Below are 114,796 nucleotides of genomic sequence, written 5' to 3'. Positions count from 1 at the left end.
CGCTCTCCAACAAAGACTTCATCGGGGAGACTCTCGGTGTGGGTCTGACCGAACGACTGGAGGGAACGCTGGCGGCCACCGCCTTAGCGGCGGCCGCCGGAGCCCGGATGTTTCGGGTACACGAGGTCGGGCCGACCCGGCGCGTGCTGGAGATGGTGGCATCGATCCAGGGCGTGCGGGCCCCGACCCGCACAGTAAGGGGACTGGCATGACAGACCTGGCTGACCAGGGTCTGGACTCCCTGCTGGGCGGCACCCGGCTGGCCGCCCGCACCTGGAGCCGTCCGGATTGGACGGTGGCCGAACTGATCGCCGCCAAGGCCGGCCGCACCGTCTCGGTGGTGCTGCCGGCGTTGAACGAGCAGGCGACCATCGAGTCGGTCATCGACAGCATCACCCCGCTGGTCGGCAACCTGGTCGACGAACTGATCGTGCTGGACTCCGGCTCCACCGATGACACCGAGATCCGCTCCATCGCCGCCGGTGCCCGCGTCGTCAGCCGTGAGCAGGCCGTCCCCGAAGTCCCCCCGCAGCCCGGCAAGGGGGAAGCGCTGTGGCGGTCGCTGGCCGCCACCAGCGGCGACATCGTGGTGTTCGTGGATTCCGACCTCATCGACCCCGATCCGATGTTCGTCCCCAACCTGCTCGGGCCGCTGCTCACCGGAGACGGCATCCACCTGGTCAAGGGTTTCTACCGCCGGCCGCTGAAGGTCAACGGCACCGAGGACGCCACCGGCGGTGGCCGGGTCACCGAGCTGGTCGCCCGGCCGCTGCTGACCGCGCTGCGACCCGACCTGGGCGCGGTGCTGCAGCCGCTGGGCGGGGAGTATGCGGGCAGCCGCGAGCTGCTGGCGTCGGTACCGTTCGCGCCCGGCTACGGCGTGGAGATCGGGCTGCTGATCGACACCTACGACCGGCTGGGGCTGGAGGCGATCGCTCAGGTCAATCTGGGGGTGCGGGCACACCGCAACCGTCCGTTGGCGGAGTTGGCCGTGATGAGCCGGCAGGTCGTCGCCACCCTGCTGTCGCGGTGCGGCGTCCCGGACTCCGGCGTCGGGCTCACCCAGTTCTTCGCCGACGGCCCAGAGGGGTTGGACTACCTGCCGCGCACCACGCCGCTGTCGCTGGTCGACCGGCCGCCGATGAACACCCTGCGCCACTGAATGAGGCACTATCGATGCCGTGACACTGGTGTTGCTGTATCTCGTCGTGCTCGTCCTGACCGCGCTGCTGCTGTTCGGAGTGGCCAGCGTGCTGTTCGGCCGGGGTGAGCAGCTGCCGCCGCTGCCCCGGGCGACGACGGCGACCATGCTGCCGGCCTCCGGGGTCACCGGCGCCGACGTCGAGGCGGTCAAGTTCTCCCAGGTGCTGCGCGGTTACAACACCAGCGAGGTCGATTGGGTGCTGGAGCGGCTCGGCGCAGAGCTCGACCAACTGCGCGGGCAGCTTGCCGCGGCACAGGCCCTCGTCGAGAACTCCTCGGGGCCGAGTTGAGCACCCCGGCCGAGGACGGCCTGGTCCGGTGTGGCTGGTCTGACGGGTCGGCGCTGTACCGCGACTACCACGACCAGGAGTGGGGACGCCCGGTGCGTGACGCGACCGCCCTGTTCGAGCGGATCAGCTTGGAGGCCTTCCAGAGCGGCCTGTCGTGGCTGGTGATTCTGCGGAAACGGGAGAATTTCCGGCGCGCGTTCGCCGATTTCGACGTCGAGACCGTCGCGCGCTTCACCGACGCCGACGTGGCACGGCTGATGGACGATGCCGGCATCGTGCGCAACCGGGCCAAGATCGAGGCGACGATCGCCAACGCCCGGGCAACCATCGCCTTGGGAGCCACCGATTTGGCGGAGCTGTTGTGGTCATTCGCGCCGCCGCCGCGTCCCCGCCCGGTGAACCTGTCGGCAATTCCGGCCGTCACGCCGGAATCGACGGCGATGGCGCGCGAATTGAAGCGGCGCGGGTTCCGATTCGTCGGACCCACCACCGCGTACGCGTTGATGCAGGCCACGGGCATGGTTGACGACCATCTCCAGGCGTGTTGGGTGCCGCCGGTAAGCGCAAAGATCCACTAAAATGCAACTCCGGAATCGGGTCTTGTGCACGCGGCGTCCCCGATAGGGGAGAATGGCGGAGTGAATTTGCAGTTCGATGCCGGACGCTGCGACCGCGGTGCACAGCCGGCGCAGATCAAGGGCACGGCCGATGGGCTGGTACCTGGAGGGAGCACTCGATGGCGGCGATGAAGCCCCGGACCGGTGACGGTCCACTGGAAGCGACCAAAGAGGGGCGCGGCATCGTGATGCGGGTACCACTCGAAGGTGGCGGACGGCTGGTCGTCGAGTTGACTCCGGACGAGGCCGCTGCACTCGGCGACGAACTCAAGGCCGTCACCAGCTGACCCCGGTTGGGCTGGCTAGCCGCAGCTGTCGATAGATCGTCGGGGTCCGCTCCGTCGCGCCGGTCCTGGGTCGCCGGGCCCGATGGCGCATAGCCGGACGGACGGGCGAACACTATTGCTGCCGAGAGTAATTCGCGGACCTGCCGCGCAGGCAGGGTCCGCTGGATCGTGCTGGATCCCGCTGGGCGTCCACCTGGTTCGTGACGGGGACGCCCGCATCGCCGTCGATCTCCGGAGCTTATCCCCGGCCGGTACCACGGCCCCGCGGGTGTCCGATGATCCGGCAATCTGCGCAGAACCCGCCCAATCGTGCGGTCCGGCTGGCAGGGTACCGAACCGGCCGATAGGTTTGGGGCTATGAGGGAATCGCCGCACGTGCTGGGCATCGTGCTGGCCGGTGGGGAGGGCAAGCGGCTGCACCCGCTGACCGCGGACCGGGCCAAGCCGGCGGTCCCCTTCGGGGGCGCCTACCGGTTGATCGATTTCGTGTTGTCGAATCTGGTCAACGCGCGCTACCTGCGGATCTGTGTTCTGACGCAGTACAAGTCGCATTCGCTGGACCGGCACATCTCGCAGAACTGGCGACTGAGCGGACTGGCCGAGGAGTACATCACCCCGGTGCCGGCGCAGCAGCGGCTCGGGCCGCGGTGGTACACCGGGTCGGCCGACGCCATCTATCAGTCGCTGAACCTGATCTTCGACGAAGACCCGGACTACATCGTGGTTTTCGGGGCGGACCATGTCTACCGGATGGACCCCGAACAGATGGTGCGCTTCCATATCGACAGCGGAGCCGGCGCGACGGTCGCCGGGGTTCGGGTGCCGCGCGCCGAGGCGTCGTCGTTCGGCTGCATCGACGCCGACGACTCCGGGCGGATCCGCCGCTTCCTGGAGAAGCCGGCGAATCCGCCCGGCACGCCCGATGATCCCGACAGTGCGTATGTGTCGATGGGCAACTACGTCTTCACCACCAAAGTGCTGATCGACGCGATCCGCGCCGACGCCGACGACGACCATTCCGACCACGACATGGGCGGCGACATCATTCCCCGCCTGGTCACCGACGGGATGGCCGCCGTCTACGACTTCACCGACAACGAGGTGCCCGGCGCCACCGAGCGCGACCGGGGCTACTGGCGCGACGTCGGAACCCTCGACGCGTTCTACGACGCCCACATGGATCTGGTCTCGGCGCACCCGATCTTCAATCTGTACAACAAACGCTGGCCGATCCACGGCGCGACGGAGAACCTGGCGCCGGCGAAGTTCGTCAACGGGGGGACGGCGCAGGAGTCGGTGGTGGGCGCGGGCAGTGTCATCTCGGCTGGCTCGGTACGCAATTCGGTGTTGTCGTCGAACGTCGTGATCGACGACGGCGCGATCGTGGAGGACAGCGTCATCATGCCCGGGACGCGGGTCGGCCGCGGCGCGGTGGTGCGGCACGCGATCCTGGACAAGAACGTGGTGGTCGGCCCCGGGGAGATGATCGGTGTCGACCTGGAGAAGGACCGCGAGCGGTTCTCGATCAGCGCCGGCGGCGTGGTCGCGGTCGGCAAGGGCGTCTGGATTTAGCGCCGGGCGCCGCAAGTCGCCGCCCCAGGTCTAGAACGGTTCTTCGGCGCCGCCGGGATTGCAGCCGTTGGCCAACAGGGTCAAGGTGCTGACGACCGGTCGCCACGGCTCCAGATTCCAACTGGTCTTGCCGGGCTGGATGAATTCGGCAAACTGCCAGTGGCACAGGAACTGTTCGCGCATGCCGGGTGTGTCGGCGTCCGGGTGGCGGTTCACCACCTCCGACCAGGCGTGCTCGCCCTGGCGCAGGGTGCCGGGCTCGCCGGCCTCGGTTCGGCCGGTGTCGGTCGGGTAGACCCGAAGGCTGGTCCCGTCTTCGTAGGTCACCCACTGGGTGTGATCGACGTAGGGCGCTGCGCTGATGCCCGCGGCGCCCAGCCAGCCGCCCGCGCCGCCGAATCCGCCGGCGCCGCCCTCGCCGCCGGCGCCGCCGTCGCCGCCACGGCCGAACAACAGCCCGCCCGCACCGCCGTCGCCCCCGGCGCCGCCCACGCCGCCGGCCCCGCCGGTTCCCCCGATGCCCATGAACCAGCCGCCGGCACCACCATCGCCGCCGGCGGCGCCGATAGCACCGAGACCGCCGGCCCCGCCGTGGCCGAAGAGTCCCGCGTCGCCGCCGGCACCACCGTCGGCACCGGCTCCGCCGTTGCCGAACAGGAACCCGCCGTCACCGGCGTCGCCGAACCAGCCCCACTGGCCGAACAGGCTGGAGTTGACGCCGTCGAAGCCGTCAATCCCGTCGCCGATCAGATCGCGGCCGAAGAGGGCGACAAACGGTGCGTTGACCAAGCCCATGCTGAGCTCGCCCAACGGGTCGGCAATCCACTCGTTCAGCCCGTTGTGCAGCGGCGTGTAGAGGAGTTGGTTCACCCAGTCGGTGGCGTCGAGGGACTGGCCCGGTCCCGGCCAGGCCAGCACTGCGTCGATGACGTCGGAGAACAGCTTGTTCGTCGACGGGGGAAGTTGATCGGTGAAGGACTGAGCCAGCGCCATCAGACTGCCCAGGTCGAGACCGCCCGCCGCGCTTCCGGCGACCGCCACCGGTTCCGCGGCCGCGAACATCCAATCCCAATCCGCCTGCGCGGGCCCGGCGGCCGGCAGCGGGGCGGCGCCGACCATCAGGGCGCCCGCGGCGGCAGCGGCTGCCCGGACCGGCGAGATCGTCCAGCCACCGCCGCGCTCGAGTGTGCGCATGGCCACCAACCTCTCTGAGTCGCCGCGCTAACAGCTAGCGCTCAGGGAACTATAAGGCAATGGCGCGCCGGGTCCGGCCGATTAAAGCCCGCCGGCTTACCAGAGATAGGGCAGCAGACGGTAGCGGACGCGTTCGGTGTATTCGCGGTAACCAGTGAGCTCTTGGGTCAGCAACTGTTCCTCGTCGAGGATGCGCAGCATCAGCAGGGCCATACCCGGCAACAGCAGAACCAGGCCCCAATAGGAGCCGAGCGCCAGCGGCACGCCGGCCATCAGGAGGACATTGCCGGTGTACATCGGGTGGCGCACCAGCCCGTACAGGCCCGTGGAGACCAGCGTCTGCCCCGCCTCGACGGTGACGTTGGCTGCCGCATAACCGTTTTGGACGATAACGGCCATGGCCAGAACAAGTCCGGCCGCCACCAGGACGTCGCCGAGCAGGCACACCGCCGTCGGCACGGTCGTCCATCCGAAGCGGTGATCTAACGCGCTGATGACGAACAGCGCCGGAAAGCAGATGAAGATGGCGGTGATGACGATCCGCTGCAGTGGCCGGGTCTCGGCCAGCGGGCCGACCCGCATCCGCCGATCCAGCGCGGCCGGATTGGTGCGCATCAGATAGACACTGGGAATCCAGGTGGACAGCGCGAACACCGCGAGGAACACCCAGGCCTGCCAGTAGTGCAGTGTCCCGGCGGGCGCGAACAGCAGCACTCCGAATGCGATCAGGCCCAAAAGGGCTGAAACGAATCCTTTGCCAACAGCGTTCATCTGTGCCTCCTCAGATCTGCAGATCCCTGCGGCGGAATGCCCGGGCGCCCGCGGCGATCAGGGCGGCATCGAGAGTCAACAGCACCGCGAGCGGCACGATGCTGAAGCTCTCGCCACCGACCAGCGGGATATGGGCGAACGGCTCGAGGTCGAGGACCCACTGCGGCAGACCAGAAATCGTGCCGAGCAGATACAGCGCGACGAACCCGATCAACACCGCCCATGCCGCGGGAGCAAAGCGGGGGATGGACCCGAAAAGTGCCACCGCAACGGCGGCGGGCAGCCAGACCGCCGGCAGCTGCACGGCGGCGCTGCCGATCACGGTGGCCAACTGTGCGCCGACATCGCCGGCCGCCACCCCGTAGACGGTCCCGGCCACCACGCCGGCGGCCAGGATCGCCGTTGCCGATCCGGCCAGCGCGATCACCAGATGGCTTGCCAGCCACCGGGTTCGACTTAAGGACCCGGCGAGCAGCGTCTCGGCGCGGGCTGCGGCCTCCTCCTGGTGCAGCCGCAGCACCAGCGACACCGCGAACGCGGCTGCCACCATGCCCAGCATGGTGAACGCCACCGCGACGAAGGCCTGCTCCAGCGCCGCGGTCCCGCCCAGCCGGACGACGATGTCGCGGGCGCTGTCGCTGCCGACCTCGTCGGCGATTCCATGCACCACGCTGCCGACCAGCAGCCCGTAGAGCACCAGGGCAGTCGTCCACAGCAGCAACGCACCGCGATCGAGTCGCCACGCCAGGCCGAACGCCCCGGCCAGCGTCGGCGCCGCCCGGCGCGGCCCCGGACGGTCGGGCAGCAGCCCGGCGCCGACATCCCGGCGGGCGGCGAGCCGGTAGGCCAGCCAGGTGAGCGCGGCCGTGGCCGTCAGGTGCAGCAGCAACACCCCCCAGCGGTCACCCGCGTAGGGCCGGACCTGCAGCGACCAGCCGAGCGGTGAGAGCCACGACAATCCGCCGGAGCCGGCGTCGCCGACCGCTCGCAGCGTGAAGGCGGCGGCAAGCACGCTGAACGCGGCGCCGCGGGCGAACCGGGCGCCGGGAGACAACTGCGCGGCCACGGCGGCCACGGCGGTGAACACCAGCCCGGAGCAGGCCAGTGCGGCCCCGAACGCCCACGACCCGGCCGCCGGAACATCGGTGGTCAGCAGGCCTGCCGCACCGATCACACCGGTGGTCAGCGACGCGCCCGCCGCCAGCAGTAGCGCGCCGGTCAACCCGGCATAGCGGCCCACCGCGGTCGAGTCGATCAGCTCGCTGCGGCCGGTCTCCTCGTCGGCACGGGTGTGCCGGATGACGGTCAGGATCACCGCCACCGCGATGAGCAGATGAAATATCCCCGCCTTCCAGATGCCCACCGCGCCGAGACTGTCGTTGTAGACCTGGCCGTACATCGCGCGCTGCGCCGGGCTGGCCATGATGGTCGCGGCCAGTCCGGCCCGGTCGGCGGCGGTGGGGTAGATGGCCTCGATGCTGGCGAGGTAAACGCTGGCCAACGGCAGCGACAGCAGCAGCACCCACAGCGGCAGCACGACGCGGTCGCGGCGCAGATAGAGCCGAAGCATGCCTAGGGTGCCGGAGAACTCCGACCCGCGCCTGGATGGCCGCGATCCCGGGTGCGCTTGGGGGACAACGGCGGTGCTCATGCCCGAACCGTGTCGTAGTGCCGCAAGAACAGCTCTTCCAGGGTCGGCGGCCGGCTGGTGAGGCTGCGCACGCCGGCCGCGCCCAGAACGGCGATGAGCTCACCCAGGCTGGCGCCGTCGACCTGCGCGTGCAAGACGGTGCCGTGGTAGCGCACGTCCACCACCCCGGGAATACGGGTGAGATCGCCGGGGTCACTGAGCAGGTCGGCTTGGATCGAGGTGCGGTGCAGGTGACGCAGCGAATCCAGTGAGCCGCTTTCGATGACGCGCCCGGCCCGGATGATCGTCACCCGCTGGCACAGTGCTTCGGTCTCGGCCAGGATATGGCTGGACAGCAGGACGGTGGCCCCGCGCTGGCTCGCCTCGGCGACGCACTGCTGGAAGACGTTCTCCATCAACGGGTCCAGGCCGCTGCTGGGCTCGTCGAGCAGCAGGAGCCGGGCCTGTGAGGAGAACGCCGAGATCAGGGATACCTTCTGGCGGTTGCCCTTCGAGTAGGTGCGGGCCTTCTTGGTCGGGTCCAGGTCGAAGCGCTCGATCAACTCGTCGCGCCGGCGCTCGTCGATGCCGCCGCGCATCCGGGCCAACAGGTCGATGATCTCGCCGCCGGTCAGCGACGGCCACAATGTGACATCGCCGGGCACGTAAGCGATCTCACGATGCAAGTCGACCGCGTCGGTCCAGGGGTCGCCGCCGAGCAGCCGCACTGTTCCGCTGTCGGCCTTGACCAGGCCGAGCAGGATCCGCAGGGTGGTGGACTTGCCGGCGCCGTTCGGGCCGAGGAAACCGTGGACCTCACCGGCGTAGACGGTGAGATCCAGTCCGTTGAGCGCCTTGACTGCACCGAAATTCTTCTCCAGTCCGCGGATTTCGATCGCCGGCCAGGGGTGCTCAGCTCGCATCGGTTGCTCCTTGTTGGGATGCCAGGAAGGCGTCGTACATGGTGCGGTCGGTCATCAGGCCCTCGGTGTAGATCTCCAACGCGGGCAGGAGCATGTCTTCGGCGTAGTCGCGCAGCACCGAGCGCAGGTCGGTCGGGTTCTGGTGCATCTGCAAATACAGCAGGAATCCACCTCCGCTGGTGATGGCCAGGTAGCGGGCTCTGGCCTTGGGATCGCGGCTGGGCTTGAGGGTGCCGGCACGCACGCCCTCGTCGAGGTAGCCCTCGGCGTTGTCGATCATCCGGCGCCACAACGTGTCTGCCAGCTGGCCGCCGGACTGCATGCTGCGCACCAGGTAGGCCATCAGCGACGCATAGGACTCGATCTCCGCCATCGCGGCGAACCAGGTCGCCGGGTCGGCCGAGCGCAGGGCCTCGGATTTTCCCGAGCGGATCTCTTCGGCGACGTACTCGTCGCAGGCAGCGCGCAGCCCGTCTTTGGAGCCGAAGTGGTGGATGACGAGGGCGGCGCTGACCCCGGCGGCCTCGGCGATCGCCCGGATGCTCACGCCGAACCCGTGTCGCCCGAACTGGTCGATGGCCGCATCACGGATTTTGGCGGTGGCCGTCAGATCCGCTGAACGCATGTTCAATACACTAAACGCGCGTTCAGGCGGGCGTCAAGAGTTTGCCCCATCCCGCGAGGGTGCGTGTTTGCCCGTCACCACGCGGCGAGTCGGGTACGACTGCGCACGTTCGCGTGCGACCGAGCGGAGAGCTGAGGCGTCTAGTCGCGGACGGCGGCCAGCAGCCCGTCGCCCAGCGGGATCAGAGCCGGGGTCAGCCGCTCGTCCTCGGCGATCAAGCGGGCCGCCTCACGCACCGCGATCACCTCGGCGTCGTTGGCCGCCGGGTCTCCGGCGCGACCGCCCAAGGCCGCCCGGTGCAGCACGACCACCCCGCCGGGCCGCAGCAGGCGCACCGCCTCCAGCACGTATCCCGGCAGGTCGATCGGGTCGGCGTCGACGAAAACCAGGTCGTAGGACTCGTCGGCGAGACGGGTCAGGACCTCCTGGGCGCGGCCACTGATGAACCGGGTCCGGCCGGGCCCGATCCCGGCATCGCCGAAGGCCTGCTTGGCGGTGCGCTGGTGTTCGGGCTCGATGTCGATGGTGGTCAACACGCCGTCTTCGCCCATGCCCGACAGCAGCCACAGTCCGCTGACGCCGGCCCCGGTGCCCACCTCGACCACTGCCTTGCCGCCGCTGAGTTTGGTCAACAGGCTCAACAACGCGCCCACCGCCGCACTGATCGAGGCGACGCCGATCTCACCAGCCCGGTCGCGGGCGGCGGCCAGAACCGCGTCTTCAGACATCGAGCCCTCGGCGTGTGCCAGGAGGGCGTCAGCCCGGCTGTGCGGCGGCTGCGGCCCGGAAGTGTCGTCGGTGCTGGCCATGTGCGCAGCGTAGGACACGGCCACCGGCGGGGGTGTACAGGCTCGCCCGCGCGACACGCCCGAGATGCAGCCCGTGTCCGAACCGTTATCCAGAGCCATCGGCGCACCGTACGGCGCATTCGAACACAAGTTCACAGTCGGCGTTCAGGGGCGGCACAGAGCCGACACACCGCGATGGGTAACCGTAGCGGCATGGAACGAGGTAGTAACCCTCGAAACGCTCGGAATACGAGGGCCCCGTCGCACGTTGACCGCGATACCACGCTGTCGTCGCCTGACGGCTGCCCGGATACGGAGGACGTCGCCATAACCACACTGCTGCCCCCGGTCGCCATGTCGCATCCGACCACCCACTCGGACCGCTACGCCGACACCGACTGGGTCGAGCCTTCCGACGAGCCGCAGGGGACCGCGGTTTTCGACGCCACCGGGGATGTGGCCGCGATGCCGTCCTGGGACGAGCTGGTGCGGCAGCACGCCGACCGGGTATACCGGCTGGCCTACCGCCTCTCCGGCAACCAGCAGGACGCCGAGGATCTCACCCAGGAGACCTTCATCCGGGTGTTCCGCTCACTGCACAACTACCAGCCCGGGACATTCGAGGGCTGGCTGCACCGGATCACCACCAACCTGTTCCTGGACATGGTGCGCCGGCGGGGCCGGGTTCGGATGGAGGCACTGCCCGAGGATTACGACCGGGTGCCGGCCGATGAGCCCGATCCCGAGCAGATCTACCACGACGCACGGCTGGACCCCGATCTGCAGGCGGCGCTGGATTCCTTGGCGCCGGAGTTCCGGGCGGCCGTCGTGCTGTGTGACATCGAGGGTCTCTCATACGAGGAGGTCGGGGCCACCCTCGGGGTGAAGCTGGGTACCGTGCGTAGCCGCATCCACCGGGGTCGGCAGGCGCTGCGCGACTACCTCGCCGACCGTCCCGGCCAGCGTGACGGTGCCGTCGCCGGCGGAGTCGCGGCCGGCTGAGTCCGCACCCCGGGACCGGGTTGCCGCATAAGGGCGCCTTCTCGCGCTACATTCTTATAAGGACATTTCTTATTGGGGCCTGTCTTCGGTGTAGACGCCGGGCATATGGGGCCGTGCGACGGAGGGAGTCCGTGGTGACGGAGCGGGGCGGTGTCTTCCGTCGCGCGTTCTCCTGGCTTCCCTCGCAGTTCGCCTCGCAGAGCGACGCGCCGGTCGGCGCCCCGCGCCAGTTCGGCTCCACCGAGCACCTGTGCAGCGAAGCGATCGCCGCCTACGTCGACGGCGAATTGCGGATGAACGCCCACCTGCGCGCCGCCCACCACCTGTCGTTGTGCCCGGACTGCGCCGCCGAAGTGGAGTATCAGAGCCGGGCCCGCTCGGCGCTACGCGATTCGCATCCGATCCGGATCCCCTCGGCCCTGCTCGGCTTGCTGGCCCAGATCCCCGACTGTCCCGCCGACTGTCCACCCGATGAGGCCACGACGCCGATGCCCGCCCGGTTCGCCGACGGCAAGCCGCAGGATCGCCGCAAACGTCGGTAAGGTGGATGCGATGCGGCGCCAGCGCGCCAGTAGCGCTTCGGTTGCGGCGCCTGGAAGCCGACGCGGGACCGGAAGAGGAATAGGTGAGCTCCAACAACGAGAACGCCGGCGGTAACCGCCTGGCGCCGCGGCCTGTCTACCGGCCCCCCGTGGACAACGCGTCCCAAAAGGCCTTCGGCCGGCCCGACGGGGTGCCCGGATCGTTCATCCCGGCCGAGGTGCGGCCCAAGAAGTACCGCGACCAGGGCGAGTACACCCCCCGCGACCTACCGCCGGACCCGGTGCTCAAGGAGGCGTTCGGGCGTCCCTTCGGTGCCGGCTCCTCCTTGCAGCGCCATCCCGCTGATGCCGGCGCATTGGAGCGCAACGGCAAGCCGGATGAGTTCACCGAGACCGACGACCCGTGGCGGGACCCCGCCGCCGGCGCTGCGCTCGGTGCGCCCGCGATCGTCCCGGCGCCGCCGCGGGCACCCGGTGAAGTGGGCGGTCGGCTCGGCGTGCGCGACGTGCTGTTCGGCGACCGGGTCTCCTACCGCGCGCTGGGCGTGCTGGCGGCGATCGCGCTGGCCATCGGCATGGTCGGGGGCTGGGTCGGGCGAACCACCGCACAGGTCGTCGAGGCGTTCACCACGTCGAAGGTGACCCTGTCCACCAAGGGCAACGCCGAAGAGCCGGCCGGGCGGTTCGCCAAGGTCGCCGAAGCGGTCGCCAATTCGGTGGTGACCGTCGAGTCCGTCAGCGACGACCAGGGGATGCAGGGTTCCGGGGTGGTCATCGACGGCAAGGGCTACATCGTCACCAACAACCACGTCATCTCCGAAGCGGCTAACAATCCCAGCAAGTTCAAGACCACGGTGGTGTTCAACGACGGCAAAGAGGTGCTGGCCAACCTGGTGGGGCGTGACCCGAAGACCGACTTGGCTGTGCTCAAGGTCGACAACGTCGACAACCTGAGCGTGGCGCGGCTCGGTGACTCGGACAAGGTCCGGGTCGGCGACGAGGTGATCGCGGCGGGGGCGCCGCTGGGGCTGCGCAGCACCGTGACCCACGGCATCATCAGCGCCCTGCACCGGCCGGTGCCGCTGTCCGGCGAGGACTCCGACACCGACACCGTCATCGACGCGGTGCAGACCGACGCTTCGATCAACCACGGCAACTCCGGGGGTCCGCTGATCGACATGGATTCGCAGGTCGTCGGCATCAACACCGCTGGAAAGTCGTTGTCCGACAGCGCCAGTGGTCTGGGTTTCGCGATCCCGGTCAACGAGATGAAGACGGTGGCCGAAGCGCTGATCAGAGACGGCAAGATCGTGCACCCCACGCTGGGGGTGAGCGCGCGGTCGGTCAGCAACGCCATCGCCTCGGGCGCGCAGATCGCCAACGTCAAGGTCGGCAGCTCTGCGGAGAAGGGCGGCATCCTGGAGAACGACGTGGTGGTCAAGATCGGTGACCGCACGGTCGCCAACGCCGACGAGTTCGTCGTGGCGGTGCGCCAATTGACCATCGGCAAGGAAGCGCCCGTCGAGGTGGTCCGCGACGGGCGGCACGTCACGCTGAACGTGACCCCCACCGGCGACGGCTAGATGTTCGGCTGATGTTCGCCAATGTCGGCTGGGGGGAGATGCTGGTCCTCGTGGTGGTCGGGTTGGTGATCCTGGGCCCGGAGCGGCTGCCGGGGGCGATCCGATGGACCGCCAACGCGCTGCGTCAGGCCCGCGAGTACGTCACCAGCGCCACCGATCAACTGCGCGCCGAGATGGGCCCGGAGTTCGATGACCTGCGCGTCCCGCTGAGCGAACTGCAGAAGCTTCGCGGGATGACTCCGCGGGCGGCGCTGACCAAGCATCTCCTCGACGGAGACGACTCGCTGTTCACCGCGGTCAGTTCCTTGGCCGAAGATCCGCGCGCCGCGGTACCGGCGCCGATCGCGGCTCCCAAACTCGCCGGGCCCGCCCCGTTCGACGCCGACGCGACCTGAGCCGCTGGCGACGCCGCGAGATTGAACTCACGCAGGTGCGCACTCGCACTTTTGCTGCAGGGTTTCACTCTCGCGAAGACCGCGATGCGGCGCAAGAGGTTCAGCGCCGGGTGCTGCCGGTGTTCAGCCCCAGCGACATCCCGACCAGCCCCCGTCCGCGGGTGGCCAGCTGATCGGCGATTCGACGCAGTTCCTTGCCGGCCGCCGAGTCCGGGGTGAGCACCACCGGGGACCCGGAGTCGCCGCCGGTCACCATCTCACTGTCGATCGGCACCTGACCCAGCAGCGGCACGTCGCGGCCCATCGCCCGGGTCAGCCGCTCGGCGACCCGCTCGCCACCGCCCTCGCCGAACAGGTGCATGGTGGACCCGTCGGGCATCGCCAGCCCGGCCATGTTCTCCACCACACCGACCACCTGCTGGCGGGTCTGCAGGGCGATCGCCCCGGCCCGCTCGGCCACCTCCGCGGCGGCCTGCTGCGGGGTCGTCACCACCAGGATCTCGGCCGGGGGAACCAGCTGGGCCACCGAGATGGCGATGTCCCCGGTGCCCGGCGGTAGGTCGAGCAGCAGCACATCCAGGTCGCCCCAGTAGACATCGGCGAGGAATTGCTGCAACGCCCGGTGCAGCATCGGGCCGCGCCAGACCACCGGAGTGTTGCCCTTGGTGAACATCGCGATCGAGATCACCTTCACGCCGTATCCGATCGGCGGCATGATCATCGAGTCCACCTGGGTCGGCAGTGCGGTGACGCCCATCATCCGCGGCACCGAGTGGCCGTAGATGTCGGCATCGAGCACCCCGACCGACAGGCCGCGCTCGGCCAGCGCGACAGCCAGATTGACTGTGACACTGGACTTTCCGACCCCGCCCTTGCCCGAGGCGATCGCGTACACCTTGGTCAGTGAACCCGGCTGCGCGAACGGGATCACCGGCTCCTTGGCGTCGCCGCGCAGCTGTTTGCGCAGCTCGGCGCGCTGCTCGTCGCTGAACACGTCCAGGCTCACCTTGACCGGGCCGGTGCCGGGCACGTCGTTGATCGCGCGGGTCACCATGTTGGTGATCTCGGTCTTCATCGGACAGCCGGCGATCGTCAGGTAGATCGTGACGTGCACGCTGTGGTCCTCAGCGATCTCGATGCTTTTGACCATGCCCAGCTCGGTGATCGGACGCTGAATGTCGGGGTCCAACACGGTGCCCAGCGCGGCGTAGATCGCGTCGTGCAGGGCGGCGGTGTCGTCGTCTTGTGTCTTGGACATCGAAGACGAGTCTAGTGGGCGCCAGCCCCCGCCTGCGATCTCGGTCAGGCCGGCGGGCCTGCTTGCGGCGCCTCCGGCGGCGCGGCTGCTGGGGCCGCAGGCGGCAGCTCCGGTGACGCGTCCGCGGGTGCTGGCGGCGCGGGCGCGACGGCGTACGGCGGCATCGGCGCCGGCGGCGCCTCCGGCGGAGCGATCGGGGCCTGCGCGTACGGGGCCGGTGGGACGGCGCCGGGCGGTGCCGCCGGGGTCGTCCCGGCCTGCGGCTCGAGGCAGATCATCCGGCAGGCGGCCGAGGGACGCGGCAGCTGCGGCTCGTTGGAGCTCATCCACGGCGGGAGCCAGGGCAGGTTGGCCAGCTGGGTGTCCATGCTCGACTGGCCCAGGTCGATCAGGGCGGATCCCGCGGTCTCATGGACCGGAGACAAGCCGTGCAAACTGATCGACTCCGGCCCGAGGCCCTCGGGGTGCTCCAGGTGTTCGAGGTGCAGGTCCGCGATCGGCGGTGCCGGACCGACGATCGGAGGCAGATCCACCGGAGCCACCCCGGTGGCGTAGGCCGCAGCCCAGCCCATCACGTTCTCCGCATAGGCCATCGAGTTGTTGTAGCGCAGGATCGCGGTCAAGACCTGCGACTGCTCCCGCAGGTTGAGGCCGCCGCTGCACAGATAGCGCGCTGCTGCCAGCGTTGCGTCGAAGACGTTCTGCGGGTCCGCCTTGCCGTCGCCGTCACCGTCGGCGGCGTAGCGCGACCAGGTTCCGGGCAGGAACTGCATCGGCCCCATGGCGCGGGCGTAGACGACCCGCCCGGGGGCACTACTGGCCACGACGACTTCGTTTCCCGGCAGCGAACCGTCCAGCGTCGGCCCGTAGATCGGCTGCAGCACGGTGCCGCGGGCGTCGGTGGCGCCGCCGTTGGCGTGCCCCGACTCGATGCGCCCGATGCCGGCCAGCAGATTCCAGCTGATGCCGCAGTCGGGGGCGGCGACGGCCATCTGGTGTTCGGCATTGCGGTAGGCCGCCAGCGCGGTCTTGGGGATGCCCAGCGTGCCCGGCGCGTAGACCACGGCCGCCGGTGGCGCCGACGGGGCGCCCGCCGCCACCCGCAGGTTCGGCTGGGGACGCTGCACCGCGACGACGGCCGGGCCCGAGGAATGGCCGGAGGGGCCGGTGTTCACGGCGGCCGCCAGCGGGGTCACCGCGGCGTTGCGCAGGGGGAGCGAGGTGGACGGGGAGCGCGGTGTGGCGCCCACGGCGCCGGCGAACACGAGCGGGGTGATGAACGTCAGGCCGAACGCGGGGCGCAGCGCAGCGCGGACCGCCCGCCGGCATCTGGCCGCGCGGGACCGGTGCTCGGCTGCGCCGCCCCCTGAAGGCACTCGACCGTCCCTTGTCCGTCTCGCTAAAGCAGTGGCTAAAGCCTCGGTGAAGCCGCGTCGGCTTCGTGAACTAGGTCACCATACCCAACACTGGTCTCGCTGGTGCCGGTTATGCCCGTCCGTCACGGGGTAAAGCCGGCCGGCCGGGTGCGGACTCGGAAGTGGCGCGGTCAGGCTGGGGTCGCATCTCCTCGAGCAGTTCCCGGACCCGCTCGAGCTCATGGTGCAGGTAATCGCGGGTGGCGACCTCACCGACCGCCAACCGCAACGACGCCAGTTCCCGGGCCAGGTACTCGGTGTCGGCCTTGGTCTGCGCGGCCCGGCGGCGGTCTTCGTCCAGGCTGACCCGGTCGCGGTTCTCCTGCCGGTTCTGGGCCAGCAGGATCAGCGGGGCGGCGTAGGCGGCCTGGGTGGAAAACGCCAGGTTGAGCAGGATGAACGGGTACGGGTCCCAGCGGAAGCTGACCGCGTAGACGTTCAGCAGAATCCATCCCACCACCAGCACGGTCTGGATGGCCAAGTAGCGGCCGGTGCCGAAGAACCGCGCCACCGACTCGGTGAACCGGCCCAGCGCGTCGGGATCCAGCCGCAGGCTGGGCAGCCGCGACGTTCGCGGCGTGGAGAGCCGCTGCGATGACGAGCGGTCGGTCACGACGGCCTCCCGGCGAGTTTCGGCCCCAGGTTCGGCTCGGGGGTTTCACGCCAATCGCGCGGCAGCAGGTGATCCAGCACGTCGTCGACCGTCACCGCGCCCAGCAGGTGATTCTGTTCGTCGAGCACCGGCCCGCAGACCAGATTGTAGGCGGCGAAGTAGCGGGTCAGCTCGGCCAACGACACCTCCGGGTTCAGCGCCGGCAGGTCCGAATCGACGAACCCGCCGATGAGTTCGGCCGGGGGCACCCGCAGCAGCCGCTGCAGTGGAACGCAGCCCAGGTAGTGGCCGGTCGGGGTGGCGGTGGGGGCTCGGGTCACGAACACCAGCGACGACAGCGCCGGGGTGAGGTCCGGGTCGCGCACCCGGGCCAGTGCCTCAGCGACCGAGGTGTCGGCGGTCAGCACCACCGGGTTGGAGGTCATCAACCCGCCCGCGGTATCGGGGGAGTGCTCCAGCAGGCGGCGGACCGGGTCGGAGTCGTCGGGGTCCATCCGCGCCAACAGCGCCTCGGCCTCGGTGGGGTTCATCGCACCCAGCAGGTCCGCGGCGTCGTCGGGATCCATCTCCTCCAGCACGTCGGCGGCGCGTTCGGTGCCCAGCTGACCCAGCACGGCGGCCTGGCGCTCCTCCGGCAGCTCCTGCAGGATGTCGGCCAGCCGCGCGTTGTCCAGCGCGTTGATCACCTCGTAGCGGCGCTTGGGCGGCAGCTCGCGGATGGCGTCGGCGACCTCGATCGGACGCCAGCCCTCGAACTGCTGCAGCAATTGGGCCACGTCCTGGCCGGGCATGGCCAACGCGGACGGGGTCAGGCCTTGTACGTTGTGCCAGTCCACGATGTGCACGGCAGCGCGCCGGCCCAGCCGCCGCGAGTGCCGCACCGCGATGCGGGTCACCAGCCAGTCACGGGTGCGGCTCTGCTCGATGGCCAGATCGGTGATGGTCACGTCGACGCCGGCCAGCTCCGGCAGCTCGGGATCGGTGACCCGGACCTTGGTGTCGAGAACCTGCCCCAGTGCCAGCACCTCACCGGGCCGCTGGTTGAACTTGCGCAGCGACACTGTTCCGGTGTTGAGGGTGACCCCGTTGGGCTCGATCGCCGCAACCCGCAGAATCGGCACGAAAATTCTTCTGCGCGTGGGTAATTCGACGACCAGCCCCAGGACACGCGGCTGCTGGCGCACGATGCTGAGACTGAGCACGACGTCGCGGACCCGCCCAACGGATTCACCGAACGGGCCTAGCACCAGCATCCGCGCGAGCCGCGCTGCGTAAACCCTGTTGCTCGACGCCATGGTTGAAAGGGTAGGAGTGTTTAGGTGACCAACGCATATCGCCCCCGCCGTACCTGCCTGTCGGTACCCGGCAGCAGCCAGAAGATGATCGACAAGGCCAAGGATCTGCCCGCCGACGAGGTCTTCCTCGATTTGGAGGACGCCGTCGCCCCGGCCGCCAAGGAGCAGGCCCGCGCGCAGGTGGCCGACGCACTCACCGCGGGCGACTGGACGGCGCCGCTACTGGGGGTGCGGGTCAATGACTGGACCACGCCGTGGACCCACGCCGACCTGATCCAGGTGGTCTCGGCTGTCGGCGCCGCCGGCGCGCGCCTTGACGTCGTGGTGTTGCCCAAGGTGTCCGACGCCTCCCACGTGCAGGCCCTCGATCTGCTGTTGACCCAGTTGGAGACGGTGCATGGCCTGCCGGTCGGGCAGATCGGCATCGACGCCCAGATCGAGGACGCCCGCGGGCTGACCAACATCAACGCCATCGCCGCCGCACCGCGGGTGCAGGCGCTGGTGCTGGGCCCGGCCGACCTGATGGCCAGCCTCAACACCCGTACCCTGGAGGTCGGCGAGCAGCCCGAGGGATACACCGAGGGCGACGCCTACCACCACGTGCTGATGACGATCCTGGTCGCCGCCCGCGCCCATGGGATCGCCGCCGTCGACGGGCCCTATCTGAAGGTCCGCGACGTCGAGGCGTTCCGGCGGGTGGCGGGGCGTTCGGCCGCTCTTGGTTTTGACGGCAAATGGGTGCTGCATCCCGACCAGATCGCGGCCGGCAACGAGATCTTCAGCCCGCGGCAGGCCGAGTACGACCATGCCGAGCTGATCTTGGAGGCCTATGCCTGGCACACCTCGCAGGCCGGCGGGGCTCGCGGCGCGGTGATGCTCGGCGACGAGATGCTCGACGAGGCCAGCCGCAAGATGGCGTTGGTGGTGGCCGGCAAGGGGCGGGCGGCCGGGATGCGCCGTGCGGCACCGCCGTTCGAGCCGCCGAGCGCCTAAGCCCTGGGCCGGATCAGTTCAGGGCGATCATCGCCAGGATGAACGAGAGCACCACCGCAGCGGAGCCGACGGCGGTACCGGCCACCGCGATGCCATGACCGGCCTCACCGGTCCGCTTGATCTGGCTCAGCGCGACGACACCCAGCACGGCGCCGGCGAGCCCCAGCGGCCAGAACAACAGGCCGAGCAGTGCGACCACCAGGGAGCTGACCGCCAACACGTTCGTCTTCTGCGGCTGGCCCGGATTGAAGTAGCCGCCCGGATAGGGCGTGCCGTAGCCCCCCGGCGGGTAGCCGGGTGGTGAGCCGTAGCCGGGCGGGTAACCGGGCGCAGTGCCAAAGCCGGGATAGTCGCCCGGTGCGCCGTAGCCCGGCGGCGGATAACCGCCTGCCGGTGGGGGTGGCGGAAATCCGCCGGGCGGTGGGGGCGGGGGAAATCCGCCCGGCGGGTAACCCGGCGTCGAGGGAGGATAGGCATCGAAACCCGACGGATAGGGCCAACCGCCCTGGTCAGGCCCGGATGCACCGGCGTCGGTCCAGGGTTGGTCGGTATTGGCTCGGGGATTCTCGCCAGAATCGTCGCCGGGAGCTGTCATGCTGTTCAACCTAGCGGATGCGCCGGGCCCGGCTTGTTGTCCGACAGCCCCCTAGCGTGCCGGAGCGAGGAGAGAGAAATCCCATGACCAGCCCTTTTCAGTCCGGACAGACCCCCGATCCGCTTGGCGCGGCGGCGGCAGCCCCGGGTCGGCGTGACGTGGCGCGGCTGCCCACGCCGCCCAAGGGTTGGCCGATCGGGTCCTACCCCACCTATGCCGAGGCGCAGCGCGCCGTGGACTACCTGTCCGATCAACAGTTCCCGGTGCACCAGGTCACGATCGTCGGTGTCGACCTGATGCAGGTCGAACGCGTCACCGGTCGGCTCACCTGGCCCAAGGTGCTCGGCGGCGGCGTGCTGACCGGGGCCTGGCTGGGTCTGTTCATCGGCCTGGTGCTGGGCATCTTCAGCGCCAACCCGGCCCAGGCACTGGTGACCGGCCTGGTCGCCGGGGTGTTCTTCGGCTTGATCACGTCGTCGGTTCCGTACGCGATGGCGCGCGGCACAAGGGATTTCAGCTCGACCATGCAATTGGTCGCGGGCCGCTACGACGTGCTGTGTGATCCGCAGAGCGCCGAGCAGGGCCGGGATCTGCTGGCGAAGCTGACGCTCTGACTTCGCGTTGTTGCACAGCGCGGTCGGGCGGCCTTACCGTCGTGGCACGAAGCGGCAACGGGAGGCGGGTGGCGTGGCGAGTCGGCGCGGTCGCGTACGGCGGCTGGGCGCGGCCGCGCTGGCGGCGCTGAGCGTCGCCTCGGCGGGAGCGGCCTGCGGTTCGGCCGGGCAAGCCGGTGACGGTCTGGTGATCAGCGTGTACACCCCGGCCAACGACACCGCCACGTTCCGCGCCATCGCCCGGCGCTGCACCGAGCAGGCCGGTGGCCGCTACCGGATTCAGCAGTTCAGCCTGCCGCGCGCCGCCGACGACCAGCGCCTGCAGCTGGCCCGGCGCCTCACCGGCAATGACCGCACGCTCGACGTGATGGGCCTAGACGTGGTGTGGACCGCCGAGTTCGCCGAGGCCGGCTGGGCGCTGCCGCTGTCGGCCGATCCGGCCGGCAAAGCCGAGGCCGATGCTCAAGACGACACCCTGCCGGGCCCGCTGGCCACCGCCCGCTGGCGACAGCGCCTGTATGCCGCCCCCCTCATCACCAACACCCAATTGCTTTGGTACCGGCCGGATCTGATGGCCACGGCGCCGTCGACTTGGGATGGGATGGTCGCCGAGGCGGCCCGCTTGCAGGCCGCCGGCAAACCGAGCTGGATCGCGGTGCAGGCCAAGCAATACGAAGGCCTGGTGGTGTGGTTCAACACGCTGCTGGCCAGCGCCGGAGGGCGGGTGCTCGACGACGACGGCAAGACGGTCACCCTGACCGACACCGCCGAACATCGGGCTGCCACCGTCGCCGCCCTGCGGATCATGCAGCAGGTGGCCTCGGCCCCGGGTGCTGATCCGTCGATCACCCAAAGCGATGAGGGCACCGCCCGGCTGGCCTTCGAGCAGGGTAAGGCGGCACTGGAGGTCAACTGGCCGTTCGTGCTGCCGTCCATGCTGGAGAACGCGGTCAAGGGTGGGGTCGGATTCCTGCCGCTGGACCGGCGTTCGGATCTGGCCGGCAGCATTGACAGTGTCGGCTCGTTCGCGCCCAGCGACGAGCAGTACCGGATCGCCTACGACGCCAGCCGCAGCGTGCTCGGGTTCGCGCCGTACCCGGCGGTCTCCGACGGCCACCCGGCCAAGGTGACCCTGGGCGGGCTGAACCTCGCGGTGGCCAAGACCACCCGGCATCGCGCCGAGGCGTTCGAGGCGGTGCGCTGTCTGCGCAATGCGGCCAACCAGAAATATGTCGCGATCGAGGGCGGCCTGCCCGCGGTGCGTGCCTCGGTGTACTCCGACCCGCAGTTCCAGCTGAAGTACCCGCACCACAACCTGATTCGCGACCAACTCACCAACGCTGCGGTACGTCCGGCGACACCGGTCTATCAGGCGGTGTCGACCCGGATATCGGCGACGCTGGCGCCGATCACGGCCATCGACCCGGAGCGCACCGCCGACGAGCTCACCGTGCAGGTGCAAAAGGCCATCGACGGCAAGGGGCTGATCCCGTGACGTCCCGTGCGGATGAACGATCACAGCGGCGGCTGGCCGTGGCGCTGGTCGCCCCGGCGGTGATCCTGATGCTGGCGGTGACGGCCTATCCGATCGGCTACGCGATCTGGCTGAGCCTGCTGCGCTACAACCTGGCCACGCCGGGCGATACCGCATTCGTCGGCCTGGCCAACTACCAGACCACCTTGACCGACTCCTACTGGTGGACCGCCTTTGCGGTGACGTCGGGCATCACCATGGTCTCGGTGGCCATCGAGTTCGTGCTGGGCCTGGCGCTGGCGCTGGTGATGCACCGCAGCCTGTTCGCCAAGGGCATGGTGCGTACCGCGGTGCTGGTGCCCTACGGCATCGTCACGGTCGCGGCCGCCTACAGCTGGTACTACGCCTGGACGCCGGGCACCGGATACCTGGCGAATCTGCTGCCGGACGGCAGCGCGCCGTTGACCCACCAACTGCCGTCGCTGGCGATCGTGGTGGCCGCCGAGGTGTGGAAGACCACGCCGTTCATGGCGCTGCTGCTGCTGGCCGGGCTGGCCCTGGTCCCCGACGATCTGCTCAAGGCGGCGCAGGTCGACGGCGCCGGCGCCTGGCGGCGACTGGTCAAGGTCATCCTGCCGATGATGAAACCCGCCATCCTGGTGGCGTTGTTGTTCCGCACCCTGGACGCGTTCCGGATCTTCGACAACATCTACGTGCTCACCAACGGCTCCAACAACACCGGTTCGGTGTCGATCCTGGGCTACGACAACCTCTTCAAGGGCTTCAACGTGGGCTTGGGATCGGCGATCTCGGTGCTGATCTTCGTCTGCGTGGCGCTGATCGCTTGGGTGTTCGTCAAGGTGTTCGGCGCCGCGGCGCCGGGATCGGGCCAGAAATGACCGACCTTCGCCGCCGCACCGCCTGGCTGATCGTCGACCTGGCCGTGGTGGTCTATGCGCTGGTGCCGGTGCTGTGGATCCTGTCGCTGTCGCTCAAACCGACATCAACGGTCAAGGACGGCAAGCTGATTCCGTCGTCGGTGACTTTGGACAACTACCGCGGCATCTTTGCCGGTGACGTCTTCGGGTCGGCGCTGATCAACTCCGTCGGTATCGGCCTGATCACCACGGTGATCGCGGTGGTGATCGGCGCGATGGCCGCGTACGCGGTGGCGCGCCTGGACTTCGCAGGCAAGCGGCTGCTGGTCGGGGCCGCCTTGCTGATCGCGATGTTTCCCCAGATATCGCTGGTGACACCGATCTTCAACATCGAGCGGGCGACCGGCCTGTTCGACACCTGGCCGGGATTGATCATCCCCTACATCACCTTCGCGCTACCGCTGGCGATCTACACGCTCTCGGCGTTCTTCCAAGAGATTCCGTGGGACCTGGAGAAGGCCGCCAAGATGGACGGCGCCACACCGGCTCAGGCGTTCCGCAAGGTGATCGCGCCGCTGGCCGCGCCCGGGATCGTCACCGCGGCGATCCTGGTCTTCATCTTCGCCTGGAACGACCTGCTGTTGGCGCTGTCGCTGACGGCGACCAAAGCCTCGATCACCGCTCCGGTGGCGATCGCCAACTTCACCGGCAGTTCGCAGTTCGAGGAACCGACCGGTTCCATCGCCGCGGGCGCGATGGTGATCACCGTGCCGATCATCATCTTTGTTCTAATCTTCCAACGACGGATCGTGGCGGGACTGACCTCCGGCGCGGTGAAGGGATAGGCCGATGGCAGAGATCGAACTCGTCCACATCACCAAGAGCTACCCCGACGGCGCGGTGGCGGTCAAAGATCTGTCGCTGAGCATCGCCGACGGCGAGTTCATCATCCTGGTGGGCCCGTCCGGCTGCGGAAAATCCACCACACTGAACATGATCGCCGGCCTGGAGGAGATCTCGTCGGGGGAGCTGCGCATCGGCGGCGAACGCGTCAACGAGCGCGCGCCCAAGGACCGCGATATCGCGATGGTGTTTCAGTCGTATGCCCTCTACCCGCATATGACGGTGCGCGGCAACATCGCATTCCCGTTGACCTTGGCCAAGATGAAGAAGCCGCAGATCGCCGAGAAGGTCGCCGAGGTCGCCAAAATCCTTGACCTGACCGATTTTCTGGATCGCAAGCCGTCGCAGCTCTCCGGTGGGCAGCGTCAGCGGGTTGCGATGGGGCGGGCAATCGTGCGGCAGCCCAAGGCGTTCCTGATGGACGAGCCGCTGTCGAACCTGGACGCCAAGCTGCGCGTGCAGATGCGCAGTGAGATCGCCCGGCTGCAGCGGCGGCTGGGCACCACCACCGTCTACGTCACCCACGACCAGACCGAGGCGATGACGCTCGGCGACCGGGTGGTGGTGATGCACGGTGGGATCGCCCAGCAGATCGGCACCCCCGACGAGCTCTACGAGCGGCCCGCCAACCTGTTTGTCGCCGGATTCGTCGGCTCACCGGCGATGAACTTCTTCCCCGGCACGCTGACCCCGAGCGGCGCGCGAGTGGCGTTCGGGGAGATCCCGCTGGCCGCGGAGGTCCGCGACGCGATCGGCCGTCATCCCCAGCCGCACGGCAATGAGGTCGTCATCGGGGTGCGCCCCGAGCATCTCGGCGACGCCGGGCTGCTCGACGGCGCCCAGCGCGACCGGGCGGTCACGTTCTCCGCGCGCGTCGACCTCGTCGAATCTCTCGGCGCCGACAAATACCTGTACTTCACCCCGAACGAGCCGGCCGGTACGTCGGCCGAAAACGAACTCGTGGCACGGGTTCCCGCCGCGTCGAAGGCGGCCGGCGGGCAGCCGATCGAGCTGGCCCTGGACGCCGGCAAGGTGGTGGTGTTCGACGCCAAGTCCGGGGTGAACCTCAGCGTCGCGCCGGCCGGCCGGTGAACCGCCGGTGAGTGACGATCTGGAGCGGGTGCGCGCCCACCTGCGGGCGCACTTCACCGCCGTGGGCATCACCTCAGAGCCCGACGCGGCGCGCGTGACCTTCCTGGGAGTCGAGCCCATCGAGGTGCTGCGGTTCGGCCCCGGCCCCGACCGGATGGTGCACTACGTCTCGGTGGGCTGCTCGCGGCATCCGATGGGAGATCCGGGCCAGATCCTGGCCGACCCGGTACACGGTCCCCGCGCAGAACTGGTTCTGCGGCTGCGGATTTCGGGTTCCGACGCGGGACTGGCCCGCAGCCTCGCCGCGGTGGCGGCCGCACCGGTGGTGGAGGGCGTGGTCTTGGCCCCCGACGCGCTGATGGATCTCGGGGAGCCGCTGTGGAGCCGGCAGTCGGGGGCGGTGCCGTTCACCGCGCTGCTGCTGGGCGAGAGTGATATCGCCGAGTTGCCGCTGGAGCCCCCGCGCGAACCGGTGCGGTTCTGCTCGGCCACCCCGATCACCGCGACCGAGGCCGCCTGGGTGCGGCTCAAGGGCGCCGATGCGATGCGCGAGGCCTGGCAGGCCGACGGGGTGGACGTGTTCGACCCGAACCGGCCGGCCTCCCAGCCCGGGTAACTTCCTGCGCGAGAGCGCGTGTTTGCCCGCCGACACGCCGGTTTTGCCGTGCAACAGTGCACGTTCGCGGCCGGCGAAGGTGCGCTCAGAGCCAGCCGTTGCGGCGGAACGCGCGATACAACAGTGTGCAGATGGCCACCATCGCGCACAGCACCACCGGATAACTGAACGTCCAGTGCAGCGCGGGCATGTGGTCGAAGTTCATGCCGTAGATCCCGGCGATCATGGTGGGGACGGCGATGATGCCGGCCCAGGCCGACATCTTGCGCATGTCGGTGTTCTGCTGCATTCCGACCCGCGCCAGTGCCGCCTGCACCAGGGAGCTGAGCATCTCGTCGTAGCTGGCGATCTGTTCGGCGGCGCGGGTCTGGTGGTCGCCGACGTCCCGCAGGTAGCGCCGCACCTCCTTGGAGATCAGGTCCTTGTAGTCGGTCTGTATCCGCTGGAACGGCACCGACAGCGGCGCGACCGCGCGCCGCAGCTCGACGACTTCGCGCTTGATCTGGTAGATCGGTTCGACGTCGGTGCGGGTGCCGGGCGCGAACGCCACCTCCTCGATGGTGTCGATGTCGCTTTCCATGAGGTTGGTCACCTCGACGTAGCGGTCGACCACGTAGTCGGCGATGGCGTGCATCACCGCATACGGGCCCAGCCGCAGATGCTCGGGGTCGGCTTCCATGCGTTTGCGGACTTGCGCCAGGCCGCTGTGTTCGCCGTGGCGGACGGTGACGACGAAATTCTTGCCGACGAAGATCATGATCTCGCCGGTTTCGACGATCTGGCGGGGGAGCACCACCGATTCGTGGGGGACATAGTTGACGGTCTTGAGCACCAGGAACAGCGTCTCGTCGTAGCGCTCCAGCTTGGGCCGCTGGTGGGCGTGCACGGCGTCCTCGACGGACAGTTCATGCAGGTCGAAAGTCGCCGCCACCGCCTGCATCTGGCGCTCGTCGGGCTCGTGCAGGCCTACCCAGACGAACGCCTCGCGCCCATCGGTCTCGATCTGGCGCACCTTGGCCATCGCCCCGGCCGGGGTGAACTCGCCGGGAATCCGGTCGCCGTCGGCGTAGACGCCGCAGTCGATCAACACCCGGGGAACCGGGTCGCGCAACGCCGTCATGGCGGCCCTCCCTCCGGCGCACACTGCCGGTGAAATGCTACGCGCCTGGACCCAAACCGACCGGTCAGCGCGGTTCGGCCGGGGTCCGGAGTTTTCGTGCCGCCGGCGGTGCGCTAGTTTCGACCCGGACCAATCCCAGACCAAGCCGAACCCGTTCGAGGAGCACTTGACGTGAGCACAACCCCACTCAAGGTGGCCGTCACCGGCGCCGCCGGTCAGATCGGCTACAGCCTGCTGTTCCGCCTGGCCAGTGGCTCGCTGCTGGGCCCCGACCGGCCGATCGAACTGCGTCTGCTGGAGATCGAGCCCGCACTCAAGGCGCTCGAGGGCGTGGTGATGGAGCTCGACGACTGTGCGTTCCCGCTGCTGTCCGGGGTGCAGATCGGCTCGGACGCGAACAAGATCTTCGACGGCGCGAACCTGGCGCTGCTGGTCGGCGCCCGCCCGCGCGGCCCGGGTATGGAGCGCAGCGACCTGCTGGAGGCCAACGGCGCGATCTTCACCGCGCAGGGCAAGGCGCTCAACGAGGTCGCGGCCTCCGACATCCGGGTGGGGGTGACCGGCAACCCCGCCAACACCAACGCGCTGATCGCGATGAGCAACGCCCCGGACATCCCCAAGGAGCGCTTCTCGGCGCTGACCCGCCTGGACCACAACCGGGCGATCTCGCAGCTGGCCGCCAAGACCGGGGTGAAGGTCACCGACGTCAAGAAGATGACGATCTGGGGCAACCACTCGGCCACCCAGTACCCCGACATCTTCCACGCCGAGGTCGGCGGGCGTAACGCCGCTGAGGTCGTCGGCGACCAGGCCTGGATCGAGAACGACTTCATCCCGACCGTCGCCAAGCGCGGCGCGGCGATCATCGACGCGCGCGGTGCCTCGTCGGCCGCTTCGGCGGCGTCGGCCACCGTCGACGCCGCCCGGGACTGGCTGCTGGGCAGCCCGGACGGGGACTGGGTGTCGATGGCGGTGATCTCCGACGGCTCCTACGGTGTGCCGGAAGGCCTGATCTCGTCGTTCCCGGTCACCACCGCAGGCGGCGACTGGAGCATCGTGCAGGGCCTGGAGATCGACGACTTCTCCCGCGGCCGGATCGACGCTTCCACTGCCGAGCTGGCCGAGGAGCGTGACGCGGTCACCGGGCTCGGCCTGATCTAACAGCGTCACGCCCGGCGGGCGACCTCCTGGGCGAGCTGTACCCGGGAGGTCAGCCCCAGCTTGGTGTAGACGTGAGTCAGGTGCGTCTGCACGGTACGCGGTGAGACGAAAAGCCTTGCGGCGATGTCCTTATTGCCGAGACCGTCGCTGACGAGGCGGACGACGTCGAGCTCGGTCGGGGTCAACGAGCCCCAGCCCTTCGACGGGCGCTTTCGTTCGCCGCGGCCGCGCTGCGCGTACGCGATCGCCTCGTCAGTGGACAGCGTGGCACCGTCGGCCCAGGCCTGCTCGAAGTCCTTGGCCGCCATGGCGTTACGCAGCGTTGCCACCGATGCTTCGTATGCCCCGTCGTGATACTTGAAGCGAACCGCGCCGATGCGCTGCCGGAGCCCGTCGGCCGCTCCGAAAAGGCGGGCCGCTTCGCGGTGGCTGCCGGTGCTGCACGCCACGGCAGCCAGGCACTCGAAAACCTCCGCAATCCCGGTCTGCGCCTTGGTTTCGGCGGCGATCGCCAGCGCCTCGTGCAGATCACGCTCGGCCCGCCGCGGGTCAGCCCGGGCGATGGCCACGCGCGCACGCGGCACCAGTCCCATGATCCGGTACCACCCGGTCGTTGCGGCGACACCCTCATCGGCCCACTGCTGCGCGGCGCTGAGATCGCCGGCGGCCAAGGCCGTCTCCGCTCGGCACCACCGGAATATGGCCGCGATTTCGTCGTGGACGCCGATGTGATGCCACATCAGGTCCTGCGCCTGCTTGGCGGCGGCGGCATCGCCGCGGGCCAGGGCGGCGACGCCGGCCGCCATGTGGGCGACTCCCTCGTGTACCCGGCTCAGCACTGCGCCGGTGTCGATGAGCGCACCCACCACGGTCTCGGCCTGGCTGGTCTCGCCCTGGAATGCCAACACCAGGGCGAGGTTCTGTAGGCCGAGGAACCGATTGAGCATGTCGCCGGCCGCGTCGGCCTCGGTGATCATCTCCCGGCACCGTGCGGCCTCCCCGGCGAGATCACCCTGCATGTAGCTGGCCGTCCCCAGCCAGTTGCGGCAGTAGCGCGAGTGGAACTGATCGCCAAGGGATTCGGCCAGCTCACGGCCCTCCTCGCCGGCCTCCCGGACCCCCATCAGGTCGCCCGCCACCACGGCTGCGTACGTCTTCCACCCGAGGATCTGGGCCAGCCGCCACTGGTCGCCCAGCCCGCGGGCGATCTCGATCGCCTCGGCGAAGTACGGCCGCGCTACCTCCGCCTTATAGGCGGCAATGCCCACGCAGGCGGTGAGCGCCCTGGCAAGCAGCGCCGGATCGTCGAGTTCGCGGGCGATCGCCACGGCTTCCTGGGCTTGCTCGGTGCTGTCCAACGCCAAGCCCCACGCGTTGAGCAGTGCCTTGTCGGCCAGCGCCCGTGCGCGTACCGGGCGGGGCAGATCGGCGCCGTCGGCGGCGAGGACGGCATCAAACCAGGCCGCCCCTTCCACGATGCGCCCGCGAGACAGCCAGATCGGCAACAGCGACGACGCCAGGCCCATCGCCAGTTCGATGTCGCCGTTCTCCTGGCTCCACGCGAATGCGGCACGCAGGTTGTCGATCTCGGATTCGACGTGTTCGAGCGCCTGGGCGTGGGTATCGCTGTTCGGGGTGTCGAGGGTGGCGGCCAAGGCCGTGTAGTGATCACGATGACGACTGCGGACGTCATCGGCCTCGCCGGATTCGCCCAGCTTCTCCAGGGCATACTGGCGCACCATCTCCAACATGCGGTAACGGGTTCGGCCCGTGGCGTTTTCGGCGACCACCAGCGACTTGTCGACCAGCAGGGTGAGCTGGTCGAGCACGTGGTGGCCCTTGATGGGGGCGCCGCTCGCCACGAACTGCGCGGCGTCGAGATGGAAGCCACCCATGAAGGCGGCCAATCGACGGAAGAGCACCCGTTCCGGGTCGGTCAGCAGCGTGTGCGACCAGTCGACGGAGGCGTGCAGGGTTTGCTGTCGACGCACTGCTCGCCGCGCGCCGCCGGTCAGCAGTCGGAAGCGGTCATGCAAACCGTCCAGGATTTCCTCCAGCGACAGCGCCCGAATCTGCGCTGCGGCCAGTTCGATCGCCAGGGGCATTCCATCGAGACGTCGGCAGATCTCCGCGACCGTGGTCGCGTTGGCGTCGGTGAGGACGAAGTCCGGGCAGGCGCGCCGCGCCCGGTCGGCAAACAGTTCGACGGCCTCGTCGAGCAGCGATAGTGACGGCACCCGCCAGGTGACCTCGCCGTCCACCGCGATCGACTCCCGGCTGGTCGCCAGGAACCGCAGTTCTGGACAGGCGCCGAGCAGTTCGATGGTCAGGGCTGCGGTGGCGTCGAGCAGATGTTCGCAATTGTCCAGCACCACCAGCATGTTCCGCTCGCCGAGGAATCGGATGAGAGTGTCGATGGTGGAGCGGCCCGGCTGGTCCGGCAGGCCCAGCGAACGTGCCGCGGCCACGGGCACCAGTTCCGGGTCGGTGATCGGCGCGAGATCGACATACCACACGCCGCCGCTGAACTCCTCGGCCGACAGCGCCGCGATCTCGACCGCCAGGCGGGTCTTGCCGGCGCCCCCGGCGCCGGTCAAGGTGACGAGCCGGTTGTCGGCGAGGAGCGCTCGCACGTCGGACATCTGGCCGGTGCGTCCGATGAATCGGGTCAGCTGCGGTGGAAGGTGCTGTGAGCCAACGGGTCCCGCTGTTCGCAGCGGAGGAAATTCGTTGCGCAGATCGGGGTGGCACAGCTGCACCACCCGTTCCGGCTTGGGTACGCCCCGCAGCGGATGGCAGCCCAGGTCGATCAGCCAGGCATCGGCGGGAAGCCAGTCGACCACCAGTGCTTCGGCCGCCCCGGAAAGGACGGTCTGGCCGCCGTGCGCCAAATCGCGGAGGCGCGCGGTGCGGTTGATGGTGGGGCCGATGTAGTTGCCCTCGTCGCGCAGCTGCACCTCACCGCTGTGCAGGCCGATACGCAGCCGGATCGGCGCCAACGGTGCCCGCTGTAGCTCCAGCGCGCACCCCACCGCGTCGCTGGCCCGGGCGAAGGCCAGCACGAAGCTGTCGCCCTCGCCCTGCTCCACCGGCCGCACGCCCCGGTAGGTGGCAACCAGCTGCGCCAGGGTGCGATCCAGCCGTGCCACCGCCAGGGTCATCTCATCCGGTTGGGATTCCCACAACCGGGTGGAGCCTTCGACGTCGGCCAGAAGCAACGTCACCGTTCCGGTCGGCAGCTCGTTCACGCCCACCTCACTCCACGTCACCAGCGGCGTGTCAACGCGTTCGCTCATGCTAGCCAGCATGCGGTGGCCGGGTAGGGCAAAACATCAGCACATACGCGTAGATTGCGCGCGGATTTACGACCCCGCCCGCGGCGATCTACGCGTCCTGACCGATGGTTTTGCCTTCGGCCCCTCCGATAGTCGATGTCACCCGACCAAGGAGGCCCCCATGACGACCGTCCCCACCAGCAGCCGCCCCGACATCTTCAGCGCCGATCTCCCGCGGCTGGCGTATGACCATCTGCACGACCCGGACGCAGCGCACCAACGCATCGCCGCGGCCCGGCAGCTAGCACCGCTGGCGATGGGACCGCACGGACCCGAGATCCTCAGCTACGAGCTGGTGCGTACCGTACTGCGCGACCCGCGGTTTGCCACCGCCCGAGGCCTCGGGCTGGATCTGCAGGGCATCACCTCGGGACCGCTGTGGGACCGGGCCGTTCGCAACATCCTCAGCCTCGACGGCGAGCAGCATCATCGGCTGCGCCGGTTGGTGTCCAAGGCCTTCGCGCCCCGCTCCGCCGGGCGGCTGCAGTCACTGATCATCGCGGTCATCACCGACTTGGTTGCGCCGCTGACCCCTCGTGGCCGCTGCGACGTGGTCAGCGAGATCGCCCGGCGATACCCGACGCCGATCATCTGCGCGCTGCTGGGCGTGCCGCGCCAAGACTGGCAACTGTTCTCGGACTGGACCGATGACATCAAGAAGATCTTCGACTGGAACGTCGGGAACGACGCTCCGGCGATCCTGGCGGCCTGGCAGAGCCTCGACGCCTACCTCGAGAAGTTGGTCGCCGCGCGGCGCGCAAACCTGACCGATGACGTGCTCTCCGACCTGATCCGCGCGGAAGACGACGGTGACCGACTCGCCCACGCCGAGCTGTTGATGCTCGCAGCGACTCTGTTGGGCGCAGGCACCGACACCACCCGCAATCAGTTGGCCGCCGCCGTCCAGGCGCTCTGCGATCACCCCGAGCAATGGGCGGCACTGGCCGAACGCCCGGAACTGGCACCGCGCGCCGCCGAGGAACTCATGCGCTATTACCCCGTGGTCTTCGGCACGCTCCGCAAAGCCGTTGACGACGTCGAACTCGGCGGGGTCATCATTCCCGCCGGCACCCTGGTCGTCGCCAACATCGCCGCCGCCAACCGCGACCCGGAGGTGTACACCCACCCCGGCCGCCTGGACATCACCCGCGGTGACGCAGCGCCGGTCCTGACGTTCGGCGGTGGCCTGCACTACTGCCTCGGGTCCCATCTGGCCCGGCTTGAACTCATCGAGGCGCTGCGCGTCATCACCCGGTGCCTGCCCAACCCACGGCGGAGCGGCCCGGCCCCCTGGAAAGCCATCATCGGAATCACCGGACCGGTCACCGTGCCTATCGAATTCAACGCCGCGCGTTGAGCCGCCCGGTGGCACAGCCCGGCCGACCTGAGGGTTTGAGAGCGCGCACAGTACCCTGGACTATCGATGTCCGAGAACCTTGCGAATACGGCGAACAACTCGCCGATCGTCATTGGAGACGAAGAGATCTTCGAAGCCCACATGGGCGGAAAGATCTCCGTCGACCTGAAGGCCCCGCTGGACAGCCAGCGCGCGCTGTCGATCGCCTACACCCCCGGGGTGGCGCAGGTCAGCCGTGCCATCGCGGCCGATCACACGCTCGCGGCCCGCTACACCTGGGCGCACCGGCTGGTGGCGGTCGTCAGCGACGGCAGTGCCGTCCTCGGGTTGGGTGACCTGGGTCCGGCGGCGTCGCTGCCGGTGATGGAGGGCAAGGCCGCGCTGTTCAAGACGTTCGCCGGCTTGGACTCCATTCCTATCGTGCTGGACACCAAGGATCCGGACGAGATCGTGCAGACCCTGGTGCGGCTGCGCCCGACGTTCGGCGCGGTCAACCTGGAGGACATCTCCGCCCCGCGCTGCTTTGAGATCGAGCGCCGCGTGATCGAGGCGCTGGACTGCCCGGTGATGCACGACGATCAGCACGGCACCGCGATCGTGGCGTTGGCGGCGCTGATGGGGGCGGCCAAGGTGCTCGGCCGGGATCTCTCGTCGTTGCGGGTGGTGGTCTCCGGCGCGGGCGCGGCCGGCGTGGCCTGCGCCAACATCCTGCTCTCGGTGGGCATCTCGGAGTTGATCGTGCTGGATTCGCAGGGCGTACTGCATCCGGACCGCACCGACATGAACGATGTCAAGGCCGAGCTGGCGCAGCGCACCAACCCCGGTGGTCGCACCGGCGGGCTCGCCGAGGCTCTCGCCGGCGCCGACGTGTTCCTGGGCGCGTCCGGGGGAGTGGTGCCCGAGGAGTTGATCGCCTCGATGAACCCGGGCGGTGTGGTGTTCGCGCTGTCCAATCCGGACCCGGAGATCCACCCCGACTTGGCGGCCAAGTACGCGGCGGTGGTGGCCACCGGCCGCAGCGATTTCCCCAACCAGATCAACAACGTGCTCGCCTTCCCCGGCGTGTTCCGCGGTGCGCTGGACGCCGGCGCCCACCGGATCACCGAGGCGATGAAACTGGCTGCTGCCGAAGCGATTTACTCCGTCGTCGCCGACGACCTGGCGCCGGATCGGGTGGTGCCGAGCCCGTTGGACCCCCGGGTCGAACCGGCCGTTGCTGCGGCGGTCGCGGCGGCCGCCGGCTCAGCGTCCTGAGCGCACGGTGCCCCGGCTGCAAAGACATCACCTGCGCCCGTTGGCGCTCATAGGGGCGGCGCTGCTGATCGCCGGCTGCACCGGGCAGCTCGCCCCGCCGCTGCTGAGTGTGGGAACGTCACCGGACCCGCAATCGCAGGTTCTGGCGCACCTGTACGCCAGCGCCCTGCGTGGCTCGGGTGCCCCGGTGCGCGTCGCACCCGTCGCCGACCCGGTCGCCGCGCTCGATGCCGGCGAGATCACCGTGGTGCCCGGCTTCACCGGCCGATTCCTGGCGGTGTTCGCCCCGGACTCCGCGGCGCGCTCCGACCGGCAGGTCTACTGGGCGTTGGCCGGCGCCCTGCCGGAGAGCCTCGCGGTCGGCGACTACGCCATGACGGCCGCCGACAAGCCCACCGTGGCCGTGACCAAAGCCACCGCGACCGCGTGGGGCGGCGCCGATCTGCGTGCGCTGGTACAGCACTGCGCCAAGCTGACCGTCGGCGCCGTCACCGGTGCGCGGCCACCAGCCGCAGTGGGCCGGTGCGTACTGCCCAGGCTGCGTGAGTTCGCTGACGACGCTGCCTTGTTCGCCGCGCTGCGCGGCGGCCGGATCACCGCGGCGTGGACCACTACGGCCGATCCCGGGGCGCCCGACGACGCCGTGATGCTCGCCGACGGCACACCGGCGTTGGTGCGCGCGGAGAACGTGGTGCCGCTGTACCGGCGCAATGCGCTGACCGAAGCCCAACTGCTGGCGATCAACCAGGTGGCCGGGGTGCTGGACACCGCTGCCCTGGTCGACATGCACCGCCAAGTGGCTGGTGGCGCCGACCCGCAGGCAGTGGTGGACGCCTTTTTGGACGAACACCCGCTCGGGCGGTAGCCGATCGCCGCCCCGCGGGCCGCGAATCGGAATCTGACGACACGACACGCCTATGTCGCGTCGTCAGATTCCTACTGGATGCGCTACCGGGGCATGAATTTCGGGATGACGAACGTGAACAGCCGTTGGTATCCCGAACCCAGGACACGCACGAGCAGATCGAGAACCTTGGCGTCCTTGCCGATGAGCACCCGAGCCCGGTTCTTGCTGACCCCGGCCAGGATCACGCGGGCAGCCTCTTCGGCGGTGGTGGCGGCCAGCCGCCGGTCGAAGAACTCGGCCATCGCGGCGGCGTCCAGCCCCTCGGCGACGGTGGCGTTGCGGGCGATCGCCGTCTTGATGCCGCCCGGGTGCACCGTGGTGACCTTGACCGGGTGCCCGGAAATGGCCATCTCCTGACGCAACGCCTCGGTGAAGCCGCGGACAGCGAACTTCGCCGCGTTGTAGGCGCCCTGGCCCGGTGTCGACAGCAGCCCGAACAAGCTGGAGATGTTGACGACGTGGCCGTCGCCGGAGGCGATCAGGTGCGGCAGGAAGGCCTTGGTGCCGTTGACCACGCCCCAGAAGTCGACATCCATCACCCGCTCGATGTCCTTGAACTGGCTGACCTCGATGTTGCCGCTGTAGGCGATGCCGGCGTTGTTGTAGATCTGGTTGACCTTGCCGAAGTGCTCCTTGACCTCGTCGGCGTAGGCGAGGAACGCTTCCCGCTCGGTGACGTCGAGCCGGTCGGCCTTGACCCGCACGCCCAGCGCGGTCAAGCGCCGCTCGGTCTGGGCGAGCCCCTCGGTGTCGACGTCGCTGATCGCCAGCTGCGCTCCCGCGCGGGCCAGCTCGATGGCCAGCGCCTGGCCGATACCCGAACCGGCACCGGTGACGACGGCGACTTTCCCGGCGAATCCCTGCATGTGCTCTCCCAGCAGTCGGTGGACCACCCGAGCTTATCCGGTACCGGCGGTACTGGATTAGTCGGCCTCGGTGAGCGTGCGCAGTTGCTCAGCACGACGCGGCGTGTTGCGCACAGACGCTCGCCGGTGTTGAGTGCGTTCGCTCAGCCGAACGCCTCGTCGGCGTTTGATGCTCCTCGATTGTTCGGCTTCGTTCCTCAGCCGAACGCCTCGTCGATGATCTCCTGCTGTTCGACGGCGTGCACCTTCGACGAACCCGACGACGGCGCCGACATGGCGCGGCGCGAGATCCGCTTGATCCCGGTCAGCTTGTCGGGCAACAACTCCGGCAGCTCCAGGCCGAACCGCGGCCACGCTCCCTGGTTGGCCGGCTCCTCCTGCACCCAGAAGAACTGCTCCACGTTGGGGTAGCGGTCCAGGGTCGCACCCAGCCGCCGCTTGGGCAGCGGGGCCAGCTGTTCGATCCGCACGATCGCCACGTCGTCGCGGCCGTCCTTGGCTTTGCGGGCGGCCAGCTCGTAGTAGAGCTTTCCGCTGGTCAGCAGGACCCGGGTGACCTTGCTGCGGTCGCCGTCGCCGTCCTCGTAGGTGGGCTCCTCGAGCACCGAGCGGAACTTGACGTCGGTGAAGTCCTTGATGTCGCTGATCGCCGCCTTGTTGCGCAGCATCGACTTCGGGGTGAACACGATCAGCGGCCGCTGGATCCCGTCGAGGGCGTGCCGGCGCAGCAGGTGGAAGTAGTTCGACGGGGTCGAGGGCATCGCGATCGTCATCGAACCCTCCGCCCACAACTGCAGGAAACGCTCGATGCGCCCGGAGGTGTGGTCGGGCCCCTGGCCCTCATGGCCGTGTGGCAGCAGCAGCACCACATTGGACAGCTGACCCCACTTGGCCTCACCGGAGCTGATGAATTCGTCGATGATCGACTGGGCCCCGTTGACGAAGTCGCCGAACTGCGCCTCCCACAACACCAGGGCGTCCGGGTTGCCGACGGTGTAGCCGTACTCGAAGCCGACCGCAGCAAACTCCGACAGCGGCGAGTCGTAGACCAGGAACTTGCCGCCGCTCGGGGTGCCGTCGGGCGTGGTGGCCAGCAGCTGCAGCGGGCTGAACTCGGCGCCGTTGGTGTGGTCGATGATCACCGAGTGGCGCTGCGAGAAGGTGCCGCGGCGGGTGTCCTGTCCGGACAGCCGAACCAGCTTGCCTTCGGCCACCAGCGAACCCAGCGCCAGCAGTTCGGCGAACGCCCAGTCGATCTTGCCCTCGTAGGCCATCTCGCGCCGGCGCTCCAGCACCGGCAGCACCCGGGGGTGCACGGTGAAGCCGTCGGGAATCGCCATGAACGCATCGCCGATACGGGCCAGCATCGCCTTGTCCACCGCGGTGTTCAGCCCGCGCGGCACCTGCTGTTCGGACTCCACCGACTCGCTGGGCAGCGCCGCGTGCTTCTCCAGTTCGCGGATCTCGTTGAACACCCGCTCCAACTGACCGTGGTAGTCGCGCAGGGCGTCCTCGGCCTCTTTCATCGAGATGTCGCCGCGGCCGATCAGGTCCTCGGTGTAGCTCTTGCGCACCCCGCGCTTGGTGCCGATCACGTCGTACATGTACGGGTTGGTCATCGACGGGTCGTCGCCCTCGTTGTGCCCGCGGCGGCGGTAGCACAGCATGTCGATGACGACGTCCTTGTGGAACTTCTGGCGGAAGTCCACCGCCAAACGGGCCACCCAGTCACACGCTTCGGGGTCGTCGCCGTTGACGTGGAAGATCGGCGCGCCGATCATCTTGGCGACGTCGGTGCAGTATTCGCTGGACCGCGAGTGGTCCGGCGCCGTGGTGAACCCGATCTGGTTGTTGACGATGATGTGGATGGTGCCGCCGACGCGGTAGCCGGGCAGCATCGCCATGTTCAGCGTCTCGGCCACCACGCCCTGCCCGGCGAACGCGGCGTCGCCGTGCAGCATCATCGGGACCACCGAGAATGCCGGCTGGCCGTCGCTGTCCGAGGCGCCCCGGTCCAGCAGATCCTGGCGGGCCCGCACCAGCCCCTCCAGGACCGGGTCGACGGCCTCCAGGTGCGACGGGTTGGCGGTCAGTGACACCTGAATGTCGTTGTCGCCGAACATCTGCAGGTACACCCCGGTGGCGCCCAGGTGATACTTGACGTCGCCGGAGCCGTGCGCCTCGGCCGGGTTGAGGTTGCCCTCGAACTCGGTGAAGATCTGCGAGTAGGGCTTGCCGACGATGTTGGCCAGCACGTTGAGCCGGCCGCGGTGCGGCATGCCGATGACGACTTCGTCGAGCCCGTGTTCGGCGCACTGGTCGATCGCCGCGTCCATCATCGGGATGACGGTCTCGGCGCCCTCCAGCGAGAAGCGCTTCTGCCCGACGTACTTGGTCTGCAGGAAGTTCTCGAACGCCTCGGCGGCGTTCAGCTTGCTCAGAATGTACTTCTGCTGCGCCACAGTCGGTTTGATGTGCTTGACCTCGATGCGCTCCTGCAGCCACTGCTGCTGCTCGGGCTCGAGGATGTGGGTGTACTCCACGCCGACGTGGCGGCAGTAGGCGTCGCGCAGCACCGACAGGATCTCGCGCAGCTTGCGGAAGTCGCCGCCGGGCAGGCCCTCGACCTTGAACTCGCGGTCCAGATCCCACAGCGTCAGGCCGTGGGTCAGCACGTCGAGGTCGGGGTGGCTGCGGAAGCGGGTGTTGTCCAGCCGCAGCGGGTCGATGTCGGCCATCAGGTGGCCGCGGTTGCGGTAGGCGGCGATCAGCTCGACGACGCGGGCGTTCTTGTCCACCACCGAGTCGGGGTTGTCGGTGCGCCACCGCACCGGCTCGTAGGGGATGGACAGTTCGAAGAAGATCTCGTCCCAGAAGGCGTCGGAGAGCAACATCTCGTGCACGGTGCGCAGGAAGTCACCGGATTCCGCGCCCTGGATGATGCGGTGGTCATACGTCGAGGTCAAGGTGATCAGCTTGCCCACGCCGAGTTCGGCGATGCGCTGCTCGCTGGCCCCCTGGAATTCGGCGGGGTACTCCATGGCGCCGACACCTATGATCGCGCCCTGACCGGCCATCAGCCGGGGCACCGAATGCACGGTGCCGATGGTTCCGGGGTTGGTCAGTGAGATCGTCACCCCGGAGAAGTCCTCGGCGGTCAGCTTGCCGTCCCGGGCGCGGCGCACGATGTCTTCGTAGGCGGCGACGAACTGCGCGAACCGCAGGGACTCGGCGCCCTTGATGGCGGCCACCACCAGGGAGCGCTTGCCGCCGGCGCCCTGCAGGTCGATGGCGAGTCCCAGATTGGTGTGCGCCGGGGTGACCGCAGACGGTTTGCCGTCGACCTCGGCGAAGTGCCGGTTCATGTTGGGGAACTGCTTGACCGCCTGCACCAGCGCGTAGCCCAGCAGGTGGGTGAAGGAGATCTTGCCGCCGCGGGTCCGCTTGAGCTGGTTGTTGATGACGATGCGGTTGTCGATCATCAACTTGGCCGGCACGGCACGCACGCTGGTGGCCGTCGGCACCTCCAGCGAGGTGGACATGTTCTTGACCACGGCGGCGGCCGCCCCACGCAGCACCTGCACCTCGGCGTCGGCGGCCGGAGCGGGGGCCTGCGAGGGGGCGGGCTTGGCGGGCTTCGCCGACTTTGCGGGTTTCGCGGCGGTCGCCGGTGCAGCTGGGGCAGCCGGTGGTGCAGCTGGCGCCGCCGGTGCAGCTGGGGCTGGTGGTGCCGCTGGCGCAGGTGGCGCCGGCGGGGACGCGGGTGTCGGCGACCCATCACCGCCGGGCTTGTAATCGGCCAGGAACTCGTGCCAGCTCGGATCGACCGACGACGGATCGTCGCGGAATTTGCGGTACATCTCCTCGACTAGCCATTCGTTCTGACCGAAGGGTGAACTCATACCGCTCACGACTGCTTCTCGCCTCGATTCCTGGTCGTCCGGCGAGGCATGTGCGCCGCGCCCGCCTGCCTCATAAAGGCTAGCCTCTCCCAGTTATTCCGCCAGGCTCGCCGCCGAATGTCCGCCGGCCTGATCAGGCCGACGGTTGCGCGGGACTGGCATCGTCGTCCCGCAGGGCCGGCAGCAGATGCAACGTGACCGGCCAGCGGTCGGCGGCCGGGCCGAACGCCTTGCGGGCATTGCCGATGATCTTCTTGCCCATCATGCGGTTGCCCAGGGCCCCGATCACCGCGCCCAGGCCGACCGGTAACAGCTTGCCGAACGCCAGCGCCCCGCGCCGCAGGGTGAAACGCTTGACGAAGTACCGCAGCAGCCGGGAGTTCAGCTCCGACACCGCCGGCAGGGGCAGGGCGGCCGTCCCCTCGGTGAGCCACGCGCCGCTGGTGCGGCCCGAGCCGAGCAGGTCGGCCACCGCACCCTTACCCTCGTCGCCGACCAGCACCGCCAGCACCAGGGCGCGACGTCGCTCCCGGTTGTCGACCGGAATGCCGTGCACCTCGGCGACGGCGAGCACGAAGAACGCGGTGGCCTCCAGGAAGACCGCGGTCTCCCCGGCGACCGCCGACAGCGCGAGCAGGGTGCCGATCGCCGGCACCGCCGCGGTCGCGCCCACCGCGGCACCGCTGGCCGTCGCCGCCGCCAGGTAACGCCTTTCCAGCTTCGCCACTACCTGCGCCGGGCTGGTGCCGGGCTCACTGTGGCGCAGTCGCTCCACGTAGGCCCGCACCGCCGGGCCCTGCACCCGCTCACTGCGCTCGATGACCCGCGACAGCACCCGGGCCGCCATGCTGGGCTTCTCAGCGCCGGGGGCCGGCGCCGGTTCCTGCGCCGACCGCCGTCGTCGAAAGATGCCCATGTTGCCTCCCGTTTCGCCGCCGTGGTGTTCAGGCTAACGCCCCGCTAGAGGTTTACCCGCTTCAATAGCGCAGTAGCCATCCAGCAGCGAATCCCCGCGTCGGGGCCGCGAGTTGTTCAACGCAAAATCTGTCCGTAGCGTCGGATCAAGTGGCTTCATGCCCGCAACCGCAGAGCGCAGCGAGGGGAGGGGCGGCGCTTGTGAGCACCGCGAGCAGCCGGACTCGACCCGGCGATCACGGGAGGCATGGCGAGGCCGTGCGAGTCGCGGCCTCGCGATCGCCCGGCTCGGCGGATGCGACCAATCCGTGGCACGCGCTGTGGGCGATGATGCTGGGGTTCTTCATGATCCTGGTGGATTCCACGATCGTCGCGGTCGCCAACCCCAGCATCATGGCGGCGCTCGACATCGGCTACGACACGGTGATCTGGGTCACCAGCGCCTACCTGCTGGGCTACGCGGTGCCGCTGCTGGTCGCCGGACGACTCGGCGACCGGTTCGGTCCCAAGTACCTTTACCTGGCCGGGCTGGCGGTGTTTACCGCCGCCTCGCTGTGGTGCGGGCTAGCCGGTGGGATCGCGATGCTGGTCACCGCGCGGGCGGTGCAGGGCGTCGGGGCGGCGCTGCTGACACCGCAGACCCTGTCGGTGATCACCCGAACGTTCCCCGCCGACCGTCGCGGTATGGCGATGAGCGTGTGGGGGGCGACCGCCGGTGTCGCGACGCTGATCGGACCGCTGGCCGGCGGGGTGCTGGTGGACCGGCTCGGCTGGGAGTGGATCTTCTTCGTCAACGTTCCGATCGGCGTCCTCGGCTTGGTCCTGGCGTTCCTGCTGGTCCCTGATCTGCCCGTGCATCGGCATCGGTTCGACCTGCTCGGGGTGGCGCTGTCGGGCATCGGGATGTTCCTGGTCGTCTTCGCCTTGCAGGAGGGGGAGTCGCAGGGGTGGGCGCCGTGGATCTGGGCGCTGGTCGTGGGAGGCATCGGCTGCCTGGCCGTCTTCGTCTACTGGCAGGCGGTCACAGCGGGCGAGCCGCTGGTCCCGCTGCACATCTTTCGTGATCTGGATTTCGGCCTGGCTAACTTCGGGGTTGCGGTCATCGGTTTCGCGGCTACCGCGATGGTGCTGCCGGTGATGTTCTACGCGCAGGTGGTGTGCGGGATGTCGCCGACCCGGTCGGCGCTGCTGACCGCGCCGATGGCGATCGCCACCGGCGTGCTCGCCCCGGTCGTCGGCAAGATCGTCGACCGGGCACATCCTCGCGCGGTGGTCGGGTTCGGTTTCTCGGTGCTGGCGATCGCGCTGACCTGGCTGTCGATCGAGATGACGTCCACCACCCCGGTGTGGCGCCTGCTGCTGCCGTTCGCGGCGGTCGGCGTCGGGATGGCGTTCATCTGGTCGCCGCTGGCGGCAACGGCCACCCGCAACCTCCCGCCGCACCTGGCCGGTGCCGGCTCCGGGGTCTACAACGCGACCCGCCAGGTCGGAGCCGTGTTAGGCAGCGCCAGCATGGCCGCCTTCATGACATCGCGGATCTCCGCCGACCTGCCCCCGATGCCGGGCGGCCCGCACCCCGACGGGCGGCAGCTGCCCGAGTTTTTGCACGAGCCGTTTGCGGCGGCGATGTCGGAGTCGACGCTGCTGCCCGCCTTCATCGCCCTGTTCGGGGTGGCCGCCGCGTTGTTCCTGGTCGGCATCGTCATCCCGCCGGCCCGCCGGACACCGCGGGCGATCGACGGCCCCGATGACCTGCCCGATTTCAACGATCTCGACGAACTCGACGACGGGATTCGCCTCGCCGATGCACGCGTCGTGGAACGCGTCAGCTTGCCGCGCCACTTCGCGGCGTTGCGCGCGGCCCGCGACGTCGACGAGCCGACCGAGTTGCTCCCGACCGTCGCCCCGAGCGAGCCGGAGGCCCGCCGCGGCGCCCCTCGACCAGTCCGGCATCCAGCCCGACATGACGATCCCGTCACCGAGCCGCTGACCGTCGAACTCCCACGGGTGCCGGTGCCGGAGTCGGAGCCGCTGAGCCACAACGGCTTTCATGTCGACGCCGAACAGCACTTCCGGTCGGTCACCAACGGCACGCCGGTGCCTGACGTGTTGGCGAAGTTCGGTATCACCGGCAGGGGCCCGGCGCGCCGCAACCGGCACTACCGGGAGGATCCCGACGACACCGATGATCTCGGGCGGCCCTCGCACCGCGACCATTAGTGCGGGTGCGGGGCCGGTTCGCGGTTATCGGCCGGTGTTGCCGATGATCTCCACGCCGGTGCCGTTCCAACGGAACTTGACCAGCCCACTCAACCCGGCGATGCCGCTGGCGTTCTTCAACGCCACCGTGTCGGCAGTGCACTGTGTGAGGTCGATTCCGTTGAACCCGTAGGTGTCCGGCACCGATTGCGGAACGAACACACCGCGATGGAACAGCACCGCCCGGGTGCTGGGACGTTCGGCGTTGGTATTGGCCTTGACGATCACCGCCGACAGGTCGGCACACTCGCTGTAGTTGCCGGCGACGGGTTCCGGGCTCCACGGCTGACCGCTGCGCGGGTCGCGGGGCAGCTCCGAGACGGCTTTGACGATCGCCGGGGCGGCCAGGTTGACCGCGCACGGGTCCGCCGGCGCCGGGCCGGCGCTCGTCGTCGGCCCGGTCGTGGGAGAGGTGGCAGTCCCGTCGGCGGCGGCCGGAGGGCTGGTGTTCTGCGGTGTCTTGGCGACGGTGGAATCGCCTGAACTGCAACCGGCCAGCAGCACCACGCCCAGCCCGCCGACCACGACAAGGGGTCTAGCGGCAGCAAACACACCGGGCACCGTACCGTCGCGCGCACGACAACTCCGGGAGGCGCGGCCGACACACCGGCGCCTTGGCGGGTGCGCCTCGGCTGTGGCGATAGAAGGGCGCGGTTGCCCGTAGACTGCTAGGCGCGATGACCTCCCCTGATGCCCTTCCCACGACCTTTGCTGACCTGCAGATCCACCCTTCGGTGTTGCAGGCCGTCGCCGACGTCGGCTACGAGACGCCCTCGGCGATTCAGGCCGCCACCATCCCGGCATTGCTGGCCGGCTCCGATGTGGTCGGCCTGGCGCAGACCGGCACCGGCAAAACCGCAGCGTTCGCCATCCCGATCCTGTCGCGCATCGACACCGCCAGCAAGGCCACCCAGGCGCTGGTGCTGGCGCCCACCCGGGAGCTGGCCCTGCAGGTGGCCGAGGCGTTCGGGCGCTACGGCGCGCACCTGCCGCGGGTCAATGTGCTGCCGATCTACGGCGGAGCGTCCTACACGGTGCAGCTGTCCGGGCTCAAGCGCGGCGCCCAGGTGGTGGTCGGCACTCCGGGCCGGGTCATCGACCATCTCGAACGCGGCAGTCTGGACCTGTCGCACCTGGACTACCTGGTGCTCGACGAAGCCGACGAGATGCTGCAGATGGGGTTTGCCGAGGATGTCGAGCGCATTCTGGCCGACACCCCGCAGTACAAGCAGGTGGCGTTGTTCTCCGCGACGATGCCGCCGGCGATTCGCCGGATCACCGCCCGCTATCTGCATGACCCGGTCGAGGTCACCGTCGAGGCGAAAACCACGACGGCGGAGAACATCTCCCAGCGCTACATCGAGGTCGCCGGCCCGCGCAAGATGGATGCCCTGACGCGGGTGCTCGAGGTCGAGTCCTTCGAGGCGATGATCGTGTTCGTCCGCACCAAGCAGGCCACCGAGGAGGTCGCCGAAAAGCTGCGTGCCCGAGGGTTTTCCGCGGCCGCGATCAACGGTGACATCGCCCAGGCGCAGCGTGAGCGGACCATCGCCGCGCTGAAGAGCGGCAACATCGACATCCTGGTCGCCACCGATGTCGCAGCCCGCGGCCTGGACGTTGAACGCATCTCACACGTGGTCAACTACGACATCCCGCACGACACCGAGGCGTACGTGCACCGCATCGGCCGCACTGGGCGGGCGGGGCGGTCCGGCACCGCGCTGCTGTTCGTCAGCCCACGGGAACGCCACCTGCTCAAGGCGATCGAGAAGGCGACCCGCCAGAAGCTCACCGAGTCGGCGCTGCCCACGGTTGAGGATGTCAACGCGCAGCGGGTGGCGAAGTTCGCCGACTCGATCACCGCCACCCTCAGTGCTCCCGGCGCCGATGTCTTCCGCGGCCTGGTCGAGGAGTACAGCCGCGAGCACAACGTTCCGATGGCCGACATCGCCGCTGCGCTGGCGCTGCAGTCCCGCGACGGCGAGGCATTCCTGATGGAGCCCGAACCGCCCGCTGCCCAACGTCGTTCGCGGGAGAGGGCCGATCGGCCCGGTCGCAAGGACGACCGCAAGAGCGGTCCCAAAGACGGCTTCGCCACCTACCGGATCGCGGTCGGCAAGCGGCACAAGGTCTCCCCGGGTGCGATCGTCGGGGCACTGGCCAACGAAGGCGGCCTGCACCGCAGCGACTTCGGCAACATCAGCATCCGGGTGGATCACTCGCTGGTGGAACTGCCGGCGAAGTTGTCGGGCAAGACACTCAAGGCGCTGGAGCGCACCCGCATTCAGGGCCAGCTGATCAACCTGCGCCGCGACCGCCCATTCGGCAAGCCCGACCGCCACGGCGACGGGGGGACGTACCGGAAACGGATGGGATGACGCTGCCGCAGGAGGAGGTCGCCCAGGGCGGACTCGAGCAGGTCTCCCGCGTCGACCGGGTCGCGTCGCTCACCGGCGTGCGCGCGGTGGCCGCGATATTGGTCGTCGGCACCCACGCGGCCTACACCACCGGCAAGTACACCCACGGCTACGCCGGCCTGCTGGGCTCCCGGATGGAGATCGGGGTGCCGATCTTCTTTGTGCTCTCCGGTTTTCTGTTGTTCCGGCCCTGGGTGCGCGCCACCGCCTTCGAGCGTCCGGCACCCTCGGTACGCCGCTACGCCTGGCACCGGGTGCGGCGCATCATGCCCGCGTACGTCGTCACGGTGCTGCTGGCCTACCTGATCTACCACTACCGCACCGCCGGCCCGAATCCCGGCCACAACTGGATCGGTCTGCTGCGCAACCTGACATTGACCCAGATCTACACCGACAACTACATGTTCGGCTATCTGCATCAGGGCCTCACTCAGATGTGGAGCCTCGCGGTGGAGGTCGCCTTCTATGTGGTGCTGCCGCTGCTGGCCTGGCTCACGCTGGTCTGGCTGTGCCGGCGACAGTGGCGGCCGGTGCGCCTGCTGGCCGGGCTGGCGGTGGTGGCGGCGATCAGCCCGGCCTGGCTGATCCTGGTGCACGCCGGTGACTTTCTGCCCGACGGTGCCCGGCTGTGGCTGCCGACCTACCTGGTCTGGTTCGTCGGCGGAATGGCGCTGGCGGTGCTGCAGGCGATGGGTGTGCGCTGCTACGGCTTCGTGGCGATTCCGCTGGCGCTGATCTGCTATGTCATCGCGGCCACCCCGATCGCCGGGGAACCCACCACCTCGCCGGCCAAACTTTCCGAGGCACTGGTCAAGGCCGGCTTCTACGCCGCGATCGCCACTCTGGCGGTGGCGCCGCTGGCACTGGGCAACCAGGGCTGGTACGCGCGGTTGCTGGCGAGTCGGCCGATGGTGTGGTTGGGGGAGATCTCCTATGAGATCTTCCTGGTCCATCTGGTGCTGATGGAGGTGGTGATGGTGGAGGTGCTGCGCGCACCGGTGTACACCGGCTCGATGCTCAACCTGTTCGTTGGCACGATGGCGGTCACCATTCCGGTGTCCTGGTTGCTGCACCGGTTCACCCGGGTCAAGGCCTGAGCCGCGTTGCCGGCCGGACCCACAGGGCTAGTTGCCCGCCTCTGCGCGACAAATCGCGGTCGGCTCGGCCACGCACCCGCCGTTGTCGCGCAAAGGCGGGCAGCTCTCCTATTCCCCTGAACCGGCCCCCGCCGACCTGAGCCGGTCCGGTGCAACGACGACCGGCACCACGAACTGCACCAGCATCGCCCGCTCGTCGTCGGGGTCGCGGCCCGGGAAGCTCAGCAGCGACGTCATCACCCGCACCACCCAGCGGGCGCGCTGCTGCACCGCCGCGGTGTCGTCGGTCCCCAGCGCGGACAGGAAGGTCGTGACCATCACCGTGATGACCTCGGAGCGCTCGGCCATCGCGGCACCGATCGGCGGACCGGTCTCGGCGAACCACGACGCCAGCGCCGGGTTGGCCCGCACCAGCGCCAGCGACTCGGTGATCCCGGCGACCAGCCGCTGGGCCGGATCGTCGATACCGGCCAACCGCTCGGTCAGCTGCTGATACAGCGCGTTGGCCCAGCGGTGCACGTAGGCGGTGTAGAGCGCGTCGCGGCTCTCGAAGTAGCGGTACAGCGTGGCGCGCGAACACCCGGCCGCACGGGCGATTTCAGTCATGCCGACCGAGCCGGGGTCATGCTCGGCGAACAACGTCTCGGCCGCGTCGAGGATCTTCTCGGCCGCCAGTTCGCCGCGCTGATCCGACAGCCAGGACCGCCCGGCCATCATGACGCGGCGGTGAACGGAACCGACAGCGGTCGGCGCACGTAGCTGCCGCCGGCCCAGCGGATCCCGGCCTCGTCGATCGCATAGTCCGGGCAGCGGGCGAGCAGCTCCTCCAGCGCCACCCGCGCCTGCATGCGGGCGGCCTGGTTGCCGATGCAGTGGTGCGCGCCATAGCTGAAGGTGAGGATCTGGTGCGGCTTGCGCAGCACGTCGAGTTCGGCGGCGTCCGGCCCGAACTGGCGCTCGTCGCGGTTGCCCGAGCCGTAGAGCAGCAGCACCTTGCGGCCGGCCGGAATGGTGGTGTCGCCGACGGTCACGTCCCGGGTCGTGGTGCGGGCCAGACCTTGCACGGGCGAGGTCAGCCGCAGCAGCTCCTCGACGGCGTCGCGGATCAACTCCGGGCGGTCCACCAGCAGCCGCCGCTGGTCGGGGTAGCGTTGCAGCAATTGCACTGAGCCGCCGAGCATTCCGGTGGTGGTGTCGTTGCCGCCGGTGACCATGGTGAAGGTGAACGCCAGCACCGCCAGCAGTCCCTTGATGTCGCCGTCGGCGCCCATCCCGGCCGCCACCAGATGCGAGACGGTGTCGTCCTCGGGTTCGGATCGGCGGCGTTCGATGAGCGCGGTGAAGTAGGCCATCATCTCGCCGATCGCGTCCCCGGCCGAAGCGACCCCGTCCTCGCTGGTGGTGGCGGCGACGATCGCGTCGGTCCAGCCGTCGAACTGGGCCCGGTCCTGCTCCGGCACCCCCAGGTAGTGCGCGACCACCATCGACGGCAGCGGCTTGAACAGGTCGACGACGATGTCCCCGCCGCCGTCGGCCTGCAGCCGCTCGAGGCGTTGCACGACGAACTCGCGCACCTTGGGCTCCAGCCGCTCGACCTGCCGCGGCATGAAACCGCGCGCCACCAGCTTGCGGAACTCGGTGTGCACCGGCGGATCCTGCATCACCATCGGCGGGTTGTCGGCCAGCCCGATCATCTCCAGCTCGCCGTAGTTGATGGTCAGTCCCTGCGCGGAGGAGAAGGTCTCGTGGTCGGCGGCCGCCGCCCAGATGTCGGCGTGCCGGGATAACACGTAGTAGTCGTGGTCGGGCTTGTCGGCGGGGACCACGTGGTGAACCGGGTCGTGATCGCGCAGCGCGGCGTACATCGGCCACGGATTCGGCCAGGTTTCGGCGTTGCACGGCTCGAACTTCGGATGAGACAAGGCGGTCGTCATGTCTCATTGATACGACAATCGCGCGCTCTGTGTCAATGGTCGAATCGGAAATCCACGACAAGACACGCGGGGGAAGCGTCGCAGGATTCCGAGTCGCGGTGCGGTCAGATCCCCGCGCCCGGGTTGAGGATGTTCAGCGGGTCGAGTGCGGCCTTGACCCGCTGGTTCAGCGCCATCGCGTCGGGGCCCAGCTGCTCGGCCAGCCAGGGCCGCTTGAGCCGCCCGACCCCGTGCTCGCCGGTGATGGTGCCGCCCAGGGCGATCGCCAGATCCATGATCTCGCCGTAGGCCGTCTCGGCGCGGCGCACGTCGTCGGGATCATTCGGGTCGTGCACGATCAGCGGGTGGGTGTTGCCGTCGCCGGCGTGGGCGATCACCGCGATCATCAGCCGGTGCTCGGCGGCGATCTTCTCGATCCCGGTGATCAGCTCGCCCAGCTGCGGCAGCGGCACCCCGACGTCCTCGAGCAATAACGGCCCCTTGGCCTCGACGGCCGGGATGCAGAACCGCCGGGCCGCGACGAAGCCTTCGGCCTCGATGGGATCGTCGGTGGAGAACACGTCCTTGGCGCCGTGCTCGGTGAACACCGCAGCCATCAGCTCGATGTCCTCGGCGCCGGCATGACCCCGCTCATCGGAGGCGGCCACCAGCATGGCGGCGGCGTCGCGATCGAGCCCCATCCGCAGTTGGTCCTCGACGGCGTTGATCGCCGCGGAGTCCATGAACTCCAGCATCGACGGGCGCAGCCGCCCGGAGACGTCGAGCACCGCCTCGGCCGCGGCGCCCACCGAGTCGAACGTGGCCACCACCACCGCCGACTTGGGTTGGGCCGGCAGCAGCCGCAAGGTCACCTCGGTGATCACCCCGAGGGTGCCCTCGCTGCCGACGAACAGTTTGGTCAGCGAGAGGCCGGCGACATCTTTGAGCCGCGGCCCGCCCAGGCGCACCGCGGTGCCGTCGGCCAGCACCACCTGCAGACCCAGCACGTAGTCGGTGGTGACGCCGTATTTGACGCAGCACAACCCGCCGGCGTTGGTGGCGATGTTGCCGCCGATGCTGCAGATCTCGAACGACGACGGATCCGGCGGGTACCACAGGCCGTGCGCGGCGACGGCCTTCTTCACCTCGGCGTTGAGCAGGCCGGGCTGGCACACCGCGGTGCGGGTGACGGGATCGACGGTGATCTCGCGCATCTTCTCGGTGCACAGCACGATCCCGCCGTCGACCGCGGTGGCGCCGCCGGACAGTCCGGTGCCCGCGCCGCGGGTCACCACCGGCACCCGATGCGCGCTGGCCCAGCGCATCACCGTCTGCACCTCCTCGGTGCGTAGCGGCCGCACCACCGCCAGCGGTGTGCCCGCCAACGGGTCCAGGGCGTTGTCCTGCCGGTAGCCCGCGGTGATCGTCGGATCGGTGACCACCATCCCGTCGGGAAGGTCGGCGATCAACGGGGCGAGCGCGTCGGAATCCACGCAGGCGATCCTACGGAGCCGGGTGCCGGCCGTGTCGCTACGGATCGACGGTGAACTGCTGCTCGCCGTGGGCTGAGCCGCTCGGCTCGCCCTGCAGGTCGACGACGTAGGTGTAGGTGCCGGGTTTGGTGAGCGGGAAATCCCAGCCGCCGCCCCCGTCGCAGGTCGCCAGTCGCTGCTTACGGGTCAGCACCACGCCGCCGCCGCTGTCGAGGACCTTGGTCTGCTCGGTGCAGTAGGAAAACAGCCCCTTGCCGTCGCTGGTCTTCCAGCGCAGGCCCAAGTCGACCCAGAACGTGCCGTCGTGTTTGGTCTTGCTCAGCTGAAAATGGTTGGGCGCCAGCTCGACTCCGGTGTCACCGGGATTGGTGTGCGAGTGGAACACGCTCAGTTTCAAGGTGCCCACGCCGCGGGCCGGCGCGGTGGGTCGCTGTCCGTTGAGGGTGAACTCCAGGTGATTCTTGCCGGTCACCTCGCCGATCGCGCCGGCGATGTTAGCGAAGAACTGGTCGGGCAGGGTGGTCACCAGCGACAGGGCCACGCCGGTCCGATGCACGACATCGCCCAGATACGCCGGGTCGGCGCCCGCTGCGCCACTGATCGGCCCGCCGGCGGCACCGATCCCGGCCAGCAGGCATTGGGCGACGCTGCCGTACTGATCGCGGGCCTGGTAGGCGTCCTTGGGAAGCTGCACCGCGTTCATCGCGGTCAGCGCGCAGTCCCAGGCCGACCGGCTGTTCTGGAACACCGTGACCAGCTGGTCGCCGTCGATGCCCAGCATCCCGAGCCCGGTCAGAATCGAATTTAGTTGCAGTGCAACCGGATTCACATCGACATTGATCGTGGCCGTGGTGGTGCCGGCCGGTAGGACGAGCTGGCCGCCGGAGCGCGGCGTGAGCAGCCCGTTCTTGTCGCCGAACAGCCAGACCGCGAGTTGGTCGTTGCTGTTCAGCGGTGTCGGGTTGGTGAAGGTCCCGGCGGGGGAGGACGTGAGGCCGTAGAACTGGCTGCTGCTGTTGGCGAAGTCGACGCCGACGGCGCCGGCGCCGGCATCGCGTAGGCAGCCGGTGACCGGGGCGTCAGGTTTGGACGCGCTGAGTGTGTAGGAGATCGATCCGATGGTCAGTTGACTGCTTCCCGTGCAGCTCGGACCGGACGTGGTGCCGGGTAGCAGCACCCCTCGGATGGTGTCGACCACCTTGCCCAGGTCGGCGGCGATGACCTGGAACACCGACAGGTGGTCGGTGGCGGCGCTCACCGTGCGGGTCGCCGGATCCCAGGCGGCCGGCAGCAGGTCGATCACCGACCCGTCGGCACCGGAGACCGAGCGGATCACCGGCTTCACCGAATCGCTGAACGCGCCGGCCAGCTGCGGATCGGCGGACAGGTCGAACCGCAGCTCGATCGGCTGCTTGGGCTGCAGTCCGGAGCCGAGCGTGATCGACACCGGGGCACTGGCGGCCACCGCCGCCGCAAACGGTTGGCCGTGCGGTTGCGACCCGCGTGAGATCGTCAACGGCACACCCGGGTCGCTGACGCCCGCCGGTGCCGTTGCGGTGGCCCGCATCCCGCTCAGGGTGATCTCGACGGTGGCCCCGTTGGGGCCGATCAGCGCCGACGGTGACGGCGCCCGGGAGGGCGTCGCGGTGGCTGTAGCGGTGGAGTCGGCCGTCTGGTGGACCGAAGAGCAGCCGGTCACCCAGGACGCGGTCAACACGATCGTCAGCGCGATATGTCCGCAGTACCGTCGCATTCCGGGCCGTCCTGTTCCCCGAGGGCCAACGCCTGCCGGGAGTGTAATGGCGGTCGTCGGACTACCGGGCGAACTCTGCGAACGCGGCGGCTTGCCCGCTCTGCGTCGTTGGCCCCGGCCGGAACGTGGCGGAGCAGCTTGTGCGTAACCGCTTCTAATCGCCGGTGCACTCGGCGGCAGGATGGTCTCATGCTCAACCACCCCCGCACCGGACAGCCCTTCGACTCCCCGGTGCGTCCCGGTACCGGCTGGCCCGGCGACCCGGCGACCCCGGCGACGCCACCGGCCGCCGATGCCGCGCACGTGGTGCAGCTGGCCGACCAATCCGAGTCGATCCCCGAGCTGGACGCCTTGATCAGCGTCTGCCGGGCCTGCCCGCGGCTGGTCAGCTGGCGCGAAGAGGTAGCCGTCGCCAAACGGAAATCCTTTGCGGATCAACCGTATTGGGGCCGGCCGGTACCTGGATGGGGGTCGCCGACGCCGCGGATCGTCATCGTCGGGTTGGCGCCCGCGGCCAACGGGGCGAATCGGACCGGGCGAATGTTCACCGGCGACCGCTCCGGCGACCAGTTGTATGCCGCGCTGCACCGGGCCGGTCTGGTCAACCAGCCGACCAGTATCGACGCCGCCGACGGCTTGGACACCAGCACGATCCGGATCATCGCCCCGGTGCGCTGCGCCCCGCCGGGCAACGCTCCCACCACGGCCGAGCGCAACACCTGCGCGCCGTGGCTCGACGCCGAGTGGCAGCTGCTGGCTCCGCACGTGCGGGTGATGGTCGCCCTCGGCGGCTTCGCCTGGCAGGTCGCGCTGCGGTTGGCCGCCGAGCGGGTGCCCAAACCGAAACCGAAGTTCGGTCACCGTGCGGTCGCCGAACTCGGCCCCGGACTGCGGCTGATCGGCTGCTATCACCCCAGCCAGCAGAACATGTTCACCGGCCGGCTGACCCCGGCGATGCTCGACGATGTCTTCGCCGATGCGGCCCGCCACGCCGGGCTCGCGGACTGATCGGGAAGGTCCGGCGGCGGATGCGCGTTGAGCCAAGGGTGCGCCTTTCCGTCCTTGATCTCGTCCCCGTCCGCACCGATCAGTCCACCGCCGATGCGCTGGGGGCAACGGTGCGGCTGGCCCAGGTCGCTGACCGGCTCGGTTTCACCCGGTATTGGGTGGCCGAGCACCACAACATGCCGTCGGTCGGGGCCACCAGCCCGCCGGTGCTGATCGCCTACCTGGCCGCACAGACCGCACGGCTGCGGCTCGGATCCGGCGGAGTGATGCTGCCCAACCACGCCCCACTGGCCGTCGCCGAGCAATTCGCATTGCTGGAGGCGGCCGCGCCGGGCCGCATCGACTTGGGTATCGGCCGGGCGCCCGGGTCGGACCCGGTCACCTCGGTCATGCTGCGCGGGGGCCACGACGAGCAAGAGATCGCGAACTTCCCCGACTACCTCGACCATGTGCGGGCGATGATGAGCAGCCGCGGCGTGCAGGTTCAACTGCGCGACGGCGACTACCTGCTCAAGGCCACTCCGGCCGCGGCGAGCGAGCCGCGGCTGTGGCTGCTGGGGTCGAGCATGTATTCGGCGCGGCTGGCCGCGGCCAAGGGACTGCCCTACGTGTTCGCCCACCACTTCTCCGGGCACGGCACCGAGGAGGCCCTGGCCACCTACCGAGCTGATTTCGTGCCCAGCGCGTGGTGTGCCGAGCCGACGACGTTCCTGACGGTCAACGCCGCGGTCGCCGAAACCCGCGATGAGGCAATGGCGTTGATGCTGCCGAATCTGCAGATGATGGCCCGGCTGCGGACCGGGCGACCGCTGGGCGCGGTGGACCTGGTCGAGGACGCGCAGGCGGCTCGCGTCTCCGATCAAGAACAGCGCATCATCGACGGCGGGCTGCGCCGGGCGGTCGTCGGCGCGCCGGCCGAAGCCGCCGACCAGCTCAAGGCGCTGGCTGAGCAGTTCGGCGTCGACGAGGTGATGGTCAACCCGGTGGCCTCGGCGCGCCGTGGCACCGACCCGGCCACCGCGCCCGGCCGCGAGCACACCCTGGAACTGCTGGCCAAGGAGCTGTTCTAAAGCGTGTCGAACAACTCTGGTGGGTGTTCGGCACCGCCCTTCTCGGGCGCATCGGTGATCCGGGCTACCTCTGTGCCGCCGGTCGTGGCGGCGACGACGAACGCGGCCAAGCCGCAATCGACCCCGACCCAGCTACCACCATCTGCGGTGTTTCAAGTTCTGCCTCGATCCCACTGTCGAGCAACGCCTGCGGCATCAGAGGACGTCGTCGCGAGCACCGCATTCGGCCTGCTGGGACCCAGCATCGAGATCGCCGCGATTCTGGAGAACCATCTCCGGCATCGCGCACGAATTCTCGGGTGCCGCCTGACGGGCCTCAGCGGTCAAAGACCGTCGACCCGAATCCGCTGGGGCGGTAGTCGATGTAGATCGGGTTCTCCGAGAACGGGAAGTAGCCGGAGTTCATCGAGGTGTTCGACCACACGTACGGGCTGTTGGTCGCGGTCGTGGTGAAGGAGTACAGCAGCTTCTCGCCGTCGGCGGAGTACACCGAGATGAGGGTGCCGGCCGGTACCTGCGTACCGATCCCGGCGCTGGGGAACAGCCACTGCGGAACGCTGCCCAACATGCCGCCGGAGTCGATCGAGGTGGACACCGCCACCGGGGCACCACCGTTGATCGACACCATGGTGTCGACGAACGGGGAGCCCGGAAGCGACAGCTCCGGGTCCAGCTGGTTCGGGCCGAACACCACCTCGCCGCGGGTGGCATCGATGAGCACACCCTGGTTGAGGGCACCCGGCAACGCCGAAATGATTGTCGAGGTGCCGGAGAAACCGTTGTTGGGCCCGATGCCGAGCACCCCGGCGATGCCGTACTGGTTGAAGTAGCTCGTCATCAAAGCGTTCGATGCCGGGTCGACGATATTGACCGCGGTGGGATCGGTGACCAGGTCCGTGGGGCAGGCGCCCGCCTTGTCGCAGAAGCCGACCGTGGTGTCGTAGGTGTGGTAGCTGTAGGACTGATTGCCCAGGCCGGCGTAGCTCGCGCTGCCGGCATAGACCGAGTCGCCCAGGCCCTGGCTGTTGCCCAGGATCGTCAGCCCGGTGGAGCCGGTGTCGATCTGAACCGGCACCGGCGGACCGCCGTTGATCGAGATGTAGACGATCGGGCTGATCCCGTTGCTTTGTAGATACAGCGGGATGGAGGCGTTGACCGGGCCCTCCGGGCCGCCGGTGGCCCCATGGGCTGCCGTCCCCGACCCGGCGCCGCCGACGCCCCCGGCGCCGTTGGCGCCGGTGCTGCCGACCGTCCCGCCGTGGCCCCCCGCCCCGCCGTCGCCGCCGTCGCCGCCGCGGGCTCCGGCACCGCCGGCGGCGATAAGGCCCGCGGTCCCTCCGGCGCCGCCATCGCCGGCCGCCCCGCCGTGCACGTTCGTCGAGGCCAGGGTGGCGGTGCCACCATCACCGCCGTCGCCGCCGTGGCCGCCCGCACCGGCGTTGCCACCGCTACCGGCTTGCGCACCCGAACCGCCCGCTCCGCCGGTCCCGGCGTTGCCGCCGGCGCCGCCTGAGCCGCCGTTGCCGCCGCTGGAGCCCTGCGAATAGAAGCTGCCGGTGCCGTCCCCGCCGTGGCCGCCGGAACCTCCGACACCGCCGTTGCCGCCGGTGCCGCCGGTGAACCCGGCAGCGCCGATCCCGCCGGAACCGCCGGCGCCCGCACCGCCACCGTCACCGCCGACGCCGCCGATCCCGACCGGCGCCTGGTTGATTCCGGGCTGGGCGTAGAAGCCGGTGCCGGGGGCGCCGCCGGCACCGGCCGTGCCGCCGTTGCCGCCGTTGCCTCCGGCGCCGCCGGCACTGGCTACCCCGGTGCCGCCGGTGCCGCCACCGCCGCCGGTCCCGCCGCTTCCGCCGGCGCCGCCGTCACCGTTGGTGCCGAACCGGCCGTGCTCGCCCAGGGCGGCGTTGCCCTGGTAGGCCGAGCCGCCGGCCCCGCCCTGGCCACCGGCGCCGCCGTTGCCGCCGTCGAAGCCGGCGTTGGGACCGGCCGCACCGTTGTCGCCGCGCCCGCCGCTGCCCCCGGCCCCACCGGCTCCGCCGGCCCCGCCGCTGCCGTACTGCACATTGTTGGGCGCGTCCACCGTGGCGATCCCGTTGCCGCCGCCGTTGCCGCCTGCCCCGCCCTTACCGCCGGCCCCGCCGGTGCCGGTGCCGGCCCCGTGCGCGCTGGCGCTGCTGCCGCCCGCGCCACCGGTCCCGCCCTGCCCGCCGTTGCCGCCGCTGCCGGGAAGGGCGGCGCCGACGGGCTGGCCCGACTGGTCCAGGCCGCGGCCCCCGTCGCCGGCCGCGCCGCCGTTGCCGCCGTGGCCGCCGTGGCCGTCGCCGAGGGAGTTGCCGCCGGCGCCGCCCGCTCCGCCGTTGCCGCCGTTACCGGCATTGCCGCCGTTGATGCCGGCGACACCGTTCTTGCCGGTCGCCCCGGCTCCGCCGTCGCCGCCGTTGCCGCCGTTGCCGTGGGCGCCGCCGGTCCCGCCGTCGCCGCCGTTGCCGCCGTTGGCCCCCGCAACGGTCGCGTGGTAGCCGTTGCCGCCGTCACCGCCGTTGCCGGCCGGACCGGTGGGCGCGGCGCCGGTCACCCCGGTAGCCCCGAGGGTCGAGCCCGCCCCGCCGGTGCCACCGGCACCGCCGGCCCCGGCGTTGCCGCCGTTGCCGCCGGCTCCACCGTCCGGATGGGCGGCGTCGCCGTCGCCGCCCCGGCCGCCGTTGCCCGGATCGCCGCCGGTGCCGCCGGTGCCGCCGGCCCCGCCGACGCCCTGCAGGCCCGCGGCGCCGTGGACGGATGCGCCCCCCGCGCCACCGACGCCGCCGGTGCCGCCGGTCCCGCCGACGCCGCCGTCCTCGCCGCGCTCGCCGGTGCCACCGGCGATAGTGGCGGCGGCCCCGTCGGCTCCGGCGCGGCCGGCGCCGCCGGTCCCGCCGATTCCACCGGTTCCGCCCTGGCCGCCGTTGCCGAATTGCGCTGTCAGACTTGCTCCGCCGACGCCCCCGGCACCACCCGTGCCGCCGGTGGCGCCCACGCCGGCCCCGGCCGCTCCGGCGCCGCCGGCACCGCCGGCCCCACCATTGCCGAAAAACCAGGCCACTGCATCGCCGCCGGCCCCGCCGGCCCCGCCGACACCGCCGAGCACACCCTCGCCGCCGGCACCGCCGGCGCCGCCGTTGCCCATGAACCATCCGCCGGTTCCGCCGATGCCTCCTGCGGCACCGGCTCCGCCGTCACCACCGGCTCCGCCGTCACCGAACATCCCGGCCGCGCCGCCGTTGCCGCCGGCAACCCCGGCCAGTGTCTGGTCATATCCGTCGCCGCCGTCGCCGAACCACAGGCCGCCCGCGCCGCCGTGGGGGTTCTCGAAGGTCCCGTCGACGCCATTGCCGATCAGGTATTGGCCGGCCAGCTGGTTGATGGTGTTGTCGATCTGCATGCCCAGCGGGCTGATGATCCAGGCCTGCACCTGGTCGTGCAGTGCGGTGTAGAGGTCCAGGCCGAATACGTCGGAGGTGTCGAGCGGGTCTGAACCGGCGGCCAGGCCCGCTGTCGGCGCAAACAGTTCGACCAGCCAGTCGAAGTCTGCATCGGCGTACGCCGGTGGCGCGGGCGCCAGGGGACTCAGTCCGAACACCCCGCCGAGCGATCCAGCGGCCACAGCGGCCCCGATCGCGGCGCGTGCCCCGCCCCGGCGAGTCGGTTGCGGATTGCGTCGTCGGCTCATCGCCCCACCTTGTCTGGATCGAGGGCGAACCCTGCCCGGCGGCCCCCGCACGGGGGCGTGGTCACGCCAAAGTACTACCTAAGCGGACGCTTAACAACGGACAAGTGGTTTCTACAGAAAGAAAGACGATCGGTTAAGTGGACGACCGCGGGGTGAGCACCACAACCGGAATCGGCCGCGAGGTGCGCTGCTGGTAGGCCTCATAACGGTTGGCGTTGTTGGCATTCACGATCCGCCACAGCCGGGCATAGTCGCCGTCGTCGGGCAGCACCGGCCGCGCGGTGACGGCGAACCGTTTGGTCCCGACGTTGATCTCAACATCGGGGTGCGCCTTGAGGTTGTGATACCAGCCGGGGGAGCGCGGAGCGCCACCCATCGACGCGACGATCAGGTAGGTGTCCCCGTCCCGGGCATAGGACAGCGTCGAGGTGCGCGCCCGGCCGGTCTTGGCGCCGACGTGGTGCAGCATCAGGCTGGGCGGCAGGCCCGGCAGCCGGTGGCCGACCCGGCCGCCGGTCCGCCGGTAGATCAGGTCGTGGACGCCGAGCACCCGGACGCCCACTTTTTCGATCAGGGGGAGATAGTCCATGCCCTTAGTCTGACTGCGCGGCGTCGGTATCCGCCAGCGCCGCCCGCAGCATCGCCCCGGTGCGCTCCCGGTCCGGGTCGCGGCGCACCAGCACGCCCTTGGCGAATGACAGTTTGTCGCCGCTGCGGCGCGGCACCACGTGCAGGTGGATGTGGAACACACTTTGAAAGGCCGCCCGCCCGTCGTTGATCACCAGGTTGGTGCCGTCGGCGTGCAACCCGGAGGCCCGCGCCGCCCGGGCGATCCGCTGGCCGACCGCGAGCATGCCCGCCAGTGTCTCTGCCGGGGTGTCGGTCAGATCCACGCTGTGCTGCTTGGGGATCACCAGGGTGTGGCCGCGGGTGAACGGCCGGATGTCGAGGAACGCCAGGTAGTCGCCGTCTTCGAAAACCCGCACGGCCGGAGCTTCGCCGGCCGCTACGGCGCAGAACACGCAGGACATCACGCCACGCTAGCCGCTCGGCTCAGCGCAGCGCCAAGGCCATCGCCTCGATCGCCCGGTCCAGGATCGCCCGGGTGGTGCCGAAATTCAGCCGGGCAAAGCCCGGGCCACCGCCGAACGGGATGCCCGGGCTCAGCGCCACCCGGGCATGAGTCAGCAGATGCTCGGCCGGTTCGGCCGCCAGCCCCAGCGCCCGGAAGTCCAGCCAGGCCAGGTAGGTGGCCTGCGGATGGCTGACCCGCAGCCCCGGGACCGCCTCGGGCAGAACACGGCTCAGGTGATCGCGGTTGGCCCGCAGGTAGGGCAGCAGGCGGTCCAGCCAGTCGCCACCGCCGGTGTAGGCGGCGATGTTGGCCCGGATGCCGACGGTGGAGGCGCCCATGGTGTGCATCATGTTGATCTTGTCCCAGGCGTCGGCGTCACGCTGGTTGGTCAACATCACCTGGGCGCACATCAGGCCCGGCAGATTCCAGCCCTTCGACGCCGACATCAGCGTGATCACGGTGTCGGCGGCCACCTCCGACACCGAGGCGGCCGCCACGTGCGGGCGGTCATAGACCAGCGGGGCGTGGATCTCGTCGGCGATCACCCGGGCGCCGTGGCGGGCGGCGATGTCGATGATCGCCCGCAGTTCCTCGGCGCTGAACGCGGTGCCCAGCGGATTGTTCGGGTTGCACAGGATCAGCGACCCCGCCCCGGCGGCGAACGCCGCGTCCAATGCGTCCAGGTCGATCAGGTAGCGTCCGGAATCGTCTTGTGTCATCGGGATTTCCACCCGCTGGCGGCCGGTGACCTGCAGCAGGTCGAAGAACGGCATGTAGGCCGGGACCGGCAGCACCACCGGGCTCTCCGGGCGGGTGAGGAACCCGATGACCACCTCCATGCCCTTGAGCACATCGGGCACCACCCGCACCCACTCCGGCCGGGCGGCCCAGCCGTAGCGGTGTGCGCACCAGCGCGCCACCGCCACCGGCAGGGCATCGGAGCCGGCCCCCGGATAGCCGAACTCCTCGGCGGCCACGCAGGCCCGCACCCCGTCCAGCACCGCCGGGGCGGTGGGGAAGTCCATCTCGGCTATCCACAGCGGCAACACGTCGGGGGCGAAGTGGTTCCACTTGATCGTGCCGCGTGCGCGCAGTTGATCGGCGGTCAGCGCATCGAAGACTTCAGCCACCCCGACAGTCTGCCGGGCGATACGTTTGCGGCGTGGCTGATCCCGAGATCGACGACTTGCTCGACGGCCTGCACGGCACTGCGCGTGCCGAACGTGCCGAACTGATCGAATGGCTGTTGGGGCAGGGCTTCACCGCCGAGCAGATCCGCGTCGCGAGCGCGCCGGCATTGTTGCCCACCGGCCGGGTGGTGGGCCTCGACGACGACTATGTGTCGGCGCGAGAGATCGCCGCCACCCACGGCATCGATTTGCAGTTCCTGCAGCGGGTGCAACGTGCGATCGGCCTGGCCCGGATGGACGACCCCGACGCGGCGATGCATCTGCGGGGCGACGGGGCGGTCGCCGCCCAGGCGCAGGGGTTCCTCGACGCCGGTCTGAAGGCTGACGACATCGTGCGGGTGGTACGGGTGCTGGCCGACGGCTTTTCGCACGCCGCGGAGGTGATGCGCTCGGCCGCGCTGGCCGCGGTGCTGGAATCCGGTGGCACCGAGCTGGAAATCGCTCAGCGCTCCCAGGAGCTGGTCGGCCGGATCGCGCCGCTGCTGGGACCGTGGATCAGCGACGCGCTGTTCATGCATCTGCGCCACCAGTTGGAGACCGAGGCCGTCACCGCGGGCGAGATCGCTGCCGGTAGCGCGCTTCCAGGTGCCCGCCAGGTGGCGGTGGCCTTCGCCGATCTGGTCGGTTTCACCCGGCTGGGCGAGATGGTGCCGCCCGAGGAGCTGGAGCGCCTGGCCAACCGGCTGGCGGAGCGGGCCCGCGACGTGGCGGTGCCGCCGGTACGGTTCATCAAGACCATCGGTGATGCGGTGATGTTCGTCTGCGCCGACTCGGCGGCGCTGCTGAACGCGGTGCTGAAGCTGGTCGAGTCCACCGATTCCGACGACGATTTTCCGCGGCTACGCGCCGGTATCGCGGCCGGGCCGGCGGTGAGCCGGGCCGGTGACTGGTTCGGCAGCCCGGTGAACCTGGCCAGCCGGGTGACCGGGGTGGCGCGTCCGGGCTCAGTGCTGGTCGCCGGGCCGGTGCAGGCCGCCCTCGCTGACCACGACGGGTTCCGCTGGTCGTTTGCCGGCGCGCGGCACCTCAAGGGCATCAAGGGCGAGGTGAGCGTCTTTCGGGTCCGGCACCGCAACGGCGGCGCCGAGGACTAACGGCCCTGTCGCAGCGGCCTGGCCTCGATCGGTTTCGCCGCCGCTGAGCGGGTCAGCGATCTGCAGCGCTATCGCGCCAACGCGATCCTGATGCCGCGTACCGACCGGCTGCCGTTTCTGTCCACCGCCACCGACAATCCGGCCAATGCCCTGGCCTGCGGAGAGGCGCTCTCCACCGTCCTGCGGGAGTGCACGATGGCCGGTCTGGGCACCTGCCCGGTGACGCATCTGACGGAGGTGCCGACGGCCCGGGCGATGCTGGCCGCCCTGGCTGGGTGTGAGGATCTGCCGCAGGTGCTGATCCGGGTCGGTGGCACACCCGCGCTGGAGCAGACGCCGGCGCCGACGCCGCGACGTCCACTGGCCGCTGTGCTGGAGCTGAAATACTGACCGGCACAAAACGATAGGGCAGGCCCGGCTGACGTGGGGGGCGTCTTACACTTCCTGCGCGGCTGGCTTTCACCCACGGGACCAGCTCTTCGGTTCGGTCATGTCCGGGCCTGCTTCGCGGTCGAATTTACCCCGGTGACCACCGGTCAGCAATGGGTGATTCGACCGGAATTCAGCTGCCTTCGGCCATCGCCCAGTACGCCCCGCGGCGGGCCAGCAGCTCGGCGTGGGTGCCCTGCTCGACGATCCGGCCGGCCTGCATCACCAGGATCACATCCGCGTCCCGGATCGTCGACAGTCGGTGAGCGATGATGAAACTGGTGCGGTCCCTGCGTAACTCGCGCATCGCCCGCTGGACCAACAGCTCGGTGCGGGTGTCCACCGAGCTGGTCGCTTCGTCGAGGATGAGTAGTTGCGGGCGGGCCAAAAACGCCCGGGCGATGGTGATCAGCTGCTTCTCCCCGGCGCTGATGCCGGCCCCGTCGTCGCTGACCCGGGTGGCGTAACCGTTGGGCAGCGCCTCGGCGAACCGGTCGACGTGGGCGGCCCGCGCGGCCGCCAGCACCTCGTCCTCTGGCGCGTCGGGCCGTCCGTAGCGGATATTGTCGGCGATCGTTCCGGTGAACAGCCAGGTGTCTTGCAGCACCATCCCGATCGAGGACCGCAGCGCCGAGCGGTCGACGGCGGTGATGTCGACGCCGTCGATCAGAATCTGCCCGCGGTCGACGTCGTAGAACCGCATCAGCAGATTGACCAGGGTGGTCTTGCCCGCTCCGGTCGGTCCGACGATCGCCACCGTGCTGCCCGGCTGCACGGTCAGCGACAGGTCTTCGATCACCGGAACTCCGGGCCGGTAGCCGAAGCTGACGTCGCGGAACTCCACCTGACCGCGCAGTGCGGAACCATTGCGCGACAACGGTACTGCGGGGTCCGGTGGCTCCTCGGGTTCATCGAGGAAGGCGAAGACTCGCTCGGCGCTGGCCGCCCCGGACTGCAGCGTGTTGTACATCGCCGCGAGGTTGCCCAGCGGCTGATTGAACTGCCGGACGTAGGCGATGAACGCCTGAATGCTGCCCAAGGTGATCTGGCCGGTGGCCACCTGGAAGCCGCCGAGCACCGCGACCGCGACGTAGCCCAGGTTGGCGACCAGCCCGGTCGCCGGGGCCACCAGTCCGGACAGGAACTGGGCGCCGAATCCCGACCGGTAGAGCTCGTCGTTGCATTCGTCGAAGCGCTGCTGCGCCCAGTCCCGGTGGCCGAACGTGCGCACCAGGGTGAAGCCGCTGTAGGTCTCCTCCAGGTGGGCATTGAGCCGCCCGGTGGCCGCCCACTGCGCGGCGAACAGTCGCTGCGAGCGCCGGGTGATGGCCCGTACCGCCAGCAGCGACACCGGCACGCCGAGCAGCGTGATCGCCGCCAGCAGCGGCGAGATCGACAGCATCATCGCCAACACCACCAGCACGGTCAGCACCGAGCTGAACAGTTGGCTGACCGTCATCGACACCGACGTCGCGGTGTTGTCGACGTCGTTGGTGACCCGGCTCAGCAGCTCACCGCGGCGCTGGGTATCGAAGTAGCGCAACGGCAACCGGTGCATCTTGTCCTCGACGTCGCGGCGCAGGGTCCGCAGGGTGCGCTGCAGGATCACGTTGAGCAACCGTGCTTGGGTCCAGACCATCAGCGCCGCAACCAGATACAGCCCCCCAGCCAGGGCCAGGGTGCGCGCGACCGCGCCGAAGTCGACGCCGGCGCCGGGCACCACATCCATCCCGGACAGCATGTCGGCGTAGGTGCTGCGGCCGGAAGCACGGGCGGCGTCGACGGCCTGCTGTTTGGTCAGGCCCGACGGCAGGCCGCGGCCGATCACCCCGTTGAACACCAGGTCGGTGGCGTGGCCCAGGATCCGCGGGCCGGCCACCCCGATCGCGATGCCGCCCAGCGACAGCGCGATCACCGCGGCGATCAACCGGCGCTGCGGGCCCATCCGCCGTACCAGCCGCATCGCGGTGGCCGAGAAGTCAGCGGCCCGCGCGGCGGGATCGGTCACCGGTGCGCTCACAGCAGCTCACCCGCCAGGGATTGGGATTCGGCGAACTCGGCGTAGGTGGGGCACTCGATGAGCAAGTGGTGGTGGGTTCCGGTGCCGACCACCCGCCCGTCATCGATGACGACGATCTGATCGGCCTGCGCCACAGTCGAGATGCGCTGCGCCACGATGATCACCGTCGCCTGCGCGGCTACCTCCTGCAGTGCGGCGCGCACGGCAGCGTCGGTGCGGGTGTCCAGGGCGGAGAACGCGTCGTCGAACAGATAGATCGACGGCCGGCGGATTACCGCCCGGGCGATCGCCAGCCGTTGCCGCTGCCCGCCGGACAGGTTGATCCCGCCCTGGGCCACCGGCATCGCCAGCCCGTCACGGTGGGCGGCCACGAAATCGTCGGCGGCGGCCACCCGCAGCGCCTCCCAGATCTGCTCGTCGCTGACCTGGATGCCGGCCGGGGCGCCGTAGCGCAGGTTGTCGGCGACGGTGCCGGAGAACAAGTAGCCGCGTTGCGGCACCAGGCCGATGCCCGACCACAGCTGTTCGGGTTCGCGGTCGCGCACGTCGACGCCGTCGATGAGCACCGCGCCGTCGGTGACGTCGCGCAGCCGGCAGATCAGCGAGGCGAGAGTGGATTTTCCCGATCCGGTGGAGCCGACGATCGCGGTGGTGGTCCCGGGCCGCGCCGTCAGCGACACGTCGCGCAGCACCGGCCGGTCGGCGCCGGGATAGCGGTAGCCGACCCCAGCCAGCCGGACCTCGCCGGTGGCGGTCGCCGGCGTCACCGGGTTGGCGGGGGTCCGCAGCGTCGGCTCGGTGGACAGCACCTCGGTGATCCGCTCGGCAGACACCGAGGCGCGCGGCAGGATCGCCACGACCATGGTGGCCATCAACACCGCCATCAGGATCTGCATGAAATAGGACAGGAACGCGATCAGCGAACCGACCTGCATCTGCCCGGCATCGATGCGCAGCCCGCCGAACCAGATCAGTGCGACGCTGGAGGCGTTGATGGTCAGTGTGGTGGCCGGCAGCATCAGGGCCTGCAGGTTGCCCACGTTCATCGAGGTCTCCGACAGTGCCGTGTTGGCGCGGGCGAATCGGTCTTGCTCGAGGGGTTCGCGGGCGAAGGCGCGGATGACCCGGATTCCGGTGAGCTGATCACGCAGCACCCGGTTGATGTTGTCGATCAGCATCTGCATGCGGCGGAACAGCGGCGGCATCCGCGCCACGATCGCGTAGTTGGCCCCGGCCAGCACCGGCACGGCGACTGCCAGCAGCCACGACAGCCCGGCGTCCTGGTGCAGCGCCATCAGCAGCCCGCCGATGCTCATGATCGGCGCGGCGACCAGCACGGTGGCGCTCAGCTGCACCACCAGCTGAATCTGTCGGACGTCGTTGGTGGTGCGGGTCAGCAGCGTCGGGGTGCCGAACCGGGTGGTCTCGTGCTCGGAGAACCCGATCACCCGGGTGAACACCGCCCGGCGCAGGTCGCGGCCGAAGCCGGTGCCGGTGCGTGCGCCGTAGTAGACCGCCGCCACTGCGCACAGCACCTGCAGGCCGGTGACGGCGAGCATCACCGCGCCCAGCCGGGCGATGACGGCGGTGTCGCCGCGGATGACCCCGTCGTCGATGATCGCGGCGTTGACGGTCGGCAGGTACAGCGAGGCTAGGGTGCTGATCAGCTGCAGGGTCATCACCGCCGCGACCGGCCACCGGTACGGCTTGACGTAGCAGCGCAGCAGCGCCAGGAGCATGGGGTTACTGTCGCACACCGGTGGGGGCCGCACGCGGCGGTGACGGCGCCGGGGCGACACAAACCGACTGGTCACCCGGTGTGTCGTGGTTGGTCGGCGGTGGTGCCGCTACAGTGCATCGTGTGCGGCTCAAACTGACGGTCCCGGCCCTGGCGGTCGCTACCGTGATTCCGATGCTCGCCGGATGCTCCGACTCCGGCTCGACCGAAGCTTCCTCCGGCGAGTCCTCGGCGACCAAGACCGAGCAGGGCAGCCACGGGCCATCCTTTCCGCAGTGCGGGGGCATCAGCGACGAGACCGTCACCAACCTGACCCGGGTGTCTGGGCTGGTCAACACGGCGCAGAACTCGGTGGGCTGCCAGTGGCTGGCCCGCGGCGGGATCATGGGCCCGCACTTCTCCTTCTCCTGGTACCGCGGCAGCCCGATCGGGCGTGAGCGCAAGACCGAGGAGGTGTCGCGGACGTCGGTGGAGGACATCAACATCGACGGCCACAGCGGTTTCATCGCCGTCGGCACCGCCCCGACGATGGGCGACAACTTGTGTGAGATCGGCATCCAGTTCAAGGACGACTTCATCGAGTGGTCGGTGAGCTTCGCCCAGAAGCCGTTCCCGGATCCGTGCGATGTCGCCAAAGAGCTGACCCGCCAGTCGATTGCGAACGCCAAATGAGCCGCCGGATTTTTGCCAGTGCCGCCTGCGTGTTGACGGTGTTGATCGGCTTGACGGGCTGCTCCCGTGAGGTGGGCGGCACCGCGGTCAAGGCGGGCTCCGGCGACACCCAGCGCAACAACAACTCCGAACGGCAGTACCCCAACCTGCTCAAGGAGTGCGAGGTGCTGACCACCGACATCCTGGCCAAGACCGTGGGGGCGGACCCGCTGGACATCCAGAGCACCTTCGTCGGCGCGATCTGCCGCTGGCAGGCCGCCAACCCGGCCGGGCTGATCGACATCACCCGGTTCTGGTTCGAGCAGGGCAGCCTGGACAACGAGCGCAAGGTCGCCGAGTTCCTGAAGTACCAGATCGAGAACAAGTCGATCGTGGGCGTGCCGTCGATCGTGATGCGCCCCGCCGACCCGAACGGCTCGTGCGGGGTCGCCAGTGATGCCGCCGGCGTGGTCGGCTGGTGGGTGAATCCGCAAGCGCCGGGCATCGACGCGTGCGAGCAGGCCGTCAAGCTGATGGAGCTGACGCTCGCGACGAACTCGTAGTTGGGCGCGCTCCGAGCCGAGGGCAGAGACGATGCCCCGCCCTACCAGGATTGCGAGCCAAAGCCGTAATCTGGACCCTGCGTTCGGCGATCAGCGGGGAACCTGGAATCCGACCAGCGCCGCTGTGCCCAATTCCAGACCCTCCCACCCGGTCGTTACCCGCAGTATCGCCATACCCGAGGTCGGGAACTTTTCTGAGATCTGGTGGGCAACGGCGGCATCGGTTCCGGGTGCGCCGGCCAACCCGAGGGCGACGGCCGACATCGCCGGTTCGTGTCCGACCACCAGCAGGGCGCGAACGTCGTCGTCGACTTCGTTGATCGAGGCGATGACCGTGCCGGGTGAGGCATCGTAGAGTTCGTCGAGGTACCGAATCGGTGCCTGAACTGCGGTGCGCTCAAAGGTTTCCCGGGTTCGCATTGCCGTCGAGCAGAGCACTTCGTCGACGACGGGAACATTGGCGCGCAGCCAGTCGCCGGCCAGCGTGGCCTCCCGGATGCCGCGCCGCGCCAGCGGCCTGTCGTGATCGTCGACTCCGGGCGGATAGTCCGATTTCGCATGCCGCAGCAGGATCAGGGTGCGGTGTTCATCGCGCATACAGCCAAGGCTAGGCCCCGGTCGGGAACGCGTCACCGCTGCCACGTGTAGAACATGCGCCGCATCCCCCACCCAAGGGCGCGGTGCAGATCTTTCCGATTTGGATAGCGCCGGCGATAGCGGCCGCCCGTCGGGATCGGCGTGATAGCGCATGCGACATCCGATTTGAACTCACCCCACCCTTCCCCCGGGGTGCCGAAGTGGCGCATGTGACACACGGGAACACGCCCCATCCGGCGGTGCCGGACCTGCCGAGCGAGGTCCGCGGACTTGTCGGTGGGCGGCCATACACTCGCGATGCCCGGCCAAAGCCGGCAGAAAGGGACGGGACCGACATGCGATTCGTGCACACCGCCGACTGGCAGCTCGGCATGACCCGGCACTTCCTGGCCGGCGATGCCCAGCCCCGTTACTCGGCGGCCCGGCGCGATGCGGTGGCCGGCCTCGGTGCGCTGGCGGCCGAGGCGGGCGCGGAGTTCGTCGTCGTCGCCGGGGACGTGTTCGAGGACAATCAGCTGGCCCCGGAGGTCATCAGTCAGTCCCTGGAAGCCATGCGCACCATCGGTATTCCGGTGTATCTCCTGCCCGGAAACCATGATCCCCTCGACGCTGCATCGGTCTACACGAGTGCACTGTTCACCGCCGAACGCCCCGACAACGTCGTCGTCCTCGATACTGCCGGCGTGCATCCGGTGCGCCCCGGGCTGGAGATCGTCGCCGCCCCGTGGCGGTCCAAGCGGCCCACCAGCGACCTGGCAGTCGACGCACTTGAGGGCCTGCCCGCCGACGGCACCACCCGGATTCTGGTCGCCCACGGCGGCGTCGACGTGCTGGACCCCAATCCAGGCAACCCGGCGCTGATCCGGCTCGCCGCCCTCGAAGACGCCCTGGACCGTGGCGTGATCCACTATGTTGCGTTGGGCGACAAGCACTCCCGGACCAAAGTTGGTGAGACGGGCCGGATCTGGTATTCGGGCTCACCGGAGGTCACCAATTATGACGACATCGAACCTGATCCGGGCCACGTCCTGGTGGTCGATGTCGATGAGACCGATGGCGCAGTCACCGTCGACTCCCGCCACATCGGCGGGTGGCGATTCCTGACGCTGCATCGCCAGCTCGACACCAGTCGCGACATCACCGACCTGGACATCAACCTCGACCAGCTTCCGGACAAGAGCCGCACGGTGGTTCGGCTGGCACTGACCGGCTCACTGAGCGTCACCGACCGGGCCGCACTCGATGCCTGCCTGGACCGCTACTCGCGGCTGTTCGCCTGGGTGGGCACCTGGAAACGCCACACCGACCTGGTGGTGGTCCCTGCCGACGGTGAGTTCACCGACCTCGGCATCGGTGGGTTCGCCGCCGACGCGGTCGAGGAACTGGTCGCCGCGGCCCGCAGCGGCGACACCGGCACCGCCGGCGACGCCCACGCCGCGCTGGCGCTGCTACTGCGGCTCGTCGACCGGGGTGCGGCATGAGACTGCACCGGCTGGTCCTGACCAACTATCGCGGTGTGGCCCACCGGGAGATCGACTTTCCCGATCACGGCGTCGTCGTGGTGTGCGGCGCCAACGAGATCGGCAAGTCCTCGATGATCGAGGCACTGGATCTACTGCTGGAGTCCAAGGACCGCTCCGCCAAGAAGGACGTCAAACAGGTCAAGCCCACCCACGCCGACGTCGGCGCCGAGGTCACCGCTGACATCAGCACCGGCCCTTACCGTTTCGTCTATCACAAGCGGTTCCACAAGTCGCCTCAGACGAAGCTGACCATCCAGACTCCGCGCCGCGAGCAGCTCACCGGTGACGAAGCGCACGAGCGGGTCCGCGCCATGCTGGCCGAGACGATGGACACCGGTTTGTGGCAGGCCCAGCGGGTGTTGCAGGCGGCGTCGACGGCGGCGGTGGACTTGTCCGGATGTGATGCGCTCTCTAGGGCGCTCGATGTCGCCGCCGGCGACACCGCCACGCTGAGCGGAACCGAACCGATCCTTATCGAGCGCATCGACGCCGAATACGGGCGCTATTTCACCCCGACCGGGCGCCCGACGGGGGAGTGGGCCGCGGCGCTGGCCGCGCTGGCGGACGCCGACGCCGAGGTAGAGCGGTGCACGGCGCTGCTCGCCGAGGTCGACGACCGGGTGGTCCGGCACGCCGAGCTGACCGACGAACTCGCCCGATTGGTCGCAGCTCAAGCAACGGCGGACGCTCGGCACAGCGCCGCCCAGGCCGCCAGCGCCACGATTGCCACCCTGCGCGACCAACTGCGCGACGCCCAGCTCGTGGCCACCGCCGCTGAAGCCACCGGTGCTGCGGCGGAGTCCGCCCACAGCGAGCGGGAGCGGCTGCGCGCCGAACTCGAATCGCGCACCGCTGCGGTTGCCGCGCTGGACGCCGAGATCGCCGAGGCCGTTGCAGCGCAGGCCACCGCGGACGTCGCCGCCGAGGCCGCGGACGCCGCTGCCGCCGAAGCCGGACAGACCTTGGCCGCCGCCACCGAACGCCTCGAGACCGCCCGCCGCGTCGTCGACCAACTCACCACCCGGGACGAGGCCGACCGGCTGGCTGCCCGCATCGACCGGATCGACGCGGCCGAGCGTGACCTCAAGCAGGCGGACGCTGAGCTGGCCCGGATCGTGGTGACCGAGCCGCTGCTGCGCCGGATCGAGGACGCGGCGGCCGCGCTCGACCGGGCGCAGGCCTCCTTGGCCGCGATCTCGGCGACGCTGGAGGTCACCGCTGCCGCTGACGTCGACCTGGTGATCGCCGGTGAGCACACGCCGCTGGTGGCGGGTCAGAGCTGGTCGGCCACGGTCACCGACGGCGCCGAAGTGGATGTTCCGGGGCTGCTGACGGTGCGGGTCAGGCCGGGTGACAGCGCCCGTGAGGTGGCCGCGAAATACGCTGCGGCGCAAGGGGAACTGGCCCAGGCGCTGGCAGCAGCGGAGGCACGTGATCTGGCGCAGGCGCGGCGGGCCGACCAGCGGCGCCGCGAACTGCAGGGCACCCGGGACCAGTTGACCGCCACCCTGGCGGCGCTGCGCGGCGACGACGAGCTGGCGGTGCTGCGCGCCCGGCTGGCACAGCTGCGCAGCGAACACGGTGAGGTGGGCACCGAGATCACCCCCGAAGACGCCCGCGCCGAACGTGACGCCGCCGAGGCGCTGCGCGCGCACATCGGCACCGATTGCGAGGCGCGGCGGCGGGCCGCCCTGGGCGCGGCCAACCGACGCACCGAGGCGTCGACCCGGGTGACGCTGCTGCGCGACAAGGCGGCGACGCAGCGCACCGAGCTCGATGCCGTCACCCAGCGCCTCACCGCCCAGCGCGCATCGGTCAGCGATCAAGACCTCGCGGCCGCCGCCGAATCCAACCGGCATGCCGTGCGCACCGCCCAACAGCGGGTCGCTGAATTGTCCGAGCAGCTGGCCGCGGCCGCCCCCGATGCCATCGACGCCCAGCTCGCCGAGGCAGATGCGGCGGCGCAGGCGCTGCGCAGCGCCCACGCCGAGACCGCCCGCGCGCTGCACGAGGTCGAAGTCGAGCTTGCGGTGTTCGGTACCCAGGGTCGGCGGGGTCAGCTCGACACGGCACAGACCGCGCGGGAACACATTGCGGCCGAACACGATCGGATCGGCCGGCGAGCGCGCGCAGCGGCGCTGCTGCGGTCCACGATGAGCCGGCACCGCGACGACACCCGCCGACGCTACGTCGAGCCGTTCCGCACCGAGATCCAGCGACTCGGCGCGCTCGTGTTCGGCGCCGACTTCGAAGTCGACATCGACACCAACCTGAAGATCTGTGCCCGGACCCTCGACGGCCGCACCGTGCCGTACGAGTCGCTGTCCGGCGGGGCCAAGGAGCAACTCGGCATTCTGACCCGGCTGGCGGGGGCGGCGCTGGTCGCCAAGGAAGACAGTGTCCCGGTAGTGATCGACGACGCACTCGGCTTCACCGACCCGGACCGGCTGGAGAAGATGGGGGCGGTGTTCGACGCGGTCGGCGGCCAGGGCCAGGTGATCGTGCTGACCTGCAGCCCGGACCGCTACGGCAGCGTCACCGACGCGCACCGCATCGATCTGAGTGCTTGAATCCTGAGGCTATCGGGGCCCGAACCAGGTGGTCAGCGCAGCACGCAAGCCCGTCGCCGTGCCGTCGCCGACCCATCCGACATAGCCGTCCGGCCGGATCAGCACGGCGTCGGGAGCCGCCACCGAGCCCAGCACCGGTAGCTCCCAGGGGCCTTCGTATTCGACGTCGACCGCCGATACGCGGTCGGCCCACGGAGTGACATCGAAAACCCAAGGTGCGTCGAAGTTCAGCAGCACGCCACGGCCCTCCTGCAGTAGGGTGAAGATCCGCACCGTGCCCGCCGGCGTCGTCACATCCAGATCCGGCATCCGGCGTCCCAGCAGTGGGTGGCCGTCCCCGAGGTCGTAATGTATGTCCAGGCCGCACATCATCGCGCCGAATCGCCTCCGCGACTCATCGAGGCTCAGCATCTCGGACACGGTGTCGCGCAAGGCGTCGACGCGCGGACCGGGCTCCAGCAGCGTGCCCTGCGCCATGGCGTTGCGCAGCACTCGGGTGGCGACCGGGTGGCGCTCGGCCTGGTAGGTCTCCAGCAGGCTGTCCGGTGATGTCCCGGTGAGCACCTGGGCCAGTTTCCAGCCGAGGTTCACCGCATCCTGAACACCCGTATTGAGACCCTGCCCGCCTGCCGGGGAATGCACATGGGCGGCATCACCGGCGAGCAGCACCCGCCGGTCCCGATAGCGGTCCGCCTGTCGGGTTACGTCGGTGAAGCGGGAGATCCAGCGGGCATTGTGCAGACCGTAATCGGTACCGCGCCTGGTGATCAATGCGTCGCTGACGTCGCGCAGCGTGGGCTCGTCGGGTCGCCCGACCTCCGGCTCGGTCACCATCACCCGGACCGGCCCGTCGGCTTCGAGGCGGAAGAAGGAGTGAAAACCGACGGCGTCGCGATGCAGACCCCACGGCGGCTCATCGGACACCTCGGCCTCGGTGAGCAGACAACTGGTCGACGCGTCCCAGCCCGGGAAGCCGATCCCGGATACCTTGCGGATCGCGCTGCGCCCGCCGTCGCACCCGACCAGATAGGCGGCGCGCAGCGTCGTGCCGTCGGACAATTCGACGTCGACGCCGGAGTCGTCCTGGGCGAAGGCGATCACCTCACGTCCGCGATGAGTCCGCACACCCAGCTCGTCGACCCAGCCAGCGAGCGTGCGCTCGATGCGGTACTGCGGCAAGCCGAGAGTGTAATTGTGCCGCGTGGGTAAGTCGCTGATGTCCAACATGATCCACGCGAAATGACAGATCTGGCCGATGCGCCCCTGCGCCAGGAACCGGTCGGCAATGCCCCGCTGGTCGAGGATCTCGATGGTGCGCGGGGTGATACCGCCGGCGCGGGAGCCGATCAGGTCACAGGTGGTGCGCCGTTCGACGATCGCGACATCGATCCCCGCCAGCGCCAGCTCGCCCGCCAGCATTAGCCCGGTCGGCCCCTCCGACGATCACCACCTGATGCTGAGTCATTGTTCCTTCATGAACCCGATTGCGGTGTAATCCAGATCCGCCAAACCCGGCGCCCCGAAGTTCGCCAAGGAACTACGCACCGCCACATTGCCGGTGGTCTGGATCAGCGGCAGGCTGAACCCTTCGGCCCACAGCAGCGCGTCGACCTCATTGGCCCGAGCCCGGGCCACCGCCGGGTCCAGCGCCTCCAGCGTCTCCTCGATCTTGGCGTCGATCTGCGGGCTGCCGATCTTGCCGAAGTTGGCCTCCCCGTAGGACGCGGAGATCTGTGTCAGCCCGGCCAGCGGGAATGCGTCACCGACCCAACTGAACTGGGCGATGTCGAAGTCGCCGACGTTGACGTAGTCGGTGAAGAAACCGCCGCCGGCTTTGGCGTCCAACTGCAGCTTCACCCCGATTTCGGCCAGATTGTGTTGGGCCACCTGGGCGAACTGCCGGGTGCTGGACGCGTCGTAGAACAGGTGCCGGATCACCAAAGGCCGGCCGTCCTTCTCCCGGAATTTCCCGTTGAGTTTCCAGCCCAGCGCGTCGAGTTCGCGCTTGGCGCGCTCCGGGTCGTAGGCCACCACCGCGCTGTTGTCCTGGTAGCCCTCTTGGCCCGCGACATAGATGTGGTTGTTCAGCGGCACCGGGTCTGTGGTCAGCCCGCGCTGGGTGACCTTGGCGATTGTGCTCCGGTCGATACCGCGCATGACGGCCAGCCGCAGCGCCTTATCCGACAGGATCGCCCCGGGCGCGCCGTTGAAGGTGAAGTGGTTCCAGGCCGGGGTCGGTGCCCGCCGGATCGCGATGCCCTCGGTGCGCCGCGCGATTGTCAGCTGATCCAGGGTGGCCACCCCGGTGGCGTCGATGGTGTGGTTTTGCAGCGCCGGCATCCGGGCGGACTCGTCAAGCACCAGGTAGGTGATGGTATCCAGCTTCGGTCGCTTGCCCCACCACGCGGGGTTGCGGGTCAAGGTGATTCGCTGGCTGGTGCGGTCCAGCGACGACAACACGAACGGCCCGGCCGACGGTCCCGGTCGCCGCAGTTGCGCCTTGTTGAAGGTCTCCGGGTCGGCGGTCATGGTGCGGGGCAGCAGCATCGAGTTGCCGGCGAACATGCCCCGCCATTCCGCATACGGTTTGGCGAACCGCACCACGGCCTGGCGGTCATCGACGCCGCGGGTCACCGAGGCGACCCGTTCGGCGCCGTTGGTGGTCGCGATCGCAAACTCGCCGTTGGCGCCGCTGGTGGCATGGATCTGGCTGGCGATGTCCTCCCAGGACAGTGGAGTCCCGTCGGACCACTTCGCCTTCGGGTTGATGGTGTAGGTGACGACCTGCGGGTTGGTGCCGGTCAGCTCCACACTGGTGAAGTAGTCGGTGTCCACCGTTGCCGAGCCGTCCGGGCCGATGGTGAACGCCCGTGGCATGGTGGCCTTGAGCATGGCCGCGTTCTCAGCGAGATTGCCGTCGATGTGCAGCGGGTTGAAGTTGGGTGGGAACTGTGTCATCGACAGCCGCAGGTTGCCGCCGTCGCGCAGTCTCGCCGGGTCCTGCGGGTTGATGTCGCTGGCGGTGCCGACCTTCGACGCGCCTTCTGGGGCGGTGATGTCGACCGCCGCGCATCCGCTCAGCGCCAGCATCAGCGTCACGAGCACCGCCACCCCGTTGACTCTGCGCCCAGGGCGTACCCTTCTCGCACAATGTCGCCGTGAGCGCAGAGTCAACGTCATGAGGCCGGCTCCGGGTGCGGCACGGCGGCCAGCAGCCGCCGGGTGTAGTCGTGTTGCGGGTCACCGAAAACCTGATCGGCCTCGCCCTGCTCCACGATCTCCCCGGCGAACATCACCGCCACCTGATGCGCCAGATGCTTGACCACCGACAGATCGTGCGAGACGAACAGATACGACAGCCCGAACTGCTGCTGTAGGTCCAGCAGCAGGTTGATGATGCCGGCCTGGATCGAGACATCGAGTGCGGACACCGGCTCGTCGAGCGCGAGGATCTTGGGCTGTAGCGCCAGTGCGCGGGCGATGCCGATCCGCTGCTTCTGCCCGCCGGAGAATTCCGACGGGTAACGGGCCGCGTCGCTGTGCCGCAGTCCGACCAGCTCCAAAAGCTCGGCCACCCGGGCATGCGTCGATGCCTTGTCGGAGCCGTTGGCGCGCAACGGTTCCGCCAGCACCTCGAAGACCGGCAGGCGTGGATCCAGCGAGGCCACCGGATCCTGGAAGACCACCTGCAGATCCCGCCGCAGCGCACGACGGCCGTCTCGCTTGAGGGTCGCGACGTCGGTGCCGAGCACCTCGATCGAACCCGATTGCGGGGCAGCCAGTTCCAGGATTTGGTGCAAGGTGGTGGATTTACCCGACCCGGATTCGCCGACGATCGCCAGGGTGCGGCCCTGCTGCAACTCGAAGCTCACCCGAGAGACGGCGCGGACCTCACCAACGCTGCGGCGCAGCACGCCCTTGGTCAGCGGATAGGTCTTGACCAGGTCACGCACCCGCACCACGACTGGCGAGTCACCCGGCGTAGGTGCCGGAACCTCGGTGCGCACGCGATAGATGTCGGCGGCGCTGCGCTCGCCCACCTGGTCGGTGTGGATGCAGGCGGCGGACTGTTCCGGGCCGACGACCAACAAGTCGGGCTCGGCGGCACGGCACTCCTCGGTGACCAGCGGGCAGCGCGGGGCGAACGGACACCCCGGCTCGATGCCCGCCAGCGAGGGCGGGGCGCCGGGGATCGGCACCAACCGGGTGCCCTGCGGCGCGTCCAGACGCGGCACCGAACCCAACAGGCCCACCGTGTACGGCATCCGCCGGCCCCGATACAAAACCTCGACCGGGGCGGCTTCCACCACCCGACCGGCGTACATCACCAGTGCCCGGTCGGCGAACTCGGCGACCACCCCCAGGTCGTGGGTGATGATCAGCACCCCGGCGCCGGTCACGTCGCGGGCGGTCTTGAGCACCTCCAGGATCTGCGCCTGCACGGTGACGTCGAGTGCGGTAGTGGGCTCGTCGCAGATCAGCAGATCCGGGTCGCAGGAGATGGCGATTGCGATTACGACGCGCTGGCGTTCCCCGCCCGATAGCTCATGCGGGAAGGCCCGTGCCCTCTCCTGCGGCCGGGAGATCCCGACCAGCTCCAGCAGTTCCACCGCACGCCGCCGGGCCGCGGGCCGCCCGATCTGCGGCTGGTGCACCTCGATGGCCTCGGCGATCTGATCACCGACGGTGTACACCGGAGTCAGCGCCGACATCGGGTCCTGGAACACCATCCCGATCGCGGCGCCGCGGAACTTCGACATCGCCGTGTCACCCAGGCCGATCAGCTCGGTGCCGCTCAAGCGCACCGATCCGGACACCTGCGCGTGCTCGGGCAACAAGCCCATCACCGCCATCGCCGCCGCGGATTTGCCGGAGCCGGACTCACCGACCATCGCGACCACTTCGCCGGGCTGTATCTGATAGCTCACGCCGCGCACCGCACGCACCGCGTCGGCGCCGGCACCGAATGTCACGGCCAGGTCGGTGACTTCCAGCAAGGCGCTCACCGGCGGCCCCGCAGACTCGCGGCGTCGGGATCCAGGGCGTCACGCAGGCCATCGCCGGCGAGGTTGGCGCAGACCAGGATGGTGATCAGCACCCCGGCCGGGAACAGGAAGACCCAGGGGAAGGTGATGGCCGAGGCGGTGCCGTCGGCGATCAACGTGCCCAGCGAGACGTCCGGTGGCTGAATACCGAAACCCAGGTAGCTCAAACCGGTTTCGGCCAGGATCGCCACCGCGACGTTGAGTGCGGTGTCGATGATCAGGATCGACGCCACGTTCGGCACGATGTGGTCGACGATGATGCGCCGGCTGGAGACGCCCATATAGCGTGCGGCCCGGATGAATTCGCGCTCACGCAGGCTCATGGTCAGGCCGCGCACCATCCGGGCGCTGATCATCCAGCTGAAGCCGGCCAGCAGCAGAACCAAAAGCGCGATGTTGCCGCTGTTCTTGGTGCGCGGGGTGATGATCGCGATCAGGATGAACGCCGGAACCACCAGCAGCAGATCGACCAGCCACATCAGCATCCGGTCGCGCCATCCGCCGAAATACCCCGAGATCGCCCCCACCGTCGCGGCGATCACCGTGGAGATCAGCGCCACGCACACCCCGATCAGCATCGATTTCTGCATGCCGCGCAGGATCTGCGCCAACAGGTCCTGGCCCAATGCGTTGGTGCCCAGCCAATGCCGCGGGCCCGGCGGGACCAGCAGCGCGTCGTAGTCCAGGTCGGTGTAGGAGTAGGGCAGCAGGGCGGGCAGGGCGTAGCAGCCGACGAACATCACCGCCAAAAGCGCCAGTGCACCCACTGCGGCGCGGCTGCGCAGGAAGCGGCGCAGCACCAGGGTGCGCCGGGAGGCGAATTCGATCTCGGTGCTCATGACACCCGCACCCGGGGGTCGAGCAGCGCGTAGATGACGTCGGAAAGCAGTCCGGCCAACAGCACCACCGCACCGGAGAACACGGTGATCGCCGCGACGATGTTGGTGTCCTGGGTCGCCACCCCCTGCACCACCCATTCGCCCATACCGTGCCAGCCGAAGATCTTCTCCACGAACACCGCCCCGGTGACCAGCCCGGCCACCCCGTAGGCGAACAGGGTTGCCATCGGGATCAGCGCGGTGCGCAGCCCGTGTTTGAACAACGCACGCCGCCGGGTCAGGCCCTTGGCTCGTGCGGTGCGGATGAAATCCTGGCCGAGCACATCAAGCATCGCGTTGCGCTGATAGCGGCTGAAGCTGGCCGCGGCGCCCAGCGCCAGGGTCAGCGACGGCAACACCAAGTGCTGCAGGCGGTCGGCCAGTCCCGGCCAGAAGCCGGTGACCAACCCGGGGGAGGTCTCCCCGGTGTAGTCGAACAGTTGCGCGCCCAGCGCCCAGTTCACCCGCAGCGCGCTCAGGATCACCAGGTTGGCCAGCACGAACGTGGGCACCGACAGCACCAGCAGCGCGGCCAGGGTGATGACCCGGTCGGAGAGCCGGTATTGGCGCACCGCCCCCCAGGCACCGGCCACCACGCCGATGAGGGTGCCGGCCAGCGAGCCCACCACCAACAGGCGCAGGCTGACCCCGATGCGGCGTCCCAGTTCGCCGGAGACGGGTTGGCCGGTGACGGTGACGCCGAAATCGCCGCGGACGGCGTGCGAGGCCCAGTGCGCGTAGCGCAGCGGAATGGGCTTGTCCAGGCCCAGTTCGGCGGCTTTGGCGTCGATGACGGCTTGCGGGGGACGTGGGTTGCGCTGCATCAGGCTGTCCAGCGGGGCGAACGCCAGCGAGGTCAGGCAGAACGTCAGAAACGAGGCCAGGCCCAGCAGCACCAGGTAGTTCAGCGCCCGGCCGGCCAGGAACCGCATCACGGCGCGGCCTCGCAGACGTGCGGCATCAGCACAGGGTAAAGGCCTGCCGGCTGAGAGTGCGCGTCCCCGGTCGACACGCCGAGGAAATCTCCGGATTCAGGCACCGCCGCAGCTCTTTGATCCGAATGATTTTTAACCGTGGATTCCGGTTGCTTCTTCACTAGGATCTGCCTGCGCACTGCGACAGATGGAGACGCCTGTGACCGTTACCGACGATTACCTGGCCAACAACGCCGAGTATGCGAAGACCTTCAAGGGCCCACTGCCGATGCCACCGAGCAAGCACGTCGCAATCGTCGCCTGTATGGACGCCCGGCTCGACGTCCATCGCGCGTTGGGCATCCACGAGGGCGAAGCGCACTGCATCCGCAACGCCGGCGGGGTGATCACCGACGACGCGATCCGTTCCTTGGCGATCAGCCAACGGCTGCTGGGAACCCGGGAGATCATCCTGATCCACCACAGTGACTGCGGGATGCTCACCTTCACCGACGACGAGTTCAAGCGCGCCGTCCTGGAGGAGACCGGGCTGCGGCCGCCGTGGGCCGCCGAGGCCTTCCCCGACGCCGAGGAAGACGTCCGCCACTCCTTGCGGAGGATCCAAGCCAGCCCGTTCATCACCCAGACCACCTCACTGCGCGGGTTCGTCTTCGACGTCGCCACCGGCAAGCTCGGCGAAGTCACCCTGTAGCTCCTCCCGCCCTCCTTGCGGCGAGGGCGCGGGTTTGCACGGCGACACGCCGAAAATCACGTACAACTGCGCGCCCTGGGGCGAGCGCGGGATCACGTTGACAGCCGCCCGGTCCGCCTGGTTACATAACCGCTTATAACCAATAAATCTGGTAAATCTCACCAAGATTATCGGGAAACTGTCCGAGGAAGTTATGACCAGCAACATCACCGCGCCCACGGCGCCGACCACGGCCGGGCACTATCAACTGACGCATCTGCGCACCCTGGAAGCCGAGGCCATCCACATCATCCGAGAGGTGGCCGCGGAGTTCGAGCGGCCGGTGCTGCTGTTCTCCGGCGGCAAGGACTCCATCGTCATGCTGCACCTGGCGGTCAAGGCGTTCGCGCCGGGCCGGCTGCCGTTCCCGGTGATGCATGTCGACACCGGCCACAACTTCGAAGAGGTCATCGCCGCACGTGACGAACTGGTCGAGAAGACCGGGGTGCGGCTGGTGGTGGCCAGTGTGCAAGACGACATTGACGCCGGTCGGGTGATCGACGACGGGCCGTCGCGCAACCCGCTGCAGACCGTCACCTTGCTGCGGGCGATCGCCGAGAACAAGTTCGACGCGGCGTTCGGCGGCGCCCGGCGCGACGAGGAGAAGGCGCGCGCCAAGGAGCGGGTGTTCAGCTTCCGCGACGAGTTCGGCCAGTGGGACCCCAAGGCCCAGCGCCCCGAGCTGTGGAACCTCTACAACGGCCGGCACCGCGCCGGTGAGCACATCCGGGTCTTCCCGCTGTCGAACTGGACCGAATTCGACATCTGGTCCTACATCGGTGCCGAGGAAATCACCTTGCCCTCAATCTATTTCGCGCACCAGCGCAAAGTCTTCCGGCGCGACGGCATGCTGCTGGCCGACCACGAATTCCTGCGGCCCGGCGACGGCGAGGAGGTGTTCGAGACCTCGGTGCGCTTCCGCACCGTCGGCGACGTCACCTGCACCGGTTGTGTGGAGTCGACGGCGGCGTCCGTCGACGAGGTGATCGCTGAGACCGCGGTGTCGCGGCTGACCGAGCGCGGCGCGACCCGCGCTGATGACCGGATCTCCGAAGCAGGCATGGAAGACCGCAAGAGGCAGGGGTATTTCTGATGAGTGCGGCAACCACGCTGCTTCGTATCGCCACGGCCGGTTCGGTCGACGACGGCAAATCGACGCTGATCGGGCGGCTGCTGTTCGACTCCAAGGCCGTCATGGAGGACCAGCTGGCCTCGGTGGAGCGGACCTCGCGGGAGCGCGGTCATGACTACACCGACCTGGCGCTGGTCACCGACGGGCTGCGCGCCGAGCGTGAGCAGGGCATCACCATCGATGTCGCCTACCGCTACTTCGCCACGCCCAAGCGGAAATTCATCATCGCCGACACGCCCGGGCACATCCAGTACACCCGCAACATGGTGACCGGCGCTTCGACCGCCCAGCTGGCGATCGTGCTGGTCGATGCGCGGCACGGCCTGCAGGAGCAGTCCCGCCGGCACACCTTCCTGGCGTCGCTGCTGGGCATCCGCCACATTGTGCTCGCGGTCAACAAGATGGACCTGATCGACTGGGACGCCGAGCAATTCGAGGCGATCCGCGACGACTTCCACTCGTTCGCCACCCGCCTGGACGTGCACGACGTGACGACCATCCCGATCTCGGCGCTGCTCGGCGACAATGTAGTGACCAAGTCCGACAAAACCCCCTACTACGACGGCCCGGCGCTGCTGTCGCACCTGGAAGACGTCTACATCGCCGGTGACCGCAACCTGGTGGACGTGCGTTTCCCGGTGCAGTACGTGATCCGTCCCCAGACCCACGAACACGCCGACCACCGCAGCTACGCCGGCACGGTGGCCAGCGGGGTGCTGCGTCCCGGAGACGACGTGGTGGTGCTGCCGTCAGGCAAGCCGACCCGGATCGCGGCGATCGAAGGCCCCAATGGCGCCGTGGACGAAGCGTTCCCGCCGATGGCGGTGTCGGTCAGTCTCGATGACGACATCGACATCTCCCGCGGCGACATGATCGCCCGCACCAACAACCAGCCCCGCATCGCCCAGGACTTCGACGCCACGGTGTGCTGGATGGCAGACGGGGCGACGCTGCGGCCGGGCAACGACTACATCATCAAACACACCACCCGCACCACCCGGGTGAAGGTGATGGCGCTGGACTACCGCCTCGACGTCAACACCTTGCACCGGGACAAGGAAGCGAATTCGTTGCAGCTCAACGAGCTCGGCCGGGTGTCGCTGCGCGCTCAGGTGCCGCTGATGCTGGACGAATTCACCCGCAACGATGCGACCGGATCGTTCATCCTCATCGACCAGGCCACCAACGGCACGGTCGCGGCCGGCATGGTGCTGCGCGATGTGTCGGGCCGCGCCGCCAGCCCGAACACGGTGCGCCACGAGTCGCTGGTCACCGCCACCGACCGGTTGTCGAAGGGCCGCACGGTGTGGTTGACCGGACTGTCCGGCGCCGGTAAGTCGTCGGTGGCGATGCGGGTCGAGCAGCTGCTGCTCGAAAGAGGTACGCCGGCTTACGTTCTCGATGGCGACAACCTGCGGCACGGCCTCAACGCCGACCTCGGGTTCTCGATGGCCGACCGCGCCGAGAACCTGCGCCGGCTGGCGCACGTGGCGACCCTGCTGGCCGATTCCGGCCAGATCGTGCTGGTACCGGCGATCAGCCCGCTGATCGAACATCGCCAGCTGGCCCGCCAGGTGCACACCGACGCCGGGTTCGATTTCGTGGAGGTGTTCTGCGACACCCCGCTGGAGGAATGCGAGCAGCGAGACCCCAAGGGACTGTACGCAAAAGCCCGCGCCGGGCTGATCACGCACTTCACCGGTATCGACAGCCCGTACCAGCGGCCGCGCAACCCGGACGTGCGGCTGAGCCCGCAGGACAGCGTCGATGCGCAGGCCCGCCAGGTGATCGCCGCGATCGACGCCCGGAAATGAACGACCACCAGCTGGCCGCCCAGCTCGCCGCCGACGCGGGCCGGTTGCTGCTGAGCGTCCGCGAGGAACTGGCCGACGCGCCACAGGCCGAGCGGAAAGCCGCCGGCGACAAGCGCTCTCACGACTACCTGATGACGGCGCTGGCCACCGAGCGCCCGGACGACGCGGTGCTGTCCGAGGAGGGCGCCGACAACCCGGTCCGGCTGCACGCCGAGCGGGTGTGGATCGTCGACCCGCTGGACGGCACCCGGGAATTCTCCGAGCCGGAGCGCGACGACTGGGCCGTGCACGTTGCGCTGTGGCACGCCGGAGAACTGGTCGCTGGCGCCATCGCCTTGCCGGCACGCGGCATCACCTTGGCCACGCCGACCGTGGCCGCCCCGCCCGCACATCCCGGCCCGCCCCGCATCGCGGTGTCCCGCAGCCGCCCGCCGGCGGTCGCCGAAACCGTGCGAGAGCGCCTCGACGGGGTGCTGGTGCCGATGGGCTCGGCCGGGGTCAAGGTCGCCGCCGTCGTGCAGGGCACGGCTGATGTCTACGTGCACGCCGGTGGGCAGTACGAGTGGGACTCGGCCGCGCCGGTGGCCGTGGCCCGGGCCGCCGGCCTGCACACGTCGCGCATCGACGGCTCGCCGCTGGCCTACAACCGGCCGGACCCTTTGCTTCCTGACCTGGTGGTCTGTCGCCCGGAATATGCCCAAGCGGTGCTCGCCGCAATCGGGTGATGTCGCCGCAGATCGGTGAGATGGCAGAATCCCCAGGGTGCGGATGTCGGCCAAAGCGGAGTATGCGGTGCGGGCGATGGTCCAGCTCGCCACCGCCGAAGCCGGCACCCTGGTCAAGACCGACGAGATAGCCGCAGCTCAGGGCATCCCGGCGCAGTTTCTGGTCGACATCCTGTCGGATCTGCGCACCGACCGGCTGGTGCGCAGTCAGCGCGGCCGTGACGGCGGCTACGAGCTGGCCCGCGCGGCCACCGAGATCAGCGTCGCCGACGTGCTGCGCTGCATCGACGGGCCGCTGGCCAGCGTCCGCGACATCGGCATGGGCGATCTGCCCTATGCGGGACCGACCGCCGCACTGACCGACGTGTGGCGGGCGCTGCGGGCCAGCATGCGGTCGGTGCTCGAGCAGACCAGCCTGGCCGATGTGGCCTCAGGTGAGCTGCCCGCGCACGTCGCCGAGTTCGCCGCCGCCTACCGCACCCAGGAACGCCAGCGCGGCCACGGCAGCTGAGCGCTACGCACCTGACCCATAGGGTCGGGTGAGGATCTCCATCGCATGACCGCTGGGGTCGCGGAAATATACGCCGCGGCCGCCGTCGCGGTGATTGATCTCGCCGGGGCGTTCGGCGCGCGGGTCGGCCCAATGGTCGATGCCGCGGGCGGAGATCTTGGCATAGATGGCGTCGAAGTCGTCGTCGGACACCAGGAATGCGTAGTGCTGCGGCGGGATCTCCTCGGTAGCCGGCACGTCGGCGTAATCGAGACTGGCGTCGTGGTCGAGCCCGACGACCATGAAGTGACCGAACGGCTGCGGTTCGGGTAGGCCGAACAGCTCCGCCAGAAACGCCGCGGAGGCCCGCTTGTCGTGGGCGGCGACGATGGTGTGATTGAAGGAAATACTCATTCCCCCAGTGTCAGTCGTGCCCGGCGCCCGTGCCACAATCGCGGGCATGCAGGTCGGAATGACCATGCCGGTGATGGAGCCGGATCTGGACGCAACGCTGCTGCGGGACTGGGCACGCGCGATAGACGAGGGACCGTTCTCGTCGCTGAGCTGGGGCGAGCGGATCGCCTTCACCAACCCCGACAGCCTGACGCTGCTGGGCGCGCTGTCGGCCTGGACCGAGCGGGTGCGGCTGGTGACCACCGTCATCGTTCCCCAACTGCATGATCCGGTGATGCTGGCCAAGGCGCTGGCCACCGCGGATCTGCTCAGTGGCGGGCGGCTCACCGTCGGTATCGGCGTGGGTGGCCGCCATGAGGACTACCGCGCCGTGGGCGCTGACCCGGCGTCGCAGACCATGCGGGAGATGGCCGAGCGGGTCGCGCTGATGAAGCGCGTCTGGGCGGGGGAGAAGCTCACCGAGTCGGTGCTGCCGGTCGGGCCGGCGCCGACGCAACCCGGCGGGCCGCCGCTGGTGGTCGGCTCCATCGGCCCGAAAACCGTGCGCAGCGCGGCGACCTGGGCCGAAGGTCTGGCCGGCATCACGATGGACCTCGACGTGGCCAAGCAGAATGAGCTGTTCGACGTCGCCCGCGACGCCTGGCAGCAAGCCGGGCGCGGCAAGCCGTATCTGGCGACATCGTTCTGGTTCGCGCTGGGTGAGCGCGACGCCGCACGCAACCAGGTGCGCGAACATCTGCTGCGCTACATGAACTGGATTCCCGCCGAGTACGTCGAGGCGATCGCCCCGACTACCGGCTGGGCGGGCAACGAGGACGAGCTCCTCGAGGTGCTACGCAGCTTCCAAGCGGTGGGCGCCGACGAGATCCACCTGATCCCAACCAGTTCCGATCGCGACCAGCTGCGGCGCGCCGCCGAGGTGGTCGCCGAGTTTCGCCGCTGAGGCCGATTAGCTGCCCGTCGTAGCCGTTGCGACACGGTCACGGAAGCGTTGCTATCAATCATGCGATAGTCACAATCGCCTCAACCGCCACTATCGTCACATCAGGCGAGGGGCCCGCAGGGGTCCTGAGAAAGGTGTGACATGTCGGCGACGCGTCGAATCGTCTCGGCGGCGATGGTGCCGGCGGTCGTGCTCGGGATGGTTCTGGCCACCGAGTTCGCCTCGCCGGCGATGGCAGCGACCTGCAATGCACCCGAGGCCAATATCGACCCACCGCCCGGTTCTCCGAGCACGCCGGCGGGCCAGCTGCCGACCGGGCGCCGTCCCCGCGGCACCAACGATCAAGCGCCGCTGCCCAAGCTGGGCCCGCTGATCGCCGCGCTGATCAACCCGAACGGCACGGTCAAGCAGCAGGCGGCGGTGGTGCCACCGGTGCCCAACCCGGCCGGTCAGGCCGTGCCGAATGCGGCCCAACCGGTGCAGCCCGTTCCGAACGCCGGCGCAGATCCGGGGCTGTCGACCGCCGACGCCGCCGGGGCGATCGCCGGATCGCAGACCTCGCTGGTGGAGTGGGTGACCGGGCCCAACAGCCCCAACCAAACCCTGCAGCGATTCGGCATCTCCGGCACCGACCTCGGAATCCCCTGGGACAACGGCGATCCCGCCAACCGTCAGGTGCTCTACGCATTCGGCGACACCTTCGGCTACTGCCGGATGCAGGGCCACCAGTGGCGGCACAATGTGCTGTTCCGCAGCGCCGACAACAACCTGGCCGACGGAATCACGGTGGGCCCAGGAGGAATCGGCAACAAATACTCGGGTTCTCCGCTGCGCCAAGCGAACTTCTCCAAGCAGATCCTTCCCGCCGTCCAACTGGCCCCGCACCAGGAGAGCATGATTCCCACCGCCGGCATCGGAATCGGCGGGAATCAGTACCTGAACTTCATGTCGGTCAAGCAGTGGGGCCGTGACGGTGAATGGTCCACCAACTACTCGGCGATCGCGGTGTCCAGCGACAACGGCGAGACCTGGGGGGTCTATCCCGGGACGGTGCGCTCGTCGGCGCCGGAGAACGTGCCCCGGGCACGCTATGTGCCCGGCAACGAGAACTTCCAGCAGGGCGCGTTCTTGCGCGGCGGTGACGGCTACCTGTACTCCTACGGAACCCCGGCCGCTCGCGGCGGCTCAGCGTACCTGTCGCGAGTGCCCGAGCGCGCCATCCCCGACGTCACCAAGTACCAGTACTGGAACGGCGAGAGCGGCTCCTGGGTGCCGAACAACCCGGCCGCGGCCACCCCGGTGATCCCCGGACCGGTGGGCGAGATGTCGGTGCAGTACAACACCTACCTGCGGCAGTATCTGGCGCTGTACGGCAACGGCGGCAACGACGTGGTGGCCCGATTCGCCCCCACGCCGCAGGGCCCGTGGAGCGCCGAGCAGACGCTGATCCCCACCGGCCAGATTCCCGGCGGCATCTACGCGCCCTACATGCACCCGTGGTCGACGGGCAAGGAGGTGTACTTCACGTTGTCGCTGTGGAACGCCTACGACGTGATGCTGATGCGCACGGTGCTGGGATGACGTTTGACTTCACTTAAGGCCGTAAGTGAAGTCAACGACGTCGGTTGACTTCACTTATCGTCAGGCGTCGAACACCTCGCGCAACGCGGCGCCGACCTCGGCGATCACCCCGGGGGTATAGCCGGGAATGTTCATGGTGACCCCGCCGACGCCGGCGTCGAGCACCTTGGTCTTGATCTGCTCGGCGATCGCTTCCGGACTGCCGGCCACCATCCGCTGGCTCATCGCGGCGGGGATCTGCTCGGCGGTGACGTTCTGGCCGGCCAGCGCGGTGAGCAACATGGTGGTTTCCAGCGTGGCCGGATCACGGCCGATCTCCTCGCAGCTGCGCCGCACCACGTCCATCTTCGCGCGGATCTGGTCGAATCCGGTGATGAGGTTGAGGTGATCGAAGTAGCGTGCCGCCAGCGGGATCGTCTTCTTCTCGCCGCTGCCGCCGATCAACAGTGGAATGTGGTCGCGGAAACGGGGTTCGGCCATCGCCTCCCAAGTGCGGTACCACTTGCCCTCGAACGTCGGCCGCTCACCCCTGATCATCGGCAGGATGATCTGCAGCGCCTCGTCGAGCCGGTTGAACCGGTCGGTGAAAGTGCCGAATTCGAAACCCAGCTGGTCGTGTTCGAGCTCGAACCACCCGGTGCCGATGCCCAGCACCGCGCGGCCGGCGCTGACGACGTCCAGGGTGGTGATGATCTTGGCCAACAGGGCCGGGTTGCGGTAGGTGTTGCCGGTGACCAGCGTGCCCAACTGCACGCGTTCGGTGGCGGTGGCCAGCGCGCCGAGGGTCGTGTAGGCCTCGAGCATCGGCTGGTCGGGGGAGCCCAGCATGGGCAGTTGGTAGAAGTGGTCCATCACGAACACCGCGTCGAACCCGGCCGCTTCGGCCTCTTGGGCTTGGGCGATGACGGTGGGGAACAGCTTCGAAACGTCGGTGCCGTAGGAGAAGTCGGGGATCTGGAAGCCAAGGCGAATCGTCACCCGGTTGAGACTAGGGGTGGTAGAGACTTATCCGTAGCGATTCCGCTCTCCGCGAAGACGGGGATCAGTCGGTCAACTTTCCGAACCGTTGCTGTGCGGCTTGCCGCGTGGTGCCCAGCGCAACGGCGATAGCGGTCCAGGAGTCGCCGCGCTTCCGGGCTTCCCGAACCGCGGCAGTCAGTTCGGCATCGGCCTCCCGGACAGACTCCACCGCGGCGACGATCCGGCGGAATGCCTTGGCGTCCCACGCCGGGTGAGTAGCAGAGCTGAGCTGTTCGAGTCCGGTGCTGTCGTCAGTCGCAATCATGTCATGCACGGGATATAAGGTCGGGCCTGGTGCGCAATAATCCAAGCTGTGGAGCGGGCCACGCTATTGATGATGCCACTGATGACGGCAGGGCTGATCGCGGCGGGCGTATCGGCGTGCTCCCGGTCGACGGCCGGCAGTGCCGTGCGTATCGGCGATGCCGGATGTCAGCACGTCTCGGCGCCGTTGACGCCGATCACGCCGCGCGACGATGTCGAACCGCTGCTGTGGGTGCCGTTGCCGGACGGCTGGAAAATCCAGGACCACCGCCTCCGAGACATTCGGCTCTCGATGTGGTCGGACAAACCCACCCACGACGGCCACCGCGCGCACGCCTGGCTGATCATGGACTCCGGGATCACCGTGGCCGAGACACCGGAAGCCGAGCTGGAAAGCCAAGGCCGGGCGATCATGATCGACGGTGGCGGCGCGTCGAATATGCGCCCGACGGCCCTGCAGGTGTGCGGTCACCCCGCGATGCTGTTTCGGTACCACCAGGCGGCATGGGCCAACGCCCGCGAGCATGACGCCGAAGTCCTGGCCGTGGCCGCGGAATCGGCCGGCACGGTGTATGTGGCCCGCCTGGCCCTGTCGGCCGACAACTGCGATGACCCGCAGTATCGCCGCGACGCCGACACCATCCTGCGCGGTTTCGAAATGGTGCTGCGTGGGGCGGTCAACGGCTGAAGCGCCGGCGACCGCCCGGATCAGAATGCCAGCTGCAGCGTGAGGTGTGGTGGCGCTGCAGGCGATAGCTACAGTTTGTGCCCACTCAGTGTAAAAAAGACATTGACAGCTCCCGTGTTACTTGAGTGAATGCCCGCCTGGCGATAGAGGGTCCCGACCGTTGTTCCTCGCGTGGTCCATTCATCGCTGTACATCTGCCACTGCTCAACAGCTGCGCAGCGTTCGAAAACCCCGGAGTCAGACCACATCTCGGCCGATGGGGGCGGTGGTTGTCGTACCGGAGTCTGTCCGCTCGGCGCCGGGGGACAGTCATTCGCGGGCCGCACCAGGGTGTAGTCCTTGCGCGCGTGCATGGCGGTCAGGTAGGTGTCGACGTCGGCTAGCGGCGCCTTGAAAGCCAGGCTGATGCTGGTGTCGGTCTCTATCGGAGCGGTGGTCTGATGAGCGGTGGCTTCCAACGGGACCAGCGATGCTGGAAGATGCGCCCATTTGGCGGCACCGTTGATCTTCCGCACGGCGTCGTCGATGGGAATGTCTTGGGTGGACACCTTCGTGACGTCGTCGAACCCGCAAGCGGCCGGGACCTGGGCAACGAGAAGCGTGACGGTGATGGTAAGCAGGCGTATGCGTGGCATTAGCGCACCGCGCTTTCGGCGTTGATCGGCGTGTAGTTGCTGGGATCAGGGATGGGGCTCCAAAGGTTCACCTTTCAGTGGCGCGGGGGGCCCGGCGTTCCATCGACTGCGCGCGTTGCAGCGGCCCGCGCTTGGCGAGGTAATAGGCGGTCAGATAGACCAGAGCGAAGGTGCCAACGGTGATGACCGACGCTACGCCGAACTGTACAAACTGCCTGCGTGCGACCGGATAACGCCAGCTCGCGTCCCCGTATCCGGTGCCGGCAGCCAGCAATGCGAGCAGTGCGGCCACCGTTATCGCGACCCAAACCTCCCCTTTGCCGACGGCGGAACCATATACGTTCCCCGCGGCGATTGCCGCTATCACGACGAGCATCCACCACATCGTCGCGGCCGTGAGGAGCCCGCTGTACGAACCCGGCGTCGGATCGGCTTCTGGCTCCGTGGAGACGCTTTCCCCCTGAGGCGCAACTTCAGCGTCCGGGCGCTGGGCGCCGGCCGTCAGGGAGTAAATCTTTCCGCCGATCTTGATATAGGGCGTGGCCACATACGCCATCACCACCATTGCCGCCACGGGCAGAATGCCCAGCGTGGCCGCGCCGTCCCACGTCGGATACGTCGACATGGCGCCAGCCACTCCTGCTGCGCATGCAAAACTCCAGTAGAGGCGCCTTTGCGTACTTCTGCTTATATTGAGGAACGAGAGCAGAAATCCCGCAACGAAACACAGGGCAACCACCCAGAAAAGCCAATCGCTCATTATTGACCACCTAGGCCCAACGTCACGAGCTTCTCCCCGCCAATACCGCCTGCGACCGCCCCGAGAAGTCCGACGATCAATGTCCCCTCCGGTCCCACCAACGAGCCCCACGCCGCGCCGGCAGCGAATCCTCCAGCGATTCCACCGAGGGTGCGTCCGCCAAGTTTGGCGATTTCTTCGCTTTTCGGAGCGCCATGCGCGATGTTGTCGAAAGTCAACAGGGTGTCGAGTCCGATGCCAGCGTAGCCAAGCTTTCGGCCGAACATCTCGAGGGCTTGGGCATCCGCTTTCGACCACACCTGAGCGCTCCCCCAATGCCTGCCGTTCGGCAGTGCCGCACCGTGGGTCTCCGCGCCGCCGCCCAACGCTCCGCCCCAGCCGGCTATTCCGGCTCCCGCCTCGCGGATCACCTGCCCGGGTGACTTTCCGCTTTGTACTTCGTCGAGCACCCGCTGGATCCCGGGCGGAGACACGCCCGCCGCTTCCAGTTGATCGGCGAAACCGCGAAGAACCGTTTCCCGGCCCTGGGCCTCGAGCCTGTCGACCATCTGGGTAGCTTGATCCGGCGTTAGGGGTGGGCGGTCTGAAAAGGCTTGCCCGGATTCCAAAAAATCTTGAAGCTGACGTCTGGCTTGGGCGCGGCTACGTGTGTCGCCTCCGAGAACCGGATCGATTGGCAAGTCACCGACGATTTGAGCGTTTCGCAAGTCGTCAAGGCGTTCCTGCGCTAACTGCCGCGCCGTCGGGTCCGCGTCGGGATCGTTGACGATTGCCAGATCACGTTGCTCCGCTGGATCAGCGGGATCGGAACTGGCACGCGGCGGCCCGCCGTTCTTTCCCGCCCAGCCGTCGGCGCCCTCGTCGCCGAAGCTGAACTGGTGCAACCCCGCGCTGGCTGTGGCGAGGTTGCGGGCGATGTCGTCCTCGTCGCCGACGAGCTTGTAGACCTTGGACATGAGGAACCTATGGTGGTCCTCGGCTGCCTGTTCGCGTTGTTCGAGTTCCGCGGCGGAGCTATACCAGGTGATGGTGTCGGTGACGGACCAGTCTTCACCGACGGCGAAGTTGTCACCCTCGATTCCATCGACGGTGTCGAGCACCGAACTCTTGTTGCCGTCCTGAGCGTCAGCGCCGCGCTCGGCGATCCCCGCGAGGGTGTCGGCGGTGTCAACGGGCGTGCGGATTTTCACCAAGTCGAGGTAGGAGCGGTCCCGGAAGGCTTCGGCACCCGCACCGGTCCAGTCGGCCCCGCCGGGGCACAGAGAGGATTGGTGCACCTCGGTGAACGCCGACTCCCAGGTGCGCCCGAGGTTTCGCCAGGCGGCGGCGTTGGTCCGCAGGTGATCCCAGCTGGCAGCGCGGACCTCGGACAGGGTGGGTAAACCAGACATCGGGGGCTAGCGGCCTATCCCGTACCCGCCGGCTGCGCCGCCATCGATGCCTGACCCGCGCGGCGCGAGCGGGGTGAAGCCCGGCGGTAGGCCGCCCGCACGGCCGTCGCCGCCCGATCCGGCGGCCGGGTGCGAGCCCACCGCGGTAAGGCGCCGCGCGGCGTGGTCGTCCTGGTTTTGGTATTCGCCCGCCGCTTTGGTGAGCTTGCCCCCGTTCGCGGTCATCCGGGACTTGCAGGCGGTGCCGATGGTGCTCATGCCGGCGTTCACCGCGCTCGTGGCTGCGCCGGTGGACTGCCAGCCGGAGATGGTCACGGTGGGCAGAGCCGGTGCGACCGCCCCCGCGAGGGCTTCACAACGTTGCGCCGCGGAGCGCAGCCCTTCGGGTGTGACCTTGAGGGTGGGGGAGGTCATGGGGGAACTGTATTTGAAGGAGGCGACACGGGCCACGTGCCCTCGTCCGCGCGCGTGCGGTAGCGCAGGGTTGCACGTAGACCGGCGGGAGCGCCGCGCTGAAAATACCTCTGTTGAAGGGCCGACTAGGCCGCTGGCGCCCTACCGAGTTCAGCGGATAGCTCCGACCGTGACTGGCTTGCCTTGGCAAGGATGTCCGCGGCACAGGCCGCGCAGTAGGTGGTTTGGCTCTGCGGTCCGTCCCGTACTACCAAAGATGTTTCACCCTTGAGAAATTTCGTGATCTTTGGTGCGGTGGCACTGGTGCTTGCGGCCGGCAATCGCAGTACTGAGATGCTTCAGGACAATCTTGACAGCGGCCATGAACCTATTCTCCTATCGCCATTTTGATGGTTTGAACGACCTGGTCGCCGATCTGGTCTAGCGAGTCGTAGGCGGCTTGGAGCTGGTCGATGGTCCAGGTATCCCGACTGTCGTCCGGTTCCCCGACGAAGCTGTTCATTTCGCGGTTCATTACGACGTAGAAGGCTTCGACATTGTTGCCGCGGACGCCCTCTATGGATCGGATGATGTCGTACCCAGTGCGCGAGATGTCGACGTCGGTCAGGATTCGCTGGTGAACAGTTGTTCCGACGGTTGACGCTAGATACCCTACGCCAGTGGTTGTGCAACGCCGCTAACTCGGACACGACGTCGCGTAATCCGATCTATTTCAACGACATCGTACGCGCGTACCCGTTTGGCTCGTCCAACTGCATGCCAGTTCTGAGAGACCTCATCGCCAGGCATCCGACCAGTACCCACGGCAGTGCATGGGTGAGTGCTGTTACCGCTCGCGACGCGCCGGACTCTCCTGGATACGCCGCCGGGATCATGCCCGACTCCCGAACGTGGCGGTAGCGGTGTCGATTTGCATGGCTGGCGTCATGGCCGCGGGCACGGCGCGGAGAGTAGCGGGGAGGGGTGACAGCAGCCGGCTGGAAAAGCCTCGGCATCCCGGTTTGGGGCGTAAGTTCGCTGCATGCCGCTGTGGGCCTGACCAGGCCAACCGGATTAGTAGTGCAGAGGTAAGCCGATTCTTGCGACCGCTGTAGCAATCTTGAAAAGATGCGGTGACGTGCCATCAAATGACATCTAGCAAAGTGCCCCCGGCAGGATTCGAACCTGCGGCCTTCTGCTCCGGAGGCAGACGCTCTATCCCCTGAGCTACGGGGGCGCACGTACTACGGCGCCATGTGGGCTTTGACAGACTAGCGCATGAACGCCGGAGCCGATGAACCGGACGGATTCGGGTCCTGACCACGGAAGACTCTAGGATGGGGCACCGTGACCCCCGCCGATCTGGCCGAATTGCTCAAGACCACCGCCGCCGCGGTGCTGGCCGAGCACGACCTGGACCCCGCCGCGCTGCCCGCGACGGTGACCGTCGAGCGGCCGCGCAACCCCGAACACGGCGATTACGCCACCAACCTGGCCCTTCAGCTCGGCAAGAAGGTGGGTGTCAATCCCCGTGAGCTGGCCGGCTGGCTGGCCGATGCGCTGGCGCAAGCCGACGGGATCGCCTCGGCCGAGACCGCCGGCCCCGGCTTCGTCAATGTCCGCCTGGACGCCTCGGCGCAGGGCACCATCGTGGCCAACATCATCGACGCCGGCGCACAATACGGCCACTCCCAAGAGTTCGACGGCCTCAACGTCAACCTGGAGTTCGTCTCGGCCAACCCCACCGGCCCCATCCACATCGGCGGCACCCGCTGGGCCGCGGTCGGCGACGCGCTGGGCCGGTTGCTGTCCACCCAGGGGGCCGCGGTCACCCGCGAGTACTACTTCAACGACCACGGCGCCCAGATCGACCGGTTCGCCAACTCGTTGATCGCCGCCGCCAAGGGCGAGCCGGCCCCCGAGGACGGCTACGCCGGGGCCTACATCACCGACATCGCGGCACAGATCCAGGCGAAGGTCCCCAACGCCCTGAACAGTCCCGATGCCCAGGAGACGTTCCGCTCCATCGGCGTGGACCTGATGTTCGCCCACATCAAAGAATCGCTGCACGAGTTCGGCACCGACTTCGACGTCTACACCCACGAAGACTCGATGCACACCTCCGGCCGCGTCGACCAAGCCATCGAGCGGCTGCGCGCCAACGGCAACATCTACGAAAAAGACGGCGCCACCTGGCTGCGCACCAGCGCCTACGGCGATGACAAGGACCGCGTCGTCATCAAGAGCGACGGCAAGCCCGCCTACATCGCCGGCGACCTGGCCTACTACCTGGACAAGCGCGAGCGCGGCTTCAACCTGTGCATCTACATGCTCGGCGCCGACCACCACGGCTACATCGCCCGGCTCAAGGCCGCCGCGGCGGCCTTCGGCGACGACCCGGCGACCGTCGAGGTGCTGATCGGCCAGATGGTCAACCTGGTGCGCGACGGCCAGCCGGTCAAGATGAGCAAGCGGGCCGGCACCGTCATCACCCTCGACGACCTGGTCGAGGCCATCGGCGTCGACGCCGCCCGCTACAGCCTGATCCGCTCCTCGGTGGACACCCCGATCGACATCGACCTGGCGCTGTGGTCCTCGGCCAGCAACGAAAACCCGGTCTACTACGTGCAATACGCCCACGCCCGGCTCTCCGCGCTGGCCCGCAACGCCGCCGAACACGGCATGAGCCCCGACACCGCCAACCTCGGGCTGCTCACCCACGACAAAGAAGGCACCCTGATCCGCAGCCTGGGCGAGTTCCCCCGGGTGCTCAAAACCGCTGCCGCGCTGCGCGAACCGCACCGGGTATGCCGCTACCTGGAAGACCTCGCCGGTGACTACCACCGGTTCTACGACAGCTGCCGGGTGCTGCCCCAAGGCGACGAGCAGCCCAGCGAGCTGCACACCGCGCGGCTGGCGCTGTGTCAGGCCACCCGCCAGGTCGTCGCCAACGGTCTGGGCATCCTGGGCGTCAGCGCACCGGAGCGAATGTGAACGTGCACCCCGCCGGGCCGCGCCACGCCGAGGAGATCCACCACGACGGGCTGCCGCCGCGGCCGCAAAACCCGCAGCAACTGCTGGAGCTGGCCCCGAACGTGTGGCCACGCAACACCGTTCGCGGTGACGACGGCCAAGTAAGAATCGCCGGGGTGACCGTCACCGACCTGGCGCAGCAGTACGGCACCCCGCTGTTCGTCATCGACGAGGACGACTTCCGGGGCCGTTGCCGCGAGATCGCCGAGGCGTTCGGCGGCGGCGACAACGTGCACTACGCCGCCAAGGCCTTCCTGTGCAGTGAGATCGCGCGCTGGATCGACCAGGAGGGCCTGAACCTCGACGTCGCCACCGGAGGCGAGCTGGCCGTCGCCCTGCACGCCGGCTTCCCCGCGGCTCGGATCACCTTGCACGGCAACAACAAATCGGTCGCCGAACTGACCACCGCGGTCAACGCCGGCGTCGGCCACATCGTGCTGGACTCGCTGATCGAGGTCGACCGCCTCGAAGCGGTGGCCCAGAAAGCCGGGATCATGCAGGACGTGCTGGTGCGGGTCACCGTCGGCGTGGAGGCGCACACCCACGAATTCATCTCCACCGCCCACGAAGACCAGAAGTTCGGGCTGTCGCTGGCCAGCGGCGCAGCGATGGAGGCCATCAGAAAGGTTTTCGCCACCGAGCATCTGCGGCTGGTCGGGCTGCACAGTCACATCGGGTCGCAGATTTTCGATGTCGCCGGCTTCGAAATCGCCGCCCACCGGGTTATCGGCCTGCTGCGCGACGTGGTCGCCGAGTTCGGTGTCGACAAGACCGCCCAGCTGTCGGTCATCGATCTCGGCGGGGGACTGGGCATTTCCTATCTGCCGCAAGACGACCCGCCGCCGATGGCCGAGCTCGCGTCCAAACTGACCGCGATCGTGCGGGACGAGTCGGCGGCGGTCGGCTTGCCCGCCCCGCAGCTGGTAGTCGAACCCGGCCGCGCTATCGCCGGGCCGGGCACCATCACGCTCTATGAGGTCGGCACCGTCAAAGATGTCGACATCAGCGCCACCGCGCATCGCCGCTACGTCAGCGTCGACGGCGGCATGAGCGACAACATCCGCCCGGCGCTCTATGACGCGCACTATGACGTGCGGTTGGTGTCGCGGACCGGAAACGCCGGCCCGGTGCCGGCGCGCATCGTCGGCAAGCACTGCGAGACCGGCGACATCATCGTCCGCGACACCTGGGTACCCGAGGACCTGGTTCCCGGCGACCTGATTGCCGTGGCCGCCACCGGCGCCTACTGCTACTCGATGTCGAGCCGGTACAACCTGCTCACCCGTCCCGCGGTGGTGGCGGTGCGGGACGGGAAGGCTCGCCTTATGCTGCGCCGGGAAACCGTCGATGACCTGATCAGCCTGGAGGTGAGGTAAGCGTGTCCGATTCCGCAAGTCCGGTGGGCGTCGCCGTCCTCGGATTGGGCAACGTCGGCAGTGAAGTCGTCCGCATCCTCGAGGCCAGCGCCGATGACCTGGCCGCCCGGATCGGTGCTCCGCTGGTGCTGCGCGGCATCGGCGTGCGCCGGGTGGCGGCTGATCGCGGCGTGCCGGTCGAGTTGCTCACCGACGACATCGACAGCCTGGTGTCGCGCAGCGACGTCGACATCGTGGTGGAGTTGATGGGCCCGGTCGAGCCCGCCCGCAAGGCGATCCTGGGGGCGATCACCCACGGCAAGTCCGTCGTCACGGCCAACAAGGCCCTGCTGTCGCGCTCCACCGGCGAGTTGGCCGAGGCCGCCGAGACCGCCCGGGTGGACATGTACTTCGAGGCCAGCGTCGCCGGCGCCATCCCGGTGATCCGGCCGCTGACGCAATCACTGGCCGGCGACAGCGTGCTGCGGGTGGCTGGCATCGTCAACGGCACCACCAACTACATCCTGTCCGAAATGGACTCCACCGGCGCCGACTACACCAGCGCCCTGGCCGACGCGAGCGCACTGGGCTACGCCGAGGCCGACCCCACCGCCGACGTGGAGGGCTACGACGCAGCCGCCAAGGCCGCGATCCTCGCCTCGATCGCCTTCCACACCCGGGTCACCGCCGACGACGTCTACCGCGAGGGCATCACCAACATCACCCCGGAGGACTTCACCGCGGCACGCGCGCTGGGGTGCACGATCAAACTGCTGGCCATCTGCGAACGCATCACCACACGCGATGGGCAACAGCGGGTTTCGGCCCGGGTCTACCCGGCGCTGGTGCCGCTGGAGCATCCGTTGGCCACCGTCAACGGCGCCTTCAATGCGGTGGTGGTCGAGGCCGAAGCGGCCGGCCGGCTGATGTTCTACGGGCAGGGCGCCGGCGGTGCGCCGACCGCCTCGGCGGTCATGGGCGATCTGGTGATGGCCGCCCGCAACCGGGTGCAGGGCGGGCGCGGACCGCGCGAATCCAAGTACGCCCAACTGGCCATCGCGCCGATCGGCGATGTGCAGACCCGCTACTACGTCAGCATGGACGTCGCCGACAAGCCGGGCGTGTTGTCCACGGTGGCAGCCGAATTCGCCGCCCATGAGGTGAGCATCGCCGAGGTGCGCCAGGAAGGCGTGTCTGACGACGAGGGCCAACTTGTCGGTGCCCGGATCGTGGTAGTCACCCACCGGGCAGCTGAATCGGCGCTGTCGAAAACCGTTGCGGCGCTGGCCGAACTGGATGCCGTCCAGCGGGTCGCCAGCGTGCTCCGATTGGAAGGAACAGACCAGTGAGCTCCACCCGGACCTCGATCCATCAACCGTGGCCGGGTCTGATCGGCGCCTACCGCGACCGGCTTCCCGTCGCCGACGACTGGACGCCGATCACCCTGCACGAGGGCGGCACCCCGCTGGTCCACGCCAAGCGGATCTCCGAACAGACCGGCTGCACCGTCCACCTGAAGGTGGAGGGGCTAAACCCGACCGGTTCGTTCAAAGACCGCGGAATGACGATGGCCGTCACCGACGCGGTGGCCCGCGGCCAGCAGGTGGTGTTGTGCGCCTCGACCGGAAACACCTCGGCCTCGGCGGCGGCCTACGCCGCGCGGGCCGGCATCACCTGCGCGGTGCTGATCCCGCAGGGCAAGATCGCGATGGGCAAGCTGGCCCAGGCGGTCATGCACGGTGCCAAGATCATCCAGATCGACGGCAACTTCGACGACTGCCTGGAGCTGGCCCGCAAGATGGCCACCGACTTTCCGACCATCTCGCTGGTGAACTCGGTGAACCCGGTGCGCATCGAAGGCCAGAAGACCGCGGCGTTCGAGATCGTCGACGCGCTGGGCACCGCACCCGACATCCACTCGCTGCCGGTCGGCAACGCCGGCAACATCACCGCGTACTGGAAGGGCTACCGCGAATACCACGCCGACGGCCTGACCGAGAAGCTGCCGAAGATGCTGGGCACGCAGGCCGCCGGTGCGGCGCCGCTGGTGCTCGGTGAGCCGGTCAAGAACCCCGAGACCATCGCCACCGCGATCCGCATCGGCTCGCCGGCGTCGTGGTCGCAGGCCGTGGAAGCCCAGCAGGACTCCGGCGGGCGGTTCCTGGCCGCCACTGACGACGAGATTCTGGCCGCCTACCACCTGGTGGCCGAGTCCGAGGGCGTCTTCGTCGAGCCGGCCTCGGCGGCCAGCATCGCCGGGCTGCTCAAATCGGTGGCCGACGGCTGGGTGCCGCGCGGCTCGACCGTGGTGTGCACGGTCACCGGGAACGGGCTCAAGGACCCCGACACCGCGCTGCGAGACCTGCCCGAGGTCACCGCGGTTCCCGTCGACGCGGCCACGGTGGTCGCCGAATTGGGGCTGGCCTAGTGGTCGAACTGTTGCCGCCCGGGTTGACGGCCAGCGTCGCGGTGGCGGCGTCGAGCGCCAACCTGGGACCCGGCTTCGACAGCCTCGGCCTGGCGTTGGGCCTCTACGACGAGGTCATCGTAGAGACGGTTGACTCCGGCCTGGTGGTGCAGGTCGAGGGGGAGGGCGCCGGCCAGGTTCCGTTGACGTCGGATCACCTTGTGGTCCAAGGCATCCAGCGCGGGCTCCGAGAAGTCGGCGTCGAGGTTCCCGGGATGGTGGTGCGCTGCCGCAACGCTATCCCGCACCAGCGTGGGCTGGGATCGTCTGCGGCCGCGGTGGTCGGCGGCTTGGCTGTAGTCAACGGCCTTGTCGCGCAACTTGTTCGGCCGGGGCTATCCGAATCGCAGTTGATCCAACTCGCTTCGGAGTTCGAGGGCCACCCCGACAACGCCGCCGCTGCCGTGTTGGGCGGTGCGGTGGTTTCCTGGACCGCCAGTAAGGCCGATGGCAGCGGCGACGAGTATCGCGCGGCGGGCTTGCGGCTGCACCCTGACATCCATCTGTTCCCGGCGATACCGCAACTGCGGTCATCGACCGCGGAGACGCGGGCGCTGCTGCCCGAACAGGTCAGCCACCGCGACGCCCGGTTCAACGTCAGCCGCGCCGCGCTGCTGGTGGTCGCGCTGACCGAGCGGCCCGACCTGCTGCTGGCGGCGACCGAGGATCTGCTGCACCAGCCGCAGCGCGCTGCGGCGCAGCCCGAGTCGGCGCAGTTCCTGCAACTGCTGCGCGAGCACGGAATCGCCGCCGTGCTCTCCGGCGCCGGGCCGGCGGTAGTCGCGCTGAGCACCGCGGCGGGGTTGCCTGCTGAGGTACTTGAGGCTCCGGCGGCGCGTGGGTTCACTGTGACCGAGATGCGGGTCGGCGACGCCGTCAAATGGAACACCGGGGTTGTAGTGCCCGGTTGAGGCACGCCGCGCGCCACCTGTTGCGTCCGGCTCCGAAGCGGGCTATCCTCGGTCCCGTCCCGCATTCGCGGCATCAGCACCTGGATCAGACTGCGATGTCACTGGGATGCCACTAAATTCTTCCCGTAGCTGACGGCTTGCGATTTGACGCCGTCGATACGGGTATCACCGTTAAACAGTCGACGGTGACAGCACTCGGCGATTCCGCTGAATGCACCCAACCCCTCGCGTGACAAAACCGACGAGGGAAGAAAGGAAATCCGTGACCGAAACGGACCTCTTCACGGCTGAAGGCGGCGCCGGACAGGATTCGCTGTCGACCCCCCCGAGCGCTCTCGAGACCCCGAGCCAAGGCGCTTTGGCGCCCACCAATGCTGGCAGCGACGTCACTGCGGCGCCCGCCACCTCGGCGTCAGCCCCCGTCGCCGCGCCTGAGAACGGTGCCGCGACAACCATGCCGGAGTTGTCGGCGATGGTGCTGCCCGAGCTGCGGGCGCTGGCCAACCGCGTCGGCGTCAAAGGCTCCTCCGGGATGCGCAAGAGCGAGCTGATCGCTGCGATCCGCGAAGCCGGCGGCAACGGCGGCAACGGCGGCGCCGCGCAAGCCGATGCTCCGAACGCCGAGACGCCCGCGGCAAACGGCGCCGAGCCCGCCCAGGCCGAGCCCGCTCAAGCCGAGCCCGCGCGGGCCGAAGCCACCGAGGGCGAAGCCACCGACGCACCGCCTCGCCGCGAACGGCGTAGCGCCCGCCGGGAGACCGGTGCGCCGGCCGCCGATGCCGGCGAGCAGGACAAGGGTGAGGCTCGCAAGCAGGACAAACAGGACAAGCCCGACAAGCAGGACAAGCCCGACGAGAAAGCCGAGCAGGGCCGTCGCGACGGCGCCAAGTCCGAGGAATCGGCTCAGGCCAAGGGCGGAGACCAGGGCGGGGAGCAGAACCGCGGCCAGCAGGGCGGGCAGCAGAGTTCCGATGACGACGACGGGCGCGGGGGCCGGCGCGGCCGGCGGTTCCGCGACCGGCGCCGCCGTGGCGAACGCGGCGGTGAGGGCGGCGACACCGAACTGCGCGAGGACGACGTGGTGCAGCCGGTGGCCGGCATCCTCGACGTGCTGGACAACTACGCGTTCGTGCGCACCTCCGGCTACCTGGCCGGCCCCAACGACGTCTACGTGTCGATGAACATGGTCCGCAAGAACGGGCTGCGCCGCGGTGACGCGGTGACCGGTGCGGTGCGGGTGCCCCGCGATGGCGAGCAGCCCAACCAGCGGCAGAAGTTCAACCCGCTGGTGCGGTTGGACTCCGTCAACGGCGGACCCGTCGAGGACGCCAAGAAGCGTCCCGAGTTCTCCAAGCTGACCCCGCTGTACCCCAACCAGCGGCTGCGGCTGGAGACCTCGACCGAGAAGCTGACCACCCGCGTCATCGACCTGATCATGCCGATCGGCAAGGGGCAGCGCGCGCTGATCGTGTCACCGCCCAAGGCCGGTAAGACCACGATCATGCAGGACATCGCCAACGCGATCACCCGCAACAACCCGGAGTGCCACCTGATGGTGGTGCTGGTCGACGAACGGCCCGAGGAAGTCACCGACATGCAGCGCTCGGTCAAGGGGGAGGTCATCGCCTCCACCTTCGACCGGCCGCCGTCGGACCACACTCAGGCTGCCGAGCTGGCCATCGAGCGGGCCAAGCGCCTGGTCGAGCAGGGCAAGGACGTCGTGGTGCTGCTGGACTCGATCACCCGGCTGGGGCGCGCCTACAACAACGCCTCCCCGGCGTCGGGCCGCATCCTCTCCGGTGGTGTGGACTCCACCGCGCTGTACCCGCCCAAGCGGTTCCTGGGCGCGGCCCGCAACATCGAGGACGGCGGCTCGCTGACCATCATCGCCACCGCGATGGTGGAGACCGGGTCCACCGGTGACACGGTGATCTTCGAGGAGTTCAAGGGCACCGGCAACGCCGAGCTCAAGCTGGACCGCAAGATCGCCGAGCGTCGGGTGTTCCCGGCCGTCGACGTCAATCCCTCCGGCACCCGCAAGGACGAGCTGCTGCTCTCGCCGGATGAGTTCGCGATCGTGCACAAGCTGCGCCGGCTGCTCTCGGGGCTGGACTCGCATCAGGCGATCGACTTGCTGATGAGTCAGCTGCGCAAGACCAAGAACAACTACGAGTTCCTGGTCCAGGTCTCCAAGACCACGCCGGGCATGGACAACGACTGACCTGCTGGCGGACCGCAGCCGGAATGCACCGGGCCGTCCCGACGTTTTGGGAGCGGACAGCGCAGCTGGCATAATCGAACACCTCGGGTTCCGGTTCACGTCCAGCCCACAGGCGGGCGACCCGGCGACCCACGATCGAAGAGGACATCATGAAATCTGGCATTCACCCTGCCTACGTCGAGACCACCGTGGTCTGCGGTTGCGGCAACAGCTTCACCACCCGCAGCACCAAGGAGAGCGGCCACATCGTGGTCGAGGTGTGCTCGCAGTGCCACCCGTTCTACACCGGTAAGCAGAAGATTCTCGACAGCGGCGGCCGGGTCGCTCGCTTCGAGAAGCGCTACGGCAAGCGCAAGACCGGCGCCGCAGAAGCCGCCGACAAGTAGCGTCCTCACCGACGCCCGGAACGTGTCCGCACGTCGCCCGGGCGTCGGCTTGTGTTCGGGGATGGAGGTGAGATGACCCGCAGCATGCAGGCGATCGAGGCCCTGCTGGCCGAACACGCCGCGCTGGAAACTCAGCTCGCCGATCCCGAACTGCACAACAATCCGGTCGAGGCCCGCCGGGCCGGGCGCCGCTTCGCCCAGCTGGCGCCCATCGTCGCCACGCACCGCAAACTCGAGTCGGCCCGCGGCGACCTGGAGGCCGCCCGGGAGCTGGCCGCCGACGACGCGTCGTTCGCCGCCGAGGTGCCCGAGCTGGAGGCCCGCGTCGCCGAACTGGACACCGCGCTCACCGACATGCTCGCGCCCCGCGATCCCCACGACGCCGACGACATCGTGCTCGAGGTCAAATCCGGGGAGGGCGGCGAGGAATCGGCGCTGTTCGCCGCCGACCTGGCCCGGATGTACATCCGCTACGCCGAACGGCAGGGCTGGTCGGTGACGGTGCTCGACGAGACCACCTCCGATCTCGGCGGCTACAAAGACGCCACCATCACCATCGCCAGCAAGGGCGACAGCCCCGACGGCGTCTGGTCGAAGATGAAGTTCGAGGGCGGGGTGCACCGCGTGCAGCGGGTCCCGGTCACCGAATCCCAGGGGCGGGTCCACACGTCGGCCGCCGGCGTGCTCGTCTACCCCGAACCCGAAGAGGTCGGCGAGGTACAGATCGACGAGTCGGACCTGCGCATCGACGTCTACCGGTCCTCCGGCAAGGGCGGTCAGGGCGTCAACACCACCGACTCGGCGGTGCGCATCACCCACCTGCCGACCGGGATCGTGGTCACCTGCCAGAACGAGCGGTCTCAGCTGCAGAACAAGACCCGCGCCTTGCAGGTGCTGGCGGCCCGGCTGCAGGCGGTGGCCGAGGAACAGGCACTCGCGGACGCCTCCGCTGACCGCGCCAGCCAGATCCGCACGGTGGACCGCAGCGAGCGCATCCGCACCTACAACTTCCCGGAGAACCGGATCACCGACCACCGCATCGGCTACAAGGCGCACAACCTCGACCAGGTTCTCGACGGGGACCTCGACGCAATGTTCGACGCACTGGCCGCCGCCGACAAAGAATCCCGGTTACAGGGGACGTCGTGAGCGCACTCCGGGACGCGATCGACTCCGCAACTGCCGTCTTCGCCGATGCCGGAATCGACTCGGCCCGCTTCGACGCCGAAGAGCTCGCCGCCCACGTGGCCGGCGTCGACCGCGGCCGCCTGGTGCTGCTGGATCCCCCCGGCGACGTCTTCTTCGGGCGCTACCGGGAATTAGTGGCCGCTCGCCGATCCCGGATCCCGCTCCAGCATCTGATCGGGACCGCGGCGTTCGGTCCGGTGACGCTGCACGTCGGCTCCGGGGTGTTCATTCCGCGACCGGAGACCGAAGCCATGCTCGAATGGTCCTTGAAACAACTTGAGCGACAAGAGCTTCCTGGTTCGCCGGTGATCGTCGACGCCTGCACCGGTTCCGGTGCCCTGGCGATCGCGTTGGCCCACAGTGTTCCCGGCGCCCGAGTGCTCGCCGTCGACGACTCCGAAACCGCGCTGGGCTACGCGCGTCGCAACTGCGCGACCACGTCGGTGGAAGTGATCCGCGCCGATGTCACTGAGCCTGGTCTGCTCTCAGAGCTGGACGGCCGGGTCGACCTGCTGGTGGCCAACCCGCCCTACATCCCCGACGGCGCCGAGCTGGATCCCGAAGTGGCCCAGCATGACCCGGCGCATGCGCTGTTCGGCGGCCCGGATGGCATGGCAGTGATCACCCCGCTGGCTGCGTTGGCTGCGCGCCTGCTGCGCCCCGGCGGCTTGTTCGCCGTCGAACACGACGACACCACCGCGGCGCCCACCGTCGAAACCGTGCGCGGCACCGGGTCTTTCGACGACGTGGTGTCCCGATCGGACCTGGCCGGACGGCCCCGATTCGTGACGGCAGTCAGGAACGATCAACCATGACAGAGGTTTTCGACTGCGCCGATGTCGAGCAGCGTGCAGCGGGGATCGCGGCGGCGATCGACGCGGTTCGCGGCGGCCGATTGGCGGTGCTGCCCACCGACACCGTCTACGGCATCGGCGCTGACGCGTTCAACGTCGCCGGGGTGACCGCGCTCCTGGCAGCCAAAAGGCGCGGCCGCGACATGCCGGTGGGAGTGCTGGTCGGGTCGTGGAACTCCATCGACGGGCTGGCCCTGGTGGTGCCCGACACCGCCCGCGAGCTGATCCGGGCGTTCTGGCCGGGCGCCATCAGCCTGATCGTCACCCAGGCGCCGTCGCTGCAGTGGGACCTGGGCGAAGCCCGCGGCACGGTCATGGTGCGCATGCCGCTGCACCCGGTGGCCCTCGAGGTACTCCAGGCCGTGGGCCCGATGGCGGTGTCAAGCGCCAACGTCTCCGGCAGCGCAGCGGCCCTCGACGCCGCGGAGGCACGCCGCCAACTCGGCGACGCAGTCGACGTCTACCTCGACGCCGGTCGGGCCGAGCAGGGGGAGGCCTCGACGATCGTCGATCTGACCGGTCCCGCCCCGCGCATCGTCCGGAGCGGGCCGATCTCGGCCGAGCAGATCGGGGCGGTGCTGGGGCTGGACCCGGCAGCGCTGACGGAGACGCCGTGACCAGCCTGCTCGCCCTGGCCGATCGTGGTGCCGGCGTGCCGCTGCGCGAGCTCGCGCTGGTCGGGTTGACCGCTGCGATCATCACCTACTTCAGCACCGGGCCGGTCCGCTGGCTGGCCACCCGGTTCGGGGCGGTCGCCTACCCGCGGGAACGCGACGTCCATGTGCAGCCGACCCCACGGATGGGCGGGTTGGCGATGTACGTCGGCGTCGTCGCCGCGATCTTCCTGGCGTCCCAGCTGCCCGCACTCACCCGCGGCTTCGTCTATTCCACCGGCATGCCGGCGGTGGTGCTGGCCGGCGGGGTGATCATGGGCATCGGCCTGCTCGACGACAAGTGGGGCCTGGATGCACTGACCAAGTTCGCCGGCCAGATCACCGCGGCCAGCGTGCTGGTCACCATGGGGGTGGCCTGGAGTGTGCTCTACATCCCGATCGGCGGGGTCGGCACGGTGGTGCTCGATCAGGTGTCGTCGATCCTGCTCACGTTGGCGCTGACCGTGTCGGTGGTCAACGCGATGAACTTCGTCGACGGCCTCGACGGGCTTGCGGCCGGCCTCGGCCTGATCACCGCGCTGGCGATCTGCATGTTCTCGGTCGGCCTGCTCTCCGATCACGGCGGCGACGTGCTGTTCTACCCGCCGGCGCTGATCTCGGTGGTGCTGGCCGGGGCCTGTCTGGGCTTCCTGCCGCACAACTTCCACCCGGCCAAGATCTTCATGGGCGACTCCGGGTCGATGCTGATCGGGCTGATGCTGGCCGCCGCCTCCACGACCGCCGCGGGGCCGATCTCGCAGAGCGCCTACGGCGCCCGCGACGTCTTCGCGCTGCTGTCGCCCTTCCTGCTGGTCGCCGCCGTGGTGTGTGTGCCCGCACTGGACATGCTGCTGGCGATCATCAGGCGCACCCGAGCCGGCCGCAGCCCGTTCAGCCCCGACAAGATGCACCTGCACCACCGGCTGCTGCAGATCGGCCACTCGCACCGCCGGGTGGTGTTGTTGATCTACTTGTGGGTGGCGATCGTCGCGTTCGGAACCGCCGGCACCATCTTCTTCGACCCGCGCTACACCGGGGCGGTGATGCTGGGTGCGATGCTCATCGCGATTGTCGTTACGCTCATCCCGCTGTTGCGTCGCGATGAGGGCCTGGAAGACAGCCCCTACGACGCGCGGTAGTAGCACCGTCTAGGATGGTGTTGTAGGTGGTTCCGCAGCGCGTTCGGGCATCCGATACGCTCGGCGGGCAACTTCACGACAGTGACACAGAGCAAGTCGAGATTGGGGTGAGGCGGTGACGACACCAGCGCAGGATGCGCCGTTGGTGTTTCCCTCCGTGGCCTTTCGGCCACTGCGCCTTTCCGTCATCTGCGCCGTGCTCGCCGCAGTGGCCACGCTGTTGGCCGGATACCTGGGCAACCCGCTCTTCGGAGTTTTCTTCGGAGGCGGCTTGGCGCTGGGCCTCAGCAACGCCTTGCTGGTACGTCGCTCGGTGGAGTCGATCACCGCGAAGGATCACCCGCTCAAATCGCAGATGGCGCTGAACTCCGCGACCCGGCTGCTGGTCATCAGTGTCGTGGGCTTGGGGATCGCCTACCTGTTCCGGCCGCTCGGTCTGGGTGTGCTGGCCGGGCTGGCACTGTTCGAGGTGCTGCTGGTGGCAACCACCGCGTTGCCGGTGTTGAAGGAACTTCGCCGCTCCGCAGCGGCTGATGCGTCAGAGGGCTTTGAGGGCACCGAAGGGACGGCACAGTAGTAATGATCGAGACCACCCTGGCCGAAGCCAAGATCGAGGTCGGCCACCACGAGACCGCCGTCTGGCCGTTGCTCGGGACGGTCAACGTCGACACCATCCTGGCGAGCGCGATCGCTGCCGGGATCGTCATCGCGCTGGCGTTCTACCTGCGGGCCAAGGTCACCTCCACCGGCGTTCCCGGCGGCGTGCAGTTGTTCTTCGAGGCGATCACCGTTCAGATGCGCAACCAGATCGAAGGCGCGATCGGCATGCGCATCGCGCCGTTCGTGCTGCCGCTGGCCGTCACGATCTTCGTGTTCATCCTCGTGTCGAACTGGCTGTCGGTGCTGCCCTTGCAGTTCTCGGACGAGTCCGGCGCCGCCAAAGAGCTGTTCGCGCCACCAGCGGCCGACATCAACTACGTGCTGGCGTTGGCGCTGTTCGTGTTCCTCTGCTACCACCTGGCCGGGTTCTGGCGCCGTGGCTTGCTGGGCCACCCGTGGCGGGTGCTCAAGGGACACGTCGCCTTCCTGGCGCCGATCAACCTGGTCGAGGAGATCGCGAAGCCGATCTCGCTGTCGCTGCGACTTTTCGGCAACATCTTCGCCGGCGGCATCCTGGTCGGCTTGATCGCGCTGTTCCCGCCCTATGTGCTGTGGGCCCCCAACGCGATATGGAAAGCGTTCGACTTGTTCGTCGGGCTGATCCAGGCGTTCATCTTCGCGCTGCTGACCATCTTGTACTTCTCGCAGGCGATGGAGCTAGAAGATCATGCAGACCACTAGCAAGCCCGACACCACAACAAAGACCTGGTAGAGAACTACCAGCTAGCAAGGAGGAATAAGGTATGGACCCCCAAATCGCAATGGGTGCCCTCATCGGCGGCGGTCTGATCATGGCCGGTGGCGCGATCGGTGCCGGTATCGGTGACGGCATCGCGGGCAATGCGCTGATCTCCGGAATCGCCCGGCAGCCCGAGGCTCAGGGCCGGCTGTTCACCCCGTTCTTCATCACGGTCGGTCTGGTCGAGGCGGCCTACTTCATCAACCTGGCGTTCATGGCGCTGTTCGTCTTCGCCACTCCGGTCAAGTAGTCCGCTCCTATGGGTGACATGAGCGCTGTCGTCCTGGCCGCGACCCGCCAGGTCGCCGAGGGAGGCGAGGGAGGCGAAACCAGCAACTTCCTCATCCCCAACGGCACCTTCTTCGTCGTGCTGGGCATTTTCTTGATCGTGCTCGGTGTGATCGGCACCTTCGTGGTGCCGCCGATCATGAGGGTGTTGCGGGAGCGCGACAACATGGTCACCAAGACCCTCGCCGACAACCGGGAGTCAGCCGAGCAGTTCGCGGCCGCCGACGCCGACTACGAAAAGCAGATGGCGGCTGCGCGGCTGGAGGCGTCAACGGTTCGGGACGAGGCTCGGGCCGAGGGCCGCAAGGCCATCGAGGAGCAGCGGTCGGCAGCGGAGGCGGAGGTGGCCTCGACATTGCAGGCCGCCACCGAGCAACTCAAGCAGGAAGGCGATGCGGTGAGTGAGCAGCTGCAGGCCCGGGTGGCAACCTTGTCGGCCACCCTGGCCAGTCGGATTCTCGGCGTGGACGCCGAGGCACTCTCCGCGGCGAGCACGGGGCGGTAGCAACAAAGATGTCGACATTCATCGGGCAGCTGGTCGGCTTTGCCGTCATCGTCTGGCTGTTGGTCAAGTTCGTCGTTCCACCGGTGCGCAAGCTGATGGCCGACCAGCAGGAGTCGGTGCGCCGGCAGCTGGAAGAGGCTGCGGCAGCGGCGGCCCGGCTGGCCGAGGCCGGCCAGGCGCACTCCACGGCGCTTGCCAACGCGGAGACCGAGGCGCAGCGCGTCAGGACCGAGGCCCGCACCGATGCGGAGCGGATCGCGGAGCAACTGCGCGGCCAAGCCGGCGTCGAGGCCGAACGCGTCAAGGCTGCCGGCGGCCAGCAGGTGGGTCTGATGCGTGCCCAGTTGATCCGCGAGCTGCGCTCCGAGCTCGGCGCCGAAGCGGTGCAGCGGGCGGCCGAGCTGGTGCGCGACTACGTCGCCGACCCGCAACGGCAGGCCGCCACCGTCGACCGGTTCCTCGACGAACTCGACGCCATGGCGCCGAAGTCGGTCGACGTCGAATCGCCGATCCAGGCCCGCATGCGCTCCGCCAGCCGGGAGGCTCTGGCCGGCTTGTTGGACAAGTTCGGCGAGGTGGCAGGCGGCCTGGACGAGCAGGGCTTGTCCGCCCTGGCCGGTGACCTGACCGCGGTCGCCGAATTGCTGGCGCGCGAGACCGTGGTGACCCGCCACCTGACCGTGCCGACCGAAGACGCCGCGCCGAAGGTGCGCCTGGTGCAGCGGCTGTTCTCCGACAAGATCGGCGCTTCCGCCCTGACGCTGGTGACCGACGCCGCCTCGGCCCGGTGGTCCACCGAGGCCGACCTGATCGCTGCCGTCGAACACGTCGCCCGCCAGGCGCTGCTGCTCTCAGCCGAGCGCAACGGCACGGCCGATGAGGTGGAGGACCAGTTGTTCCGGTTCTCCCGCGTGCTCGACGCGCAACCTCGGCTCGACACCCTGCTCAGTGACACCGCGTCACCGGCGGCCGGCCGGGTCGGGTTGCTGCGCAACGTCATCAGCGGTGGCAGTGGTGCCAACGCGGTCACGACCGCGCTGCTCGAGCAGACCATCCGGTTGCTGCGCGCGCAGTCCGCGCACCAGGCCGTCACCGAGCTCGCCCAGATCGCGGTGGCACGGCGCGGCGAGGTGGTGGCGCACGTCGGCGCGGCCGCCGACCTCAGCGACGCCCAGCGCACCCGGCTCAACACCGTGCTGAGCCGGATCTACAACCATCCGGTGCGTGTGCAGGTCGGCATCGACCCCGCACTGCTGGGCGGGCTGGCGATCTCGGTCGGTGACGAGGTGATCGACGGGACGCTGTCGTCGCGCCTGGCCGCTGCAAAGACGCAATTGCCCGACTGACCCAAGACTGATCCCGGTCTAAGACCCACAACCCATAATTCGAGGCAGGAAGACGAAAAGCCATGGCAGAGTTGACAATCTCCTCTGACGACATTCAGGGGGCGATCGAGGAGTACGTGAGCTCCTTCAGCGCCGACACCGCGCGCGAGGAGGTCGGCACCGTCATCGACGCTGGCGACGGCATCGCACACGTCGAAGGCCTGCCGTCGGTGATGACCCAGGAGCTCCTGGAGTTCCCCGGCGGGGTGCTGGGCGTGGCCCTGAACCTCGACGAGCACAACGTCGGCGCGGTGATCCTGGGCGACTTCGAGAACATCGAAGAGGGCCAGCAGGTCAAGCGCACCGGTGAGGTGCTCTCGGTGCCGGTCGGCGACGGCTTCCTCGGTCGCGTGGTCAACCCGCTCGGCCAGCCGATCGACGCCCGCGGCGAGATCGAGTCCGAGACCCGTCGTCCGCTGGAGATGCAGGCGCCCTCGGTGGTGCAGCGCCAGAGCGTGTCCGAGCCGCTGCAGACCGGTATCAAGGCCGTCGACGCCATGACCCCGATCGGCCGCGGCCAGCGTCAGCTGATCATCGGCGACCGCAAGACCGGCAAGACCGCGCTGTGCGTGGACACCATCCTCAACCAGCGCCAGAACTGGGAGACCGGCGACCCCAACCAGCAGGTCCGCTGCGTGTACGTCGCGATCGGACAGAAGGGCACCACCATCGCCAGCGTGCGCCGCGCGCTGGAAGAGGGCGGCGCCATGGACTACACCACGATCGTCGCCGCGCCGGCCTCGGACTCCGCCGGCTTCAAGTGGCTGGCCCCTTACACCGGTTCGGCGATCGCCCAGCACTGGATGTACCAGGGCAAGCACGTGCTGATCGTGTTCGACGACCTGACCAAGCAGGCCGAGGCCTACCGCGCCATCTCGCTGCTGTTGCGCCGCCCGCCGGGCCGCGAGGCCTACCCGGGCGACGTGTTCTACCTGCACTCCCGGCTGCTGGAGCGCTGCGCGAAGCTCTCCGACGAACTGGGTGGTGGTTCGCTGACCGGCCTGCCGATCATCGAGACCAAGGCCAACGACATCTCGGCCTACATCCCGACCAACGTCATCTCGATCACCGACGGCCAGTGCTTCCTGGAGAGCGACCTGTTCAACCAGGGTGTCCGCCCGGCCATCAACGTCGGTGTGTCGGTGTCCCGCGTCGGTGGCGCCGCGCAGATCAAGGCGATGAAGGAGGTGGCCGGCTCGCTGCGTCTGGACCTGTCGCAGTACCGCGAGCTCGAGGCCTTCGCCGCCTTCGCCTCCGACCTGGACGCCACCAGCAAGGCGCAGCTGGACCGGGGTGCTCGGCTGGTGGAGCTGCTCAAGCAGCCCCAGTACGCGCCGATGCCGGTCGAGGAGCAGGTGGTCTCGATCTTCCTGGGCACCGAGGGGCACCTGGACTCGGTGCCGGTCGAGGACGTGGGCCGCTTCGAATCCGAGCTGCTGGACCACATCCGGGCCTCCGAGAGCGGTCTGTTGAGCGGGATCCGCGAGTCGAAGAAGCTGTCCGAGGAAGCCAGCGAGAAGCTGGTCGAGGTAATCAACCAGTTCAAGAAGGGCTTCGCCGCCACTGATGGCAGCTCGGTGGTGCCCGACGAACACGTTGAGGCGCTCGACGAGGACAAGCTCGGCAAGGAAGCGGTGCAGGTCCGCAAGGCCGCGCCGGCGAAGAAGAAGTAACGCCGCTATGGCAGCCACACTTCGGGAACTACGCGGGCGGATCCGCTCGGCCGGGTCGATCAAGAAGATCACCAAGGCCCAGGAGCTGATCGCCACCTCGCGTATCGGTCGGGCGCAGGCCCGGCTCGAAACGGCGCGGCCGTACGCCACCGAGATCACCCGGATGCTCACGACATTGGCCGCCGAAGCGGCCCTGGACCACCCCCTGCTGGTCGAGCGCAGCCAGCCCAAGCGGGCGGGTGTCCTGGTGGTGTCGTCCGACCGTGGTCTGTGTGGCGGGTACAACGCCAACGTCTTCCGCCGGGCCGAGGAGCTGTTCGCCTTGCTGCGGTCGGAGGGCAAGGACCCGGTTCTCTACGTCGTCGGCCGTAAGGCGCTGGCTTACTACAGCTTCCGCAACTGGACGGTCACCGACTCGTGGACCGGCTTCTCCGAGCAGCCGACCTACGAGAACGCCGCCGAGATCGCCTCGACGCTGGTCGACGCGTTCATGTCCGGTGTCGACGACGACGGCAACGACCCGGGGGCGGACGGGGTGCTGGGCGTGGACGAGCTGCACATTGTGGCCACCGACTTCCGCTCGATGCTGTCGCAGTCGGCCGAGGCACGCCGGATCGCCCCGATGCTGGTGGAGTACGTCGGCGAGGAGAGCGGTCCGCGAACCCTGTACTCCTTCGAGCCGGACGCCACCACGCTGTTCGACTCGCTGCTGCCGCGGTATCTGACCACCCGCGTGTACGCGGCGCTGCTCGACTCGGCGGCATCGGAGCTGGCCTCGCGTCAGCGCGCCATGAAGTCGGCGACCGACAACGCCGACGACCTGATCAAAGCGCTGACGCTGGAGGCCAACCGCGAGCGCCAGGCCCAGATCACCCAGGAAATCAGCGAAATCGTCGGCGGTGCGAACGCCCTCGCCGACGCCGCCCGGTAAGCCCCCGCTAAGCCACTGAGGAAGCGAAGAAGATAATGACTGTTACCGCTGACAAGACAACCGCCGGCCGCGTGGTGCGCGTGACCGGCCCCGTCGTCGACGTCGAGTTCCCTCGGGGCGCGGTGCCCGAGCTGTTCAACGCGCTGCACGCCGAGATCACCTTCGAGGAGCTGGCGAAGACGCTGACCCTGGAGGTCGCCCAGCACCTGGGTGACAACCTGGTGCGCTGCATCTCGATGCAGCCCACCGACGGCCTGGTGCGTGGCGTCGAGGTGACCGACACCGGGGCGGCGATCTCGGTGCCCGTCGGCCATGACGTCAAGGGCCACGTGTTCAACGCCCTGGGCCACTGCTTGGACAAGCCCGGCTACGGCGAGGACTTCGAGCACTGGGCGATTCACCGCAAGCCGCCGGCCTTCAACGAGCTGGAACCGCGCACCGAGATGCTCGAGACCGGTCTGAAGGTCGTCGACCTGCTCACCCCGTACGTGCGCGGCGGCAAGATCGCTCTGTTCGGCGGTGCCGGTGTGGGCAAGACGGTGCTGATCCAGGAGATGATCAACCGCATCGCCCGCAACTTCGGTGGTACCTCGGTGTTCGCCGGGGTGGGGGAGCGTACCCGTGAGGGCAACGACCTGTGGGTCGAGCTCGAGGACGCCAACGTGCTCAAGGACACCGCGCTGGTGTTCGGTCAGATGGACGAGCCGCCGGGCACTCGTATGCGGGTGGCGCTGTCGGCGCTGACCATGGCCGAGTGGTTCCGCGACGAGGCGGGCCAGGACGTGCTGCTGTTCATCGACAACATCTTCCGGTTCACCCAGGCCGGCTCCGAGGTCTCGACCCTGCTGGGCCGGATGCCCTCGGCCGTGGGTTACCAGCCCACCCTGGCCGACGAGATGGGTGAGCTGCAGGAGCGGATCACCTCGACGCGCGGTCGGTCCATCACCTCGATGCAGGCCGTGTACGTGCCCGCCGACGACTACACCGACCCGGCGCCGGCGACCACGTTCGCGCACCTGGACGCGACCACCGAGCTGAGCCGTGCGGTGTTCTCCAAGGGCATCTTCCCGGCGGTGGACCCGCTGGCGTCCAGCTCGACCATTCTGGACCCGGCCGTGGTCGGCGAGGAGCATTACCGCGTCGCCCAGGAGGTCATCCGGATCCTGCAGCGTTACAAGGACCTGCAGGACATCATCGCCATTCTGGGCATCGACGAGTTGTCCGAAGAGGACAAGCAGCTGGTCGGCCGGGCCCGGCGCATCGAGCGGTTCCTGAGCCAGAACATGATGGCGGCCGAACAGTTCACCGGCCAGCCCGGTTCCACGGTGCCGCTCAAGGAGACCATCGAGGCCTTCGACCGGCTGACCAAGGGTGACTTCGACCACTTGCCCGAGCAGGCGTTCTTCCTGATCGGTGGTCTCGACGACCTGGCCAAGAAGGCCGAGAGCCTGGGCGCCAAGCTGTGATGACCGCTTTCGAGCGCCGAAAGGCGGTGTGAGATGGCCGAAATCGATGTGGACATCGTCGCGGTCGACCGCAAGGTGTGGTCGGGCAAGGCGACGTTCATCTTCACCCGGACCACCGTCGGGGAGATCGGGATCTACCCGCGGCACATCCCGCTGGTCGCCGAACTCGTCGACGACGCGATGGTGCGGGTGGACCGGGTCGAGGAGGGCGAGCTGCGGCTGGCCGTGCACGGCGGTTTTCTGTCGGTGACCGACGAGGGCGTCAGCATCCTGGCCGAATCCGTCGACTTCGCCGCGGAGATCGACGAGGCGACCGCACGCCACGACGCCAACTCCAACGACCCGAAGTTGGCCGCACAGGGCCGAGCCAGGCTGCGCGCCCTGGGTGTCATCGATTAGCGGGGCATGAGTCGATGAGCACGCCCATGATCTGCATGGTCGTGCTCGTCGCCGTGCTCTTCGGCGCCGTGCTGGCGCTGAGCTACCGGCTGTGGAAGCTGCGTCAGGGCGGCACCGCGGCGATCATGCGGGACCTGCCGGCCGTCGGAGGGCACGGCTGGCGCCACGGCGTGGTCCGTTATCGCGGCGGTGAAGCCGCCTTCTACCGGCTCTCCAGTGTGCGACTGTGGCCGGACCGCCGGCTGTCGCGCCGCGGCGTGGATGTGGTGTCGCGGCGCGCTCCCCGCGGTGATGAGTTCGACATCATGACTGACGAGATCGTGGTGCTCGAACTGTGCGACACCACCCAAGATCGTCGGGCCGGTTTCGAGATAGCGCTGGACCGCGGCGCCCGCACCGCGTTCTTATCCTGGCTGGAGGCCCGCCCGTCTCCGCGGTCCCGCCGGCACAGTTACTGAGCAGCCGAAACCGCTCGGCGCGGACTCACTTTTCGGGACGATCCTGACGATCGCCGCCGGGTTGCCAGAGCACGTCGCCATCGGGGTTGGCCACCCGGCACAGCACGAACATCAAGTCCGACAACCGATTCAGGTATTTCGCGGGCAGGATCGACACCCCGTCGGCATGGGTTTCGACGGCCGCCCACGCCGACCGCTCCGCGCGGCGCACCGCGGTGCGGGCCACGTGCAGCAACGCCGAGAGCGGAGAACCGCCCGGCAGGATGAACGAGTTCAACGCCGGCAGCGGCTCGTTGTATAGGTCGCACCACGCTTCGACGCGGTCGATGTAGTCGCCGGTGATCCGCAGCGGCGGATACTTGGGGTTCTCCACCACCGGAGTGGCCAGGTCGGCGCCGGTGTCGAACAGATCGTTCTGGATGTGCAGCAGTGTTGACCTGACCGGGTCGGCGGGCTTGCCCAGCGCGACCGCGACACCGATGGCGGCGTTGGCTTCCTCACAATCGGCGTAGGCCACCAGGCGGGGATCGGTCTTGGGGACCCGCGAGAAGTCGCTCAATCCGGTGGTGCCGTCGTCGCCGGTACGCGTGTAGACGCGGGTGATATGCACTGCCATGGTCCAAACCGTACCGGGGCCGGCAACCGGGGCGAGGAGGGCCGGTCAGCGCCGGGTTTCATTCGGGATCAGGGTCGAATCCTCACTAGACTGACGCGCGTGGGTGAGCGTTTCGTGGTTACCGGCGGCAATCGGTTGTCCGGTGAAGTCGCCGTGGGCGGTGCTAAGAACAGCGTCCTCAAACTGATGGCTGCGGCGCTGCTGGCCGAGGGCACCAGCACCATCACCAACTGCCCCGACATTCTCGACGTGCCGCTGATGGCCGAGGTGCTGCGCGGCCTGGGCGCCAACGTCGAGCTCGACGGGACCACGGTGCGGATCACCTCGCCGGATGAACCCAAGTACGACGCGGACTTCGCCGCGGTGCGGCAGTTCCGGGCATCGGTATGCGTGCTCGGGCCGCTGGTGGGCCGCTGCCTACGCGCGAAGGTCGCACTGCCCGGCGGTGACGCGATCGGGTCCCGTCCACTCGACATGCATCAGGCCGGCCTGCGCCAGCTGGGCGCTACTTGCAATATCGAGCACGGCTGTGTGGTCGCCCACGCCGACGCACTGCGCGGCGCCGAGATTCAGCTGGAGTTTCCCTCGGTCGGCGCCACGGAGAACATCTTGATGGCCGCGGTGCTGGCCGAGGGCGTCACGACCATCCACAATGCTGCGCGCGAACCCGACGTGGTCGACCTGTGCACGATGCTGAACCAGATGGGGGCCCAGGTCGAAGGTGCCGGCTCGCCGACGCTGAGGATCACCGGGGTGCCGCGCTTGCACCCGACCCAACACGAGGTGATCGGCGACCGGATCGTCGCCGCCACCTGGGCGATCGCGGCGGTGATGACCCGCGGCGACATCTCGGTGACCGGTGTCGACCCGGCCCACCTGCAGCTCGTCCTACACAAGTTGCACGACGCAGGGGCGACCGTGACCCAGTCCGACAACGGCTTCCGGGTGGTCCAGTACGAACGGCCCAAGGCGGTCAACGTCGCGACCCTGCCGTTCCCCGGTTTCCCCACCGACCTGCAGCCGATGGCGATCGGCCTGGCGGCGATCGCCGACGGCACATCGATGATCACCGAGAACGTCTTCGAGGCAAGGTTCCGATTCGTCGAGGAGATGATCCGCCTGGGCGCCGACGCCCGCACCGACGGACACCACGCGGTGGTGCGCGGTCTGCCGCAGCTCTCCAGCGCGCCGGTGTGGGCCTCCGACATCCGAGCCGGCGCCGGTCTGGTCCTTGCGGGCCTGGTGGCAGACGGTGACACCGAGGTCCACGACGTCTATCACATCGATCGCGGCTACCCGTTGTTCGTGGAGTACCTGGCCGGTCTCGGCGCCGAAATCGAGCGTGTAAGATAGGTCAGGCCGGCGCGCCGCACGCGGAACGCCGAGCCGTCTGGAAGACCTTCCGGTAGCCCCGAAAACGTCGGAGTTGACTCAGCTCCGGCTACCGAGTAGAGTAGCGGGGTTGCCTGAAACC

102 protein-coding genes, 1 tRNA gene and 2 pseudogenes (1 of these 105 cut by a window edge) are annotated in these 114,796 nt (G+C 68.8%); 62 read left to right on the top strand and 43 right to left on the bottom strand.

Annotation, left to right across the window (positions count from 1 at the left end; translation table 11 throughout):
• The 6 genes from folP to glgC all read left to right on the top strand — a co-directional run.
• Positions 1-212, top strand: partial view of a dihydropteroate synthase gene (gene folP / locus AC5Y4Q_RS12225; protein WP_234786481.1) — the end only. Its footprint begins 613 nt before the window's first position; 212 of the gene's 825 nt are visible here — the last part of the coding sequence; its start codon lies beyond the left edge, outside the window; the stop codon is at positions 210-212.
• Positions 209-1,162 carry a glucosyl-3-phosphoglycerate synthase gene (locus AC5Y4Q_RS12220; protein WP_064920038.1) on the top strand — a complete coding sequence of 318 codons (954 nt, stop codon included), beginning with the start codon at positions 209-211 and terminating at the stop codon, positions 1,160-1,162. The genes folP and AC5Y4Q_RS12220 overlap by 4 nt, the downstream gene beginning before the upstream one ends.
• Positions 1,163-1,181: 19 nt before the next feature.
• Complete coding sequence (locus AC5Y4Q_RS12215) at positions 1,182-1,493, top strand: DivIVA domain-containing protein (RefSeq protein ID WP_064920037.1); 312 nt, start codon at positions 1,182-1,184, stop codon at positions 1,491-1,493.
• Positions 1,490-2,071, top strand: coding sequence for a DNA-3-methyladenine glycosylase I (locus tag AC5Y4Q_RS12210; protein WP_064920036.1), 582 nt, complete (start codon positions 1,490-1,492; stop codon positions 2,069-2,071). Before AC5Y4Q_RS12215 ends, AC5Y4Q_RS12210 begins: the two co-directional genes overlap by 4 nt.
• A gap of 158 nt (positions 2,072-2,229) precedes the next feature.
• Entirely contained in the window at positions 2,230-2,397 is a 168-nt protein-coding gene (locus AC5Y4Q_RS12205) for a DUF3117 domain-containing protein (protein ID WP_003885506.1), read from the top strand.
• A gap of 357 nt (positions 2,398-2,754) precedes the next feature.
• Positions 2,755-3,969 carry a glucose-1-phosphate adenylyltransferase gene (gene glgC / locus AC5Y4Q_RS12200; protein ID WP_065019283.1) on the top strand — a complete coding sequence of 405 codons (1,215 nt, stop codon included), beginning with the start codon at positions 2,755-2,757 and terminating at the stop codon, positions 3,967-3,969.
• A gap of 30 nt (positions 3,970-3,999) precedes the next feature.
• Here glgC and AC5Y4Q_RS12195 read toward each other — a convergent pair whose 3' ends face one another.
• The 6 genes from AC5Y4Q_RS12195 to AC5Y4Q_RS12170 form a co-directional block, all read right to left on the bottom strand.
• A complete protein-coding gene (locus AC5Y4Q_RS12195) occupies positions 4,000-5,163 on the bottom strand; it encodes a DUF2599 domain-containing protein (RefSeq protein WP_328589398.1) in 1,164 nt (387 codons plus the stop codon).
• A gap of 96 nt (positions 5,164-5,259) precedes the next feature.
• A complete protein-coding gene (locus AC5Y4Q_RS12190) occupies positions 5,260-5,934 on the bottom strand; it encodes a methyltransferase family protein (protein ID WP_125224755.1) in 675 nt (224 codons plus the stop codon).
• 10 nt (positions 5,935-5,944) lie between these two features.
• On the bottom strand, positions 5,945-7,585 hold the full coding sequence (locus AC5Y4Q_RS12185) for an ABC transporter permease (protein WP_185746588.1): 1,641 nt from the start codon (positions 7,583-7,585) through the stop codon (positions 5,945-5,947).
• Complete coding sequence (locus AC5Y4Q_RS12180) at positions 7,582-8,487, bottom strand: ABC transporter ATP-binding protein (protein WP_064923188.1); 906 nt, start codon at positions 8,485-8,487, stop codon at positions 7,582-7,584. The genes AC5Y4Q_RS12185 and AC5Y4Q_RS12180 overlap by 4 nt, the downstream gene beginning before the upstream one ends.
• Positions 8,477-9,112, bottom strand: coding sequence for a TetR/AcrR family transcriptional regulator (locus AC5Y4Q_RS12175; protein ID WP_064923186.1), 636 nt, complete (start codon positions 9,110-9,112; stop codon positions 8,477-8,479). Before AC5Y4Q_RS12175 ends, AC5Y4Q_RS12180 begins: the two co-directional genes overlap by 11 nt.
• Before the next feature lie 140 nt (positions 9,113-9,252).
• Positions 9,253-9,921, bottom strand: a complete 669-nt coding sequence (locus AC5Y4Q_RS12170; RefSeq protein WP_064923184.1) for an O-methyltransferase — start codon at positions 9,919-9,921, stop codon at positions 9,253-9,255.
• Between the two features lie 192 nt (positions 9,922-10,113).
• Between AC5Y4Q_RS12170 and sigE the strand changes: the two genes are divergently transcribed.
• The 4 genes from sigE (at position 10,114) to tatB (ending at position 13,422) form a co-directional block, all read left to right on the top strand.
• Entirely contained in the window at positions 10,114-10,902 is a 789-nt protein-coding gene (sigE, locus tag AC5Y4Q_RS12165; RefSeq protein ID WP_419179712.1) for an RNA polymerase sigma factor SigE, read from the top strand.
• A gap of 134 nt (positions 10,903-11,036) precedes the next feature.
• Positions 11,037-11,444: an anti-sigma E factor RseA gene (rseA, locus tag AC5Y4Q_RS12160; protein ID WP_064923200.1), complete on the top strand. Its 408-nt coding sequence runs from the start codon at positions 11,037-11,039 to the stop codon at positions 11,442-11,444.
• Positions 11,445-11,527: 83 nt separating this feature from the next.
• On the top strand, positions 11,528-13,027 hold the full coding sequence (gene htrA / locus AC5Y4Q_RS12155) for a serine protease HtrA (protein WP_499959125.1): 1,500 nt from the start codon (positions 11,528-11,530) through the stop codon (positions 13,025-13,027).
• 11 nt (positions 13,028-13,038) lie between these two features.
• Complete coding sequence (gene tatB, locus AC5Y4Q_RS12150; RefSeq protein WP_125224757.1) at positions 13,039-13,422, top strand: Sec-independent protein translocase protein TatB; 384 nt, start codon at positions 13,039-13,041, stop codon at positions 13,420-13,422.
• A gap of 100 nt (positions 13,423-13,522) precedes the next feature.
• On the opposite strand, the gene AC5Y4Q_RS12145 is transcribed toward tatB, so the two are convergent.
• The 4 genes from AC5Y4Q_RS12145 to AC5Y4Q_RS12130 form a co-directional block, all read right to left on the bottom strand.
• A complete protein-coding gene (locus tag AC5Y4Q_RS12145; RefSeq protein ID WP_064923178.1) occupies positions 13,523-14,680 on the bottom strand; it encodes an Mrp/NBP35 family ATP-binding protein in 1,158 nt (385 codons plus the stop codon).
• Positions 14,681-14,724: 44 nt separating this feature from the next.
• Positions 14,725-16,056: a lytic transglycosylase domain-containing protein gene (locus tag AC5Y4Q_RS12140; protein WP_125224758.1), complete on the bottom strand. Its 1,332-nt coding sequence runs from the start codon at positions 16,054-16,056 to the stop codon at positions 14,725-14,727.
• 109 nt (positions 16,057-16,165) lie between these two features.
• On the bottom strand, positions 16,166-16,708 hold the full coding sequence (locus AC5Y4Q_RS12135) for a DUF1003 domain-containing protein (RefSeq protein ID WP_064923176.1): 543 nt from the start codon (positions 16,706-16,708) through the stop codon (positions 16,166-16,168).
• Positions 16,705-18,003, bottom strand: coding sequence for a magnesium transporter MgtE N-terminal domain-containing protein (locus AC5Y4Q_RS12130; RefSeq protein ID WP_064923175.1), 1,299 nt, complete (start codon positions 18,001-18,003; stop codon positions 16,705-16,707). The genes AC5Y4Q_RS12135 and AC5Y4Q_RS12130 overlap by 4 nt, the downstream gene beginning before the upstream one ends.
• Before the next feature lie 24 nt (positions 18,004-18,027).
• Between AC5Y4Q_RS12130 and AC5Y4Q_RS12125 the strand changes: the two genes are divergently transcribed.
• Complete coding sequence (locus AC5Y4Q_RS12125) at positions 18,028-18,996, top strand: HpcH/HpaI aldolase/citrate lyase family protein (RefSeq protein WP_125224760.1); 969 nt, start codon at positions 18,028-18,030, stop codon at positions 18,994-18,996.
• A gap of 13 nt (positions 18,997-19,009) precedes the next feature.
• On the opposite strand, the gene AC5Y4Q_RS12120 is transcribed toward AC5Y4Q_RS12125, so the two are convergent.
• The gene (locus AC5Y4Q_RS12120) at positions 19,010-19,591 is read right to left on the bottom strand and encodes a DUF4190 domain-containing protein (protein ID WP_234786479.1); all 582 of its coding nucleotides are present in this window, start codon (positions 19,589-19,591) and stop codon (positions 19,010-19,012) included.
• An 83-nt stretch (positions 19,592-19,674) separates the two neighbouring features.
• Between AC5Y4Q_RS12120 and AC5Y4Q_RS12115 the strand changes: the two genes are divergently transcribed.
• From AC5Y4Q_RS12115 to AC5Y4Q_RS12090, 6 genes are all read left to right on the top strand, one after another.
• Entirely contained in the window at positions 19,675-20,205 is a 531-nt protein-coding gene (locus AC5Y4Q_RS12115; protein ID WP_064923169.1) for a YflT domain-containing protein, read from the top strand.
• Between the two features lie 73 nt (positions 20,206-20,278).
• The gene (locus AC5Y4Q_RS12110) at positions 20,279-21,700 is read left to right on the top strand and encodes an ABC transporter substrate-binding protein (RefSeq protein ID WP_064923167.1); all 1,422 of its coding nucleotides are present in this window, start codon (positions 20,279-20,281) and stop codon (positions 21,698-21,700) included.
• On the top strand, positions 21,697-22,578 hold the full coding sequence (locus AC5Y4Q_RS12105; RefSeq protein ID WP_499959121.1) for a carbohydrate ABC transporter permease: 882 nt from the start codon (positions 21,697-21,699) through the stop codon (positions 22,576-22,578). The genes AC5Y4Q_RS12110 and AC5Y4Q_RS12105 overlap by 4 nt, the downstream gene beginning before the upstream one ends.
• Positions 22,575-23,402, top strand: a complete 828-nt coding sequence (locus tag AC5Y4Q_RS12100; RefSeq protein WP_064923163.1) for a carbohydrate ABC transporter permease — start codon at positions 22,575-22,577, stop codon at positions 23,400-23,402. Before AC5Y4Q_RS12105 ends, AC5Y4Q_RS12100 begins: the two co-directional genes overlap by 4 nt.
• A 4-nt stretch (positions 23,403-23,406) precedes the next feature.
• Positions 23,407-24,552: an ABC transporter ATP-binding protein gene (locus tag AC5Y4Q_RS12095; RefSeq protein ID WP_064923161.1), complete on the top strand. Its 1,146-nt coding sequence runs from the start codon at positions 23,407-23,409 to the stop codon at positions 24,550-24,552.
• A gap of 7 nt (positions 24,553-24,559) precedes the next feature.
• Positions 24,560-25,168 carry a suppressor of fused domain protein gene (locus AC5Y4Q_RS12090; RefSeq protein ID WP_064923159.1) on the top strand — a complete coding sequence of 203 codons (609 nt, stop codon included), beginning with the start codon at positions 24,560-24,562 and terminating at the stop codon, positions 25,166-25,168.
• An 85-nt stretch (positions 25,169-25,253) separates the two neighbouring features.
• Here the strand turns inward: AC5Y4Q_RS12090 and corA are convergent, their stop codons facing one another.
• Entirely contained in the window at positions 25,254-26,288 is a 1,035-nt protein-coding gene (gene corA / locus AC5Y4Q_RS12085; protein WP_064923157.1) for a magnesium/cobalt transporter CorA, read from the bottom strand.
• 171 nt (positions 26,289-26,459) lie between these two features.
• On the opposite strand from corA, the gene AC5Y4Q_RS12080 reads away from it, so the two are divergent.
• Positions 26,460-27,449, top strand: coding sequence for a malate dehydrogenase (locus AC5Y4Q_RS12080; protein WP_064923155.1), 990 nt, complete (start codon positions 26,460-26,462; stop codon positions 27,447-27,449).
• Between the two features lie 5 nt (positions 27,450-27,454).
• On the opposite strand, the gene AC5Y4Q_RS12075 is transcribed toward AC5Y4Q_RS12080, so the two are convergent.
• Positions 27,455-30,745 carry a helix-turn-helix transcriptional regulator gene (locus AC5Y4Q_RS12075; protein WP_499959118.1) on the bottom strand — a complete coding sequence of 1,097 codons (3,291 nt, stop codon included), beginning with the start codon at positions 30,743-30,745 and terminating at the stop codon, positions 27,455-27,457.
• A 160-nt stretch (positions 30,746-30,905) separates the two neighbouring features.
• On the opposite strand from AC5Y4Q_RS12075, the gene AC5Y4Q_RS12070 reads away from it, so the two are divergent.
• The 3 genes from AC5Y4Q_RS12070 (at position 30,906) to AC5Y4Q_RS12060 (ending at position 34,260) form a co-directional block, all read left to right on the top strand.
• The gene (locus AC5Y4Q_RS12070; RefSeq protein WP_064923151.1) at positions 30,906-32,141 is read left to right on the top strand and encodes a cytochrome P450; all 1,236 of its coding nucleotides are present in this window, start codon (positions 30,906-30,908) and stop codon (positions 32,139-32,141) included.
• Between the two features lie 66 nt (positions 32,142-32,207).
• Entirely contained in the window at positions 32,208-33,395 is a 1,188-nt protein-coding gene (locus tag AC5Y4Q_RS12065) for an NAD(P)-dependent malic enzyme (protein WP_064923149.1), read from the top strand.
• Between the two features lie 31 nt (positions 33,396-33,426).
• Positions 33,427-34,260: a glycine betaine ABC transporter substrate-binding protein gene (locus tag AC5Y4Q_RS12060; RefSeq protein WP_064923196.1), complete on the top strand. Its 834-nt coding sequence runs from the start codon at positions 33,427-33,429 to the stop codon at positions 34,258-34,260.
• Between the two features lie 83 nt (positions 34,261-34,343).
• Here the strand turns inward: AC5Y4Q_RS12060 and AC5Y4Q_RS12055 are convergent, their stop codons facing one another.
• From AC5Y4Q_RS12055 to AC5Y4Q_RS12045, 3 genes are all read right to left on the bottom strand, one after another.
• Complete coding sequence (locus AC5Y4Q_RS12055) at positions 34,344-35,168, bottom strand: SDR family NAD(P)-dependent oxidoreductase (RefSeq protein ID WP_499959115.1); 825 nt, start codon at positions 35,166-35,168, stop codon at positions 34,344-34,346.
• Between the two features lie 197 nt (positions 35,169-35,365).
• Entirely contained in the window at positions 35,366-39,079 is a 3,714-nt protein-coding gene (locus AC5Y4Q_RS12050) for a multifunctional oxoglutarate decarboxylase/oxoglutarate dehydrogenase thiamine pyrophosphate-binding subunit/dihydrolipoyllysine-residue succinyltransferase subunit (protein WP_064923145.1), read from the bottom strand.
• 124 nt (positions 39,080-39,203) lie between these two features.
• On the bottom strand, positions 39,204-39,986 hold the full coding sequence (locus tag AC5Y4Q_RS12045) for a hypothetical protein (protein WP_064923143.1): 783 nt from the start codon (positions 39,984-39,986) through the stop codon (positions 39,204-39,206).
• Positions 39,987-40,312: 326 nt separating this feature from the next.
• Between AC5Y4Q_RS12045 and AC5Y4Q_RS12040 the strand changes: the two genes are divergently transcribed.
• Complete coding sequence (locus tag AC5Y4Q_RS12040) at positions 40,313-42,205, top strand: MFS transporter (protein WP_499959273.1); 1,893 nt, start codon at positions 40,313-40,315, stop codon at positions 42,203-42,205.
• 24 nt (positions 42,206-42,229) lie between these two features.
• On the opposite strand, the gene AC5Y4Q_RS12035 is transcribed toward AC5Y4Q_RS12040, so the two are convergent.
• A complete protein-coding gene (locus AC5Y4Q_RS12035) occupies positions 42,230-42,796 on the bottom strand; it encodes an LppP/LprE family lipoprotein (RefSeq protein ID WP_234786480.1) in 567 nt (188 codons plus the stop codon).
• Between the two features lie 125 nt (positions 42,797-42,921).
• Here AC5Y4Q_RS12035 and AC5Y4Q_RS12030 point away from each other — a divergent pair, with 125 nt between their 5' ends.
• Together AC5Y4Q_RS12030 and AC5Y4Q_RS12025 are read left to right on the top strand one after the other, a co-directional pair.
• Entirely contained in the window at positions 42,922-44,622 is a 1,701-nt protein-coding gene (locus AC5Y4Q_RS12030) for a DEAD/DEAH box helicase (RefSeq protein WP_499959112.1), read from the top strand.
• On the top strand, positions 44,619-45,758 hold the full coding sequence (locus AC5Y4Q_RS12025) for an acyltransferase family protein (protein WP_125225981.1): 1,140 nt from the start codon (positions 44,619-44,621) through the stop codon (positions 45,756-45,758). The genes AC5Y4Q_RS12030 and AC5Y4Q_RS12025 overlap by 4 nt, the downstream gene beginning before the upstream one ends.
• A 108-nt stretch (positions 45,759-45,866) precedes the next feature.
• On the opposite strand, the gene AC5Y4Q_RS12020 is transcribed toward AC5Y4Q_RS12025, so the two are convergent.
• From AC5Y4Q_RS12020 to AC5Y4Q_RS12005, 4 genes are all read right to left on the bottom strand, one after another.
• Positions 45,867-46,472 (bottom strand): TetR/AcrR family transcriptional regulator, encoded by a 606-nt coding sequence (locus AC5Y4Q_RS12020; RefSeq protein WP_499959271.1) that lies wholly within the window; start codon positions 46,470-46,472, stop codon positions 45,867-45,869.
• A complete protein-coding gene (locus AC5Y4Q_RS12015; protein ID WP_499959109.1) occupies positions 46,472-47,692 on the bottom strand; it encodes a cytochrome P450 in 1,221 nt (406 codons plus the stop codon). The genes AC5Y4Q_RS12020 and AC5Y4Q_RS12015 overlap by 1 nt, the downstream gene beginning before the upstream one ends.
• 104 nt (positions 47,693-47,796) lie before the next feature.
• Positions 47,797-49,164 carry an FAD-binding oxidoreductase gene (locus AC5Y4Q_RS12010; protein WP_499959107.1) on the bottom strand — a complete coding sequence of 456 codons (1,368 nt, stop codon included), beginning with the start codon at positions 49,162-49,164 and terminating at the stop codon, positions 47,797-47,799.
• A 37-nt stretch (positions 49,165-49,201) separates the two neighbouring features.
• The gene (locus AC5Y4Q_RS12005) at positions 49,202-50,917 is read right to left on the bottom strand and encodes a hypothetical protein (RefSeq protein ID WP_499959105.1); all 1,716 of its coding nucleotides are present in this window, start codon (positions 50,915-50,917) and stop codon (positions 49,202-49,204) included.
• 189 nt (positions 50,918-51,106) lie between these two features.
• Between AC5Y4Q_RS12005 and AC5Y4Q_RS12000 the strand changes: the two genes are divergently transcribed.
• Entirely contained in the window at positions 51,107-51,925 is an 819-nt protein-coding gene (locus tag AC5Y4Q_RS12000; protein ID WP_064923129.1) for a uracil-DNA glycosylase, read from the top strand.
• 38 nt (positions 51,926-51,963) lie between these two features.
• Positions 51,964-52,995 carry an LLM class flavin-dependent oxidoreductase gene (locus AC5Y4Q_RS11995; RefSeq protein WP_499959103.1) on the top strand — a complete coding sequence of 344 codons (1,032 nt, stop codon included), beginning with the start codon at positions 51,964-51,966 and terminating at the stop codon, positions 52,993-52,995.
• A 316-nt stretch (positions 52,996-53,311) separates the two neighbouring features.
• On the opposite strand, the gene AC5Y4Q_RS11990 is transcribed toward AC5Y4Q_RS11995, so the two are convergent.
• From AC5Y4Q_RS11990 to AC5Y4Q_RS11975, 4 genes are all read right to left on the bottom strand, one after another.
• On the bottom strand, positions 53,312-56,707 hold the full coding sequence (locus AC5Y4Q_RS11990) for a PecA family PE domain-processing aspartic protease (RefSeq protein ID WP_165604347.1): 3,396 nt from the start codon (positions 56,705-56,707) through the stop codon (positions 53,312-53,314).
• A 133-nt stretch (positions 56,708-56,840) separates the two neighbouring features.
• A complete protein-coding gene (locus AC5Y4Q_RS11985) occupies positions 56,841-57,296 on the bottom strand; it encodes a nitroreductase family deazaflavin-dependent oxidoreductase (protein ID WP_064919831.1) in 456 nt (151 codons plus the stop codon).
• 4 nt (positions 57,297-57,300) lie between these two features.
• The gene (locus tag AC5Y4Q_RS11980) at positions 57,301-57,738 is read right to left on the bottom strand and encodes an HIT family protein (protein ID WP_064919832.1); all 438 of its coding nucleotides are present in this window, start codon (positions 57,736-57,738) and stop codon (positions 57,301-57,303) included.
• Positions 57,739-57,760: 22 nt separating this feature from the next.
• Entirely contained in the window at positions 57,761-58,912 is a 1,152-nt protein-coding gene (locus AC5Y4Q_RS11975) for a MalY/PatB family protein (RefSeq protein WP_499959100.1), read from the bottom strand.
• Positions 58,913-58,944: 32 nt separating this feature from the next.
• Here AC5Y4Q_RS11975 and AC5Y4Q_RS11970 point away from each other — a divergent pair, with 32 nt between their 5' ends.
• Both AC5Y4Q_RS11970 and AC5Y4Q_RS11965 read left to right on the top strand, forming a co-directional pair.
• A complete protein-coding gene (locus tag AC5Y4Q_RS11970) occupies positions 58,945-60,066 on the top strand; it encodes an adenylate/guanylate cyclase domain-containing protein (RefSeq protein ID WP_499959098.1) in 1,122 nt (373 codons plus the stop codon).
• A 105-nt stretch (positions 60,067-60,171) separates the two neighbouring features.
• Positions 60,172-60,456, top strand: a pseudogene (locus tag AC5Y4Q_RS11965) (NAD(P)H nitroreductase); the annotation flags it as partial.
• A 172-nt stretch (positions 60,457-60,628) separates the two neighbouring features.
• On the opposite strand, the gene AC5Y4Q_RS11960 reads toward AC5Y4Q_RS11965, so the two are convergent.
• Complete coding sequence (locus AC5Y4Q_RS11960) at positions 60,629-62,458, bottom strand: ABC transporter ATP-binding protein (protein WP_499959269.1); 1,830 nt, start codon at positions 62,456-62,458, stop codon at positions 60,629-60,631.
• A gap of 53 nt (positions 62,459-62,511) precedes the next feature.
• Positions 62,512-64,254 carry an ABC transporter ATP-binding protein gene (locus AC5Y4Q_RS11955; protein WP_499959096.1) on the bottom strand — a complete coding sequence of 581 codons (1,743 nt, stop codon included), beginning with the start codon at positions 64,252-64,254 and terminating at the stop codon, positions 62,512-62,514.
• Positions 64,255-64,427: 173 nt separating this feature from the next.
• Here AC5Y4Q_RS11955 and AC5Y4Q_RS11950 point away from each other — a divergent pair, with 173 nt between their 5' ends.
• Positions 64,428-64,925, top strand: a complete 498-nt coding sequence (locus tag AC5Y4Q_RS11950) for a DUF3558 domain-containing protein (RefSeq protein WP_064920248.1) — start codon at positions 64,428-64,430, stop codon at positions 64,923-64,925.
• On the top strand, positions 64,922-65,467 hold the full coding sequence (locus AC5Y4Q_RS11945; RefSeq protein ID WP_064920241.1) for a DUF3558 domain-containing protein: 546 nt from the start codon (positions 64,922-64,924) through the stop codon (positions 65,465-65,467). Before AC5Y4Q_RS11950 ends, AC5Y4Q_RS11945 begins: the two co-directional genes overlap by 4 nt.
• 90 nt (positions 65,468-65,557) lie before the next feature.
• On the opposite strand, the gene AC5Y4Q_RS11940 is transcribed toward AC5Y4Q_RS11945, so the two are convergent.
• Positions 65,558-66,064 carry a SixA phosphatase family protein gene (locus tag AC5Y4Q_RS11940; RefSeq protein ID WP_125225281.1) on the bottom strand — a complete coding sequence of 169 codons (507 nt, stop codon included), beginning with the start codon at positions 66,062-66,064 and terminating at the stop codon, positions 65,558-65,560.
• Positions 66,065-66,399: 335 nt separating this feature from the next.
• Here AC5Y4Q_RS11940 and AC5Y4Q_RS11935 point away from each other — a divergent pair, with 335 nt between their 5' ends.
• Positions 66,400-67,545, top strand: a complete 1,146-nt coding sequence (locus tag AC5Y4Q_RS11935; protein WP_499959093.1) for a metallophosphoesterase family protein — start codon at positions 66,400-66,402, stop codon at positions 67,543-67,545.
• Positions 67,542-70,157 carry an AAA family ATPase gene (locus AC5Y4Q_RS11930; protein WP_125225283.1) on the top strand — a complete coding sequence of 872 codons (2,616 nt, stop codon included), beginning with the start codon at positions 67,542-67,544 and terminating at the stop codon, positions 70,155-70,157. The genes AC5Y4Q_RS11935 and AC5Y4Q_RS11930 overlap by 4 nt, the downstream gene beginning before the upstream one ends.
• A gap of 9 nt (positions 70,158-70,166) precedes the next feature.
• Here the strand turns inward: AC5Y4Q_RS11930 and AC5Y4Q_RS11925 are convergent.
• The 5 genes and pseudogenes from AC5Y4Q_RS11925 to AC5Y4Q_RS11905 form a co-directional block, all read right to left on the bottom strand.
• Positions 70,167-71,622, bottom strand: a pseudogene (locus tag AC5Y4Q_RS11925) (FAD-dependent monooxygenase).
• On the bottom strand, positions 71,619-73,247 hold the full coding sequence (locus AC5Y4Q_RS11920; protein WP_064920249.1) for an ABC transporter family substrate-binding protein: 1,629 nt from the start codon (positions 73,245-73,247) through the stop codon (positions 71,619-71,621). The pseudogene AC5Y4Q_RS11925 and the gene AC5Y4Q_RS11920 overlap by 4 nt, the downstream one beginning before the upstream one ends.
• A gap of 86 nt (positions 73,248-73,333) precedes the next feature.
• Positions 73,334-75,163 carry a dipeptide ABC transporter ATP-binding protein gene (locus tag AC5Y4Q_RS11915; RefSeq protein ID WP_125225286.1) on the bottom strand — a complete coding sequence of 610 codons (1,830 nt, stop codon included), beginning with the start codon at positions 75,161-75,163 and terminating at the stop codon, positions 73,334-73,336.
• A complete protein-coding gene (locus AC5Y4Q_RS11910; RefSeq protein WP_125225287.1) occupies positions 75,160-76,041 on the bottom strand; it encodes an ABC transporter permease in 882 nt (293 codons plus the stop codon). The genes AC5Y4Q_RS11915 and AC5Y4Q_RS11910 overlap by 4 nt, the downstream gene beginning before the upstream one ends.
• Positions 76,038-77,015: an ABC transporter permease gene (locus AC5Y4Q_RS11905; RefSeq protein WP_125225288.1), complete on the bottom strand. Its 978-nt coding sequence runs from the start codon at positions 77,013-77,015 to the stop codon at positions 76,038-76,040. Before AC5Y4Q_RS11905 ends, AC5Y4Q_RS11910 begins: the two co-directional genes overlap by 4 nt.
• Before the next feature lie 199 nt (positions 77,016-77,214).
• Between AC5Y4Q_RS11905 and AC5Y4Q_RS11900 the strand changes: the two genes are divergently transcribed.
• The 5 genes from AC5Y4Q_RS11900 (at position 77,215) to AC5Y4Q_RS11880 (ending at position 81,927) form a co-directional block, all read left to right on the top strand.
• Positions 77,215-77,706 (top strand): beta-class carbonic anhydrase, encoded by a 492-nt coding sequence (locus AC5Y4Q_RS11900; RefSeq protein WP_125225289.1) that lies wholly within the window; start codon positions 77,215-77,217, stop codon positions 77,704-77,706.
• A gap of 193 nt (positions 77,707-77,899) precedes the next feature.
• On the top strand, positions 77,900-78,838 hold the full coding sequence (gene cysD, locus AC5Y4Q_RS11895) for a sulfate adenylyltransferase subunit CysD (RefSeq protein ID WP_064923111.1): 939 nt from the start codon (positions 77,900-77,902) through the stop codon (positions 78,836-78,838).
• Positions 78,838-80,691, top strand: coding sequence for an adenylyl-sulfate kinase (gene cysC / locus AC5Y4Q_RS11890; protein WP_064923109.1), 1,854 nt, complete (start codon positions 78,838-78,840; stop codon positions 80,689-80,691). Before cysD ends, cysC begins: the two co-directional genes overlap by 1 nt.
• Positions 80,688-81,416 carry a 3'(2'),5'-bisphosphate nucleotidase CysQ gene (locus AC5Y4Q_RS11885; protein ID WP_064923107.1) on the top strand — a complete coding sequence of 243 codons (729 nt, stop codon included), beginning with the start codon at positions 80,688-80,690 and terminating at the stop codon, positions 81,414-81,416. The genes cysC and AC5Y4Q_RS11885 overlap by 4 nt, the downstream gene beginning before the upstream one ends.
• 37 nt (positions 81,417-81,453) lie before the next feature.
• A complete protein-coding gene (locus tag AC5Y4Q_RS11880; protein WP_125225290.1) occupies positions 81,454-81,927 on the top strand; it encodes an Rrf2 family transcriptional regulator in 474 nt (157 codons plus the stop codon).
• A gap of 3 nt (positions 81,928-81,930) precedes the next feature.
• Here AC5Y4Q_RS11880 and AC5Y4Q_RS11875 read toward each other — a convergent pair whose 3' ends face one another.
• Positions 81,931-82,320: a VOC family protein gene (locus AC5Y4Q_RS11875; protein ID WP_064923103.1), complete on the bottom strand. Its 390-nt coding sequence runs from the start codon at positions 82,318-82,320 to the stop codon at positions 81,931-81,933.
• Between the two features lie 46 nt (positions 82,321-82,366).
• Between AC5Y4Q_RS11875 and AC5Y4Q_RS11870 the strand changes: the two genes are divergently transcribed.
• Both AC5Y4Q_RS11870 and AC5Y4Q_RS11865 read left to right on the top strand, forming a co-directional pair.
• A complete protein-coding gene (locus AC5Y4Q_RS11870; RefSeq protein WP_064923121.1) occupies positions 82,367-83,263 on the top strand; it encodes an LLM class flavin-dependent oxidoreductase in 897 nt (298 codons plus the stop codon).
• A 141-nt stretch (positions 83,264-83,404) separates the two neighbouring features.
• Positions 83,405-84,844 carry a glycoside hydrolase family 183 protein gene (locus AC5Y4Q_RS11865; RefSeq protein ID WP_064923101.1) on the top strand — a complete coding sequence of 480 codons (1,440 nt, stop codon included), beginning with the start codon at positions 83,405-83,407 and terminating at the stop codon, positions 84,842-84,844.
• Between the two features lie 60 nt (positions 84,845-84,904).
• Here the strand turns inward: AC5Y4Q_RS11865 and AC5Y4Q_RS11860 are convergent, their stop codons facing one another.
• Both AC5Y4Q_RS11860 and AC5Y4Q_RS11855 read right to left on the bottom strand, forming a co-directional pair.
• On the bottom strand, positions 84,905-85,822 hold the full coding sequence (locus AC5Y4Q_RS11860) for an LLM class F420-dependent oxidoreductase (RefSeq protein WP_064923099.1): 918 nt from the start codon (positions 85,820-85,822) through the stop codon (positions 84,905-84,907).
• 64 nt (positions 85,823-85,886) lie between these two features.
• Positions 85,887-86,129, bottom strand: coding sequence for a hypothetical protein (locus tag AC5Y4Q_RS11855; protein ID WP_064923119.1), 243 nt, complete (start codon positions 86,127-86,129; stop codon positions 85,887-85,889).
• 72 nt (positions 86,130-86,201) lie between these two features.
• Between AC5Y4Q_RS11855 and AC5Y4Q_RS11850 the strand changes: the two genes are divergently transcribed.
• Positions 86,202-86,816, top strand: coding sequence for a hypothetical protein (locus tag AC5Y4Q_RS11850; RefSeq protein WP_064923097.1), 615 nt, complete (start codon positions 86,202-86,204; stop codon positions 86,814-86,816).
• Positions 86,817-86,884: 68 nt separating this feature from the next.
• Here AC5Y4Q_RS11850 and AC5Y4Q_RS11845 read toward each other — a convergent pair whose 3' ends face one another.
• The 6 genes from AC5Y4Q_RS11845 to AC5Y4Q_RS11820 form a co-directional block, all read right to left on the bottom strand.
• Positions 86,885-87,451, bottom strand: coding sequence for a hypothetical protein (locus AC5Y4Q_RS11845; RefSeq protein WP_064923095.1), 567 nt, complete (start codon positions 87,449-87,451; stop codon positions 86,885-86,887).
• A 67-nt stretch (positions 87,452-87,518) separates the two neighbouring features.
• Positions 87,519-88,076, bottom strand: coding sequence for a hypothetical protein (locus tag AC5Y4Q_RS11840; RefSeq protein ID WP_082952709.1), 558 nt, complete (start codon positions 88,074-88,076; stop codon positions 87,519-87,521).
• 134 nt (positions 88,077-88,210) lie between these two features.
• Entirely contained in the window at positions 88,211-89,602 is a 1,392-nt protein-coding gene (locus AC5Y4Q_RS11835) for a hypothetical protein (RefSeq protein WP_064923093.1), read from the bottom strand.
• Positions 89,603-89,608: 6 nt separating this feature from the next.
• Positions 89,609-90,016 carry a type VII secretion target gene (locus tag AC5Y4Q_RS11830; RefSeq protein WP_064923090.1) on the bottom strand — a complete coding sequence of 136 codons (408 nt, stop codon included), beginning with the start codon at positions 90,014-90,016 and terminating at the stop codon, positions 89,609-89,611.
• 367 nt (positions 90,017-90,383) lie between these two features.
• The gene (locus tag AC5Y4Q_RS11825) at positions 90,384-90,518 is read right to left on the bottom strand and encodes a hypothetical protein (protein WP_267887756.1); all 135 of its coding nucleotides are present in this window, start codon (positions 90,516-90,518) and stop codon (positions 90,384-90,386) included.
• A 641-nt stretch (positions 90,519-91,159) separates the two neighbouring features.
• Positions 91,160-91,232: transfer RNA gene (locus tag AC5Y4Q_RS11820), tRNA-Arg, on the bottom strand.
• Between the two features lie 110 nt (positions 91,233-91,342).
• On the opposite strand from AC5Y4Q_RS11820, the gene argS reads away from it, so the two are divergent.
• The 21 genes from argS to AC5Y4Q_RS11715 all read left to right on the top strand — a co-directional run bounded on the left by argS (position 91,343) and on the right by AC5Y4Q_RS11715 (position 112,706).
• Positions 91,343-92,989, top strand: coding sequence for an arginine--tRNA ligase (gene argS / locus AC5Y4Q_RS11815; RefSeq protein WP_125225291.1), 1,647 nt, complete (start codon positions 91,343-91,345; stop codon positions 92,987-92,989).
• Between the two features lie 50 nt (positions 92,990-93,039).
• Positions 93,040-94,404 (top strand): diaminopimelate decarboxylase, encoded by a 1,365-nt coding sequence (gene lysA, locus AC5Y4Q_RS11810; RefSeq protein ID WP_499959266.1) that lies wholly within the window; start codon positions 93,040-93,042, stop codon positions 94,402-94,404.
• Positions 94,405-94,406: 2 nt separating this feature from the next.
• On the top strand, positions 94,407-95,732 hold the full coding sequence (locus tag AC5Y4Q_RS11805) for a homoserine dehydrogenase (protein WP_064923084.1): 1,326 nt from the start codon (positions 94,407-94,409) through the stop codon (positions 95,730-95,732).
• Complete coding sequence (gene thrC / locus AC5Y4Q_RS11800; protein ID WP_064923082.1) at positions 95,729-96,811, top strand: threonine synthase; 1,083 nt, start codon at positions 95,729-95,731, stop codon at positions 96,809-96,811. Before AC5Y4Q_RS11805 ends, thrC begins: the two co-directional genes overlap by 4 nt.
• Positions 96,811-97,761: a homoserine kinase gene (thrB, locus tag AC5Y4Q_RS11795; protein WP_064923080.1), complete on the top strand. Its 951-nt coding sequence runs from the start codon at positions 96,811-96,813 to the stop codon at positions 97,759-97,761. Before thrC ends, thrB begins: the two co-directional genes overlap by 1 nt.
• A gap of 262 nt (positions 97,762-98,023) precedes the next feature.
• Positions 98,024-99,982, top strand: coding sequence for a transcription termination factor Rho (gene rho, locus AC5Y4Q_RS11790; protein WP_185746650.1), 1,959 nt, complete (start codon positions 98,024-98,026; stop codon positions 99,980-99,982).
• Positions 99,983-100,131: 149 nt separating this feature from the next.
• On the top strand, positions 100,132-100,368 hold the full coding sequence (gene rpmE, locus AC5Y4Q_RS11785) for a 50S ribosomal protein L31 (protein ID WP_064923076.1): 237 nt from the start codon (positions 100,132-100,134) through the stop codon (positions 100,366-100,368).
• A 72-nt stretch (positions 100,369-100,440) separates the two neighbouring features.
• A complete protein-coding gene (gene prfA / locus AC5Y4Q_RS11780; protein ID WP_064923074.1) occupies positions 100,441-101,517 on the top strand; it encodes a peptide chain release factor 1 in 1,077 nt (358 codons plus the stop codon).
• The gene (gene prmC, locus AC5Y4Q_RS11775; RefSeq protein ID WP_125225293.1) at positions 101,514-102,371 is read left to right on the top strand and encodes a peptide chain release factor N(5)-glutamine methyltransferase; all 858 of its coding nucleotides are present in this window, start codon (positions 101,514-101,516) and stop codon (positions 102,369-102,371) included. The genes prfA and prmC overlap by 4 nt, the downstream gene beginning before the upstream one ends.
• The gene (locus AC5Y4Q_RS11770; RefSeq protein WP_125225294.1) at positions 102,368-103,027 is read left to right on the top strand and encodes an L-threonylcarbamoyladenylate synthase; all 660 of its coding nucleotides are present in this window, start codon (positions 102,368-102,370) and stop codon (positions 103,025-103,027) included. The genes prmC and AC5Y4Q_RS11770 overlap by 4 nt, the downstream gene beginning before the upstream one ends.
• On the top strand, positions 103,024-104,202 hold the full coding sequence (locus tag AC5Y4Q_RS11765; RefSeq protein ID WP_185746651.1) for a glycosyltransferase family 4 protein: 1,179 nt from the start codon (positions 103,024-103,026) through the stop codon (positions 104,200-104,202). Before AC5Y4Q_RS11770 ends, AC5Y4Q_RS11765 begins: the two co-directional genes overlap by 4 nt.
• A gap of 115 nt (positions 104,203-104,317) precedes the next feature.
• Complete coding sequence (locus tag AC5Y4Q_RS11760; RefSeq protein WP_125225295.1) at positions 104,318-104,779, top strand: ATP synthase subunit I; 462 nt, start codon at positions 104,318-104,320, stop codon at positions 104,777-104,779.
• 2 nt (positions 104,780-104,781) lie between these two features.
• Positions 104,782-105,543: a F0F1 ATP synthase subunit A gene (atpB, locus tag AC5Y4Q_RS11755; protein ID WP_125225296.1), complete on the top strand. Its 762-nt coding sequence runs from the start codon at positions 104,782-104,784 to the stop codon at positions 105,541-105,543.
• 62 nt (positions 105,544-105,605) lie between these two features.
• Positions 105,606-105,851: a F0F1 ATP synthase subunit C gene (locus AC5Y4Q_RS11750; protein WP_064923065.1), complete on the top strand. Its 246-nt coding sequence runs from the start codon at positions 105,606-105,608 to the stop codon at positions 105,849-105,851.
• Between the two features lie 9 nt (positions 105,852-105,860).
• Positions 105,861-106,394 (top strand): F0F1 ATP synthase subunit B, encoded by a 534-nt coding sequence (locus AC5Y4Q_RS11745; protein ID WP_064923064.1) that lies wholly within the window; start codon positions 105,861-105,863, stop codon positions 106,392-106,394.
• A gap of 8 nt (positions 106,395-106,402) precedes the next feature.
• Positions 106,403-107,740, top strand: coding sequence for a F0F1 ATP synthase subunit B/delta (locus AC5Y4Q_RS11740; protein ID WP_499959081.1), 1,338 nt, complete (start codon positions 106,403-106,405; stop codon positions 107,738-107,740).
• 62 nt (positions 107,741-107,802) lie between these two features.
• Complete coding sequence (gene atpA / locus AC5Y4Q_RS11735) at positions 107,803-109,452, top strand: F0F1 ATP synthase subunit alpha (protein WP_064923059.1); 1,650 nt, start codon at positions 107,803-107,805, stop codon at positions 109,450-109,452.
• A 7-nt stretch (positions 109,453-109,459) separates the two neighbouring features.
• Positions 109,460-110,383, top strand: coding sequence for a F0F1 ATP synthase subunit gamma (locus AC5Y4Q_RS11730; protein WP_064923057.1), 924 nt, complete (start codon positions 109,460-109,462; stop codon positions 110,381-110,383).
• A gap of 35 nt (positions 110,384-110,418) precedes the next feature.
• Positions 110,419-111,849 (top strand): F0F1 ATP synthase subunit beta, encoded by a 1,431-nt coding sequence (gene atpD, locus AC5Y4Q_RS11725; protein WP_064923056.1) that lies wholly within the window; start codon positions 110,419-110,421, stop codon positions 111,847-111,849.
• Positions 111,850-111,882: 33 nt separating this feature from the next.
• The gene (locus tag AC5Y4Q_RS11720) at positions 111,883-112,248 is read left to right on the top strand and encodes a F0F1 ATP synthase subunit epsilon (protein ID WP_083038675.1); all 366 of its coding nucleotides are present in this window, start codon (positions 111,883-111,885) and stop codon (positions 112,246-112,248) included.
• A gap of 14 nt (positions 112,249-112,262) precedes the next feature.
• Positions 112,263-112,706 (top strand): DUF2550 domain-containing protein, encoded by a 444-nt coding sequence (locus tag AC5Y4Q_RS11715; RefSeq protein WP_125225298.1) that lies wholly within the window; start codon positions 112,263-112,265, stop codon positions 112,704-112,706.
• A gap of 25 nt (positions 112,707-112,731) precedes the next feature.
• Here AC5Y4Q_RS11715 and AC5Y4Q_RS11710 read toward each other — a convergent pair whose 3' ends face one another.
• Positions 112,732-113,322, bottom strand: a complete 591-nt coding sequence (locus AC5Y4Q_RS11710) for a cob(I)yrinic acid a,c-diamide adenosyltransferase (protein ID WP_125225299.1) — start codon at positions 113,320-113,322, stop codon at positions 112,732-112,734.
• 99 nt (positions 113,323-113,421) lie between these two features.
• On the opposite strand from AC5Y4Q_RS11710, the gene murA reads away from it, so the two are divergent.
• Positions 113,422-114,675, top strand: coding sequence for a UDP-N-acetylglucosamine 1-carboxyvinyltransferase (gene murA / locus AC5Y4Q_RS11705; protein WP_064923048.1), 1,254 nt, complete (start codon positions 113,422-113,424; stop codon positions 114,673-114,675).
• The last annotated feature ends 121 nt before the right edge of the window (positions 114,676-114,796 follow it).

It is taken from the genome of Mycobacterium sp. NGS16, from assembly GCF_059813225.1.
This window is presented reverse-complemented; position numbering and strand designations above follow the sequence as displayed.

Coding starts and splice junctions, on each gene's coding strand:
- AC5Y4Q_RS12220 (WP_064920038.1), top strand. CDS start 209: ATGACAGACCTGGCTGACCAGGGTCTGGACTCCCTGCTGGGCGGCACC.
- AC5Y4Q_RS12205 (WP_003885506.1), top strand. CDS start 2,230: ATGGCGGCGATGAAGCCCCGGACCGGTGACGGTCCACTGGAAGCGACC.
- glgC (WP_065019283.1), top strand. CDS start 2,755: ATGAGGGAATCGCCGCACGTGCTGGGCATCGTGCTGGCCGGTGGGGAG.
- AC5Y4Q_RS12195 (WP_328589398.1), bottom strand. CDS start 5,163: ATGCGCACACTCGAGCGCGGCGGTGGCTGGACGATCTCGCCGGTCCGG.
- AC5Y4Q_RS12190 (WP_125224755.1), bottom strand. CDS start 5,934: ATGAACGCTGTTGGCAAAGGATTCGTTTCAGCCCTTTTGGGCCTGATC.
- AC5Y4Q_RS12185 (WP_185746588.1), bottom strand. CDS start 7,585: ATGAGCACCGCCGTTGTCCCCCAAGCGCACCCGGGATCGCGGCCATCC.
- AC5Y4Q_RS12180 (WP_064923188.1), bottom strand. CDS start 8,487: ATGCGAGCTGAGCACCCCTGGCCGGCGATCGAAATCCGCGGACTGGAG.
- AC5Y4Q_RS12175 (WP_064923186.1), bottom strand. CDS start 9,112: ATGCGTTCAGCGGATCTGACGGCCACCGCCAAAATCCGTGATGCGGCC.
- AC5Y4Q_RS12170 (WP_064923184.1), bottom strand. CDS start 9,921: ATGGCCAGCACCGACGACACTTCCGGGCCGCAGCCGCCGCACAGCCGG.
- sigE (WP_419179712.1), top strand. CDS start 10,114: ATGGAACGAGGTAGTAACCCTCGAAACGCTCGGAATACGAGGGCCCCG.
- tatB (WP_125224757.1), top strand. CDS start 13,039: ATGTTCGCCAATGTCGGCTGGGGGGAGATGCTGGTCCTCGTGGTGGTC.
- AC5Y4Q_RS12145 (WP_064923178.1), bottom strand. CDS start 14,680: ATGTCCAAGACACAAGACGACGACACCGCCGCCCTGCACGACGCGATC.
- AC5Y4Q_RS12130 (WP_064923175.1), bottom strand. CDS start 18,003: ATGGCGTCGAGCAACAGGGTTTACGCAGCGCGGCTCGCGCGGATGCTG.
- AC5Y4Q_RS12120 (WP_234786479.1), bottom strand. CDS start 19,591: ATGACAGCTCCCGGCGACGATTCTGGCGAGAATCCCCGAGCCAATACC.
- AC5Y4Q_RS12115 (WP_064923169.1), top strand. CDS start 19,675: ATGACCAGCCCTTTTCAGTCCGGACAGACCCCCGATCCGCTTGGCGCG.
- AC5Y4Q_RS12100 (WP_064923163.1), top strand. CDS start 22,575: ATGACCGACCTTCGCCGCCGCACCGCCTGGCTGATCGTCGACCTGGCC.
- AC5Y4Q_RS12095 (WP_064923161.1), top strand. CDS start 23,407: ATGGCAGAGATCGAACTCGTCCACATCACCAAGAGCTACCCCGACGGC.
- corA (WP_064923157.1), bottom strand. CDS start 26,288: ATGACGGCGTTGCGCGACCCGGTTCCCCGGGTGTTGATCGACTGCGGC.
- AC5Y4Q_RS12075 (WP_499959118.1), bottom strand. CDS start 30,745: ATGAGCGAACGCGTTGACACGCCGCTGGTGACGTGGAGTGAGGTGGGC.
- AC5Y4Q_RS12070 (WP_064923151.1), top strand. CDS start 30,906: ATGACGACCGTCCCCACCAGCAGCCGCCCCGACATCTTCAGCGCCGAT.
- AC5Y4Q_RS12065 (WP_064923149.1), top strand. CDS start 32,208: ATGTCCGAGAACCTTGCGAATACGGCGAACAACTCGCCGATCGTCATT.
- AC5Y4Q_RS12055 (WP_499959115.1), bottom strand. CDS start 35,168: ATGCAGGGATTCGCCGGGAAAGTCGCCGTCGTCACCGGTGCCGGTTCG.
- AC5Y4Q_RS12045 (WP_064923143.1), bottom strand. CDS start 39,986: ATGGGCATCTTTCGACGACGGCGGTCGGCGCAGGAACCGGCGCCGGCC.
- AC5Y4Q_RS12040 (WP_499959273.1), top strand. CDS start 40,313: ATGATGCTGGGGTTCTTCATGATCCTGGTGGATTCCACGATCGTCGCG.
- AC5Y4Q_RS12030 (WP_499959112.1), top strand. CDS start 42,922: ATGACCTCCCCTGATGCCCTTCCCACGACCTTTGCTGACCTGCAGATC.
- AC5Y4Q_RS12025 (WP_125225981.1), top strand. CDS start 44,619: ATGACGCTGCCGCAGGAGGAGGTCGCCCAGGGCGGACTCGAGCAGGTC.
- AC5Y4Q_RS12020 (WP_499959271.1), bottom strand. CDS start 46,472: ATGGCCGGGCGGTCCTGGCTGTCGGATCAGCGCGGCGAACTGGCGGCC.
- AC5Y4Q_RS12015 (WP_499959109.1), bottom strand. CDS start 47,692: ATGACGACCGCCTTGTCTCATCCGAAGTTCGAGCCGTGCAACGCCGAA.
- AC5Y4Q_RS12005 (WP_499959105.1), bottom strand. CDS start 50,917: ATGCGACGGTACTGCGGACATATCGCGCTGACGATCGTGTTGACCGCG.
- AC5Y4Q_RS12000 (WP_064923129.1), top strand. CDS start 51,107: ATGCTCAACCACCCCCGCACCGGACAGCCCTTCGACTCCCCGGTGCGT.
- AC5Y4Q_RS11990 (WP_165604347.1), bottom strand. CDS start 56,707: ATGAGCCGACGACGCAATCCGCAACCGACTCGCCGGGGCGGGGCACGC.
- AC5Y4Q_RS11985 (WP_064919831.1), bottom strand. CDS start 57,296: ATGGACTATCTCCCCCTGATCGAAAAAGTGGGCGTCCGGGTGCTCGGC.
- AC5Y4Q_RS11980 (WP_064919832.1), bottom strand. CDS start 57,738: ATGTCCTGCGTGTTCTGCGCCGTAGCGGCCGGCGAAGCTCCGGCCGTG.
- AC5Y4Q_RS11960 (WP_499959269.1), bottom strand. CDS start 62,458: ATGCGGCTGGTACGGCGGATGGGCCCGCAGCGCCGGTTGATCGCCGCG.
- AC5Y4Q_RS11955 (WP_499959096.1), bottom strand. CDS start 64,254: ATGCTCCTGGCGCTGCTGCGCTGCTACGTCAAGCCGTACCGGTGGCCG.
- AC5Y4Q_RS11950 (WP_064920248.1), top strand. CDS start 64,428: ATGCTCGCCGGATGCTCCGACTCCGGCTCGACCGAAGCTTCCTCCGGC.
- AC5Y4Q_RS11945 (WP_064920241.1), top strand. CDS start 64,922: ATGAGCCGCCGGATTTTTGCCAGTGCCGCCTGCGTGTTGACGGTGTTG.
- AC5Y4Q_RS11940 (WP_125225281.1), bottom strand. CDS start 66,064: ATGCGCGATGAACACCGCACCCTGATCCTGCTGCGGCATGCGAAATCG.
- AC5Y4Q_RS11935 (WP_499959093.1), top strand. CDS start 66,400: ATGCGATTCGTGCACACCGCCGACTGGCAGCTCGGCATGACCCGGCAC.
- AC5Y4Q_RS11930 (WP_125225283.1), top strand. CDS start 67,542: ATGAGACTGCACCGGCTGGTCCTGACCAACTATCGCGGTGTGGCCCAC.
- AC5Y4Q_RS11920 (WP_064920249.1), bottom strand. CDS start 73,247: ATGCTGGCGCTGAGCGGATGCGCGGCGGTCGACATCACCGCCCCAGAA.
- AC5Y4Q_RS11910 (WP_125225287.1), bottom strand. CDS start 76,041: ATGAGCACCGAGATCGAATTCGCCTCCCGGCGCACCCTGGTGCTGCGC.
- cysD (WP_064923111.1), top strand. CDS start 77,900: ATGACCAGCAACATCACCGCGCCCACGGCGCCGACCACGGCCGGGCAC.
- cysC (WP_064923109.1), top strand. CDS start 78,838: ATGAGTGCGGCAACCACGCTGCTTCGTATCGCCACGGCCGGTTCGGTC.
- AC5Y4Q_RS11885 (WP_064923107.1), top strand. CDS start 80,688: ATGAACGACCACCAGCTGGCCGCCCAGCTCGCCGCCGACGCGGGCCGG.
- AC5Y4Q_RS11875 (WP_064923103.1), bottom strand. CDS start 82,320: ATGAGTATTTCCTTCAATCACACCATCGTCGCCGCCCACGACAAGCGG.
- AC5Y4Q_RS11870 (WP_064923121.1), top strand. CDS start 82,367: ATGCAGGTCGGAATGACCATGCCGGTGATGGAGCCGGATCTGGACGCA.
- AC5Y4Q_RS11865 (WP_064923101.1), top strand. CDS start 83,405: ATGTCGGCGACGCGTCGAATCGTCTCGGCGGCGATGGTGCCGGCGGTC.
- AC5Y4Q_RS11855 (WP_064923119.1), bottom strand. CDS start 86,129: ATGATTGCGACTGACGACAGCACCGGACTCGAACAGCTCAGCTCTGCT.
- AC5Y4Q_RS11850 (WP_064923097.1), top strand. CDS start 86,202: ATGCCACTGATGACGGCAGGGCTGATCGCGGCGGGCGTATCGGCGTGC.
- AC5Y4Q_RS11845 (WP_064923095.1), bottom strand. CDS start 87,451: ATGCCACGCATACGCCTGCTTACCATCACCGTCACGCTTCTCGTTGCC.
- AC5Y4Q_RS11840 (WP_082952709.1), bottom strand. CDS start 88,076: ATGTCGACGTATCCGACGTGGGACGGCGCGGCCACGCTGGGCATTCTG.
- AC5Y4Q_RS11835 (WP_064923093.1), bottom strand. CDS start 89,602: ATGTCTGGTTTACCCACCCTGTCCGAGGTCCGCGCTGCCAGCTGGGAT.
- AC5Y4Q_RS11830 (WP_064923090.1), bottom strand. CDS start 90,016: ATGACCTCCCCCACCCTCAAGGTCACACCCGAAGGGCTGCGCTCCGCG.
- AC5Y4Q_RS11825 (WP_267887756.1), bottom strand. CDS start 90,518: ATGAACAGCTTCGTCGGGGAACCGGACGACAGTCGGGATACCTGGACC.
- rpmE (WP_064923076.1), top strand. CDS start 100,132: ATGAAATCTGGCATTCACCCTGCCTACGTCGAGACCACCGTGGTCTGC.
- prfA (WP_064923074.1), top strand. CDS start 100,441: ATGACCCGCAGCATGCAGGCGATCGAGGCCCTGCTGGCCGAACACGCC.
- AC5Y4Q_RS11770 (WP_125225294.1), top strand. CDS start 102,368: ATGACAGAGGTTTTCGACTGCGCCGATGTCGAGCAGCGTGCAGCGGGG.
- atpB (WP_125225296.1), top strand. CDS start 104,782: ATGATCGAGACCACCCTGGCCGAAGCCAAGATCGAGGTCGGCCACCAC.
- AC5Y4Q_RS11750 (WP_064923065.1), top strand. CDS start 105,606: ATGGACCCCCAAATCGCAATGGGTGCCCTCATCGGCGGCGGTCTGATC.
- AC5Y4Q_RS11745 (WP_064923064.1), top strand. CDS start 105,861: ATGGGTGACATGAGCGCTGTCGTCCTGGCCGCGACCCGCCAGGTCGCC.
- AC5Y4Q_RS11740 (WP_499959081.1), top strand. CDS start 106,403: ATGTCGACATTCATCGGGCAGCTGGTCGGCTTTGCCGTCATCGTCTGG.
- atpA (WP_064923059.1), top strand. CDS start 107,803: ATGGCAGAGTTGACAATCTCCTCTGACGACATTCAGGGGGCGATCGAG.
- AC5Y4Q_RS11730 (WP_064923057.1), top strand. CDS start 109,460: ATGGCAGCCACACTTCGGGAACTACGCGGGCGGATCCGCTCGGCCGGG.
- atpD (WP_064923056.1), top strand. CDS start 110,419: ATGACTGTTACCGCTGACAAGACAACCGCCGGCCGCGTGGTGCGCGTG.
- AC5Y4Q_RS11720 (WP_083038675.1), top strand. CDS start 111,883: ATGGCCGAAATCGATGTGGACATCGTCGCGGTCGACCGCAAGGTGTGG.
- AC5Y4Q_RS11715 (WP_125225298.1), top strand. CDS start 112,263: ATGAGCACGCCCATGATCTGCATGGTCGTGCTCGTCGCCGTGCTCTTC.
- AC5Y4Q_RS11710 (WP_125225299.1), bottom strand. CDS start 113,322: ATGGCAGTGCATATCACCCGCGTCTACACGCGTACCGGCGACGACGGC.